The sequence below is a fragment of the Variovorax trehalosi genome, assembly GCF_051216415.1.
Lineage (GTDB): Bacteria > Pseudomonadota > Gammaproteobacteria > Burkholderiales > Burkholderiaceae_C > Variovorax.
Genome location: NZ_JBPJZG010000013.1, coordinates 1 through 111207, shown reverse-complemented (window position 1 = coordinate 111207; position 111207 = coordinate 1). Strand labels below are relative to the sequence as shown.

At 62.4% G+C, this 111207-nt stretch carries 105 protein-coding genes and 8 pseudogenes; 69 read left to right on the top strand and 44 right to left on the bottom strand.

All coding sequences use genetic code 11. From position 1 onward, the window contains the following. Positions 1-145: 145 nt before the first annotated feature. The gene (locus ACSFA7_RS32610; protein WP_435503192.1) at positions 146-469 is read right to left on the bottom strand and encodes a metalloregulator ArsR/SmtB family transcription factor; all 324 of its coding nucleotides are present in this window, start codon (positions 467-469) and stop codon (positions 146-148) included. 93 nt (positions 470-562) lie between these two features. Here ACSFA7_RS32610 and ACSFA7_RS32605 point away from each other — a divergent pair, with 93 nt between their 5' ends. Beyond that, positions 563-949: a thiol-disulfide oxidoreductase DCC family protein gene (locus tag ACSFA7_RS32605; RefSeq protein WP_435503191.1), complete on the top strand. Its 387-nt coding sequence runs from the start codon at positions 563-565 to the stop codon at positions 947-949. 30 nt (positions 950-979) lie between these two features. Continuing rightward, entirely contained in the window at positions 980-1699 is a 720-nt protein-coding gene (ubiG, locus tag ACSFA7_RS32600) for a bifunctional 2-polyprenyl-6-hydroxyphenol methylase/3-demethylubiquinol 3-O-methyltransferase UbiG (protein WP_435503190.1), read from the top strand. Positions 1700-1886: 187 nt separating this feature from the next. Here the strand turns inward: ubiG and ACSFA7_RS32595 are convergent, their stop codons facing one another. Further along, entirely contained in the window at positions 1887-2450 is a 564-nt protein-coding gene (locus ACSFA7_RS32595) for a helix-turn-helix domain-containing protein (RefSeq protein WP_435503195.1), read from the bottom strand. Positions 2451-2647: 197 nt separating this feature from the next. Between ACSFA7_RS32595 and ACSFA7_RS32590 the strand changes: the two genes are divergently transcribed. The 3 genes and pseudogenes from ACSFA7_RS32590 to ACSFA7_RS32580 form a co-directional block, all read left to right on the top strand. Next, positions 2648-2890 carry a helix-turn-helix domain-containing protein gene (locus ACSFA7_RS32590; RefSeq protein ID WP_435503189.1) on the top strand — a complete coding sequence of 81 codons (243 nt, stop codon included), beginning with the start codon at positions 2648-2650 and terminating at the stop codon, positions 2888-2890. A gap of 404 nt (positions 2891-3294) precedes the next feature. After that, the gene (locus ACSFA7_RS32585; protein ID WP_435503188.1) at positions 3295-3735 is read left to right on the top strand and encodes a hypothetical protein; all 441 of its coding nucleotides are present in this window, start codon (positions 3295-3297) and stop codon (positions 3733-3735) included. Positions 3736-3791: 56 nt separating this feature from the next. After that, a pseudogene (locus tag ACSFA7_RS32580) lies at positions 3792-4463 on the top strand (IS630 family transposase); the annotation flags it as partial. A 199-nt stretch (positions 4464-4662) separates the two neighbouring features. On the opposite strand, the gene ACSFA7_RS32575 reads toward ACSFA7_RS32580, so the two are convergent. Next, on the bottom strand, positions 4663-5043 hold the full coding sequence (locus tag ACSFA7_RS32575; RefSeq protein ID WP_435503187.1) for a winged helix-turn-helix transcriptional regulator: 381 nt from the start codon (positions 5041-5043) through the stop codon (positions 4663-4665). A gap of 93 nt (positions 5044-5136) precedes the next feature. On the opposite strand from ACSFA7_RS32575, the gene ACSFA7_RS32570 reads away from it, so the two are divergent. The 4 genes from ACSFA7_RS32570 (at position 5137) to ACSFA7_RS32555 (ending at position 7500) form a co-directional block, all read left to right on the top strand. After that, positions 5137-5547, top strand: a complete 411-nt coding sequence (locus tag ACSFA7_RS32570) for a DoxX family protein (protein ID WP_435503186.1) — start codon at positions 5137-5139, stop codon at positions 5545-5547. A gap of 139 nt (positions 5548-5686) precedes the next feature. Further along, positions 5687-6571, top strand: coding sequence for a haloalkane dehalogenase (locus ACSFA7_RS32565; protein ID WP_435503185.1), 885 nt, complete (start codon positions 5687-5689; stop codon positions 6569-6571). A gap of 181 nt (positions 6572-6752) precedes the next feature. Then, positions 6753-7154, top strand: coding sequence for an SDR family NAD(P)-dependent oxidoreductase (locus ACSFA7_RS32560; RefSeq protein WP_435503184.1), 402 nt, complete (start codon positions 6753-6755; stop codon positions 7152-7154). Positions 7155-7185: 31 nt separating this feature from the next. Beyond that, positions 7186-7500 carry an SDR family oxidoreductase gene (locus tag ACSFA7_RS32555; protein WP_435503183.1) on the top strand — a complete coding sequence of 105 codons (315 nt, stop codon included), beginning with the start codon at positions 7186-7188 and terminating at the stop codon, positions 7498-7500. Here the strand turns inward: ACSFA7_RS32555 and ACSFA7_RS32550 are convergent. After that, positions 7384-8940 carry a patatin-like phospholipase family protein gene (locus tag ACSFA7_RS32550; protein ID WP_435503182.1) on the bottom strand — a complete coding sequence of 519 codons (1557 nt, stop codon included), beginning with the start codon at positions 8938-8940 and terminating at the stop codon, positions 7384-7386. The two genes, ACSFA7_RS32555 and ACSFA7_RS32550, sit on opposite strands and share 117 nt — an antisense overlap. A 559-nt stretch (positions 8941-9499) precedes the next feature. On the opposite strand from ACSFA7_RS32550, the gene ACSFA7_RS32545 reads away from it, so the two are divergent. After that, positions 9500-10387, top strand: a complete 888-nt coding sequence (locus ACSFA7_RS32545) for a helix-turn-helix transcriptional regulator (protein ID WP_435503181.1) — start codon at positions 9500-9502, stop codon at positions 10385-10387. Between the two features lie 302 nt (positions 10388-10689). Here ACSFA7_RS32545 and ACSFA7_RS32540 read toward each other — a convergent pair whose 3' ends face one another. Next, positions 10690-11013: a hypothetical protein gene (locus tag ACSFA7_RS32540; protein WP_435503180.1), complete on the bottom strand. Its 324-nt coding sequence runs from the start codon at positions 11011-11013 to the stop codon at positions 10690-10692. A 40-nt stretch (positions 11014-11053) separates the two neighbouring features. Further along, positions 11054-12204, bottom strand: a protein-coding gene (locus ACSFA7_RS32535; RefSeq protein ID WP_435503179.1) for an IS3 family transposase whose coding sequence is annotated in 2 segments (ribosomal slippage) — positions 11054-11958 and positions 11958-12204 — 1152 coding nt in all. Because the reading frame shifts where the segments join, the coding sequence is not laid out codon by codon here. Positions 12205-12827: 623 nt separating this feature from the next. Between ACSFA7_RS32535 and ACSFA7_RS32530 the strand changes: the two genes are divergently transcribed. The 10 genes and pseudogenes from ACSFA7_RS32530 to ACSFA7_RS32485 all read left to right on the top strand — a co-directional run bounded on the left by ACSFA7_RS32530 (position 12828) and on the right by ACSFA7_RS32485 (position 20718). Next, complete coding sequence (locus ACSFA7_RS32530; RefSeq protein ID WP_435503178.1) at positions 12828-13601, top strand: SDR family oxidoreductase; 774 nt, start codon at positions 12828-12830, stop codon at positions 13599-13601. 213 nt (positions 13602-13814) lie between these two features. Further along, complete coding sequence (locus ACSFA7_RS32525; protein WP_435503177.1) at positions 13815-14633, top strand: SDR family oxidoreductase; 819 nt, start codon at positions 13815-13817, stop codon at positions 14631-14633. A gap of 220 nt (positions 14634-14853) precedes the next feature. After that, the gene (locus ACSFA7_RS32520) at positions 14854-15612 is read left to right on the top strand and encodes a type 1 glutamine amidotransferase domain-containing protein (RefSeq protein WP_435503176.1); all 759 of its coding nucleotides are present in this window, start codon (positions 14854-14856) and stop codon (positions 15610-15612) included. Positions 15613-15702: 90 nt separating this feature from the next. Next, complete coding sequence (locus tag ACSFA7_RS32515; RefSeq protein ID WP_435503175.1) at positions 15703-17079, top strand: aldehyde dehydrogenase family protein; 1377 nt, start codon at positions 15703-15705, stop codon at positions 17077-17079. A gap of 39 nt (positions 17080-17118) precedes the next feature. Beyond that, complete coding sequence (locus tag ACSFA7_RS32510) at positions 17119-17646, top strand: hypothetical protein (RefSeq protein ID WP_435503174.1); 528 nt, start codon at positions 17119-17121, stop codon at positions 17644-17646. A 19-nt stretch (positions 17647-17665) separates the two neighbouring features. Next, positions 17666-17935: a hypothetical protein gene (locus ACSFA7_RS32505; protein WP_435503173.1), complete on the top strand. Its 270-nt coding sequence runs from the start codon at positions 17666-17668 to the stop codon at positions 17933-17935. Between the two features lie 16 nt (positions 17936-17951). Next, complete coding sequence (locus ACSFA7_RS32500) at positions 17952-19139, top strand: low temperature requirement protein A (RefSeq protein ID WP_435503194.1); 1188 nt, start codon at positions 17952-17954, stop codon at positions 19137-19139. Positions 19140-19233: 94 nt separating this feature from the next. Continuing rightward, a pseudogene (locus tag ACSFA7_RS32495) lies at positions 19234-19638 on the top strand (DUF924 family protein); the annotation flags it as partial. After that, the gene (locus ACSFA7_RS32490; RefSeq protein ID WP_435503172.1) at positions 19572-19736 is read left to right on the top strand and encodes a DUF924 family protein; all 165 of its coding nucleotides are present in this window, start codon (positions 19572-19574) and stop codon (positions 19734-19736) included. The pseudogene ACSFA7_RS32495 and the gene ACSFA7_RS32490, both read left to right, overlap by 67 nt. Before the next feature lie 67 nt (positions 19737-19803). Further along, on the top strand, positions 19804-20718 hold the full coding sequence (locus tag ACSFA7_RS32485; protein WP_435503171.1) for a LysR family transcriptional regulator: 915 nt from the start codon (positions 19804-19806) through the stop codon (positions 20716-20718). A 12-nt stretch (positions 20719-20730) separates the two neighbouring features. On the opposite strand, the gene ACSFA7_RS32480 is transcribed toward ACSFA7_RS32485, so the two are convergent. Both ACSFA7_RS32480 and ACSFA7_RS32475 read right to left on the bottom strand, forming a co-directional pair. Continuing rightward, complete coding sequence (locus ACSFA7_RS32480) at positions 20731-21447, bottom strand: hypothetical protein (RefSeq protein ID WP_435503170.1); 717 nt, start codon at positions 21445-21447, stop codon at positions 20731-20733. Positions 21448-21692: 245 nt separating this feature from the next. Then, positions 21693-22595, bottom strand: a complete 903-nt coding sequence (locus ACSFA7_RS32475; protein WP_435503169.1) for a response regulator transcription factor — start codon at positions 22593-22595, stop codon at positions 21693-21695. Between the two features lie 583 nt (positions 22596-23178). On the opposite strand from ACSFA7_RS32475, the gene ACSFA7_RS32470 reads away from it, so the two are divergent. Beyond that, positions 23179-23733, top strand: a complete 555-nt coding sequence (locus ACSFA7_RS32470; RefSeq protein ID WP_435503168.1) for a lysozyme inhibitor LprI family protein — start codon at positions 23179-23181, stop codon at positions 23731-23733. A 619-nt stretch (positions 23734-24352) separates the two neighbouring features. Here the strand turns inward: ACSFA7_RS32470 and ACSFA7_RS32465 are convergent. Continuing rightward, entirely contained in the window at positions 24353-24703 is a 351-nt protein-coding gene (locus ACSFA7_RS32465; RefSeq protein ID WP_435503167.1) for an H-NS histone family protein, read from the bottom strand. A gap of 484 nt (positions 24704-25187) precedes the next feature. Here ACSFA7_RS32465 and ACSFA7_RS32460 point away from each other — a divergent pair, with 484 nt between their 5' ends. Genes ACSFA7_RS32460 through ACSFA7_RS32445 form a run of 4 tightly spaced genes read left to right on the top strand, consistent with a single transcriptional unit; the run spans position 25188 to position 26856 of the window. After that, positions 25188-25913, top strand: coding sequence for a metallophosphoesterase (locus ACSFA7_RS32460; RefSeq protein ID WP_435503166.1), 726 nt, complete (start codon positions 25188-25190; stop codon positions 25911-25913). Between the two features lie 32 nt (positions 25914-25945). Beyond that, positions 25946-26089, top strand: coding sequence for a hypothetical protein (locus ACSFA7_RS32455; RefSeq protein ID WP_435503165.1), 144 nt, complete (start codon positions 25946-25948; stop codon positions 26087-26089). 51 nt (positions 26090-26140) lie between these two features. After that, complete coding sequence (locus ACSFA7_RS32450; protein ID WP_435503164.1) at positions 26141-26329, top strand: hypothetical protein; 189 nt, start codon at positions 26141-26143, stop codon at positions 26327-26329. A gap of 32 nt (positions 26330-26361) precedes the next feature. Further along, the gene (locus tag ACSFA7_RS32445; protein ID WP_435503163.1) at positions 26362-26856 is read left to right on the top strand and encodes an HAD domain-containing protein; all 495 of its coding nucleotides are present in this window, start codon (positions 26362-26364) and stop codon (positions 26854-26856) included. Positions 26857-26928: 72 nt separating this feature from the next. On the opposite strand, the gene ACSFA7_RS32440 is transcribed toward ACSFA7_RS32445, so the two are convergent. Further along, the gene (locus ACSFA7_RS32440; RefSeq protein WP_435503162.1) at positions 26929-27429 is read right to left on the bottom strand and encodes a hypothetical protein; all 501 of its coding nucleotides are present in this window, start codon (positions 27427-27429) and stop codon (positions 26929-26931) included. Between ACSFA7_RS32440 and ACSFA7_RS32435 the strand changes: the two genes are divergently transcribed. Beyond that, entirely contained in the window at positions 27428-27898 is a 471-nt protein-coding gene (locus tag ACSFA7_RS32435; protein WP_435503161.1) for a hypothetical protein, read from the top strand. The two genes, ACSFA7_RS32440 and ACSFA7_RS32435, sit on opposite strands and share 2 nt — an antisense overlap. A gap of 56 nt (positions 27899-27954) precedes the next feature. On the opposite strand, the gene ACSFA7_RS32430 is transcribed toward ACSFA7_RS32435, so the two are convergent. Together ACSFA7_RS32430 and ACSFA7_RS32425 are read right to left on the bottom strand one after the other, a co-directional pair. Then, positions 27955-28716: an immunity 22 family protein gene (locus ACSFA7_RS32430; RefSeq protein WP_435503160.1), complete on the bottom strand. Its 762-nt coding sequence runs from the start codon at positions 28714-28716 to the stop codon at positions 27955-27957. 181 nt (positions 28717-28897) lie between these two features. Further along, positions 28898-29080 (bottom strand): annotated as a pseudogene (locus ACSFA7_RS32425) (hypothetical protein); the annotation flags it as partial. 222 nt (positions 29081-29302) lie between these two features. Here ACSFA7_RS32425 and ACSFA7_RS32420 point away from each other — a divergent pair. The 5 genes and pseudogenes from ACSFA7_RS32420 to ACSFA7_RS32400 all read left to right on the top strand — a co-directional run. Beyond that, positions 29303-29794, top strand: a pseudogene (locus ACSFA7_RS32420) (DNA adenine methylase); the annotation flags it as partial. 47 nt (positions 29795-29841) lie between these two features. Further along, positions 29842-30342, top strand: coding sequence for a hypothetical protein (locus tag ACSFA7_RS32415; protein WP_435503159.1), 501 nt, complete (start codon positions 29842-29844; stop codon positions 30340-30342). Positions 30343-30399: 57 nt separating this feature from the next. Next, a complete protein-coding gene (locus ACSFA7_RS32410; protein WP_435503158.1) occupies positions 30400-30558 on the top strand; it encodes a hypothetical protein in 159 nt (52 codons plus the stop codon). Between the two features lie 954 nt (positions 30559-31512). Next, on the top strand, positions 31513-31749 hold the full coding sequence (locus tag ACSFA7_RS32405; protein WP_435503157.1) for a hypothetical protein: 237 nt from the start codon (positions 31513-31515) through the stop codon (positions 31747-31749). A gap of 3 nt (positions 31750-31752) precedes the next feature. After that, a complete protein-coding gene (locus ACSFA7_RS32400) occupies positions 31753-32538 on the top strand; it encodes a winged helix-turn-helix domain-containing protein (RefSeq protein ID WP_435503156.1) in 786 nt (261 codons plus the stop codon). Between the two features lie 48 nt (positions 32539-32586). Here ACSFA7_RS32400 and ACSFA7_RS32395 read toward each other — a convergent pair whose 3' ends face one another. Genes ACSFA7_RS32395 through ACSFA7_RS32385 form a run of 3 tightly spaced genes read right to left on the bottom strand, consistent with a single transcriptional unit; the run spans position 32587 to position 45703 of the window. Then, positions 32587-33024, bottom strand: coding sequence for a hypothetical protein (locus ACSFA7_RS32395; protein WP_435503155.1), 438 nt, complete (start codon positions 33022-33024; stop codon positions 32587-32589). A 2-nt stretch (positions 33025-33026) separates the two neighbouring features. Continuing rightward, positions 33027-33887 carry an OmpA family protein gene (locus ACSFA7_RS32390; protein ID WP_435503154.1) on the bottom strand — a complete coding sequence of 287 codons (861 nt, stop codon included), beginning with the start codon at positions 33885-33887 and terminating at the stop codon, positions 33027-33029. A gap of 26 nt (positions 33888-33913) precedes the next feature. Further along, on the bottom strand, positions 33914-45703 hold the full coding sequence (locus ACSFA7_RS32385) for an ESPR-type extended signal peptide-containing protein (protein ID WP_435503153.1): 11790 nt from the start codon (positions 45701-45703) through the stop codon (positions 33914-33916). Positions 45704-46003: 300 nt separating this feature from the next. Between ACSFA7_RS32385 and ACSFA7_RS32380 the strand changes: the two genes are divergently transcribed. From ACSFA7_RS32380 to ACSFA7_RS32365, 4 genes are all read left to right on the top strand, one after another. Next, positions 46004-46750 (top strand): response regulator transcription factor, encoded by a 747-nt coding sequence (locus ACSFA7_RS32380; RefSeq protein ID WP_435503152.1) that lies wholly within the window; start codon positions 46004-46006, stop codon positions 46748-46750. Then, a complete protein-coding gene (locus tag ACSFA7_RS32375) occupies positions 46750-48048 on the top strand; it encodes a FecR family protein (RefSeq protein ID WP_435503151.1) in 1299 nt (432 codons plus the stop codon). Before ACSFA7_RS32380 ends, ACSFA7_RS32375 begins: the two co-directional genes overlap by 1 nt. A gap of 15 nt (positions 48049-48063) precedes the next feature. Then, the gene (locus tag ACSFA7_RS32370; protein WP_435503150.1) at positions 48064-50421 is read left to right on the top strand and encodes a CHASE2 domain-containing protein; all 2358 of its coding nucleotides are present in this window, start codon (positions 48064-48066) and stop codon (positions 50419-50421) included. A 182-nt stretch (positions 50422-50603) separates the two neighbouring features. Then, positions 50604-50819, top strand: a complete 216-nt coding sequence (locus ACSFA7_RS32365) for a hypothetical protein (RefSeq protein ID WP_435503149.1) — start codon at positions 50604-50606, stop codon at positions 50817-50819. Between the two features lie 8 nt (positions 50820-50827). Here the strand turns inward: ACSFA7_RS32365 and ACSFA7_RS32360 are convergent. Both ACSFA7_RS32360 and ACSFA7_RS32355 read right to left on the bottom strand, forming a co-directional pair. Then, positions 50828-52279 (bottom strand): annotated as a pseudogene (locus ACSFA7_RS32360) (IS3 family transposase); the annotation flags it as partial. A 215-nt stretch (positions 52280-52494) separates the two neighbouring features. Further along, positions 52495-52848: a hypothetical protein gene (locus ACSFA7_RS32355; protein ID WP_435503148.1), complete on the bottom strand. Its 354-nt coding sequence runs from the start codon at positions 52846-52848 to the stop codon at positions 52495-52497. On the opposite strand from ACSFA7_RS32355, the gene ACSFA7_RS32350 reads away from it, so the two are divergent. From ACSFA7_RS32350 to ACSFA7_RS32310, 9 genes are all read left to right on the top strand, one after another. After that, on the top strand, positions 52847-53620 hold the full coding sequence (locus tag ACSFA7_RS32350; protein ID WP_435503147.1) for an SDR family oxidoreductase: 774 nt from the start codon (positions 52847-52849) through the stop codon (positions 53618-53620). The two genes, ACSFA7_RS32355 and ACSFA7_RS32350, sit on opposite strands and share 2 nt — an antisense overlap. A 100-nt stretch (positions 53621-53720) precedes the next feature. Beyond that, positions 53721-54539 (top strand): SDR family oxidoreductase, encoded by an 819-nt coding sequence (locus ACSFA7_RS32345; protein ID WP_435503146.1) that lies wholly within the window; start codon positions 53721-53723, stop codon positions 54537-54539. Between the two features lie 81 nt (positions 54540-54620). Next, on the top strand, positions 54621-55373 hold the full coding sequence (locus ACSFA7_RS32340; RefSeq protein WP_435503145.1) for a type 1 glutamine amidotransferase domain-containing protein: 753 nt from the start codon (positions 54621-54623) through the stop codon (positions 55371-55373). Between the two features lie 11 nt (positions 55374-55384). After that, on the top strand, positions 55385-56761 hold the full coding sequence (locus tag ACSFA7_RS32335; RefSeq protein ID WP_435503144.1) for an aldehyde dehydrogenase family protein: 1377 nt from the start codon (positions 55385-55387) through the stop codon (positions 56759-56761). 13 nt (positions 56762-56774) lie between these two features. Continuing rightward, a complete protein-coding gene (locus ACSFA7_RS32330) occupies positions 56775-57296 on the top strand; it encodes a hypothetical protein (RefSeq protein ID WP_435503143.1) in 522 nt (173 codons plus the stop codon). Positions 57297-57315: 19 nt separating this feature from the next. Continuing rightward, positions 57316-57585 carry a hypothetical protein gene (locus tag ACSFA7_RS32325; protein WP_435503142.1) on the top strand — a complete coding sequence of 90 codons (270 nt, stop codon included), beginning with the start codon at positions 57316-57318 and terminating at the stop codon, positions 57583-57585. A 1-nt stretch (position 57586) separates the two neighbouring features. Then, on the top strand, positions 57587-59341 hold the full coding sequence (locus tag ACSFA7_RS32320) for a monovalent cation:proton antiporter-2 (CPA2) family protein (RefSeq protein WP_435503141.1): 1755 nt from the start codon (positions 57587-57589) through the stop codon (positions 59339-59341). A gap of 1 nt (position 59342) precedes the next feature. After that, positions 59343-59924, top strand: coding sequence for a DUF924 family protein (locus ACSFA7_RS32315; protein ID WP_435503140.1), 582 nt, complete (start codon positions 59343-59345; stop codon positions 59922-59924). Between the two features lie 69 nt (positions 59925-59993). Beyond that, entirely contained in the window at positions 59994-60908 is a 915-nt protein-coding gene (locus ACSFA7_RS32310) for a LysR family transcriptional regulator (RefSeq protein WP_435503139.1), read from the top strand. Positions 60909-60921: 13 nt separating this feature from the next. Here ACSFA7_RS32310 and ACSFA7_RS32305 read toward each other — a convergent pair whose 3' ends face one another. From ACSFA7_RS32305 to ACSFA7_RS32285, 5 genes are all read right to left on the bottom strand, one after another. Continuing rightward, complete coding sequence (locus ACSFA7_RS32305; protein ID WP_435503138.1) at positions 60922-61518, bottom strand: hypothetical protein; 597 nt, start codon at positions 61516-61518, stop codon at positions 60922-60924. 315 nt (positions 61519-61833) lie between these two features. Then, positions 61834-63717 carry an FAD-binding monooxygenase gene (locus ACSFA7_RS32300; RefSeq protein WP_435503137.1) on the bottom strand — a complete coding sequence of 628 codons (1884 nt, stop codon included), beginning with the start codon at positions 63715-63717 and terminating at the stop codon, positions 61834-61836. 63 nt (positions 63718-63780) lie between these two features. Further along, complete coding sequence (locus tag ACSFA7_RS32295; protein WP_435503136.1) at positions 63781-64764, bottom strand: Bug family tripartite tricarboxylate transporter substrate binding protein; 984 nt, start codon at positions 64762-64764, stop codon at positions 63781-63783. Next, entirely contained in the window at positions 64761-66539 is a 1779-nt protein-coding gene (locus tag ACSFA7_RS32290; protein ID WP_435503193.1) for an FAD-binding protein, read from the bottom strand. Before ACSFA7_RS32290 ends, ACSFA7_RS32295 begins: the two co-directional genes overlap by 4 nt. A gap of 446 nt (positions 66540-66985) precedes the next feature. After that, positions 66986-67453, bottom strand: coding sequence for a MarR family winged helix-turn-helix transcriptional regulator (locus tag ACSFA7_RS32285; RefSeq protein ID WP_435503135.1), 468 nt, complete (start codon positions 67451-67453; stop codon positions 66986-66988). Positions 67454-67699: 246 nt separating this feature from the next. On the opposite strand from ACSFA7_RS32285, the gene ACSFA7_RS32280 reads away from it, so the two are divergent. The 4 genes from ACSFA7_RS32280 to ACSFA7_RS32265 all read left to right on the top strand — a co-directional run bounded on the left by ACSFA7_RS32280 (position 67700) and on the right by ACSFA7_RS32265 (position 70606). Next, a complete protein-coding gene (locus tag ACSFA7_RS32280) occupies positions 67700-68470 on the top strand; it encodes an SDR family NAD(P)-dependent oxidoreductase (protein WP_435503134.1) in 771 nt (256 codons plus the stop codon). Positions 68471-68529: 59 nt separating this feature from the next. Continuing rightward, entirely contained in the window at positions 68530-69069 is a 540-nt protein-coding gene (locus ACSFA7_RS32275; RefSeq protein WP_435503133.1) for a VOC family protein, read from the top strand. Positions 69070-69091: 22 nt separating this feature from the next. Continuing rightward, complete coding sequence (locus ACSFA7_RS32270) at positions 69092-69391, top strand: DUF1330 domain-containing protein (RefSeq protein WP_435503132.1); 300 nt, start codon at positions 69092-69094, stop codon at positions 69389-69391. 240 nt (positions 69392-69631) lie between these two features. Continuing rightward, complete coding sequence (locus ACSFA7_RS32265) at positions 69632-70606, top strand: tripartite tricarboxylate transporter substrate-binding protein (protein ID WP_435503131.1); 975 nt, start codon at positions 69632-69634, stop codon at positions 70604-70606. Positions 70607-71168: 562 nt separating this feature from the next. On the opposite strand, the gene ACSFA7_RS32260 is transcribed toward ACSFA7_RS32265, so the two are convergent. The 7 genes from ACSFA7_RS32260 to ACSFA7_RS32230 all read right to left on the bottom strand — a co-directional run bounded on the left by ACSFA7_RS32260 (position 71169) and on the right by ACSFA7_RS32230 (position 78163). Then, complete coding sequence (locus ACSFA7_RS32260) at positions 71169-72146, bottom strand: tripartite tricarboxylate transporter substrate binding protein (RefSeq protein ID WP_435503130.1); 978 nt, start codon at positions 72144-72146, stop codon at positions 71169-71171. Between the two features lie 110 nt (positions 72147-72256). After that, the gene (locus ACSFA7_RS32255) at positions 72257-73267 is read right to left on the bottom strand and encodes an amidohydrolase family protein (protein WP_435503129.1); all 1011 of its coding nucleotides are present in this window, start codon (positions 73265-73267) and stop codon (positions 72257-72259) included. Between the two features lie 122 nt (positions 73268-73389). Next, on the bottom strand, positions 73390-74205 hold the full coding sequence (locus ACSFA7_RS32250) for an enoyl-CoA hydratase/isomerase family protein (RefSeq protein ID WP_435503128.1): 816 nt from the start codon (positions 74203-74205) through the stop codon (positions 73390-73392). Further along, positions 74202-74669, bottom strand: a complete 468-nt coding sequence (locus ACSFA7_RS32245) for an acyl-CoA thioesterase (RefSeq protein WP_435503127.1) — start codon at positions 74667-74669, stop codon at positions 74202-74204. Before ACSFA7_RS32245 ends, ACSFA7_RS32250 begins: the two co-directional genes overlap by 4 nt. Positions 74670-74679: 10 nt before the next feature. After that, positions 74680-75462: a citryl-CoA lyase gene (locus ACSFA7_RS32240; protein ID WP_435503126.1), complete on the bottom strand. Its 783-nt coding sequence runs from the start codon at positions 75460-75462 to the stop codon at positions 74680-74682. Beyond that, on the bottom strand, positions 75459-77009 hold the full coding sequence (locus tag ACSFA7_RS32235; protein WP_435503125.1) for an AMP-binding protein: 1551 nt from the start codon (positions 77007-77009) through the stop codon (positions 75459-75461). Before ACSFA7_RS32235 ends, ACSFA7_RS32240 begins: the two co-directional genes overlap by 4 nt. An 11-nt stretch (positions 77010-77020) precedes the next feature. After that, complete coding sequence (locus ACSFA7_RS32230; RefSeq protein WP_435503124.1) at positions 77021-78163, bottom strand: acyl-CoA dehydrogenase family protein; 1143 nt, start codon at positions 78161-78163, stop codon at positions 77021-77023. Between the two features lie 151 nt (positions 78164-78314). Between ACSFA7_RS32230 and ACSFA7_RS32225 the strand changes: the two genes are divergently transcribed. Then, positions 78315-79391 carry a LacI family DNA-binding transcriptional regulator gene (locus ACSFA7_RS32225; RefSeq protein ID WP_435503123.1) on the top strand — a complete coding sequence of 359 codons (1077 nt, stop codon included), beginning with the start codon at positions 78315-78317 and terminating at the stop codon, positions 79389-79391. After that, positions 79384-79818 carry a RidA family protein gene (locus tag ACSFA7_RS32220; protein WP_435503122.1) on the top strand — a complete coding sequence of 145 codons (435 nt, stop codon included), beginning with the start codon at positions 79384-79386 and terminating at the stop codon, positions 79816-79818. Before ACSFA7_RS32225 ends, ACSFA7_RS32220 begins: the two co-directional genes overlap by 8 nt. Before the next feature lie 72 nt (positions 79819-79890). Here ACSFA7_RS32220 and ACSFA7_RS32215 read toward each other — a convergent pair. The 3 genes and pseudogenes from ACSFA7_RS32215 to ACSFA7_RS32205 form a co-directional block, all read right to left on the bottom strand. Next, positions 79891-80010, bottom strand: a pseudogene (locus tag ACSFA7_RS32215) (LysR family transcriptional regulator); the annotation flags it as partial. Further along, positions 79971-80198, bottom strand: coding sequence for a hypothetical protein (locus ACSFA7_RS32210; protein WP_435503121.1), 228 nt, complete (start codon positions 80196-80198; stop codon positions 79971-79973). The gene ACSFA7_RS32210 and the pseudogene ACSFA7_RS32215, both read right to left, overlap by 40 nt. A 609-nt stretch (positions 80199-80807) precedes the next feature. Beyond that, positions 80808-81170: a hypothetical protein gene (locus tag ACSFA7_RS32205; RefSeq protein ID WP_435503120.1), complete on the bottom strand. Its 363-nt coding sequence runs from the start codon at positions 81168-81170 to the stop codon at positions 80808-80810. Between the two features lie 252 nt (positions 81171-81422). On the opposite strand from ACSFA7_RS32205, the gene ACSFA7_RS32200 reads away from it, so the two are divergent. From ACSFA7_RS32200 to ACSFA7_RS32165, 8 genes are all read left to right on the top strand, one after another. Then, the gene (locus ACSFA7_RS32200) at positions 81423-82193 is read left to right on the top strand and encodes an IclR family transcriptional regulator (RefSeq protein WP_435503119.1); all 771 of its coding nucleotides are present in this window, start codon (positions 81423-81425) and stop codon (positions 82191-82193) included. Positions 82194-82202: 9 nt separating this feature from the next. Then, complete coding sequence (locus tag ACSFA7_RS32195; RefSeq protein ID WP_435503118.1) at positions 82203-83333, top strand: class II histone deacetylase; 1131 nt, start codon at positions 82203-82205, stop codon at positions 83331-83333. Positions 83334-83338: 5 nt separating this feature from the next. Further along, entirely contained in the window at positions 83339-83974 is a 636-nt protein-coding gene (locus tag ACSFA7_RS32190) for a cupin domain-containing protein (RefSeq protein WP_435503117.1), read from the top strand. Then, positions 83971-85230, top strand: coding sequence for a Tm-1-like ATP-binding domain-containing protein (locus ACSFA7_RS32185; protein WP_435503116.1), 1260 nt, complete (start codon positions 83971-83973; stop codon positions 85228-85230). The genes ACSFA7_RS32190 and ACSFA7_RS32185 overlap by 4 nt, the downstream gene beginning before the upstream one ends. After that, positions 85214-86050 (top strand): phosphoenolpyruvate hydrolase family protein, encoded by an 837-nt coding sequence (locus ACSFA7_RS32180; RefSeq protein ID WP_435503115.1) that lies wholly within the window; start codon positions 85214-85216, stop codon positions 86048-86050. The genes ACSFA7_RS32185 and ACSFA7_RS32180 overlap by 17 nt, the downstream gene beginning before the upstream one ends. A 19-nt stretch (positions 86051-86069) precedes the next feature. Next, positions 86070-87686 carry an AMP-binding protein gene (locus ACSFA7_RS32175; RefSeq protein WP_435503114.1) on the top strand — a complete coding sequence of 539 codons (1617 nt, stop codon included), beginning with the start codon at positions 86070-86072 and terminating at the stop codon, positions 87684-87686. Continuing rightward, complete coding sequence (locus tag ACSFA7_RS32170) at positions 87683-88855, top strand: acyl-CoA dehydrogenase family protein (protein ID WP_435503113.1); 1173 nt, start codon at positions 87683-87685, stop codon at positions 88853-88855. Before ACSFA7_RS32175 ends, ACSFA7_RS32170 begins: the two co-directional genes overlap by 4 nt. A 61-nt stretch (positions 88856-88916) precedes the next feature. Beyond that, positions 88917-89954, top strand: a complete 1038-nt coding sequence (locus ACSFA7_RS32165) for a cyclase family protein (RefSeq protein WP_435503112.1) — start codon at positions 88917-88919, stop codon at positions 89952-89954. Between the two features lie 260 nt (positions 89955-90214). Here the strand turns inward: ACSFA7_RS32165 and ACSFA7_RS32160 are convergent, their stop codons facing one another. The 6 genes from ACSFA7_RS32160 to ACSFA7_RS32135 all read right to left on the bottom strand — a co-directional run bounded on the left by ACSFA7_RS32160 (position 90215) and on the right by ACSFA7_RS32135 (position 97007). Beyond that, the gene (locus tag ACSFA7_RS32160) at positions 90215-91192 is read right to left on the bottom strand and encodes an ABC transporter ATP-binding protein (RefSeq protein WP_435503111.1); all 978 of its coding nucleotides are present in this window, start codon (positions 91190-91192) and stop codon (positions 90215-90217) included. Beyond that, positions 91189-92163, bottom strand: coding sequence for an ABC transporter ATP-binding protein (locus ACSFA7_RS32155; protein ID WP_435503110.1), 975 nt, complete (start codon positions 92161-92163; stop codon positions 91189-91191). The genes ACSFA7_RS32160 and ACSFA7_RS32155 overlap by 4 nt, the downstream gene beginning before the upstream one ends. Before the next feature lies 1 nt (position 92164). Then, a complete protein-coding gene (locus ACSFA7_RS32150) occupies positions 92165-92956 on the bottom strand; it encodes an ABC transporter permease (protein WP_435503109.1) in 792 nt (263 codons plus the stop codon). A 135-nt stretch (positions 92957-93091) separates the two neighbouring features. Continuing rightward, entirely contained in the window at positions 93092-94030 is a 939-nt protein-coding gene (locus tag ACSFA7_RS32145; protein ID WP_435503108.1) for an ABC transporter permease, read from the bottom strand. Between the two features lie 11 nt (positions 94031-94041). Then, positions 94042-95409 (bottom strand): aminotransferase class III-fold pyridoxal phosphate-dependent enzyme, encoded by a 1368-nt coding sequence (locus ACSFA7_RS32140; protein ID WP_435503107.1) that lies wholly within the window; start codon positions 95407-95409, stop codon positions 94042-94044. A 14-nt stretch (positions 95410-95423) separates the two neighbouring features. Then, positions 95424-97007 carry an ABC transporter substrate-binding protein gene (locus ACSFA7_RS32135; RefSeq protein WP_435503106.1) on the bottom strand — a complete coding sequence of 528 codons (1584 nt, stop codon included), beginning with the start codon at positions 97005-97007 and terminating at the stop codon, positions 95424-95426. 205 nt (positions 97008-97212) lie between these two features. On the opposite strand from ACSFA7_RS32135, the pseudogene ACSFA7_RS32130 reads away from it, so the two are divergent. The 8 genes and pseudogenes from ACSFA7_RS32130 to ACSFA7_RS32095 all read left to right on the top strand — a co-directional run. Beyond that, a pseudogene (locus tag ACSFA7_RS32130) lies at positions 97213-97317 on the top strand (hypothetical protein); the annotation flags it as partial. Between the two features lie 115 nt (positions 97318-97432). Next, on the top strand, positions 97433-97807 hold the full coding sequence (locus ACSFA7_RS32125; protein ID WP_435503105.1) for an IS66 family transposase zinc-finger binding domain-containing protein: 375 nt from the start codon (positions 97433-97435) through the stop codon (positions 97805-97807). A gap of 335 nt (positions 97808-98142) precedes the next feature. Then, on the top strand, positions 98143-98568 hold the full coding sequence (locus tag ACSFA7_RS32120; protein ID WP_435503104.1) for a hypothetical protein: 426 nt from the start codon (positions 98143-98145) through the stop codon (positions 98566-98568). Positions 98569-98901: 333 nt separating this feature from the next. Then, entirely contained in the window at positions 98902-100206 is a 1305-nt protein-coding gene (locus ACSFA7_RS32115; RefSeq protein WP_435503103.1) for a hypothetical protein, read from the top strand. Between the two features lie 483 nt (positions 100207-100689). After that, complete coding sequence (tnpA, locus tag ACSFA7_RS32110) at positions 100690-101085, top strand: IS66-like element accessory protein TnpA (RefSeq protein WP_435503102.1); 396 nt, start codon at positions 100690-100692, stop codon at positions 101083-101085. Then, positions 101082-101429, top strand: a complete 348-nt coding sequence (gene tnpB / locus ACSFA7_RS32105) for an IS66 family insertion sequence element accessory protein TnpB (protein WP_124962304.1) — start codon at positions 101082-101084, stop codon at positions 101427-101429. The genes tnpA and tnpB overlap by 4 nt, the downstream gene beginning before the upstream one ends. Positions 101430-101499: 70 nt before the next feature. Further along, a complete protein-coding gene (tnpC, locus tag ACSFA7_RS32100) occupies positions 101500-103110 on the top strand; it encodes an IS66 family transposase (protein ID WP_435503101.1) in 1611 nt (536 codons plus the stop codon). Between the two features lie 56 nt (positions 103111-103166). After that, positions 103167-103739, top strand: a complete 573-nt coding sequence (locus ACSFA7_RS32095; RefSeq protein ID WP_435503100.1) for a plasmid pRiA4b ORF-3 family protein — start codon at positions 103167-103169, stop codon at positions 103737-103739. 142 nt (positions 103740-103881) lie between these two features. Here the strand turns inward: ACSFA7_RS32095 and ACSFA7_RS32090 are convergent, their stop codons facing one another. From ACSFA7_RS32090 to ACSFA7_RS32080, 3 genes are all read right to left on the bottom strand, one after another. After that, complete coding sequence (locus ACSFA7_RS32090; protein WP_435503099.1) at positions 103882-104769, bottom strand: LysR substrate-binding domain-containing protein; 888 nt, start codon at positions 104767-104769, stop codon at positions 103882-103884. 180 nt (positions 104770-104949) lie between these two features. Next, a complete protein-coding gene (locus ACSFA7_RS32085; protein WP_435503098.1) occupies positions 104950-106266 on the bottom strand; it encodes a glutamate carboxypeptidase in 1317 nt (438 codons plus the stop codon). Between the two features lie 500 nt (positions 106267-106766). Then, a complete protein-coding gene (locus tag ACSFA7_RS32080; protein WP_435503097.1) occupies positions 106767-107930 on the bottom strand; it encodes an epoxide hydrolase family protein in 1164 nt (387 codons plus the stop codon). 98 nt (positions 107931-108028) lie between these two features. Between ACSFA7_RS32080 and ACSFA7_RS32075 the strand changes: the two genes are divergently transcribed. From ACSFA7_RS32075 to ACSFA7_RS32065, 3 genes and pseudogenes are all read left to right on the top strand, one after another. Further along, complete coding sequence (locus ACSFA7_RS32075; RefSeq protein ID WP_435503096.1) at positions 108029-108925, top strand: LysR family transcriptional regulator; 897 nt, start codon at positions 108029-108031, stop codon at positions 108923-108925. A 51-nt stretch (positions 108926-108976) separates the two neighbouring features. Continuing rightward, positions 108977-109267, top strand: a pseudogene (locus tag ACSFA7_RS32070) (MFS transporter); the annotation flags it as partial. After that, positions 109221-109379, top strand: coding sequence for a hypothetical protein (locus ACSFA7_RS32065; RefSeq protein ID WP_435503196.1), 159 nt, complete (start codon positions 109221-109223; stop codon positions 109377-109379). The pseudogene ACSFA7_RS32070 and the gene ACSFA7_RS32065, both read left to right, overlap by 47 nt. Before the next feature lie 36 nt (positions 109380-109415). Here the strand turns inward: ACSFA7_RS32065 and ACSFA7_RS32060 are convergent, their stop codons facing one another. From ACSFA7_RS32060 to ACSFA7_RS32050, 3 genes are all read right to left on the bottom strand, one after another. Continuing rightward, positions 109416-109775: an FCD domain-containing protein gene (locus ACSFA7_RS32060; protein WP_435503095.1), complete on the bottom strand. Its 360-nt coding sequence runs from the start codon at positions 109773-109775 to the stop codon at positions 109416-109418. Positions 109776-110077: 302 nt separating this feature from the next. After that, positions 110078-110308 (bottom strand): PIN domain-containing protein, encoded by a 231-nt coding sequence (locus ACSFA7_RS32055; protein WP_435503094.1) that lies wholly within the window; start codon positions 110306-110308, stop codon positions 110078-110080. A 25-nt stretch (positions 110309-110333) separates the two neighbouring features. Beyond that, entirely contained in the window at positions 110334-110672 is a 339-nt protein-coding gene (locus tag ACSFA7_RS32050; protein WP_435503093.1) for an H-NS histone family protein, read from the bottom strand. Between the last annotated feature and the right edge of the window lie 535 nt (positions 110673-111207).

Sequence of the window (111207 nt, the reverse complement as noted above, 5' to 3'; positions counted from 1 at the left end):
GCCACGAGTCTATGGAAACAATTACCGGCGCGAAAAAATCGCTATCAAGCGTCTGTTTTGACATTTTTTGATTAGAAATCAGCCGCCTGCGGCTTGCTGAGACCTGCGGGGGACCACCGGCGCAAGCACAGGACGGCCGGATCGCTCAGGCCTTCGCGCCGGGTGAACGCTGGTTGGCCAGCGCCCGGCTTTCCTTCTTCAGCGCCTTGGACACAGGGCAGATCGCCTGCACGAAACCGGTCAGCGTGTTGGCCAGGCTTTCGCGCTGCAGGCTGTAGAACACGAACTGCCCCCGCTTCTCGGCCTTCACGAGCCCCGCGCCTTCCAGGATCTTCAAATGCTTGGACAGCGAGGGCTTGGACATCTCGAAGCGCGTGGCGATGTCGCCAGCCGAGAGCTCCGTCTCCGACAGGTACGCCAGGATCTTGCGCCGAGGCGTGGAGGCAAGCGCTTCGAAGACTTTTTCCATCCTTCGATTTTACGCTCCGTCTAGTTGATTCGCTAATTAGTTATTTAGGCATTTAGCTAAATGAATGGCACAATCGCCGCAACAGGAGCCGCCATGCAAGAACCCTCTGCCCCGAGCCCTCCCCGAGCGACTGTCTACTACAACAGCGCCTGCCCGGTCTGCGATGCGGGGGTCTGCGCCATGCGCGCCAGGCTGCCGGACGACGGAGTGGAATGGATTGACGTGCATGCCCGGCCGGAGATGCTGATACCCCTCGGCCTGCACCTCGAGGACGTGCGCGAACGCCTGCACCTGGTCGATGCCTCCGGCAGCCAGCGCATCGGCGCCGACGCCATCGCCGGTGTCCTGGCACTGTCGCCGAGATGGCGCTGGCTCGCCGGCCCCATGCAGTGGCCCGGACTGCATGCCATCGGCGCGTGGCTCTACAACACCTTCGCGCGACAGTTGTACCGCTGGAACCGCGCGCGCGGCCACTGGTAGACAACCGCAAACAACCTCAAGGAGAACCAGATGAGCTTCGTGAACTTCGATCCCACCGAGCTGGCCAAATTCCAGGCACTGGCCGACCGCTGGTGGGACCCGCGCTCGGAATTCAGGCCTTTGCACGAGATCAATCCGCTTCGCCTCGCATGGATCGACGGATTGAGCCCATTGGTTGGGCGAAAGGTGCTGGACGTGGGTTGCGGCGGCGGAATCCTTGCCGAGGCGATGGCACACAAGGGCGCCGACGTGCTGGGCATCGACCTCGCCGACAAGCCGCTGAAAGTTGCAGCACTCCATGCGCAGGGGAGCGGAGCGACGGTCGCCTACCAGGCGATCTCCGCCGAGGCGCTGGCCGATGACGGCGTAGCCCGATTCGACGTGGTGACCTGCATGGAGATGCTCGAGCACGTGCCCTCCCCCAATGCCGTGATCGAAGCCTGCGCGCGCATGGCCAAGCCGGACGGGTGGGTTTTCTTCTCCACCATCAACCGCACGCCGTGGGCCTGGCTCATCGCGATCTTCGGCGCAGAGCAGGTGCTGCGCATCCTGCCGTGCGGCACGCACGACTACCGCAAGCTCATCCGACCCGAAGAACTCAAGCAGGCGGCCGCACGGGCCGGGTTGGAACTGCGGGACCAGCGCGGGCTGGGCTACAACCCGCTCACCCGCAACTTCAGGCTTCACCGATCCCTGAGCGTGGGCTACCTGCTCGCCATGCAGAAAAAGACCGCCGGCAACCAGCAATAACAAAGCGTCGAGCAGCAACCAGCCGCGCATGAACGAGGCGGACGAGCCCCCGCCTGATCGCGTGTCGCGACGTCAACCTTGCGCTTCGGTAAGCGGTCCTGGTTCACCGGACGCCGTGCCCGAAGGAAGAAGGGGTATCAACACACCGATCAGCCGCTGCGCCTAAGCAGACCCGTCCCCACGCGCCTCACTCGCGCAACGTGAACACCACCGAGAGGTAGGACACCGGCCCACCTTGAATTCCTTCGATCCCATGCAGCGCAGTCGCCTCGAACAGCAGCGAATCCCCTGCCCTCACCTCGACTACCTTGCCCCCGTAACGATAGCTGACCTCCCCAGACAGGAAGTACAGGAACTTGAGGCCTGGATGCTGGAAGGTCACGTAGGGATCTGCACCGGTTAGCAACGTAACGAGGTAGGGCTCGACAAACAGGTTGCCGGACAACAGATGCCCCAGCAGCTCGTAGCGGTAGTTTGAAACCGCACCGACGCGATCGACGACAACGCCCTGCCCCGCGCGCACGTGGCAGAAGTCCGTGCGGCGCGCCTGATCGCCGAAGAAGCGCGACACCGGCACACCCAAACCATTCGCGAGGCGCTCCAAGGTCTCCACCGAAGGCGAGACCAGTCCGCGCTCGATGCGCGAGAGCATTGACGAGGAAATCCCCGACAGCTTCGCCAAAGCACCGGCAGACATGTCGGCCGCCATGCGGAGCGCCCTCACCTGCGCACCGATACGCGCCGCGGACAGGCTTCGTACGACAGGCGCGGGCTGCTGCCGCCGGACTCGCGCGATCGGCGCCGGCAGCTTCGGCGAGTGCCCTGTCGGAAACGGGGACGGCAACCGGACATTTCGCATGAGCTCAGACCCCTCGTAGAAGTAGCAGGCCCGTCGATTGTGACTCAAACACGGCTGACGTAAAAGCAGCTTTCTCGAAGACTTCCCCTGTGACTAGTTCTAGGAATTCTTCGAAGCAACCCGAAGCCTCGGCAAGGGAAGTGCTCGCGTTGAATTTGATCCGGCAGCGCGGATTGAGAGGATGGTCGCAAGAAGCTCTGGCTTTCGAGGCGGGACTGCACCGGACCTTCGTCGCTCACGTTGAACGTCAAGCTCGCAACATTTCACTCGACAATCTTGAGCGACTCGCATTGGCATTGAACCTCAGGCCGTATCAGCTTCTCGAAGAATAAATACCGCCTCTTTTGTGTGTCGGTCATCGAGATTCGCCCTACGTGAAGCGCGCATCAAGGCTCACGATGACCGCGAAGAATCTGCAAGCACCGCTCACCGGCACGAATAGGTGAAAAGGGGCGCCAAAGCGCCTCTGTGGTCGTACTCGACCACAGAGACCACGCCGTTCGTCCCCACCACGATGTCGTCACAATTCCCGAGCGAATGCGAACCCGCTCGCCAACTGTTCGCAGCACGGTAGCTCTGTAAGTCAGAGACAGCTAAGCAGCGATTGCCGACATCCCCCGACCTCAGGCGAATGGGTACCATCGGCCACGACCAGTCGTTCGGCCTTTTGCTAGTTGCTTTGAAGCTATGCCTATCTCTGGCTTGTTTGTCAGAGAGGCGTGAAGATTGAATCAACATGTCCCAACTCATGCGGATCCCGCTTCGGACGCGATTGAATGCGATTCCTTGGAGTGATTTCAAGACCTGCCTAGGCCCAGCCGACAAGATGGGGGAAAAACTGGAACGCCTTGCGAGTACAGACCCGATTACTGCAGTTGCTGCAAGCCGCGAACTCTGGTGCGATTTGGTTTCGGGTGGCATTGGCCCTTCGCCAGTAGCGGTTCTCGCGCTCCCGTTTGTTCTCGACGTCTTGCCTCAAGCCAGTGAAGAACTGACGATTGAACTCCTTGAACTTGTCTGGCGCTGCATTCACTTCGACCGACCAGATGAGACGGCAACTTTTCACGAACTGCGGCGCATGGTCATGGCGCAGCGCCCGCGACTGCTTGGGTACGCCACTGGCCCCAGCCAGGAAATAGCAGAGTGGGCGAAGGACATCCTCGCCGACATAGGCTAGTGTCCTGTCCAGTTAATTTGTAGGCACGACCTGCGTGGTTTCGGGCCTCCTTGAGGAGCCACCATGCCCAGTTCATCGAGAAGCTGCGCGACGTTGTGGGGCTGTACCTGAATCCCCCTGACAACGCGCTGGTGCTGTGCGTGGACGAGAAGAGCCAATGCCAGGCGTTGGAGCGCACACAGCCGATGCTGCCAATGGGGTTTGGCTACGTCGAAGGTGTCACGCGCGACTACGTGCGCTATGGCACTACCACCTTGTTCGCGGCCCTGAACGTGATGAACTGCCAAGTGATCGCGCAGTGCCAGCCCCGGCATCGTCATCAATATTTCCTTGCCTTCCTGCGCGCCATCGACAAGGCAGTTCCCAACGAACTGGATGTGCACTGCATTGCCGACAACTACGCCAACCACAAGCATCCGAAGGTGCGCGCGTGGTTGGCTGAGCGACCTCGCTGGCACATGCATTTCGTTCCGACCTATTCGAGTTGGCTCAACCAGGTCGAGCGCTTCTTCTCGATCATCACCACGCGGGCAATCCGCCGCGGCTCGTTCACCAGCGTGAAGGATCTGACCAACAAGATCGACACGTTCATCGCAAATTACAACCAGTCCTGCCAGCCGTCTACTCGGACACCTGCTGCGCAGCGTGTTCCTCAGCACAGCCCAAGCCCCGGCCCCCTGAGCCTCATCCAGCGTTGCCCCCGGGCACGCCGACAAAGAACGGGGTAAGAGAGCGTGTGCCCAAAAACAGCCGCGACTCCATCTAGTACTCACACTGGACGCAGGGCCGCGCCTAATGTCCACCACCAGGCTCGCTCAACGGCACATGGGCCTACTGGCAAATATCCGGGCTAGTTCGATCCCTCACCGGTAGGGGCGTTGTGACCATGTTGGGCCTGTGCGTAGGGGCGGAGGCACGGACAGTGGACTACCTGGCCGAGGGTTTGCGCCCGCGCGAGGCCGACTTTATTGGAAGGCTTCTTCCATATTCATTCCACCAGGCCATGAGCGCCTCCATCGTTGGCCCGAGCGCACGCGCCTTCGGTGTCATCTCATATTCGACGCGGGGAGGCACTTCCGCGAACACGGTGCGCGCCACCAGTCCATCCGTCTCCAACTCGCGCAACTGTGCCGTCAGCATGTGCTGAGTGATGCCAGGAATTGCCTTGCGCAGTTCACCGAAGCGATAGATCCGCTGGTTGAGCAGCCACATGATTTCCAGCTTCCATTTGCCTGAAAGAAGTGCAAATGCGCGGCGCATTTCCTCGTGCATGTTGGTCTCGGTCTCTTTGATAGTCTGCTTTTCCATACTAACCACCATTTTTTCATCCTACTTGTCAATGTTCATCTTAGACGACATCCTTACTGCATGTCGAACTCAAATGCTCACTAGCAAAACACCATGGCTACCACATACACCTACTGGATCAGCACCGCGCTGCTGTCGCTGCTCTACTTCGCATCTGCCTCCATGTACATCGCCAAGGGAGACTTTGTTCGAAAAGCGCAAGCGGACTTGGGCTATTCGGCCTCCTACCTCGTGCCCTTCATGATCCTGATCAAGGTACTAGGTCCTCTCGCGATCTTGTGGCGCTTCAACGTTGCTCTCAGCGATCTCGCCTATGCCGGCATCTTCTATCACCTGATCTTGGCCGGCTTGGCACACCTGGGTGTTCGTAAGTCCAAGGCCGCAATCCCAGCGGCCGTGGGACTCGTTCTGCTGGTTGCCTCCTTTGCGACACAAAACGCTGCTCGCGAACTCCCGTCGCCCTATGCACCCTCCTCGGCGGTGATCAAAGCATCTCTTAACTGACGGAGATGCATATGAATCAACCGGATGAAAAAGTAGCGATCGTTATCGGCTACAGCCTCACATCCGACGGCGGAATGGTCATCGACGCCGCGCGCTGACCCCGTATAGACATCACCCACCAATTGATCGAATAAAACGCGTGACAACGCCATATCAAACTCGATCCTCTGAGCAGCCTTTCGCAGCGAAGAAGTACCTCAACATTCACGGGCACAAGATCGCCTATATCGATGAGGGTGAAGGCCCGCCAATCATCTTCCAGCACGGCAACCCGACGTCTTCCTACCTTTGGCGCAACGTCATGCCGCAACTCAAGGGGCTGGGACGGTTGATTGCCGCTGATTTCATGGGGATGGGCGATTCCGAGAAACTCGACCCAGCACTCGGTGCATCACGCTACGGTTTCGACGAGCAGCGCAGGTATCTGCATGGCCTGTGGGACGCACTGGATCTCGGCGACGAGGTGATCCTCGTTCTGCACGACACCGGCTCGATGTTCGGCTTCGATTGGGCGAACCAGCATCGTGACCGCGTGCAGGGCATCGCTTACATGGAATCGATCGTCGCCCCGCTGCTGGTGTCTGACTTCCCTGACTATGTTCAGCAGCAACTCAAGCACATGACCCCCGAAGGGATGGAAGCCAGTCTGCAGGGACTAGATTTTCTCGAGGGCTTCCTGCTGGGATCACGCGACTTCTCCGAAGCGGAAAAGGCGCACTACCGTGCACCCTTCCTCAATCCCGGCGAGGATCGCCGTCCCATGATCTCGTTCGATCTGCCACTTGAAGGTCGGCCCGAACACACGGTGAAGATCGCCGAGGACTACTCGCACTGGCTTGGCCAGAGCGACGTTCCAAAGCTGCTCATCCGCGCCGAGCCCGGCTATCTCCTGACCAACCGCCTGTACGACATTGCGAAGGCTTGGCCCAACCAGACCGAGGTGACGATTCAGGGCGGCCACTATATCCAGGAGACCACACCGGACGACGTGGGCGCCGCGATCGTACGCCAGTTGCGCGGCTAGGCCGTTGCCTCGCTTCGCTTGAATTTGCATCAGAGAAAGAGAAGCCGCCTGCCCCGCGCGCCATGAGCTACAGCCCAGGCGGCGTCGCTCCCGGTTGGCCGCGGTCATCTCGAACAGTTCGCTGCGCGCCAACGAGGCTGCGCAAAGACTGGTTATCAAAATACACGAACGGAGTTCACGAATGAATCGTCTTGAAGGCAAAGTTGCCATCGTCACGGGTGCGGGCCGCGGTATCGGCCGGGCTACCGCCAAACTTTTTGCGGCGGAGGGTGCGAGCGTCGCCGTTGTTTCGATCACTCCCTCCAACGTCCAGGCGGTCGTAGACGACATTGGGGCGTCGGGCGGCAAAGCCCTTGCCGTGCCGTGTGACGTCAGCGACGCCAAGCAGATCGAAGCCGCCGTGGACAAGGTGGTCGATACCTATGGTGGTGTCGACATTCTGGTGAACGTCGCGTTCGATCCATTGGTCGTTCAGTCTTCGATCGTCGAGCTTTCCGCCGAGCAGTTGCAGCGCAACCTCGACATGGGTCCGATCGCCTATCTCCGGACCATGCAGGCTTGCTACCCGTTCCTGAACGGCTAGCGGCGCGGGGCGAGTTATCAACTTCGCATCCTTGGCTGGAATTGCTGGGCTCGAGCCATACGGCCCTTACAACATGGCCAAGGAGGCGGTCCGTGCATTGACCAGAACGGCCGCGCGTGAGTGGGGAGCGGACAACATCACGGTCAACAATGTCTTGCCTGTCGCGGACACCTGGGGCGCAGCGGCCAGCAGTGCGCCAGCTCCCAGCAATGCGCTCGCTCGCTACGGTTCACCGGAGCACGACATCGCGCCCGTTGTCCTGTTCCTTGCCAGCAAGGATGCGCAGTTTCTGACGGGATATAGCCTGACCCCCGACGGCGGCCAGATAATTGACAGTGCACGCTAGTCGGTCGACTGCTGCTCGCCTTATGCGCGGAACGGTATGGGACTTGGTACAGGCCGAGAAGGAAGCGGTTTGCTGCGAAGCAAAACGACCGGATCTGACATGATCGATCTCAACGACGTGTACTACTTCGCGCAAGTGATTGAGCATGGAGGAATCTCTGCCGCTGCACGTGCGCCCCCACTGCCGCGCAATATCTGCGAGAAATTCCTGTGTTTCGTGCGTAGCACGCGAGCCTGCACCGAAGCGCAGCGCATCGAACACTTCCAGACTGCTGGGCAGTTCATCGCGTTCATCGACCCGCTCATTCGGATCGCGCTCGGCGTTGACCGTAATGAGCACCAACCGTCGCACGCGGCCGGGCTCGAGGCGCACTTCGCGAAAGCCTTCGCCGACGCCGCGTCCCGCCAGCGAACGATCGAGCAGCCGCCGAACGCCGAGGTTGTCCGCGACGCTGCCGTCCACTAAGTGCACATAGGGCCGTGCAGCACCGTCAAGGTAGCTGCGCTGCTGCAATTCGTAGAGCCGCGCGCGATAGCCGGTGCCTTGCGCGAACGGGATGCGCTGAGCAATTCCGTTTCGACGGCACTCCTGCGAATGATTGCGCAGCGTCATGGGACTGAGCAGAACGGGCACCGAGGAGGAAGCCGCGACCGCGAACGACAACGGGACACTCCTCAAGTCAGAGCAAAGAAGCTCGAACTGCTCTGCCGTGAACTCAAAGCCTGCCCCCTGCGCCATATCGGTGGCGCTGATCAGCAACTGCGGGTGACGGTGACGTCGCATCACGTCGCCGAAGGTTCGCCCTTGCAGTAGTTCGTCAAGACGCTGCGCCAGCAGATGACTTCGGCCGAACCACGGAGAGGTAAGCCGATAGAGATTGGTTGGCCTGAGTGCCTGCAGGATCAGGCTATTTTGGAAGTTGCGATAGAGAAAGTCGTGTTCGAAGTCGCGCAGACCTTCCGCTCCGAAAGCGGCAAAGTAAGCGGCGGTGATGCTGCCGCCGGATACTCCTCCGATCACGTCCACCGCATCGAGAAGATCCGTGCGTTGCCCATTCCACTCGAAGTTCGTGTCCTGCAACTCGCGCAACACGCCATAGCCAAACGCGGCCGCCCGTGCGCCACCGCCAGACAACGTGACCGCAACAAGAAGGCTCGGATCGCGTGCGGCCGACTGACGGGCCTGATCGGCCTCGTCTATCACGTCGGTGCGTGAGGCCAGCACCTGATTGACCCACGGCCTGTGACTGTCGCCACCCACGAGCCAAGCGGCCACAGCGAGCCCCCCCCCACCAACAATATTCCCCAAAGGCCGTGCTTCTTCATGCGCGGTCAATACAAAGAGTCTTCTCACGCATCGATAACAAAGATTGATGGAGATGGTTGCGGCCATACAGGTCGCCCCGATTGCCGCAAACCGGCCCTCGTGAATCTTGCTCATGGCGCCCACTAGTCGCGCGGAGATCGGGAAAATCACCGCCTAGGCAATCACGCTTCGAACCTTCCGCGCAAGGATCTGATCGCAGTCTTGTCCCAATTGAGCTGCGCTGGATGTCCGCGTCTGGAAATGCGAATCGACCATGGCAACGACCTTTCGTCGGCCGGAAGAGCTCCAGGCACCTGCGCAATAGGATGCACAGGAGGCTCATGGCCAACCAGGTGTGCTTAGATCCTGAGCTCGACTTCGGCACTTTTCCCATGAGTGTTTCCGCTCGAAAGATTCGCGGCCGCGTCCAATGCGGTGAAGATGTCTCGCGAAAGAAGCTTCATGAATTCATAGGTTCTCAATCTATGCCGAGCGGGTGCGTAATGCCCTGACCATCATTGGGTGCGCCACAAACTCCCAACATCGGTGCCGCTTTGAAATGCAAGGGTCGGATCACCGCCATTTTGAGGCGTGCCTTGCCATCTTGCCAAAACTCTACCGGCAGGTCACGATCTTGGCTTTCAAATAAGTCCAACGACTTTTACATTTTTTTTGATTTTTGGAAGGTGTCATCATGGCCGATCACCCATTCGTATGGGACGGTTTTCGAGCGCAGTCTGGTCGCGTTGTCGTCGAACGGAGACTTCTGAAGACGGAGGGCCTAGAGCTCACGGTCGCGTCGGAAGATGTACGGACACCAACCGATTGGTGTTTCGAAGAGTCGCACCACACCCTAGTGGTTCATCTGGCCGGGCATCTGAACCGAATGGAGTCCGTGTTTTCCACAGGACCCTCTTCAGATGCGCTTCCGTCGATCGGCGACATCTGGATCATCCCCGCGGGATGCCGATATGCGGCGCTGGCGCAAGGAGATCAGGCACACTTTGCCGAGTTTCGAGTGCCCACAACGTCGCTGGAAGCCGGAAAAGTCGCTGCACGGGTAGGTCATCGTGACCCTTTTCTGTATCACGCCAGCGTCAAGGCGGCGACGCTCGCTGCAAGAGACGACGATCTGGCTGGCATGGCGCTGAAATCCCTGCTGGAAACGCTGCGCTTTCACATCGCGGACACGTACCTGCTGCGGCCTTCTTCAGATCCGGGGTCAACATCTGGCGATCGCAGGCGATTTTCCCGTCGACAGCAGAAATTGTTGAATGACTGCATCCAAGCGATGAAGCATGGCTCGATCACCGTCGCCGATTTGGCGGCGGCGGCCCAGGTTTCGGCATCGCAACTCTTGGAAGGGTTCAAGGCCAGTTTTGGCACCACGCCCTGGCAGTACATTCTGAGAGTCCGCTTGGCCGATGCTCGGAAGATGTTGGACAGCACAAGCATGAACGTCACCGCTATTGCAGCCTCGACAGGATTCTCAAGTCCCAGTCACTTCGCAACCGCGTTCAGCAAGCATTTTGGAATGAGTCCAACGGCCTACCGCATCGAGCGTCGGCATCACAGCTCATAGGTTACGGCCTCTTTTTCGTCCCATGGACAATCCCAACCTCCGGGGAACGCCGCATCGCAAAATGGCTCACACAAGAACGATCAAGCGCTAGAGAGGACAAACGCACCGCGGTGTCAATCAGAACTGCCTGATTCGAAATTCTTGTCTGGTTCCGATCTGCGCAGGCTTGTCTTTCTGTCCCATGCGATTGACCGGTTCGCCCCGATGACCCAGGCGAACTCCGGCCAGCCGCTTGCACCTCTTTAAGCACCGAGGACAAATTTACGCGCCTCGTGAAGGGTGCTCCAAGGGAACTCAGGACCTCAACCCCCGGCAGCCTTGGGAGAAAGATAGCCGATTTGCGGGCGCACGCTGTCGTCCGTGTAGCAGTCGCCTGTCGGCGCGTAGCGAATGACCTTCCCGCCCTGGATGTAGAACAGGTTGTTGCAGACAAGGCGATTCTCAGAACAAGTGGTGAAGGCGCTGTGACTCAGGTACTTGCTGTCGCCGCGACGGGCACCAATGCGAGTAAAGCACTGCTCCACTTCCTTACTGTTGACGTAGTTGCGCGTCTCGATGCCGCTTTCTGTTTGGGCGCGATACATCGGAATGGTGAGAAACAACGGATGGGTATCGAGTGCCTCCACCGGGGCACCTGTCCAGGCATCCTGAATCGCCCCGGCTTCCCTAGACACTTTTGAGCCGTTGGAAATGGCGTCGCTCGAACTCTACGGGCGACAAGTCGCCAGCGGTGTTGTGGCGACGCCTGGGGTTATAGAACATCTCGATGTAGTTGAAGACATCGGCCCTGGCCTCATCGCGCGTCGAATAGATCTGTCGGCGAATGCGCTCTCGCTTGAGCAATTGGAAGAAGCTCTCTGCGACTGCGTTGTCATGGCAGTTGCCGCGCCGGCTCATGCTGCTCACCAGGTTGTGATCGCGCAGGAAGCCTTGCCAGTCATGGCTGGTGAACTGGCTGCCTTGGTCGGAATGCACGGTAACCGTCACTTTGGGTTGGCGCCGCCACAAAGCCATCAACAAAGCATTGAGGGCCAATTCGGTATCGATGCGGTGCCCCATGGACCAGCCGATGACATGGCGCGAGAACAAGTCGATCACCACGCTCAGATACAGCCAGCCCTCGTGGGTACGGATGTAGGTGATGTCCGTGACCCAGGACTGGTTGGGCTCGCTGACGATGAAGCGTCGCTGCAGGTGATTGGGGGCGACTACGGCAGGCTTGCCACCACGACTCCCAGGCCGTCGGCGGTAGCCCGTCTGGGAGCGCAGCCCCTCGAGCTTGAGCAGACGAGCCACGCGATGCTTGCCGCATGTCTCGCCCAGATCGCGCATGTCCATGGTCAGCTTGCGGTAGCCATAGACGCCGCCACTCTCCAGCCAGGCGTGCTTGAGAAGGCCCAGCAGACGTTGATCGTCCTTGCCACGAAAACTCATCGGCTCGACCTTCCAGGCGTAGTAGCCGCTGGGGTGAACGGCCATGACCTTGCACAGCCTGCGAACGCTGTGCTCGCCCTCATGGCGCTCGATGAATGCGTACTTCACCCGGACTGCTTGGCAAAGTACGCTGCGGCCTTTTTTAGGATGTCGCGCTCCTCGGTCACACGCTTGAGCTCGGCCTTCAGCCGCCGCAGTTCGTCTGTCTGCGACACCTGCGCCTGCCGATCACCGGCGGGCACGCGCTGGGCCTTGATCCATTGATAAAGACTGTGCTGACTCACGCCCAGCCGGGCCGACACATCGGCCACCTTGTGGCCGCGCTCGGTGATCTGCTTGACCGCTTCGGCCTTGAATTCTTCGGGATATCTCTGCTTACTCATGGCACCTCCTATTGGGCCTCAGGTTTGAGGCTCAGAGGTGTCTAGAACATCCGGGGCGATTCATCCAGATCCTGCTGACGAACCGTCGCGCATCCGGCGAGAGTGCCAGCGGCGATCGCAGCGCAAGTGAGATATCGAAAAATAGGCATGATTGTTTTTTTCCTTTGACGAACAATTATTCCTCAGTCAGACGAAGAGCATCAAGCGCCGAGATCGCACGTCTCCACTTTCCAAGCATGTGGAGGACTTCCTAGAGACTACTTTGATCGTACTCATTGATGGCGCAATGGCAGACCAATCGTTGGCCCCTAGACAAGAAATCCGAGGCGAGTCCCACATCTCCAAGCGCGGGGCCGGCGTGGGTCTCTCGACCGCCGAGCGCACATACGTCGCCGGCAAATGATGTTTCAAAGCCGCAACAACGACGAGATGAAACGATGGCTCAGGGACGCTTGAATGATCGAGATCGATGCAATCCCTGGAGACTTTGCCACATGGCCTAAGCGCCCCCCAATACCGAAGATTAGACAAATTTTCTGGATTATCCATCCAGACTCCAATGGTCAATCTCCCGAGGAAAACAGCCTAAGCTAATCCTTCATTCGTTCAATGGAGATTTACTTATGGCAGTCCATTCCATCAAAGGCAAGATCGTTCTCGTCGCAGGCGGCGCCAAGAACCTAGGCGGACTGATCGCTCGCGATCTTGCCGAACAAGGCGCGAAGGCTGTTGCGATCCACTACAACAGCGCAGCGTCCAAGGCCGATGCCGATGCGACAGTTGCGGCGATCGAGGCCCTTGGCGCGAAGGCAATTGCGCTCCAGGGAGATCTGACCACAGCGAGTGCCGTCGAAAAGCTGTTCGCCGACACGATCGCCGCTGTCGGGAAGCCCGACATTGCCATCAACACAGTGGGGAAAGTGCTCAAAAAGTCGATGGCTGAGATCAGTGAACCCGAGTACGACGAGATGACGGCGGTCAACTCCAAGACGGCGTTCTTCTTTCTCAAGGAAGCAGGCAAGAGCCTGAACGACAACGGCAAGATCTGCACTGTCGTCACATCGCTCCTGGGCGCATTCACGCCGTTCTATGCCGCCTACGCAGGCACCAAGGCGCCCGTGGAACACTACACCCGCGCGGCCTCCAAGGAACTGGGAGCACGCGGCATTTCAGTGACAGCGGTCGGCCCCGGTCCGATGGACACGCCGTTCTTCTATCCGGCCGAAGGCGCTGACGCGGTGGCGTATCACAAGACCGCCGCGGCGCTTTCCCCGTTCAGCAAGACCGGTTTGACTGACATCGAGGATGTGGTTCCCTTCATCCGTCATCTGGTCAGCGATGGCTGGTGGATCACCGGACAAACGATCCTGATCAACGGCGGATACACCACCAAGTAGACGTCTGAGTGACCTGCTGGTTTTCCGTCTGCTCAAGAGCCGACCGGAACCCCGCGACGCAAATTCGGTCAGGATATGCGCCCCAAGGGAACAACCGCTCCATAGAGACTTTTCGCTTCCACCAAAAGCTAGGCGCGTTGATATCGCGGTGATCCTTCGACGGCAACGAGGCAGATCGACATTCTTCTTTTATCAACAGGGAGTTAACAAAAAATGGTCGCTATCGCACACCAGGAAGTTCGCAAGGAATTTCCCTCGGCAACAAGCACAGGCGCCCGACGCTTCGTCGGCAAGACCGCTATCGTCGTCGGCGCCTCAGCGAACGTGGGAAAGGCGCTGGCAGAACTGCTGGCGCAGGAAGGAGCCGATCTAGTGATTCACTACAATTCGGCGGCCAAGCAGGAGCAGGCAGAAGAAACCGCCGCCGTTGTGCGTGGGCATGGACGGGAAGCGCTTATTTTCCAGGCTGACCTCACCAAGCAGGCGCAGGCCACAGCGCTGTTTGATGCCGCTCTGACAAGATTCGGCAAGGTAGACATCCTCATCAACACGGCGGGGAAAATCATCCGAAAGCCACTCGCCGAGTTTGAAGAGGCAGAGTTCGATGACCTTTTCAATGTCAATGCCAAGGCCGCGTTTTTTCTACTCAAGGAAGCGTCCAAGAAGATCGCCGACGAGGGTCGAATTCTGAGCTTCGTCACCACAATGGTGGCCGCCTTTGCACCCACGTATGCAGGCTATGCTGGCAGTAAGGCTCCCCTCGAACATTTCAGTAAGGCGCTCGCCAAAGAACTCGGGGGACGCGCTGTTACGGTCAACTGCATCGCCCCTGGCCCATTGGACACATCGTTCTTCTATCCCGCCGAATCCGATGAGAACATTGCTTGGCTCAGATCAATGTCGATAGACGGCGGCCTCGGCAATATCGCCGACATCACAGGACTTGCGTTGTTTCTTGTCTCGCCCGAAGCGCGTTGGATGACTGGCACCACCAGTTTCATCAACGGAGGCATTATTTCGCCGATCAACTGATGTAGAAGCGAGGACAACCGAGTTATTTTCCGCCGGTGGTGAGCAAAGGCTCCCGTTTGGTCACTTATCGCCATGGCGGTGAAGCAACTTGGCCTGCGCGCACGGGGGCAGTGAGAACCTAAAAATTTCTCTAGGAGTTGGTGCGGTTCGATCATCTCGCTGATCAAACCGCACCAGCCGGCCCGCATCACACCGAAACTTTTATCAGGACACAAAAACCATGGCATTGTCGGATCTCAAAATGGAAACCCGCATTGGCGTGAGGTACCGGACCAAGCGCATTCTCTCAGTCGTCTCCAACACCACCCAACTCAAAGGCTTTCCCGTCGGGTTCTTTGCCGAAGAAATGACGCGTGCGTTCCTGATGTTCACGGAGGCCGGGCATCAGGTGGATCTCGCGTCCCCCAAGGGAGGCGAGGTGATGTTCGATACACACAGCGACCCGCGCACGCCGGGGGGCGCCTACGCCGCCGACCTCATCAGCCTGGGCTTCGTCCACCATCCGAAGTTCGGCGCAATGTTGAAAAACACCCTCCCCATCAGCGCGATTTCGCTGGATGACTATGACGCAGTCTGGGTCGCCGGTGGCGGAGGCCCGCTGCTGACGTTCAAGGATGATTCGGCACTGCACAGGCTGATCGCGGGCTTCTATGAAAACGGCAAGATCGTCGCGTTGATCTGCCATGGTTCCTCTTTGCTGCTCTGGACCCGCCTGTCAGATGGAAAACTCCTGGCCGACGGGAAGCACTGGACTGGATTCACCGACGAAGAGGAAGACGAAGTGAACGCGACCTTCGGCATGACGCTGAACGAGTACACCATCCAAAGCGAAGCGGCTCATATGGAAGGCACCCGATTCCTATGCCGCCCCGCCAATGAGCCGTTCGCCGTGCGGGACGGACGCCTGATCACAGGGCAACAGCAATACAGCAGCGGCATCACGGCCAGTCTTGTTCTTGAGGCGTTGGACGAACTCTAGACCCTGGGCCGGGCCTAGATCGAGGCATCAAATTGCCTCTTCGGCTGCGGACTTTCGTGCGTCCGCTTCATTCTTGTAGGAGTCGTCGTCATGAGCAACCGCTTTCAATCGATCCTGGACGTCCAACAATCGCACTTTCGTAGCGACATCACCAAATCCTATGAGTGGCGTATCGATCAACTCGATCGCCTGGAGCGGATGCTGCGTGAACGCCAGGAGGAATTTTGTGCCGCCCTCTACCAGGACTTCGGCAAGCCGTCCTTCGAGCAACTCTTCGAGATCACGGTGCCGCTTGGCAACATCAGGTACTACCGGGAGAACCTCAATGAGCTGATGACCCCCCAGCCGGTCGCAATCCCAAGCGGGCTGGAAGCGACCGGCAACCGCGGGCTGATACTGAAGGAGCCCTACGGCGTCACGCTGGTCATCGGCCCCTTCAACGCACCTATCCTGCTGCTACTCGACCCGGCCATCGCCGCTTTGGCCGCAGGAAACACGGTGGTGCTCAAGCCAGCCAACACGACACCGGCCACAGCAGCCTTGTTCCAGAAATTCGTACCGGAGTACTTCGAGCCCGAGAACGTGTCGATCGTCACAGGCGGTCGCGAGGAGATCGCCGATCTGCTTGCACTGCCCTTCGACTTCATTTTCTTCACCGGCAGTTCGGCGGTCGGCAAGATCGTCATGCACGCAGCAGCCGAGAACCTGACGCCGGTCATTCTGGAACTCGGCGGACAGAACCCGACCATCGTCGACCAAACCGCCAACCTCGACATTGCGGCCGACCGTATCGCCTGGGGCCACAACGCCATCTCCGGCCAGTGGTGCATAGCACCGGGCTACGTCTATGTCCATGAAAGCGTCGCCGATGCCTTCATCGTCAAACTCAAGGCTTCCATCGTCAAGATGTATGGTGTCGATCCACAGCAGAGCCTCGACTTCGCCCGCATGATCAGTGAGAAAGACGCGCAACGCGTCGCGTCGTACATCCTGCCCGACAAGGTGGTGCACGGCGGGCGATTCGACATCGCGGCGCGCTACGTCGAGCCGACGATCCTCTATCCGTCGAGCTGGGACGATCCGGCATTGCAGCAAGAGGTCTTCGGTCCAGTGCTGCCGGTGCTGCCGTATTCCGACCTGAAAGACATCGTCGCACTCATGAAGCGCAAGCCGAAATCGCTTGCCGCCTATATTTTCAGCAAGGACCAGGCAAGCATCGACTACGTGCTGGGCAGCCTCTCTTTCGGCGGCGGCTGCGTCAACCAGACGAATCTGCATTGCTGGATCGACAGCCTGCCGTTCGGCGGCGTTGGCTACAGCGGCATGGGTAAGTACTACGGAAAAGCTGGCTTTGACGCGCTCAGCAACACCAAGGCCATGCTGCTTGGCAACCCTGACTTGGAACTCGACGTCTTTCCGCCCTATGCTGGCAAAGACATTGCGAAGAACCTCCGTGTATTCGCATAGCGCCAACGCGTTTGCATTGCAACTACCTCTGGAGAAGACATGCACGATCCAGTTCGCCGTAGGGCACTTCTGATTACGGTCGTGGCCGTCACCGTTCCTCTGAGCGCCTGCGCGCAGAAACCGACTGTGCCACCGCCAGCGCCGGGCATGAGTGCATCCGTCACCTATCTGCATCTGTTGGCGAAGACACCGTTCTTCACAGCGCTGTCGCACGAGCAGTTGCAATGGGTGATTGATCATTCACGCGAATGGTCCGTCATTCCCGATACCGAGATCGCCGGCCACGCGCGCGGAGTCGACAGCTTCTGGGTGCTGCTCGATGGCGGCTGGCAGATCGAGTACGCGGGCCAAAGCCTCAAGGCGGGCCACGCCGATCCAGCCAAGTGGTATGGCGGCCGTGACATGCAGGCGCTGAACGTCGACAACACGCGCCTTGTGACCACCGCGAAGAGCTATGTCATTCAGATTCAGCAAACAGATCTGGACGAGATGATTCGGCAGGGATTCGCATTCGGTCCGCACCTGCAGGATGGAATGGCTTTTTATCGTTCGTTACGCAAACAGTGAAAGATAAGGGAGATTCGACATGCATGTGCTGATGGTCATGGCGGGCGGCTTGGTCCTCCTGGGTGTTTTTGTACTGTTCGGCTGGCTCTGGGGTGCGAGCGCCGCAGGCATGGCGCTGGCGGCCAAGGCCTTCGTGCCGGCGTGGCTGCTGGCCGCCGCCGTCAACATGTGGGTGGGCGTCGCCCACGCGGGCTACAGCGCGCGCGAGGAGTTCCCGATCCTGCTGCTGGTCTTCGCCGTGCCCGCCGTTGTGGCGGGCATCGCCGTCTGGCGCTTTTCGCACTCGTGAAACTCAGGCAATGACCATGTCGCACAAGCCGGCGCCAGGCCATCATCCCCTGCTGCGCCATCGCGATGGCCACCACGCGCGCGTGACCTATGAAGAACTTTTCTTCGACCTGGTCTATGTATTTGCGGTGACCCAGCTCAGCCATGAACTGCTGCACAACCTCACGGCCTTCGGCGTGGTCGAGACGTTGATCCTGTGGTTCGCCGTATGGCTGGGTTGGCAGTACACCTGCTGGGTCACCAACTGGTTCGACCCCGAGACACCGCGCATCCGGGGCCTCATGTTCGCAACCATGCTGCTCGGGCTAGTCATGGCAGCCAGCATTCCGAAGGCCTTCTCCGATCGGGCGCCGATCTTCGCGGGCGCCTATGCCGCGATGCAGGTCGGGCGAACCGCCTTCATCGCACTGCAATTGCCTAGTGGCCATCCGCTGGCGCCCAACTACCGTCGCATGCTCGGCTGGGTATCGATCTCCGCGATCTTCTGGATCGCCGGTGCGCTGACGCAGCACGAACTGCGTGCCTTGCTGTGGCTGACCGCCATTCTTTGCGAGTATGTCTCGCCGATGTTCGGTTTTGCCTTCCCCGGAATGGGGCGCTCCCGCACGCAGGAATGGACCATCGAAGGCGCTCATCTGGCCGAACGCTGCCAGTTGTTCGTGATCGTCGCGCTGGGTGAAACGGTTTTGGCCAGCGGCGCCACGCTTGCCGATGCCGCAAGCTGGGACATGTCCGTCGTGCTGGCGCTGCTGGCCACCTTCGTCGGTACATTGGCCATGTGGTGGCTCTACTTCGGCACCTCGAGCAAGGATGCAACGGCGGCCATCACACACTCAGAGGACCCGGGCCGGATTGGCGCGTATTTTCATTACGTTCATGCCATTCTGATTGCGGGGGTTATCGCATCTGCAGTCGGCAACGATCTGGTGTTGGCGCATCCGCATGCGCGTCCGGGCGCGGCCCAGATTGCCGTCCTGCTCGCCGGGCCAGCGATCTATCTGCTGGGCAGCGCCATCTACAAGCGGGTCGTTTATGGCAAGGTACCGGCGTCGCACCTCGCGGGCGTTCTGATGCTGGCGGCCCTGTTGCCGGTGGCCCTTGTCGGGGATATGTTGGTCATGGGCTGGCTGACCACCGTGGTCGTGCTGGTGGTGAGCTTTTGGGAGGCGCGCTTGTTGCACAGCCGCAGCAAGAAAAGCTCATGAATGCCGAAGCCGAAGCCGACGCCAGGCCGGTGCACGTGCGCACGGCGACCAGTGCGCGAGGCCAAGTGTTCAATGCGGCCGATGTTGTGCGCTTCTGGCGTGCGGCCCACGCCGCTGGTTCAGCCACGATCCGGCATTCGACCAGCGATTTCGGGAGCGCTTTTTTGGGCTGCATCTTTCGGCGGCACGACGCGAACTCGACGCTTGGGCGCATGTGCCCGAGGGTTCGCTGGCGTTGCTGATCCTGCTGGACCAGTTTCCGCGCAATGCCTTTCGCGAAACCGCCCACATGTACGCGACCGATCCCTTGGCTCGGCACTTCGCGCGCATGGCGCATACAGCCGGGCACACGGAGGCCGTCGACGCGCAGTTTCGCCTGTTCTTCTGCCTGCCTTTCGCACACTCCGAGGACCTCGCTGACCAAGACCTTCAGTGGTACTCAACGCTCGACTGGGCCCGACCGAGCGGTCGCATGCTGAAGGGCACCGCGACATCATCCGCCGCTTCGGTCGCTTTCCACACCGCAACCATCTGCTGCTGCGCGAGACCACCGCACAGGAGCAGGCCTTCTTGGATCAGGGCGGCTTCGCTGGGTGAGCGCCACTCGTTCGATCTTGAACCATCTTTATCTCCGCCCTGAGCATCATTCGAAATTTAGAGCCTGATGGACAAGCTCGATCAATACCGCGTTTTTGTACAGGTGGCTGAGATGGGCAGCTTCATCAAGGCAGCCCATGCACTCGCCTTGCCGCGCGCCACGGTATCCGCTGCGATCCAGCAACTGGAGGAAAAAATAGGAACGCGCCTGCTGAACCGGACCACCCGTCAAGTTCATCTAACGGCAGATGGCGTGCAGTTGCTCGCTCGCTTGCGCCCCCTATTGGCGGACGCAGAGGATGTCGAGCATCTATTTCAGAGCAGTCAGCGGCAGGTCGCTGGTCGACTGCGGATCGACGTGCCCAGTCGCATCGCCCGACGCCTCATCGTGCCTGCCCTACCGAGTTTGCTACGGCGCTATCCGCGACTGCAGTTGGTTCTCGGCTCCTCCGATCGAGCCGTCGATCTGTTGCAGGAAGGCGTCGACTGTGTCGTACGTGTGGGGGCCTTGCATGACAGCAGCCTGGTGGTTCGTCCGCTGGGGCATATCGCCCTCGTCAATTGCGGCAGTCCAGCATATCTGCGCGAGCATGGTATTCCGGAAAAACCGACGGATTTGCTCAAGGGGCATTGGGCAATCGGCTACGCCTCACCGTCCAGCGGCCGGGAGCTTCCCTGGGAGTATCTCGACGCCTCGGGCCAATCCCAGGAGCTGACTTTGCCAAGTCGCATCGTTGTTAACAACGCCGAAACCTACATCGCAGGTTGTCGTGGCGGCAACGGTCTGATTCAGATCCCTCGCTTCGACGTAAAGCACCTACTGGATCGGAGCGAACTCGTTGAAGTCATGCCGGCATACCGAGCGTCTCCGATGCCGGTCTCACTCTTGTATCCGCATCGACGCCAGCGTTCGAGGCGTCTTGTTGCGTTCGTGGAGTGGTTTTCAGGATTGATGGAGCCTCACCTTGAGCACGGAACATGAGGCTACTTTCGCTCATTTTCCGATCACGTCATAGACACGCAGAATCCATGAAATCTGGTAAGTCAAGCTGACCATGGCGAAAGCGACGTGGAAACGCGCATTGGTGGTCAAGGAAGCAACAGCACACAGCACCACGTAGGAGGCGGTTCGTACTGCGTATTCGTACCCTTGTGCCGTCAGATGCTCCTGACCTTTGATCCAGGTATCTGCAACATCAACTAGATACGTCGTCGCCAGCAATGCGAAGAACCACCTTCGACGTGACATGAAATAGTCGCGGTAGCCCGTGTATTCCGCCAAATCGTCCGGAAAAAGAACAGCGCAAAGAAAATAGTAGAGCGCAGCGTAGCCGACAACGAAAACGTAGGTCTCGAAACGCCACACTTGCAGGTGCGAGAGAGAGAACTCCCACCACCAGAAGTGCATCATTGACAGCAGCAAGGACAGCACCCACAGCAGGTGCACCCCGTAGGCACGCTTGCGTCCAGGATGCTGAACGAATCGAGCCACGCCGGAAAGCAGCCGCGCTATGCCAAGACTTACCACCATGCTGAGCACGATGCGAATGTGGGGAAAAATGGCTGGGTCAACCATCGGAGGAGAAGGTTCCATCAGATTCAGTTGCAAGGAGATTCGGTGCAGCCAAGCAGCGCCACAAACACATTTGCCATGAAGGCTTGCCACATCGAGTTGGCTATTGCCTGTGATCGTATCGGCATTGCGTTTCACCCCGCACGCACATTTCAATCTCGTCGGAGTGGGACGTTGGGCAAGCACAGCATCCGAGTGACGTGGCTTGTCCTAGCTTATCGCAGCGCAGTTCTCCTGTGTCTTTTCAGATACGCGTGCCACAGAGCACCCCATGCGCTTGACCTAAGCGCGCAATGGCGATCGCATCAGAAGCTGACGAATGAGCTCTGTAGCTCGGTTCGGTGACGTCCTGTTCGGAGGTCGATCCCGGATCGACCGACAACTCAGCACTGTTGCGTGCGCTCGTATCCGCTAGAAATTCCGCGCGTGAATACCGCCCCATTGTGCGTAGGGGCGAACGCGCCCGGGTTATCAAAAGACTGAACAAGTGGCTCGAACATCCAGCCGTTCATGCTGCTGGCCTCATCGCAGCGCTGTGGCTGTGTCACGTCTGATTCACCGTCAAGGGATGCTTCCAACCGATATCCGCGCCCATAGACAGCCTGCAAACGGAAGCCGCTCGCCGCTTTGAGGCGGAGCTTGTGACGCAAGCGATAGATATGACTGTCGAGGGTGCGCGAGGCGTTTTCCTCATCGCTCCCAGCGCTCTCCAACAGGTGTGAGCGAGACAAAGTTCGTCCAATATTCTGAAACAATTTAAGAGCTATATCGAACTCTCGAGAAGTCAGCTCATACCGCTCCTGCAAATGGGTCGCACCGGTTTCTCTACGGAGAACGGCGCTATGCGAGATGCGGTCGAACTCCCACGGTCCAACGCGTACGAGCCCTCCCGTCCCGCTTTGGCCTTGGCCTTGGCGATTTACTAGACGCTGCACGCGTGCACGAAGTTCGTGCAGGTGAACCGGCTTCGCGATGTAGTCATCGGCCCCCAAATCCAACGCCTGAGCCAGATCGAATTCTGAAGCTCGCGATCCAACAGCAACGATCGGGACGCAGTCCCTGCGCCACTTGCGCAACCATTGCAAGACTCTCGGACCACTTCCATCGATGAACTGCCATTCAAATATCAATAGATCGAAGGACTCGCGAGACAAGTTTCGTTGAAAGGCAGCCTCTTCCCTGAAAGTCTCACAGACGACCGGCGTGTCGCTAACTATCTGCGTCTCAAGCAACTGCGCAAACTGGACCAGCTGATTCGGATCCCTGTCGAAGATGGCTATGCGCATGGTCCTTGGTCTCGCGAGGAGAGCGCAACAAAGTGCGATGTATACACAGTGGAACGGGTAGTTTCAGCTCAGACTTAGAAATACAGCCCAGTTGGAACTCATTGCACAAAACAACTCAGCCTCCGTTTCAGCTCCGCAACTTTCATTGCAATGGCGGGCCGGCCCCAGATGCGGCGAAGCACAGCGACACCCAGTTGAGACTGTATTGCTTCTTCACATTTGAATCTTTCAAAAAAATCGATAACTTCTATTTTTCTTCGATTTTGAAGAGCTAGAAACGCGAAGTGACAGCGGCCCTTCGAACGCCTATGTCGGAGATTTCTGCATCTGATCCAGGCCGCTTAATTACATAGCAGGACGTGCCCGCCCTATGCACTTTGGATCTCGGTCCAAAAGCCGCCGACAAGGCTATCCATACCGCATTTCGCGTCATCGTTCGCCGCTCTAGGGCTAGACGCGAGTTTGCTTCCGAGGGGATACTCCTAGCGCTGTCTGGGCACACTCGCGGCCCTTGCTGCTGGGCGCCGGCCAAGTCAAGTTATGCCCAGAACCGCAGAAATTCCATTTCTCTGGAAGGACTCGAGTGGCAGTTACAGGACCCAAAAATTTTGGGATGCATCGAGCTGCGCTTCAAGTGCTGCGTCGGACCCAGGATATTGGAAGCGACGGATCAATACGCATTTCAAAAAGAAGAAAATGCCATCTTGGTTTTAATTCAAAAAAAGGAAATATAGTGAAATTTTCAGCACTAATTCTCGGCTTGTCTCTCGCCATTCCCGGCCTTTCGTCGGCTCAGGAAGATTGCGCCAACGCATCGGATCAATCAACTCTTAACCAGTGCGCTAGCAAGTCCTACGCAAAAGTTGACGCCGAGCTGAACAAGATCTATGGACAAATCAGAGGACGATTGAAGGGCGACCCGGAAACGGCAAAGCTGCTTGTTGTTGCACAAAGGGCTTGGGTGAGCTTTCGCGATGCCGAGTGCACCTTTAGCTCATCCACGAATAAGGGAGGCAGCATGTATCCCATGGTTTTTTCCGGCTGCAAGGAAGAGATTACTCGAACTCGGATCAAGGATCTTCAGACTTACCTCAATTGCAAGGCCGAGGACGGGGGCTGCCCTATTCCATCGAAATAGCGCCCTCAAGATTCGATGCAATTTAATATTCTCCGATCTCCGGAGTCTTCTCAATCGGCCGATTCCATTGGCGAACCTGTTCGGGAGAGTGCCGCCGCTCTCGCGGCCGTCCTCACTTGAATCTCGTCGAATGGCAAGCGCACTTCACGATGCGAGCATCTCCGCGTGACAAAGGCATTGCGGCTCGTGGTCGTTGATCATGCTAACGGCCGCCAGGCCTGACGACCACGATATAGATGGGGGGTGACGAGGCTCGAAAAATGAGCCGCCTTTCCGCAGCATGCGCTCAAGAATCTCTTCATCCCCGCCGGATCACCCTGCGTTGCTTGGCACAGGCGGTGAGTAGCTGTTGCCCCCAGAGGTACGCGATGCCGCAGCCAACGAAGTGCTGCTTGGGCACCTCCGGCAACTCGCCGGCGTGCTCGGTGCGCGCCAGTCGCGCTGCCACTCCGACGCCAACGCCAACCAGGTCATCTCGCCAAAGGCCTTGGGGCATTTGGCCAAGGCCTTCGTGTTGTTCACCACCACCTGCGGATCGTGGCTGTTCAGATTGGCGAGTTGGTCGGGCTGGTGGTCGGTAAGAACGAGTTCCGGTTCAGTTGCAGCATCAACAGATCGCTCAGGCGAGCAGCTCTTCAGCCGACTTTCCAACCTCTAGAGCTGCCTTGAACCAACCCGGACGCGGGCCACGGCCACTCCAAACGTTGCCTTGATCGTCCTTGTACTTCGGGGCTCTGACAGCAGCGGCCGTTTCCTTGGTCTTTTGGGGCTTTCGAGTCCCCTTCTTCTTGGCCGTAACCGCTTGCCCGCGGCCTTTCTCAAACCCGAGCTCTTCTGCGGTGAAACCATAGACAGAAATCGCCTCCTTAATACGGCTCAGTACGCCGGCAGCCTCCTTCTTTCGCAACTGATCGGCCTCGCGCTGCAACTGCGCGATCTGGTTTTGAACTTGAAGGAATGTCTTTGTCATAAGTCTGTCTCGATCTTAAAGAGACAGAGCATAAGCGCGATTCTCCCCCCCTCCATGTCGGCGAATTCCCTACTTTTGCGAATCACGCAGAAGTTTCATGCCTCATTCTTGGAGGACCATTTTTCCAGTGCACTTACGGCGACGCACCGTCTACCTTTCCTCCTACTGCAATCAGCATTTTCTCCTCTCGTCTTAGCTCAAGGCGCTCCAATAGTCCATCGACTACTGCCCCAATGGCTTTTCGAATCTGAAGGCTGGGTGCCCTGAATCCGAGCATGCGAGAGACAGTAAGGATGACCTCGTCGTCTGTTGCCCCGAAGTTTGAAGACACTACATGAATCACACCCGCAGCAATCTCGCGGGGAGAAATCATTTCTAGGGACGGTCTGCAGAACGTGATTTGCGATTGCGAGTAGATGAATAAGGTGATGGCGAGCCATCCAGACAATCAGCCCCAGCCATCGAGCTGCTGCGTCAGGCCCCGTTGAGCGGGCTTGGCGAGCCCGAATCGGGCGCCGCTCGCTTCGGTGACAAGCCGATCGTGCTGAACGCCGGCAACCATGAGTACTACGCGTCCGTGCTGAACCAGGAACAGGTCGAGATGCGACGCCAGGCCAGTGAGCACGGCATCCACTTTCTCGACTGCGACGAAGTCGTGATCGCCGGTGTGCGCTTCCTCGGCTGCACCCTGTGGACGGACTTTCGCCTGCGTATCGACAACCCCGGCTTTGCGGGGCAGCCAGTGCGCCTTCTGTCGGACCGCGATCGCTCGATGACGGCTTGCTCGCGCTACCTGGCTGACTACTCGGCCATCCGCATCGACGATCCGTTGACGTCCAACTCCCGGGGCACGAGGCATCTGGTGCCGATGGACATCTTGCAGCTCCACAGGCGGTATCGCTCTTGGCTACGCAGGAAGCTCGCCGAGCGGTTCGACGGGCCCACGGTGGTCGTCACCCACCATGCGCCACATCGCAAGTCGCTGGCGCCGCGGTTCGCGCAAGACTGGGCTTCTGGTGGATTCGTCAACGAGATGCTGCCCGAGTTCTTCGAGGTGCCATCCCTCTGGGTGCATGGGCATACGCACGACAGCTTCGACTACCGGGTCGGCGCCTGTCGGGTGGTGTGCAATCCGCGCGGCTACCTGATGAACCGGCACGGGGAGTTCGAGAACAAAGACTTCAACCCCCGGTTGGTGGTCGACCTATGAGAGACGCCACAGTTTCTGCCGGGGGCGAGATCTTGACCGCCACAATCCAGGGGAGCGAGCTCATCGTTTCCCTGCATGACAGCTCGGGCGGCCACCAGATTCTGTCGCCGCTGAAGTTCATCGAGATGATGGGCATGGATATAGATTCCTTCGCCGGCAACGCGCACGTCCACTGAAGTACGGTCATTCGCGCACCTGCGGCAGAGAGCGTCCAGTCCTATATCCGCATGAGCTTGCAAGTGCTGGCTGCCGTGGCAGAGGCCTCTGGAGATGACCTTCAGGCCGCCATCTTCTGGTATGGGAACGAGCCGCTCGCGTCGTTCGCCTACAAGACAGCCGAGTCAATGGTGGCTGGGGGACGAGCCACCGATGTGATCGATCTGCTGGAGTCCTTCCAGGCGGGGTTTGTTGGGTGATGGAACACCGCCATCTACTTATGGTGGAAGCAATGCTGATTCATGACGTCTCCGGCCGCGGGGGTGATTCCAACGATCTGCTGTTCCTGGATGTCGATGGTGTTCTTCATCCTGTCGGTACAGACTACTCGTTCAGCAGCAAGTTCTTCTGCCATTTGCCGCTGCTGGAAGAACTGCTGCGAGAGTTCCAGTCTGTGAAGGTCATCATCTCGTCGGATTGGCGACTGGCCGAGAGCGTCGAGCAACTGCAGCAGTATTTCAGCGATGACATCCGGCACAGGATCATCGGAGCCACGCCGCAGCTCGGCCCCAATGCGGCCGTGCACCACCGTCGCCAGCGAGAGATCCAGGCCTGGCTCGATGGGAACGGCCGCAGTGACGCAGAGTGGGTCGCACTGGACGATTGGCCCTCGCACTTTGAAGCCGGCTTCGAACGGCTCGTACTCATCGACCCCAAGCGTGCGTTCGATCAAGATAGCTTTCAGGAACTGCGCTCGCACTTCTTGCGGTTCGCGGCTGGCCGTTAAGCTGCCAACGGTGTTGGCGCTGGCCGAAAATTGCCCCGGTCAAGATTCAACCGGTGCCGACAGGACAGACCATTAATCGACTGCTCGAATTGACGGTGAACCATCGCTCCCGGCGCGCCGTCTCGATGCCTTCTTTGCCGAAGAGCTTCGAACCTGCTCTTCGACCGGATGCAACCGCGCACGGCCCTCCATTTGTTCCAGCTGTTTCTGCCGCTCGGCGATGGCCAACTTCTGCGCATCGTCGCCATAGCGGTAGACGCTGAATGTCTTCTGCAGGATCTGGCCGGGCGCAATATAGGTGTGCGCCGACCACTGGAGCGGCCGGCCGTCAGGGCCCAACACGCAAGTGACGCCCACAATGCCTGTCTTGTTATTGCGGCGCAGCTTGTTGGCTCTTTGCTGCCGCATCACAGGCGGATGCTTATGCACGATGTCATCTCGCCATGCTTGTGCCTGCGCCAATGCGTCCTCAACGCTGCCAAGTTGGGCGAACGAGAACGTCTTACTGAAGCGTTGCCGGCTGCGCTCCAGCTTGACATGCCAATAGGTCTTGTGGCGAACGATGCCGTACATGGAGCCGCCGTCCAGCCCCCGAGAAGCAGCGTCAGTTGACTACGAAGCTGAGCCAGATGAGTTCGATGAGGTTGAAACGCAGGTCGGCGAAGACGGGTTGCCATCAATGCTGGAAGAAAGTCTCGACCGGGCAGTTGCATCTGGTGACCACCGCGCGCACTATGTGTTGGCGCTCCTCCTCAGGCAGAGAGAAGACGAGTTCTCCGCTGAAAGAAGCGCTCATTGGTACGAGGTACAACAGGACGGAGTTGAACTCGATGGTGTTGAGAAGGAGTGGGCCGACGCCTTTGCAGCGACAAGGAAAAATGCCGGACTTGCAGAAGCAAGAGGGTTGTTTGCTGATTTGAGTCTGCACATTGGTCGGTGGGCGCTGCGCGACATCTTCGGGTTCACAAGAGCAAGTTCGGCTGCGGCGTCGAGACAGTGCGGCGCCTGCACCGCACATCTCGACGGCCCGCCCGTGCATTAGTGAGTGCTGCCGGTCGGTTGCATGAGCAAGAGAGGCGAGCAAGCGTCGATTGATCGCTAATCGGGGCGAAATTTCCCCACGTATCTCAAACCCAAGGTAGCAGCGTCTTGTTCGGCATTGAACTTTGCAGCACTCGCGCACAAGGCTAGATGCAGGACCGAGCGGGCCTTGCGGATCTTCATCTTGTCCAGCTTGAGGATCATGTTTTCCGCGACGAACAGATTGTCGACACGCAAAATGAGCAGGTCGTCGAGAAGCATCTGATCGTCAGAATGGAAGAAGTCGAGACCGACAACGTCGCGTCTGTCGACGCCGATCTGCGCGAGGATGCGTTGCTTGTCGAGCCCGCTTGATCCAACCCAGAGATAGTGGGTGACTGCGTCCTTCGGGCCTTCGTCATCTCCGGCAAGCTGCGCCAGTTGTCCCAAGTAGCGAACCGAAGTGGCGCGCGCTGCATCTTTCTTTGCAAGGCGCGCGTCTTGGTAGGAGATCACCGAGTTGAACTGGTCGATGCCATGCTTGTTCAACAAGGCCCCGAGCCTCTTTTCATCCACGATCAGGTCACTTGCGACACGGGCGAGGCTCGCGGGCTTCGTGAAGTGCTTCATGATCAGCGCGTCTTCATCAAAGCTGTCTAGATTCACTTCCGCGCAGAACGCGCACCTGCCTGCGGGATCGGGTTCCGTGTCCTGACCGTCGCCGGCAGGCGGCCCGTGATCGTAGGCCGCCCATGCCGCCAAGTACGCTTTCTGGTCCAGGAACTTCTGGAACAGCCTCGCAGAGCGGAAATTGCCTACCCAGAGATGAACCTTGGCCATGAGGCGTCATTCTAGGGGCAGGCAGACATCAGCCATGCCCACCATGATCGGTCGGGACGGCCTAGTAACTGCTGTCCACCGGGACGATAGGAAATACGAAGGCCTAGTGACGCAGACGCGTTTCCGACCCCTTGCATGCTGGCGACTGCCGGAAACTGAGTCAGTTTTGCGGGCAGTTTGCGATGACAAAAAGCGGACGGCCCTTCTCGGCGCCTGGGCTGTGCGGTTTGACGATCTGCACCAATGCATCTCACGGAACCACCCGATCCATCTCATCGTGGAACTCGCGCATGCGTGTCTTCTTCGTCGACAGATTCAATCCCACGCCGAGTTGACTCGGCCACAGCCCACATTTGGCAAGCATGCGGTCAGATCGAGCAAGGCTTGGAGCGGTTTTGCAGACCATCCCTAGCTTTCGAAGGCCTGAGGAGAATGTGTTCCCACGGTCTCTTGGAAATGGATCAGTCCTTAGGCTGGAGAGGAACGCACCGTCTCGAATGATGCGCCCCCGGCTAAGCGACAAGCTTGCGCCCTGCTCCACTACGGCCTCGATCCGCGCACCAGCACGCTGGAAGCCCCAAGTAGTGCGCAGCGGGCCGCGCGCTTCTTCTACTTGCAGCAGCAGGCTTTCGGTGGCCGTGTCCAGGGGCAGACCTGGAGCACCGCGACCACTGCGCCGGCGATCAACCTGTTGCGCATCGAGGAGAACCTCAGCGCGGCTCATTTGCGCCTGGCGAGCGCGTACATCGAGCAGCTCGACTGGGCCACCTCCCTGGACCGCTACGACCGGCCGCACACGCTCTTCTACATGGCACCGCCGTACTGGCAGACCGAGGGCTACGGCGTGCCCTTCGAGTGGGGCCAGTACGAGCTGATGGCCACCAAGCTGCGCCAGCTCAAGAGGAAGGCCATCGTCAGCCTGAACGACCACCCGGACATCCGGCGGTGCTTCGACGGCTTCGGGATGGAGAGCCTGGCCATCGACTACACCGTGGGCGGCGGCGCCAACCGGGCCGAGCGGCAGGAGCTGATCATCTACAGTTGGGACCGAGAGGCCGTGCCAGCAGGCCTGTTCTAAAGCATCTGGTGCGATGCCCAAAAGATCAACCTAAAGGATTCCCGGTGGTGAAACTCTTTGATGAACCGCTCTACCTGCCGGACCCGAACGAGCCGATCGGCGTGCTGCCCTGGGGCAAGTCACCGGAGTTGACCGACCAGGATCTCGCGGCCTTCCAGGCCAGGCTCGGAAAGCATCGCACCCCAAACTATGGCCAGTCCTATTTGCTAGCGGCCAATACGTTGCTGCGAACTGCGATAGACGCCCGCCAGCTGGATCAGCATGCGCTACCGATCTTCTTTCTCCAGCGTCATGCGGCGGAGCTCATCGTCAAGGCGCCGCTCCAATTTGGACTTGAGATTCAAAAGTACTACGAGATCCTGGGCAGACCGAAGCCCAATTACCCTGCGGATGACGACCAACGCAAGCGCGCCGAAGGCTCCCACGACCTCAAGCAGCTCCTCTCTGATCTAGAGGCGATGACCTTGGTGATGCCAGTGGGCGTGATTCCGGGTGCCCTGAGATCGGCTGTTGCAGAGATCGACTCCATCGAGAAGCAACACACCTGATCGCGCTATTCGTTTCGTTTTGAGGGCCGCGGGGCGGCGAGAAAGCTCGTCAACCATATGGAGCAGGAGCACGTCCTGCCCCTGGGCAAGATTCAAGATCTGCTGCAAGCCTCAGCTGACGGGCTGGGGACCAGTTGGCCACTCAGCGGACGGATGATGAGCAATCTGGCCAGCCTGTGGGAGGACTTGGCGCGCGCGGCAGGCGAGTTCGACTGACCGTCCATGCCCCCTTTGTGACGGGCGGAATTCCATTGCAGCCGGCGTAACCACGCCGTGGGCGATTTATCGCAGGTATCCGCCCTCAGTTTTCGCGGCGCGCTTCAGGTCGAGAAGTTTTCTCAGCTGGAGAGATCGATCACCGACCTCCGTACGCTGAGCCAGCCTCCCAGCAATCAGCCGCGGCTCACTTTGAGTTTGAATAAGAAGCACAGCTCTGAGCGAGCAAAACGGCCCCGCTTCGAGGGCCACCAAGATTGGAGACAAGCAAGCACAAGAACACTATGGCATCCACGGCCACTCGACGGTACTGGAGCGGCGACGCAAAAATGGCCACCAGAGCTGCCGGTTCGGCAGCATGTCGGCGGCCCATGCATGTGCCGATCAAGAATTTCCCCTTGTGCCACGCCATTGCTCCGAGCAGAAGAGCAAGGCCCTTGAGGTGTAGCTAGCTGCGCGGCTTCTTGCAAAAGGCTCCTCCCGGAGCTGAGTGGGACGAGAGCTTGCAGTCATTGGGGCATCAGCGGCCAAGCCTAGCATCACAACTTCAGCAGCACGGTACGCGCGACGAGACCGGGATCGCGTTCGTTCGCGAGACGCACCGCCCATCGACAGAGCTTGCCTGTCGGCCCGCTCTGCCCCGTTCGCGCCTTAGCACATCGAAATGACGGGTTTTCCCAATCCGATGGGGACAACGCTGTGGAAAACCGTGTGCGCAGCGCGCGAAACCCTTGCCTGGCGGGGCCTGCAACACGGTGCCTGCGAAACAGGCAGCGAAGGTAAAAAACCCGGAAAAATATTTTTCGCGGCCGTTTTCACCGTCGAGACCCGCCCGCCGCCGCCCCGAACGGCGCCGAGAGAATTCATCAGACTTCTATCGCAAGGTGCCGGCTAGCATCGAACAATTCGTGCGACCAGCCTGCGCTGCGCCGGAAAAAAAGGGAGCGAACAATTGTGAAATGGATCGTGGCTGGCTTTGTGGCGCTGGTGTTTGCCGTGCTGTCGTTCAACGCGTTCATTGCCAACGACCTGAGCCGCCAGTCCAGCGGCAATCGGCTTGTCGCCATGCTGACCGACCTGTACGGCTGGCTGGTGGGCACCCTGGGCGCGATGCCGACGGGTGTGCTCTTCGCCGTGTGCGCCGTGGCTATCCTCGTACTGGCCGCACGGGACGGCAAAGGGATGTCCTGAGCCATGCAGGACACCGCACGCGTGGCCCTGCTCGACGAGCAAGGCGTAACCGGGGAACTGCTGCTGCACAGCCTGCCCCGCCTGGGCTACGACACCTTCCAATTCTCTAGCCTTGCCGGCTTCTTCGCTTCGCTGGATCGCGGACAACAGATCGACGTTCTCCTAGTCGTGGTCGACAACGAATTGGCCTCCCGCAGCCTCTTCGCGGCCTGCCGGGCGTTGCATATTCCGACATTGCTCATCGTGCGCGACAAGCGATGGGAGCAGCTTATGCCCTGGCGCGATGCGCCGGGCTGGGACGACTTCATCGAGCTGCACGGCGCTGGCATCGAAAACGCAGTTAACGAGCTGGTCTGGCGCATGCGCACCTTGCTATTGCGCGCACGACATGCCGCGCAGACCGCCACCAGCACCGACCCAGCGGCCTGGGGCCCCTACCGTTTCCTCGATATGGCTCACACGGTACTTTTGCGCGATCGACGCATCCGTCTGCAACCTCGCCAGTACGCCTTCGCGGTGACTCTGTTTCGAAACGCCGGACAGGTGATAACGCGCGAGTGGCTGTGGCAATCGATCTGGGACAAGACCACGCCTTATGAAGGCACGCGCGTGCTCGATGTGTGCGCGGCCAACATCCGCAAGCGCCTGGACCTGTGCGCCGAGAACGGGTACGAGCTGCGCGCGGTCTACAAGCAGGGCTACCGACTGATACCGACGTCGGCAGTCTTTTCCGCGCGCACCAAAAAGAAGAAGTTTGTGGGACAAGGCTTAGACAGCACGCTAGCCTGACCCTGGATTCTGGACAGCCCCCGTAGATGAGGACCGGGGCCGGACGCGTTAGGCGTCCACACCCACACGCACAAGCCGGGCCGGCCGCAGTCGGCCGTCCAGTGAAGCGAGCCAGGCGCCCAAATCCTCGTCTGCCACAGGCGTCAGCAGCAGCTCGAAAGAGCGCTGCGCACGCACTACGGCAGGCACCGCCTCCACGCTCTTTAGCTCCGATCGGTGCGTGAGGTACAGCACCGGGATCATCCAGTCGGCGGTCTGGTGCATTTCGGGCACGCGCGCCACCGTCTTCTGGGCATCGGTGTGGAGCCCCACGATGACCCCGTCGAAGCACTGCCCCACCTCGAGGACCTGAATCAGGTCGGCGATCCGCGCGAACGCAATGAAGTCGGCCCCTAGCGCCGTTAGCGAGTTGCTAGTGCAGGCGCGCTGCAACGCGTCGGAATCCACCAACGCGATCCGATACCCTGAAGGGGCGGGCACGTTCATCGTCACTGTTCCCCTGCAATGTCGAGCTCGACGCGCCGGTTCGGTTGCAAGCACTGCACCAAGGCCGGGGTACTCCGGGTACCTTCGCAATCCGATACCACTGGCTGGCGCTTGCCCATGCCAACCGTGCGGATCAGCTTGCGGTCCAGGCCTTGCTGCACCAACAGCTCCCGCACGGTGTTGGCGCGCTCCAGCGACAGCGCCTCGTTGTACGCGTCGCCGCCCAGCCGGTCGGTGTGTCCAGTCACGACGATGTAGTGCAGTGACCGGAAGTTGTTGCGCAACTCGCCGCCCAGGCGCTCCAGTCGCGTGCGCCCTGCGGGCAGCAGATCGGTGAGCGAAGCGCCATCGAAGCGGAACAGCCCGTCCGCATTGAGCGTGACCTTCTGCGGTGGCGCCAGCTTCGTGCTGGCCGGTATCGGCATAGCCGCCGGCGGCTGCGCGAGCAAGGCACAGTCAGGGTTCTTCCACCAGCCGCCGGTCATCAGCTCATCGCCGTTAAAACGCACCATGTACTGGCAGGTGACGTACTCACTGCCCTTGCCTGTGTAGAAGTGGAAGATGTAGTTCCACTCGCGCACGCCCCACAGGCCTTCGCTGAAGTGCGGCCAGCCCAGCAGTTCGCGCAGCTGGTCCTTGCCCATGCCCGGGCGCACGCGCTGGAACTTCTCGGTGCCCGGGAAGGCGCCCTGCTTCCACTTGGCGCTGTCCAGCGCCGGAAACTCCTCCGGCTTGGGCGCCGCAGGCTTCTCGGCCGCGGCGCGCGCCTGCGCGTCCTTGTCGATGGCGGCGCCGGGCGAGGCGCAGCCCTGAAGGGCTGCAAACAAGGCCGCCAGTGCAACGGCGGACAGGGTTCGGTTCATCTTGTTCATTCTTTTTCTCTCCCGCTTCAATTGAAGACCCACTCGGCGCCGACCGTGGCCGCGGCCCCGGCGCGGCTCATGCCCACGCCGCCGGTCACGCTCCAGCCGTTGTTCTCGGCCGTGCGGCGGAAGCTGATGCCCACCGCGCTCTCGCCCTTGAACGTGCCGTAGCCCACGCGCATCACCGTCTTGCCCGGCACCGAGGTGCCCGGCATCTGCACGGCCATGGCGGCGGCCACGCCGGCATACGCGTTCTTGGCGGTGTTGCGCAGCTCGTTGCCCAGCGCGTTGGTGCGCGCGTCGGTGTAGGCCATGCCGGCGGCGCCGGCCTGGTTCAGCTGCTGCACGTTGACCGCGTCGGTGGGCGCCACGCCCGGCGCCACGTTCTGCACCGTCACCGGACCGGTGGAGGCCCCGTTGCCCATGGTCACGCTGTTGTAGTTGACGCTGCCGTCCACGTTCGTGTCGTAGCGCACCGCGCTTTGCTGCACGGCCTGCAGCTGGCGCACGTTCACCGCGTCGGTGGCCTGCGTGCCGCCGGCCACGTTGGTGATCTGGCGTTCGTTGCCGGCCGAACCGACCGACACCGCACCCTGCGCCGACTGCACCACGGCGTTCGAGAACATCTCGCGCTGCCCGTTCATGCCGACGCGGTTGGCCACCGCGCCATCGCCCAGCGCCACGCTGTTGGCCGTGCTGGCCGTGCTGTTGGCACCCAGCGCGATGCTGCCGGCCGCCTTGGCCTGCGCGTTGTTGCCGGTGGCGATGGCGTTGTTGCCGGTCGCAACGGCCTTCGGTCCGATCGCCACACTCTCCGCGCCCTTGGCGTCCGAGTCGGCCGCCTTCGAGTTCGCGTGGAAGTACTTGATACCGCCACCACCCGTGGTCATGTTGTTGATCGCCTGGTTGGTCGCGTTGAGCTGGCTGCCGTTCACCGCGTCGGTGCTGGTGGCGCTGATCTCGCCGGCCGCGACATTGGTGATCTGGCGCTCGTTGCCCTCCGAGCCGACGCTGACCACGCCCACCGGCTTGGTGCCGGCGAACTGGTAGGTCGTGCCCTGGAGCGTGACCTCCTTGGTGGGCTTGGCCTCCGCCGTGGTCGAGTCGTTGCCCAGCGCGACGCTGTTCTTGGTGGTGACCACGGCGCCCGTGCCGATGGCCACGCCCTGGTCGGCCTTGACGGCCGCGCCCGAGCCCACCGCCGTGCTGTCGGTGCCCGTGGACGTGGGCGCCACGTAGGTCGTCGGCGACCCGGTGATCCACTTGCTGCCCGCCGCCGCAGCCTGGCTGGCCACCGCCTGCAGCTGCGCCACGTTCACGGCGTCGCTCGGCGCACTGCCGGCCGCCACGCCGGTGATCTGGCGGAACACGCCGTGGGCGGCATCGCCCACGCCCACCGCACCCGTGGTGCTGGTGGTGGCGGCGATGGCATCCGCCTGCGCGGCGGTCGCCTCCGGCGGCACATAGCCCTTCACGCCGGCCGCGCGGTCGGCCACAGAGCCTGCGCCCAAGGCCGCGCCACCGGCCGCGGTGGCCGTGCTGCCTGCACCCACGGCCACGCTGACGTCGCCGGCCGCGGCGCTCAGCGCGCCCATCGCGACGCTCGCCACGCCCGAGGCATTCGAGCCCATGCCCGCGGCCACGCTGCCATTGCCCCCGGCCCGCGCCCAAGCGCCGAAGGCCGCGCTGTCGATGCCGTCCGCGGTCGAGAAGTAGCCCACCGCCGTGCTGCGATCGCCCATCGCCCAGGCGGCATTGCCGATCGACGTGGCGCTGACGCCAGCGGCTTGCGCCGCCGTGCCCATCGCCACCGCGTTGACGGCCGTCGCCTGCGCGTCCTTGCCCGCGGCGATCGCGTCGGCGCCCGTGGCCCCGTCGTTGTTCTCGTTACCGCCGCCGGTCGAGTTCACGCTGTAGTACTTGGTCTTGCTCTCGGCGACCGTGTCCTTGAGCTGGCTGACATTCACCGCGTCGGTGCCGGCCACGCCCGGCGCCACGTTGGTGATCACCTTGCCGCCCGCGTCGACGCCCGCCGTGGTCACGCTCGGACCGCCGACGATGGTCAGGCCGGTCGCACCGAGGGTGACGTTCGGGCCGACGGTCACACCGGCGTTGTTCATCACCGTGTCGCCGGTGGTCACGCTGTCGAACTTCACGTCCTTGGCCGTGGCCACGGTCAGCGTGTTGCCGTTGCGCGTGACCACCATGTTGTCGCCATTGGCGAAGTTGGCCGTGCCGCCCGGGGCGATGTTCTGCGGGGTCGCCTCGCCGTTCGCGCTCAGGTTCCAGCCCTTGCTGGCCGTGGCGTCGACCAGCTTGAGTTGCTCTTCGGTCGCTGCGCGGCCCACGGTTGCGAAGCTCGGGTCGGTCAGCGTCTTGTTGCTCAGGCCCTGGATGTCGTTGCTGACGCCGCTGAGCTTGACGGTGCCGCTGGTGACGCCATTGGCTGCGACTGCGGTGGTGGTCGTGCCGTTGGTCACCGTGGTGCCCGCCGCCATCGTCTTCGTGACGTTGCCTGCGCCGTCGTTCACCGTCAGGCCCGTCGTGTTGAGCACGCCCTGGCCCACGGTCACGCTGTTGTTGACCTTGACGTCGTCGGCCAGCTTGAAGTCGAGGTTCGTGCCGGTGCGCGTGATGGCAATGTTGCTGTCCGAGTTGCTGAAGTCGACCTTGGCACCCGGTGCGACATTGCCACCCGTGGCCTCGCCGTTGGCCGCGACATTCCAGCCTGCACTGGCCGTGTCATTGACGATCTTCAGCTGCTCTTCGGTCGCCCCACGGCCCACGGTGGCGAAGCTCGGATCGGTCAGCGTCTTGTTGCTCAGGCCCTGGATGTCATTGGTGACACCGCTGAGGTTCACGCTGCCGCTGGTCACGCCACCGGCAGCGACAGCTGTGGTGGTCGTGCCGTTGGTCACCGTGGTGCCCACCGCCGACGTCTTCGTGACACTGCCCGCACCGTCGTTCACCGTCAGGCCCGTGGTGTTGAGCACGCTCTGGCCCACCGTCACGCTGTTGTTGACCTTGACGTCGTCGGCCAGCTTCAAGTCGAGGTTCGTGCCTGTGCGCGTGATCGCGATGTTGCTGTCCGAGTTGCTGAAGTCGACCTTGCCGCCTGGAGCGACATTGCCGCCCGTGGCTTCGCCATTGGCTGCGACATTCCAGCCTGCGCTGGCGGTGTCATTGACGATCTTGAGCTGCTCTTCCGTGGCCCCACGGCCCACGGTCGCGAAGCTCGGATCAGTCAGCGTCTTGTTGCTCAGGCCTTGGATGTCATTGCTGACGCCGCTCAGGTTGACCGTGCCGCTGGTCACGCCGCCGGCCGCAACGGCCGTGGTCGTCGTGCCGTTGTTGACCGTCAGACCCGTGGTGTTGAGCACGCTCTGTCCCACCGTCACGCTGTTGTTGACCTTCACATCGTCAGCCAGCTTGAAGTCGAGGTTCGTACCGCTGCGGGTGATCGCGATGTTGCTGTCCGAATTGCTGAAGTCGACCTTGCCGCCAGGCGCGACGTTGCCGCCCGTGGCTTCGCCGTTGGCCGCGACATTCCAGCCTGCGCTGGCCGTGTCGTTGACCTTCTTCAGCTGCTCTTCAGTGGCCGCACGCCCCACCGTCGCGAAGCTCGGATCGGTCAACGTCGTGTTGCTGAGGCCCTTGATGTCGTTGGTGACACCGCTGAGGTTCACGCTGCCGCTGGTCACGCCACCTGCTGCCACCGCAGTGGTCGTGGTGCCGTTGTTGACCGTCAGGCCGGTGGTGTTGAGCACGCTCTGGCCCACCGTGACGCTGTTGTTGACCTTGACGTCATCCGCCAACTTGAAGTCCAGGTTCGTGCCGGTGCGCGTGATCGCGATGTTGCTGTCCGAGTTGCTGAAGTCGACCTTGGCGCCCGGTGCGACATTGCCACCCGTGGCCTCGCCGTTGGCCGCGACATTCCAGCCTGCACTGGCCGCGTCATTGACGAGCTTCAGCTGTTCTTCGGTCGCCCCGCGGCCCACGGTGGCGAAGCTCGGATCGGTCAGCGTCTTGTTGCTCAGGCCCTGGATGTCGTTCGTCACCCCGCTGAGGTTCACCGTCCCGCTCGTCACGCCGCCCGCCGCCACTGCCGTGGTGGTCGTGCCGTTGTTGACCGTCAGACCGGTGGTGTTGAGCACGCTCTGGCCCACCGTCACGCTGTTGTTGACCTTCACATCATCCGCCAGCTTGAAGTCGAGATTCGTGCCCGTGCGGGTGATCGCGATATTGCTGTCGGAGTTGCCGAAGTCGACCTTGGCGCCAGGAGCCACATTGCCGCCAGTAGCTTCGCCGTTAGCCGCGACATTCCAGCCCGCGTTGGCAACCTCGCTGACTGCCTTGAGTTGGCTCACGTTCACCGCGTCGCTGTCCGCGGCGCCTGCCGCCACATTGGTGATCTGGCGGAACTGTCCGTTGCCGCCCACGCTCACCGCCGCCAGCGTGCTGGTGGTGTTAGCGATCGCCGTGCCCGCCGCCGCCGCCGCCCCGGTCCTCGGGTCGTAGCCCACGACGCCTGCAGCTGTGGTCGCCTGCGACTTGCTGCCCAGGGCCACACCGTCGGTCTGCGTCACGCCAGAGCTATCGCCCAATGCTGTCGCCCCGCTGATGTTCTTTCCGATATTGACGTTGTTGCCCAACACGAAGCTGTTGTCTGCCCCCGTGCCGATGGTGTTTTTGTTGCCTACGCTGTAGCTGTTGGCCGCGTCGATGATGCTCGGGTCGCCAATGGCACCGCTGTTGTTGCCGCTGACCTTGTTGCCGGTGCCGATGCTGATGCTGCTCGCGCCCGTGGCCTGCGCGCCATTGCCGAGAGCGATCGCATTGGACTGAGTCGCCCTGGCTTGAGTGCCCAAAGCGACGGCGTTCGTGCCTGTGGCTTGCGCGCCGGCCACGTTGACGTCGGTGCTGCTGCCATTGCCGCCGATGGCAATGGCACCATCCGCATCGCTATTGGCGCTGGTGCCCATGGCAATGCCATTGGCGCCGCTGGCACGCGCGAAGGTCCCTTCAGCCTCACTAAACCATCCGCTGGCGACTGCGCCAAAACCAGTGGCCATGGCACCTTGCCCGCTGGCCGTGACCCCTCCCGCGCCGATGGCAAGGGCACCTCCCGTCGTAACACTGGCGCCATCGCCCAAAGCGAGTGCACCGCCGAAGCCGCTGCTGTTGACTGCACCGGCACCGATGGCAATGCCTCCTCCATAGACTGCGGACGTGATCTGAGCGCTGTTGCCAATCACCACGCCGCCGCCCAACGTGCTGCTCTGTACCGCACTATTCCCGATGTTCACGCCGCCGCCTTGCGCACCGCTGTTCACGGCACCGTTGCCGATGACAACGTTGGCAACCGGGTTGTACCAAGCCGTGGTGCTCTTCGCGCCGTTGCCTATCACCACATCTCCCACCGAGCTACCGGCCCCCCCGGCGGCCGCGCCATTGCCGATGGCGACCGACGATGCACTGGTGGCCACGGCACCAACTCCCGCTGCCAAGGCGTTGGCTCCTGTTGCGCCGGTGTTGTCATAGTTGGCCGCCGGTGCACCCCCATCGTTCACGCTGTAGTAGTGCACCGCGCCCGCTGCGGCGGCACTGCTCACCGCCTTCAACTGGCTCACGTTCACCGCATCGGTGGCATCCGAACCAGCGGCCAAGTTGGTGATGCGCCGCTCCTTGCCCACGCTGCCCACTGACACTTCGCCCACCGGTACGGCACCGGCCACCGACACTGCACCGGCAGGCTTGTAGGCCTCCTTGAGTGCCAGTGCCGCAGCATCTTGGGTCGACAGGGAGCCCGCGCCCAGCGCCACGCTATTGACTGCGCTGGCCTGAGCTTCGTGGCCAAGTGCCACCGCACCGTCCTTGCTAGCCAGAGCGGTGTTGCCGATGCTCACCGTGTCACTGGCTTCGACTCCGCCCCCCGCCATGCTGCCCAGGGCCACGTTGTTGTCGCCCTTCGTATTCGTGCCGGCATAGAAGCCGGAAGCAAGGTTCGCGTTACCCTCGACACCGCCACCAGCATAGTGCCCCTGCGCAGCGTTGTAGGAGCCTTGCACGCGCCGGCCGGCGCCTTCGCCCACGCCGAGGTTGAAGTCGCCGTTGACGTTATTACCCGCGTTGCCACCCAGGGCAACGTTGCTGGAGCCTGTCACACTCTTCCCAGCCTGGGTGCCGAACGCGGCGTTGTAGGCACCGCTCGACCCCTGGCCGGCATTCGGTCCCACGCTGAGTGAATTGTTGCCATTGGCCAGCGCGCCTGCCCCCATTGCGATCGCGTTTTCGCCCACAGCTCGAGCGTCCACCCCAGCGGCTACTGCGTTCAGACCGGTGGCACCGTCATTAGCGTAGTTGCCGCCAGGTGCTCCGTTGTCATTCACGCTGTAGTAGTGCGTCTGACCCGCTCTCAGCTGGCTCACGTTGACGGCGTCGGTCGGCTCCGCACCCGCTGCTACGTTGGTGATACGGCGGTACACGGCGGCACCACCCGCCAGGGCGGGAATGCCGCCCACACTGACTTCGCCCACCGCCGTGGTGCCAGCGACATCGGCCAGATTTCCGGTCGGGGAGTAGGCGGCATTGCCCAGCGTGCTGCCATTGGCCACGCTCTGCGAACCCAGGGCCACCGAACCTTCATGGGTGACGCTGCTACCAAAGCCCAGCGCCGTTGCGGATTTCGCCTGCGCCGAGGCCAAGGAGCCGACTGCGGCGGTGTAATCGCCATTGGCCTGTGCGCCTGCGCCCTGCGCCGTTGCACTCGCTCCCAAGGCGTTCGCCTGGATCCCCAGCGCCGTGCTATCGACCCCAACGGCCTTGGCATGCGCACCGACAGCGGTATTGCCGCTGGACGCCGGATACAACGGACCAGTGGTGGCGTCACCGCCCGCGACGGTGCCAGCGCCGATCGCCGTGTTGTAGTGACCATCGGCGTTGGCGTTGCTGCCAAACGCCGCCGCGGCATTGCCCTGGGCGCTGGAAGTCCTGCCCACGGCGGTGCCGCCTTCGTCAACCGCCAACGCCCCCCCCGCATTCGTCGCCTTCGCACCGCTGCCGATCGCGATCGTGTAGTCGCCGTTGGCGCGGGCATTCACGCCTGCGGCCAGCGCGTTCGCGCCCGTCGCGCCATCGTTGTCATAGTTGCTGCCAGCGCCGGTCACCGTGGAGCTGACACTGTAGTAGTGTGTCGCCCCAGCTGCCATGGCAGCGTTCAACGCCTTGAGCTGGCTCACGTTCACCGCGTCTGTGTCCACTGTACCCGCTGCCACGTTGGTGATCTGACGGAACTTGCCGGTGGCCGCGTCCCCCACGCTCACCGCACCCAGATTGCTGTTGGTGGCGTTGATGGCGGTGGCCTGCGCGGGGTTGGCCCCCGTGGGCACGTAGCCCGTTCGGGTGGGGTCTTCCAGAAAGGACTTGGTGTCGGCGATCGAGTTGGCGCCCAACGCCACACCGCTGTCAGCCCTGGCTTGCGCGCCCTGGCCCACGGCCGTGGCGGCCACGCCTGTTGCCTTGCTGAACTGCCCCAGGGAAGTGGCGCGTTCGCCGTCAGCCTGTGCCGACTGGCCCAGCGACGTGCCATAGGCGCCCGCCGCCGTGGCGTACTGGCCGATGGCCGAGCTGTAGGTGCCCGTGGCTTCTGCGTGCTGGCCCACCGCCGTCGAGTTGTCACCATCGGCCACCGCGCCTTCGCCCACCGCAGTGGTCCAGATCTTGGTGGCGTAGCTGTGCTGGCCCAGCGCCGTGGAATGGTCACCAATGGCGCGAGCGTACTGGCCCGCTGCCGTGCTGGCCAGGCCGCTGGCAATGGTGCCCATGCCGACAGCCACCGAGTTGTCGCCCGTGGACTGCGCTTCCTGGCCTACGGCGGTCGCAAAAGCGCCGTCCGAACGCGAGGCCTGGCCGACCGAGGTCGAGCGCTCACCGATGGACTGGCTGAACTGGCCCACGGCCGTGGACCACAGCCCCGGCGCTTGAGCCGCCTGCCCCACCGCCGTGGTGTTCTCGTTGCTGGCCAGTGAACCTTGGCCCACTGCTGTGGCGTACACCTGTGTCGCCTGGCTGTACTGGCCCAGCGCCGTCGCGAACTTAGCCGTCGCATGGCTGTCTTGGCCCAAGGCCGTGGCGTATTGACTCGTGGCCTGGCTCCATTGGCCCACGGCGGTCGACTCCTGGCCGCTGGCATTGGCGATCTGACCGATTGCCGTGCCACGGTATTCTGCGACGGCGCCTTGGCCTACCGCAGTCCCTTCCCAGCTATTGGCGCTGCTGTTCTGGCCCACTGCCGTGCTGTGCTTCCCAGCTCGGCTCAACGAGCCCACGGCGGTCGCGAACTCGTCGGACGCGATCGATGCTTCGCCAAGTGCCGTGGAAGCCCAGCCTTGCGCACTAGCGCCACGGCCGACGGCAGTAGATGCCGCACCACTTGCCACCGCATCCGCTCCGAGGGCAGTCGATCCCCAGATCTCAGCGCGGGAGCCCGCACCCAGGGCAGTCGAGAATTCGCCACTCGCACTCGCACCTGTGCCCACGGCAGTCGTGTTCCGATCAGGGGCATAGGCACTTGCACCCAAGGCGGTCGCGGACTCTGCACTGGCATACGCACCAGCCCCCACGGCAGTAGCTCCAGTCGCGGCACCAGCGCCCGCTGGATCACCCGCAAACGCACGTGCACCGAGGGCCGTCGTGTAGTTGGATTCCGCGACGGCGTACTGCCCTGCCGCCAGCGTTTCAACGCCCAATGCCCCGTCGTTATTGAAGTTGGTGCCGTCGATCGCTGGCGTGATGGGAATTGCAGTGCCTGTGTCGTTGACGCTGAAGTAGTGCGTGGTGGCTGCAGCCTGCGCGGCCTTGAGTTGGCTCACGTTGACCGCGTCAGTGTCCGCACCACCAGCCGCGACATTGGAAACGCGCCGTTCCGCGCCCAAAGCGCCCACGCTCACCACATTGCTACCGATGGCGGTGCCCGCCACCGTGGCGCCGTTGGGCGCATACGAGGCCACGGTCGAGGCCGCCACAGTGCTGCCGTTGCCAATGCCCACCGCGCCATCCAGGCCAGCCGCAATGGTCACGTTGTTGCCCATTACGAAGGCGTTGTCGGAGGCGATCGTGTTGTTATTGCCCAGCGCGTAGCTACCCGAGCCACTAATGATGTCCGGATCGCCGATGGCGCCGCTGTTGTTGCCGCTGACCTTGTTGCCGGTGCCGATGCTGATGCTGCTGGTGCCCGTGGCCTGCGCGCCCTTGCCGATGGCGATAGCGTTGGCTTTGGAGGCCAGCGACGACGTGCCGATGGCCACGGTGTCGTTGACCGGCTGGGCTGCCGTACCGATGCCTTGACCAGCCGTGTTGCCCATAGCGACGTTGTTGTTTCCCTTCGCACCAAAGCCAGCGAACAACCCGCTAGCGACGTTGCTGCTGCCGGAAACGTTGTTGCCTGCGTACGACCCGCTGGCGACGTTGTCGTCTCCCGTCACATAACTGCCTGCAGAGTAGCCAGTGGCCACGTTGTTCGCGCCGCTCACGCGGTAACCTGCAGCCGGGCCGACACCCACGTTGTTGCTGCCGGTGACCGCGCTCCCAGCGCTGTCACCCACGCCCGTATTGCCGCTGCCTCGGACGTTCTGGCCCGAGCGATTACCCACGCCCGTGTTGTTATTACCTGTAACCTGCACTTGCGAGCCGTTGCCCATGGCGGTGTTCTGAGAACCCGAGACGCTCTGGCCTGCCTCATAGCCGACGGCCGCGTTGTAGTTTCCGCTGCTGTTCTGTCCGGCGTTGTAGCCAACGCCCATGTTGCCCAGCGGGATACCGGCCCCCTTGCCAGCGCCTTCGCCGATGTAGATGGACCGTTGCGAGGGGGCTTCGGCGCCCAGGCCGATGGCGATGGCGCCCTGAGACCCTTGGGCCTTGGCGCCAGCGCCCAAAGCAATGTTGCCGATAGCCGCGGAGGGGACGAAGGCCCCCTCGGACACGGCGCCGGTGCCGATGGCAATGCTATCTGTGCTTGTCGCCTTGGCGCCGTAACCAGCGGCAAAGGCCTGCCCGCCGTCTGCCTTCGTGTTCTCACCGATTGCGACGGCACGGATTCCGGTAGCGCCATCGTTGGCGTAGTTGCTGCCTGCAACGGTGTTGGTGGATTTGACGCTGTAGTAGTGCACCGCGCCCGACGCCGCCGTGTCGGCGACCGCCTTGAGCTGGCTCACGTTCACCGCATCGCTGTCCGCCGCACCTGCAGCCACATCAGTGATTTGGCGGTATTGCCCATTGACGGCGTCGCCCACGCTCACCGCTGCCAGCGTGCTATTGGTCGCATTGATAGCCGCGGCCCGGGCCGTGCTCGAACCCGCTGGTACATATCCCTTACGGGTCGCATCATTCGTAGAGGACTTCGTGTTGGCCACCGCGCTCGAGCCCAGCGCCACGCCGTCGGCCACCTTGGCCGCAGCATTCGACCCCAGCACCGCCGCCCGGTCCGCGCCTGCATCAATGGTGTTGTCCGCGCCGATTGCGACGGCGGCATCCGCGCTTACGGTGTTGCCAGTGCCGAAGGCGCTGGATTTGTGACCATGAGGGTCATTCCCGGGGTTGGTGCTGTAGACGCCCACAGTGTTGCCATAGCCGACGGCACTGGATTTTTCGCCATAGGTGTAGTTCTCCCCGCCTACAGCCGTGCTAGACGTACCTGCGGCACCATTGGCGTAACCCACTGCGGTTGTGTAGTCGCTGTACGCGACGCTGGCGCCGCCGATCGCAGCTGAATAGACACCCTCTGCATAGCTGCTGTTGCCTACTGCCGTGGAAAAGAGCTTCGTCGCGCGAGTATTCATCCCTACGGCAACAGACAGGTCTCCTGTCGCTTCGCTGCCGATCCCGAAAGCCGCGCCGGCATTGCCCGCGGCATTTCCCTGACCCACCGCCACACCACTCTCCCCCCAGGCGTTGTTCCCCGTGCCAATTGCCACGGCGTCCGTCTGGAGCGCCTTGTTTTTATAGCCCATCGCAATGGCCGGTCTGACGGTATTCATGGCGTTTCCGACCGCCTGGTTGCCGGCTCCCACTGCCACGTCGTTCGCGTACTTGGCGCTGGCGCCCAGACCTATCGCTGTTGCCCCCGCGCCCGTCGCAGCAGCATCGGTACCGATGGCGATGGCACCTCCAGGAGAGGCTTCAGGCCCAACGAACAAAGGTAGCGTACCGACGGCACGAGCCCCCTGACCGATGGCGATATCACCGGCTTCGTTCGCCCGGGCCTGGAGTCCCATCGCCACGGACTGGCTTCCGATCGCCTTGGCGTCGGGTCCGATGGCTGCGCTGTTCACCCCGAGGGCGCCGGAGTTGGCTTGCGTCGAGTTGCCAACCACCGTTGAATTCACATGCAGGTAAGGCGTCTCGTCAACGCTCACCCAGCGCCCGCCCTTCCACGTCACCAGGCCTTGCGACAGGCCGTTGGTGGTGGTGCCGACGGTCGTGTTGAAGAGCATCATCCCGTCAGCCGGCACGCCGCCGGGCAAGCCCCACGTGGCGGCATCGGTGAGCGCTACGCGCGGCATCATCACGCCGCGGGTGTACGAATTAATATCGAGGACAGCGCCGGGCACGGGATCGGGCGACGCGTGTCCCGTGTAGTCGGTAACTGCCAGCTGCGCATTTGCCTTGCCGGCGGCGCCCAACAGCGCGGCCCCCATCACGCCAGCCGTCACGGCGGCGCGCACTACGCTCCCGCGCTTGCCGCGCGCCCGGGTGGCTTCCGACGCAGCAACCCATGCGCCGAGCGATTCGTTCCAGATGGATCGATAAGACTTGTTCATTTCCCAGTTCCTCGGAGTGAACCGGCCTCTCCTCCGATGGGGACGGAGATAACCGGTGATGTGGAGTGATCGGAGCGCCGGGTGGCGCTACAGGGGGCGGATGATGTCGAGGGTCTTGAAGAGCAAACTGGCTGGCGCGAGGTTTGGTCAGATTTGCGGACAGCTTTTGTCTGCATTTGTGAATTTCTTTACGACCTCATAACCTTCGCAAACAATGTTGCTTACATTTACGCTTCGGAATTCGTCAGATTTCAGCAATGAATTCACTGTCAGAATCGCCGCCGCTACCCTCTGGAGTCCATGCGCATCGCCATCCTTGAAGACGACCCTGATCAGCTCTCGCACCTCGTGGGAACACTGGAGCAGCTGTTAACAGTTGGCGAAACAGATGTGACTTGCATCACGTTTTCGAATGGGTCGACATTGCAGCAGGCGTTGCGACGCGAAAGCTACGATCTGCTGGTGCTCGACTGGAACGTGCCTGGGTTGGCCGGCGTCGAGTTGTTGCAGTGGCTGCGCAAGTGGCAGACCGACAAGGTGCCGGTACTCATGCTGAGTTCGCGCGCCTCCGAGCAAGACGTGGTACAGGCGCTCAATCTTGGTGCCGACGACTACATCGTCAAGCCGTTCCGTCCACTGGAGCTTCGCGCGCGCCTGCAGCGCTTGATGGCCCGGCGCGCACCCGTCGCCTCGCCTGACAGGGAGCGTTTCGGCCGCTGGGAGTTCGACCGGGTTTCACAAAGCGTTCTGATTCAGCCTGCGCCCGGCGACGACGCGCCTGCGCAACGCCAAACCCTCACGGACAGAGAGTTTCGGCTCGCGTTGACGCTGTTCCAACACATGGGCGACACCGTATCCCGCGCCCATCTGCTTGAAAGCGCCGGCTACAGCAACGAAGAGCTGCCTTCGCGCACGCTGGACAGCCACATCTACCGGCTACGCAGCAAGCTCGGCCTCGAAGCCGAGAGCGGGCTGAGCCTGCGCACGGTCTACGGCCGCGGCTACCGACTCGAAGCCACGCAACAACCACCGCAGGTGGAATCCTGATGGCGAAGCACGAAGCCATGTTCCGCCTGCGCCGCCTTCTTGCCTGCGCCGGATTGCTCGTGACCACGGCGGCGAGCGCACAGTCGCCGCATGTGGTGAAGCCGGGCGAAACCTTGTGGAGCATCTCTAACCAGCAGTTAGCCACGCCGTTGCGCTGGCCCGAGGTCCAACAACGCAACCAAGTCGGAGAACCACGCCTGCTCCAGCCGGGCACAGTGCTGTACTTTGCCGACGGCCGGCTCGTGCCCGAGGGCGCGGCGGTGGTCACAGCGGTCGAAGGCCAGTCCTCGCGCAAGCGCGCAGGCGGTGACGAACAGGCACTCGAGCCCGGCATGCCGATCCAGGCTGGCGACACGCTCATCACCGGCACCGATGCCTTCGTGACCCTCGGGGTCGCCGGCGGCAGCCGCGTCGTGCTGCCATCGCGCAGCGCGCTCGAGGTGTTGGCCGTGGATGCCAACACGGTACGGCTGCGGCTGATCGAGGGCCGCGTCGAATCGCAAGTGCACAAGCAGCAACCGAACCAGCAGTTCGAGATCCGCGCGCGGTCGATGGGCCTGGGCGTACGGGGCACGCACTTCCGCGTGCGCGACGAAGACGGTGTGCTGACCGGCGAAGTCATCGCGGGCGAAGTGGTCGTGCAGCGCACATCGCAGGCCGAACCGCCGCTCGTGCTGCGCGAGGGCCGCGGTGCGGTGCTGACGGAGAACGGCCCGTCGCAGGCGATGGGCCTGCTGCCAGCGCCCCAGTTGGTGGCCGAAACGACGGCGCGCAATGACCGCACATTCCGCTTCACGTCCGTGCCGGGCGCACAAACTTACCGCCTGCAGCTGGCGCGCGACGAACGTTTTTTGCTGCCGGTGCACGAGCAGCGCGGCCCGGGGCCTTCTTTCACGGTGCCGGCAGAACTGGCGCCGGGCCTCTACCAGCTGCGCCTCACGGCCTTCGACGCTGCGCGGCTCGAAGGCCTGCCGGGCGACAGCACCGTCTACCTGCCCGCGGTCGCGGGCGGCGCAAGCGGCCAGGGCACATCGTCCGTGCTTTCAGACGGGCGCGTGGAGGTCCGCTGGCCGGGCGTCTCCGGGCAACGCTACACATTCGAACTCGCGCGCAGTCCCGACTTCGCGGTATTGCTGCTCAACGAGCCCTCGGTCTACGCCACCGGCATGACGGTCGGCCCCTTCGCGCTTGGCGGGCGCTACCACTGGCGTGCGCGCCAGGCCATCGCCGACGGCGCCGCGTCCTCTGCGCCCGAAGCGGCTGGCTTCAGCGGAAGCTTCGACATCCCGGTGCGCTAAAGCGGGGCCACGCGCATGCGGCTCATCGTCGAACGCCTGCTGATGGCGCTGCTGCTGCCGCTGGCCATGCTCGGCCTCGCGCAGCGCCCCGGCCTGCCGCAGATGGACGCGTACATCCACGACCGTCTGCTGATCCTGGCCTCGCATCGAGCGTCGCCCGATATCCTGATCATCGCCATCGACGAGCACAGCTTGCGCGAACTCGGGCGCTGGCCTTGGAGCCGCGAAACCCACGCGCGCCTGCTCGAGCGGCTCGCGCCGGCCGCGCCGCGCGCGGTGCTGCTCGACCTCTTCCTGACCGAGCCGAGCGCCGACCCGCGCGAGGATGCGCGCCTGGCGCAGGCCATGGGCCTGCTGCCCGTGTACCTGCCGCTGCTGCATGCGAGCCCCCTGGCCTTCTCGAGCCACGAATGGCCGGGCTTCCTGCCGCCCCTGCCGGACTTTGCTGCGCAGGCCCGCGGCGTGGGACACGCCGACCTCGCACCCGACACCGACGGCGTCGCGCGCACGCTGTACTTGCTCGAAGGCTATCCGACCCATCTGCAGCCCTACGTGGGCGCACTGATCGCGCAGCGAATCTCGCAGCCCGCGTCCACCTCCGAGGCGACGCCGACCGATTGGCTGCGCCAGGGCCCGCTGCACCTGCTGTTTGCGGGCCCGCGCGGCAGCTACCGCACCGTGCCCTATGTCAGCGTGCTGCGCGGCGAAGTGCCCGCCGAGTTGCTGCGCGACAAGCTCTTGCTCGTCGGCGCCACCGCACCCGGCCTCGGCGACCAGACGCTCACGTCCAACGCCGGTATCCGCGGCGTGCTGCCCGGCGTGGAAGTGCATGCCAATGCCATCGACAACCTGATGCACGGGCGCAACGTGAGCATGTCGCCGCCGCTGTGGCATGCGACCTGGACCATCGTGCCGCTGTGGATCGCGCTGTGGCTGCTGGTACGGCTGGGCCGGCATGCGCTGCCGGTCACCTTCGGCCTCGCGAGCGCATGCCTGCTGATCAGCGGCGGCGCTATGTTGGGGTGGCACCACTGGCTGCCGCCCGCCGCGCCGATGCTCGGCCTGGCCATCCTCTACCTGCTGTGGAGCTGGCGGCGCCTGGAATCGCAGTTCGTCTACCTACGCCGACGCGCGCAGGTGCTCGACGCCCTTCCCGGCGGCACCTTCGAAGTGATGCCCGCGCGCGCGCCGGCCGCCGCCGACCCGACGGCGCACCCCCAACAGGCGCTCGACCGGGCGATTGCACGCCTGCGCCGCATGCAGCAGCTGATGGACAAGGCCATGCAGGCCATGCCCGTGGCCATGCTGATCTGCGATGAAGAGGGGCGCATCGGATCGGGCAACGCGGCCGCCTTCCGGCTGCTGGGCGGTGGATCGCTGCCATCGAACGACAACGACTGCGCTGCACTGCACTGCGTGCGGCTGCCAGAGCTCATCGCGCCCTTCGCAGTGAAGCCAGCAAGCGGCATGGACGCCGCCCGCGCTGCCCACTGGACCGACCTGCGGCACTGCGAATTCGTGACCTCCGACGCGCGCGTGTTCCGCCTGGAGGCCGCGGTTTTCAGCGGCGACGCGCCCGAAGACCGGGGCTGGGTCGTGATGCTGCCCGAGCTCACGGCGGAGCGCGAGGCGCAGCGCCAGCGCGACGAGTGGCGGCAGTTCCTGTCGCACGACCTGCGCAGCCCGCAGGTCACGATCCTCAGTATCCTCTCGATGCACGAGGCCACCGCCGATGCCGGCCTGCGCACGGCGATCCGGCGTGAAGCCGAGCGCACCCTCGCGCTGGCCGAAGGTTTCATGGACTTCGCGCTGGCCGAATCGGACGACTACCGTTTTGCGGACACCCACATCGGCACCGTGCTGCTCGATGCCAGAGACCAGGTGTGGCACTACGCGCAGGCCCAAGGCGTGCGCGTCGAAGCGCGCCTGGACGACGACGCCGGCGACACCATCCTGCGCGCCGACGGCGCGCTTCTGACCCGCGCCATCGTCAATCTGCTCAACAACGCCGTCCGCCACAGCCCGTCCCGGCGCAGCGTGGAACTGCGCCTAAACCTCGAACCCGGCGCCGAACATGCGGACGCGACACATGTACGCATTTCCGTGGGCGACCAAGGCTCAGGCATGACACCCGAACAGCTCGACGCCCTGCTCCACGCACCACGCGGTCGGCGCGTGCCCGCGACGCCGGAAGCCGCCCCTAGCGAAACGAAAAGCGTCAGCACACGGCGCATGGGCCTGGGCTTTTCCGTCGTGCGCGCGGTGGTCCAGAAGCACCACGGCACCCTGGGCGCGAGCAGCACGCCCGGCATCGGCACGAACGTCTGGTTGCGGCTGCCCCTGACAGATTCACGGCCTAGCACATCGACGTGACGGGTTTTCCAACCCCGATGGGGACAACGTTGTGAAAAACCGTGTTTTCAGTGCGCCAAACCGTTGCCTGGCGGGGCCTGCGGAAGAGGCAGCGAAGGTAAAAAAACCGGAGGAAGTATCTTCTTCGGCGTTCTCGGAACAGTTCAGCTAGTGTGGTGAGTTAGAAGTTCGTTGAACTATTCTTGAGCATCAAGGTCTCTCGTGTACCGTGTGTACTCGACGAGGCGGCAATGAGTGGAAGACCCAAAGCGATACTGGTTTTGACGGACGCCGAGCGCGAGGAACTCAAGGCTCTGACGTTGCGGCGCAAGACTGCGCAGGCCTTGGCGCTGCGCGCGCGCATCGTGCTGGCCTGCGCCGAAGGGCAGGACAACAAGGGGGGTGCGGATAAAAACTAGGACTGGTTTTATGCCACAAGTCCAAGGCTCACCCGGTATTCGATAGGGCTGAGAGAGCCAAGAGAGATCTTGATCCGCTTCTCGTTGTACCAGCGGACGTACGAGTCGACCGCCTCGATGAATTGCTCAATGGTGGCGTTCTTCCAGTCTCGAGGATAGAACAGCTCGTTCTTCAGCCGACCGAAGAAGCCTTCGCAAGCTGCGTTATCAGGTGAGCATGCCTTGCGAGACATCGAGCGGGTGAAGTTCGCGTCGCTCATTCTTGATAGCCAACCTGGCCAGCGGTAGTGGCCGCCCCGATCGGAGTGAACCACAGGCCGGTCAGTAGTTTCGGCCACTGTCTCGATGGCTGCATCCAGCATCGTGTTGACCAACTCAGCGTCCGGACTGGTCCCAATGGTCCAGCTGACGACCATTCCATCGAAGCAGTCGATGATGGGCGAGAGGTACACCTTGCCAGCCGGGATCTGGAACTCCGTGATGTCCGTGAGCCATTTCTCGTTGGGGACCGCGGCCTGGAAGTCGCGGTTGATGAGGTTCTCAGGCGCTGGACTGATCTCGCCAAGGTATGACGCATACCTGCGCTTCCTGGGCTTTGGAACAACCAGACTTTCCTGCTTCATCAACCGCTGCACGACCTTCTCGGAGATCGCGACGTCCTGTCTAGTGAGCGAAGCTTGCAGCCTGCGGTAGCCATAGCAGCGGTGGTTCGACTCAAAGATGTCGGTGATGGATTGCCGCACCTCCAGGTACTTTTCGCCCACCGCTGCACGGGCCCGATGGTAGAAGTACGAACTACGCGCAAGATCCAACTGTGCAAGGAGCTCTGGCAGGCCATAGTGCTCCCTGAGGGCGTCAATCAGCAGTGTCTTCTCCCGGTTGGACAGGAGCTGCAGGTCGACGCCCAGGCCTTTTTTAACAGTTCGTTGGCCTTGTTCAAGAGGTCCTGCTCAAGGCGAAGTTGCCTGACTTCGCGGCGCAGCGACTCAACCTGGCGCTCGAGCTCGTCGCGCTCTTGGGACGGCGGAGATTGATTGGTGCTTTTCATGGATGCGGGTGCCTCACGTCCCAGAAGTTGGTTCTTCCAGTTGTACAGCGTTGGCCGGCACACGCCGAACTTGTCGGCTACAGCCTGCGCACTTTCCTCACGCGTGCAAAGCTCCATGACTCCCGCTTGCATCAGCTTCCCGGAATACCTTCGTCGCCCCACACTGCCAACGACAGCCCTTCTGGCCTCAGGAATGGCCTCGCGAACCCACGCGGTCAGTGTCCCCCTGCCGGGGTAGCCCAATGCCCTCATGGTGGCAGCAATGCAGCGGTCGTGAGTGAGGTAGTGCTCGATAGCTGCCGCCTTTTTGCTCCTGCGAGAACTTGGGCTTCCGGCCCGCATAGCCCGCTGGCAAGTCGAACTTCTGCTGGTATTCGTTGCACCAGCCCTTCAATGAGTTCTTTGTTGGATAGGGAACGGCTGATGGAACAGCCGGTTTCATCAAGTCATTTCTTCCTCCTGAAACAGAGATTCATGCGACTTCTGGTCGCACGCTTTGCATCAAGCCACCACCGGCGTCTTGCCCTGCGGCTTCCATCGCTGATGCCTGCGCGGCGATGCCGCTACGCGCTGCGCTTTCTGATGCAATGCGGACGTGCTTTGGTTTGGGCTGGCTTGCTGTTCCCTTCATCCTGCACGATCTTTCTCTTCCCTCGATTCCCTTCGCGGCTGCTTCCTCTGCTGCATCTTCGTTTCCTCGATATGTCGCAGGCTCAGCGGACAGGCGCGCGCAAGTGAGCGCCACCTCCAGCGTGGAGGCATCCGCTTGATCGCGCTGCGCAGCGCCTTGGCTATGGTCTTCTTCCAAGTAGGCTGTCTCGCACCAGCGAGCCCGGACGGGCCCTGTGCGACAGAACCATCGACTTTCTCCGATTGGGCGAATTTTCTGGATGATTCATCCAGCGAACCATGGTTTATCTCTCGGACGGTGAGGCCTAACCTCGAAGGCTCGTCATTCATTTTTTTCAAGGAGATCGCCATGGCAGACCATTCCATCCAAGGCAAGACCGTCCTCATCGCAGGCGGCGCCAAGAACCTCGGCGGGCTGATCGCGCGCGATCTGGCGCAGCAGGGTGCCAAGGCCGTAGCCGTTCACTACAACAGTGCCAGCAGCAAGGCCGACGCCGACGCCACCGTGGCTGCGGTTAAGGCCTCGGGCGCACAGGCCGTGGCGATCCAGGCCGACCTGACCACGGCTAGTGCCGTCGAGAAGCTGTTCGCCGACGCCATCGCCGCCGTCGGCAAGCCGGACATCGCCATCAACACCGTGGGCAAGGTGCTCAAGAAGCCGATGGCCGAGATCAGTGAGGCCGAGTACGACGAGATGACGGCGGTCAACTCCAAGACGGCCTTCTTCTTTCTCAAGGAAGCCGGCAAGAACCTCAACGACAACGGCAAGATCTGCACTGTCGTGACCTCGCTGCTGGGCGCGTTCACGCCGTTCTATGCCGCCTATGCCGGCACCAAGGCCCCAGTCGAGCACTACACCCGCGCGGCCTCAAAGGAGTTCGGTGCACGCGGCATCTCGGTGACGGCGGTTGGCCCCGGCCCAATGGACACGCCGTTCTTCTACCCTGCCGAAGGCGCCGACGCAGTGGCCTACCACAAGACTGCTGCGGCGCTCTCGGGGTTCAGCAAGACCGGCCTGACCGACATCCACGACGTGGTGCCGTTCATTCGCCATCTCGTGAGCGACGGTTGGTGGGTCACGGGCCAGACCATCCTCATCAACGGTGGCTATACGACCAAATAGGTCCCACCGCCACCGCCGCTGCCACGTTGAGCAGCTTGGCCGCTCTTCGTTGCGTCAGCAGCGGACCAGGTACGTTTTTTTACCAGACGGGAGTTTTCAAATGGTTGCCATCACTCATCAAGAAGTTCTCAAGACCTTCCCCTCAGCCACCAGCACCGGCGCGCGCCGCTTCGTCGGCAAGACCGCGATCGTCGTGGGCGCGTCGGCTAACGTGGGCAAGGCATTGGCCCAGTTGCTGGCGCAGGAAGGCGCCGACGTGTTGGTTCACTACAACTCGGCGTCCAAGCAGGCGCAGGCCGAAGAAGTTGCCGCCGCCGTGCGCGGACATGGCCAGGAAGCGCTGATCTTCCAGGCCGACCTGACCAAGCCCGCGCAGGCCACGGCGCTGTTCGATGCCGCCATTGCAAAGTTCGGCAAGGTCGACATCCTGATCAACACGGCGGGCAAGATCATCCGCAAGCCGCTCGCCGAGTTCGAAGAAGCAGAGTTCGACGAACTGTTCAACGTCAATGCCAAGGCCGCCTTCTTCCTGCTCAAGGAAGCGTCGAAGAAGATCTCCGACGAAGGCCGCATCCTGAGTTTCGTCACCACCATGGTGGCGGCCTTCGCGCCCACCTATGCGGGTTACGCCGGCAGCAAGGCACCGCTGGAGCACTTCAGCAAGTCGCTGGCCAAGGAATTGGGTTCACGGGGTGTCACGGTCAACTGCATCGCACCCGGACCGCTCGACACCTCGTTCTTCTACCCGGCCGAATCCAACGAGAACATCGGCTGGCTCAAGTCGATGTCGATCGACGGTGGCCTGGGCAACATCGCCGACATCACCGGCCTGGCGCTGTTCCTGGTCTCGCCGGAAGCGCGCTGGATGACCGGCACCACCAGCTACATCAACGGCGGCATCGTGTCGCCGATCAACTGACCGGATTGGAAACGGAGGCACCCGTGCCGGATTTCCGCATGGGTTGCCTGCGCCACACTCGACCTTGAGGGAGAAACAAACATGGCAGCATCTGACCTGAAAGTGGAAACCCGCATCGGCGTGAAGCGCAAGCCACGCCGCATCCTGTCGATCGTCTCCAACACCGCTCAGCTCAAGGGCTTTCCGGTGGGCTTCTTCGGCGAAGAAATGACGCGCGCCTTCCTGATGTTCACGGAAGCCGGGCATCAGATGGATCTTGCGTCACCGAAGGGTGGCGAGGTGATGATCGACACGCACAGCGATCCGCGCACGCCAAACGGTGCGTATGCCGACGACCTGATCACCCTGGGCTTCGTGAATCACGCCAGATTCGGCCCCCTGCTGAAGCACACCCTGCCGATCAGCGCCGTCAATGTGGACGACTATGACGCGGTCTGGGTGGCCGGCGGCGGCGGGCCGCTGCTGACCTTCAAGGACGATCCGGCGCTGCACCAACTTATCGCCGACTTCTACGAGAAGGGCAAGATCGTCACCTTGATCTGCCACGGCTCTTCGCTGCTGCTCTGGACGCGCCTGTCGGATGGCAAGCTGCTGGCACAGGGGAAGAAGTGGACCGGCTTCACCGATGAGGAAGAAGACGAGGTCAACAAGGCGTTCGGCATGACGTTGAATGACTACACCATCCAGAGCGAAGCAGCACGCATCGAGGGCACCACCTATCTTTGCCGGGGAGCGAACGAGCCGTTCGCCATTCGCGATGGCCGCTTGATCACCGGGCAGCAGTACAGCAGCGGCCTCACCGCCGAGCTGGTGCTCGACGCCCTTGACGAATAGGTCCTTTCGACATGGCGAACAAATTTCAACCCCTCCTGGATGCCCAGAAGGCACGCTTCCTGACCGACGCCACCAAGTCCTACGAATGGCGCATCGACCAGCTCGACCGCCTGGAGCGGATGCTGCGCGAGCGCCAGGAGGAATTCTGCGCCGGGCTGTACCAGGACTTCGGCAAGCCCTCGTTTGAACAGTTGTTCGAGATCACGGTGCCGCTGGGCAATATCAAGTACTACCGCGAGAACCTGAGGGAACTGATGGCGCCGCAGCGGGTGGCGATTCCCGCCGGACTGGAGGCCACCGGCAACAGCGGCCTGATCCTGAAGGAGCCCTACGGCCCGACGCTGGTGATCGGCCCGTTCAACGCGCCCATCCTTTTGCTGCTGGACCCGGCCATCGCCGCGCTGGCGGCGGGCAACCCGGTGGTGCTGAAACCGGCCAACACGACGCCGGCCACGGCGGCGCTGTTCCAGAAGTTCGTGCCGCAGTATTTCGAACCCGAGAACGTGGCCATCGTCACCGGCGGGCGCGAGGAAATCGGGGCGCTGCTGGAACTGCCCTTCGATTTCATCTTCTTCACCGGCAGCTCGGCCGTGGGCAAGATCGTGATGCGCGCGGCGGCCGAGAACCTGACGCCGGTGATCCTGGAACTCGGCGGCCAGAACCCGACCATCGTCGACGAGACCGCCAACCTGGACATCGCCGCCGACCGCATCGCCTGGGGCCACAACGCGATCTCCGGCCAGTGGTGCATCGCGCCGGGCTACGTGTACGTGCACGAAAGTGTTGCCGAGGCCTTCATCGCCAAGCTCAAGGCTTCCATCGTGAAAATGTACGGCGAAGACCCGCAGCAAAGCCCCGACTTCGCCCGCATGATCAGCGAACACGACGCGCAGCGGGTGGCGTCGTACATCCTGCCCGACAAGGTGGTGCATGGCGGGCGTTTCGATGTTCCGGCGCGCTACGTCGAACCTACCGTGCTCTATCCTTCGACCTGGGACGACCCGGCGCTGCAGCAAGAAGTCTTCGGCCCGGTATTGCCGGTGATGCCGTACACCGACCTGAAAGAAATCGTGGGCATCATGAAGCGCAAGCCGAAGTCGCTGGCCGCGTACATCTTCAGCAAGCACCAGGCGAACATCGACTACGTGCTGGGCAGCCTGTCCTTCGGCGGCGGCTGCATCAACCAGACCAACCTGCATTGCTGGATCGACAGCCTGCCCTTCGGCGGCGTCGGCTATTCGGGCATGGGAAAGTACTACGGCAAGGCCGGCTTCGATGCGCTCAGCAACACCAAGGCCTTGCTGATCGGCAATCCGGACCTTGAGCTGGATGTCTTCCCGCCCTATGCGGGCAAGGACATCGCCAAGAACCTCAGCGTGTTTTCTTGAACGAGATCTGCACATGTCCGAATCGATTCCCAGAAGGTCGCTGTTGCTGATGGCCGCCGCCGTTCCGCTGGCTGCATGCGCACAGAAACCTTCCGTGTCACCGCCCGGCCCGGGCATGAGCGCATCCGTCACCTACCTGCACCTGCTGGCCAAGACGCCTTTTTTCACGGCGCTGTCGACCGAGCAGTTGCAGTGGGTGATCGACCATTCGCGCGAATGGGCGGTCGTGCCGGGTGCCGAGATTGCCGGCAGCGCACGCGGCGCCGACAGCTTCTGGGTGTTACTCGATGGCGGCTGGCAGGTCGAGCATGCGGGCCGCAGTGTCAAGGCCGGCCATGCCGACCCCGCCAAGTGGTATGGCGGTCGTGACGTGTTGGCGCTGGGCATCAGCGATACGCGCCTAGTAGCAACCGCAAAGAGCTATGTCATACAGATTCAGCAGGCCGACCTGGACGAAATGCTCCGACTTGGTTTCGCCTTCGGCCAGCATCTGGAATCCGGTATGGCTTTCTATCGTTCGCTGCGCAAACAATGAGTAATAGAGGAGATCCGACATGCATGTGCTGATGGTCATGGTGGGAGGCCTGGTGCTCCTGGGTCTGTTCGTCCTGTTCGGCTGGCTCTGGGGCGCGAGCGCTGCAGGGATGGCTCTCGCGGCCAAGGCCTTCGTGCCGGCCTGGCTGCTGGTGGCTGCGGTCAACATGTGGGTTGGTGTGGCCCATGCCGGCTACAGCGCGCGCGAGGAGTTTCCGATCCTTCTGCTCGTTTTCGCGGTGCCAGCGCTCGCGGCCGGCGTTGCGGTCTGGCAGCTTTCGCGCCACTGACATGTCGGTCGAAGGCAGTGCCAGCGATCTGGTCAAGGTCGTGACCTTGCTGGGCGCGGCGGTGGTGGCCGTGCCCCTGTTCAAGCGCTTGGGCTTGGGCTCGGTGCTGGGCTATCTCGCGGCTGGCCTGGCGATCGGCCCCTTCGGTCTGGGCCTGTTCAGCGACCCTCAATCCATTCTGCACACCGCCGAACTCGGGGTCGTGATGTTCCTTTTCGTCATCGGATTGGAAATGCGGCCCTCCCACCTGTGGAGCATGCGACGCGACATCTTTGGCCTGGGCAGCCTGCAAGTGGTGGTCTGCGGCCTGCTGCTGACCGGGGTGGGCGTGGCCTTCGGTTTTTCGCTGGCCGTGTCCTTCGTCAGCGGCATGGGCTTCGTGCTCACCTCCACGGCCATCGTCATGCAACTGCTGGGCGAGCGCGGCGACATCGCGGCCGCGCGCGGCCAGAAGATCGTGGCCGTCCTGCTCTTCGAAGACCTGCTGATCGTGCCCCTGCTGGCGCTGGTGGCCTTCATCGCGCCGGTTGACCCTTCCGCGCCGGCCGCCGGATCGCGCTGGACCGGCATCGCCATCGCGGCCGGCGCATTGGCGGCGCTGGTCGCGGCAGGCACATGGCTGCTCAATCCGCTGTTCCGCATCCTGGCCAACGCCAAGGCGCGCGAGGTGATGACCGCCGCTGCCCTGCTGGTGGTGCTGGGCGCCGCGCTGCTGATGCAGTGGGGTGGCCTGTCCATGGCGATGGGCGCCTTCCTGGCCGGTGTCCTGCTGTCCGAGTCGACGTTTCGCCACCAACTCGAAGCCGATGTCGAACCCTTCCGGGGTTTGCTGCTGGGCCTGTTCTTCCTGGGCGTGGGCATGTCGCTGGACCTGGCCGTGGTCGCGCGCAACTGGCCGATCATCGTGGCCGCCGTGCCGGCGATGATGGTCATCAAGGGGCTGTGCATCTACGGCGTGGCGCGGCTGGCGAAGAGCACGCACACCGACGCGCTGGACCGGGCCGTGCTGATGGCGCAGGGCGGCGAGTTCGCCTTCGTTCTCTTTGCCGCCGCGCTGGCCAGCCGCGTGATCGATCCGACGGTCAACGCCAACATGACGGCCATCGTGGTGCTGTCCATGGCGCTGACTCCCCTGGCAGTGATTGCGCACCGGCGCTGGGGCCCGAAGCCGAAAGCGTCCCTGGAGGGAACGCAGGCGCCGGAAGGACTGGCCGGCAGCGTGCTCATCATCGGCTTCGGACGCTTCGGGCAGATCGCGAGCCAGCACGTGCTGGCCATGGGTGCCGAGATCTCGATCATCGACCACGAACCCCAGGTGGCGCGCGACGCCAAGGACTTCGGCTTCAAGGTGTACTACGGCGACGGCACGCGCGCCGACGTGCTGCATGCCGCCGGCGCGCACCACGCCCGCGCCATCCTGGTGTGCGTCGACGACCGGCAGGCCGCCACACGGATCGTGGAACACGCCAAGGTCGCATTTCCCCATGCCCGCGTGCTGGCGCGCGCCCACGACCGCGAGCATGCCATCGAACTGATCAAGGCCGATGTGGACTACCAGGTCCGTGTCACCTTCGAATCGGCCATGGCTTTTGGATGCGAGGCCGCGATGGCCCTCGGGGCGACGCCCGAAGCGTCGCAGGACGTTGCGGCGGATGTGCGCCGCAAGGACGCCGAGCGCCTGGCGATGGAGGTGTCCGGCGGCATCTATGCCGGCAAGGCCCTGATTCGAGGCAATGCCGGACCAAAGGACGAATGACATGCATCCAATTTCTCTCCATCGCCGCGGCGCGCTTTCAGGGTCCGACGGACAAGGCACCAAGGTCGTGCGGTTCTGGCGGGAAGCCGGTGCCGATCAATGGTTCGGCAAGGACCCGGCCTTCGACCGGCGCTTTCGCGAAAGTTTTCTCGATCTGCACCTGGCGGCGGCCCGGCGTGAACACGATGGGTGGGTCGGCGAGCCGCAAGGCGCGCTGGCGCTGATGATCCTGCTCGACCAGTTTCCCCGGAATGCCTTCCGCGACACCGCTCACATGTACACAACCGACCCGCTGGCGCGCCACTTTGCGCGCATGGCGAATGAGGCCGCCCACATGGAGGCGGTCGACCCGGAACTGCGCCTGTTCTTTTGCCTGCCCTTCGCGCACTCGGAGCACATTGAAGACCAGGACCTGTCGGTGGAACTCAATGCGCGGCTGGGGCCAACCGAGCGCTCGCACGCGGAAGGACACCGCGACATCATCCGCCGCTTCGGCCGCTTTCCGCACCGCAATTCAATGCTGCTTCGCGAGACGACAGTAGAGGAGAAAGCCTTCTTGGACCAGGGCGGTTTTGCAGGATGAATGCCGTCCATCCCGGCGGGCGCCTGTGCTGCTGGCGCGTCTGGCAGCGCTGCCAAGGTTAAATGCGGGATGGACAAACTCGATCAATACCGCGTCTTCGTGCAGGTGGCCGAGATGGGCAGTTTCATCAAGGCGGCGCACACGTTGGAGTTGCCGCGGGCTACGGTTTCTGCCGCGATCCAGCAGTTGGAGGAACAGATCGGCGTGCGCCTGCTGAACCGCACGACGCGCCAGGTTCACCTGACGGCGGATGGCGCACAGTTGCTCGAGCGCGTGCGCCCGCTGCTGGCGGACGCCGAAGATGTCGAGCACCTGTTCCAGAACAGCCAGCGGCAGGTTGCCGGCCAGCTTCGGGTCGACGTGCCCAGCCGCATTGCACGACGCCTCATCTCGCCAGCGCTACCCGGCTTGCTGCGCCGTTACCCGCGATTACAGTTGGTGCTGGGCTCTACCGACCGCGCCATCGACCTGGTACAGGAAGGCGTCGACTGCGCGGTGCGCGTGGGGGGACTGCAAGATAGCAGCCTCGTGGTGCGTCCACTCGGACATATCGCATTGATCAACTGCGCGAGTCCGGCCTACTTGCGGGAACACGGCGTGCCGGAGAAGCTGGCGGACCTGGCGAAGGGGCACTGGGCAGTCGGCTATGCATCCCCGTCCAGCGGCAGAGAGCTGCCTTGGGAATGCATCGAAGCACCGGGCAAGGCGCAGGACTTGCCACTACCGAGCCGTGTGATCGTGAACAACGCCGAAAGCTACATTGCCAGCTGTCGTGCCGGCGTCGGGTTGATCCAGATTCCTCGCTTTGACGTGCAGCACCTGCTCGATCGCGGCGAACTGGTCGAAGTCATGCCGGCGTATCGGGCGGCTTCCATGCCGGTCTCGCTCCTGTATCCGCACCGGCGCCAGCGCTCGCGGCGTGTCATTGCATTCGTGGAGTGGTTCTCCGGACTGATGGCGCCTCACCTGGAGCGCACGGAATGAGAGCTGGCGCCGTTCAATTGCCGATCACGTCGTACAGACGCAGGATCCATGAGACCTGGTATGTCAGGCTGAGCACAGCAAACGCGGCATGGAAACGCGCATTGGCGGTCAGGGCAGCCAGAAGGCACAGCACCACGTAGACCGCAGTCCGTATCGGATATTCGTATCCTTGGGCCGCCAGGTGTTCTCGCCCTTTGATCCAGGTGTCAGTGACATCGACGAGATACGCCGTGGCCAGCATTCCAAAGAACCATCGGCGACGGGACATGAAGTAGTCGCGATAGCCGTCGTACTCCGCCAAGTCGTCGGGGAAGAGAATGGCGCAAAGGAAGTAGTAGAGCGCAGCATAGCCGACGACGAAGACATAGATCTCGAAGCGCCACACCTGCAGGTGCGAGAGAGAGAATTCCCACCACCACAAGTGCATCATCGACAGGAGCAGGGACAGCGCCCACAGCAGATGGACACCGTAGGCACGCTTGCGCCCGGGATGCTGGACGAAGCGTGCGACGCCGGACAGTAGCCGCGCGATCCCGAGGCTCACCACCATGCTGAGCACCACACGAATGTGGGAGAAGACGGCCGGATCGATCGAAGGCGCGGTTTCCATTGAGCCAGATTGCTGGTGATGTCGACACAGATGCGTCAGTGGGACAGATTGCAAGGGATTGTCGACCAGAAAAACCTGTCGGTCCGACTATGCAACGCGCGGTCCCGCGTCGAATGCGCGCCCGCCAGCAGTGCTGAAACGTCTGTGCTCGTGGCGCCAGGGGACGCCCTTGCTCCCGAAGCTGCCCCAAGGTGCACGCGATGGTGGGGCGGCTGACGGGATTGCCGCCAGCGTGTGCCAGTCAATGAAAGGGCCGCAGTGCCAGCGTCAGAACCGCCGCGCCAGGGCTTTCGCACTCTCGCTCTAACACCAAGCCTAGTGACGATCGAGCAGGAACCGGCCGAAGAAGGCAGTCAGCTCGTCATGCGCATCCAGCGCAAGCACGTTCGCGACGTACTGGTCAGGACGCACAACGACCATCGCACCCTGCTCGCGATCGATGCCGCGCAGATCGAAGATGTCAGGTCCCCTCTTGAGGTCGGGGCAATAGGCCTTCTCGTAGTCGATGAGGCCGAAGCAGCCCTTGCGCGGCAGCAGAATGGAAGGCAGCTCCTCCACCTTGAGATCGAGGTGTCCCTGCTGAAAGACCGCGCGGACATCGATGACGCTGTCGATGTCGATATCGGCGCCCGCAGGCGTGAAGCGACGGATCGGCGATTGCGGCGACTCCGCCAGGAAGGCGGCAAGGTTGCGCAAGCGCTTGGCGCTCGAATCCGAGAAGGCGTAGATGCGCCAAGCGCCATCGGCTCGTGCCGCATGGCCGAGCTGCACCGGCTTCGCATCGGCCAGGCGCACGACTGGCGCCGAGTGGAAACGCATGCCGATCGTGAATCCGCGGGCCAGGTGCTGGTGGCGCGCCTCGGCGGTCAGTACCGTCGTTGGCGCATAGTGCGTCGCAACGCCGGCCGTGTAGCGGCCCGATTTCACGAAGTAGGCCTGAAGCTCCTGCGGGTCCACGCCGCCAAGCTCGGGGTGGTTCGGATCCTTCGGCGGCGAGGCCATCATCTTCGACCACTCCTTGTCGAAGTCGATGAGCCCCTGGGCGATCGCATGGCGCTCGGCGGAGTAGGTGCGCAGCAGTTCCGGCCCGGCGCGTCCGTCGAGAACGCTGGCGAGTTTCCAACCGAGGTTGAACGCGTCCTGCATCGAGACGTTCATGCCCTGGCCGGCCTTCGCGCTGTGCGTGTGACAGGCGTCGCCGGCGATGAAGACGCGCGGCAGGCGGGTCTCGACCTGATCGGCCGGGACATCGTCGAAGCGGTCGGTGACACGCTGGCCGACCTGGTACACCGCGAACCAGGCCACGCTCTTCACTTCGAGGGTGTACGGGTGCAGCACGCGCCGGGCGGTCTCGATGACCTGCTCCTGGGTGATATCGCGGAAGGCCTCGCGTTTGTTCGGGTCGATGTCGCCGAGGTCGACATAGAGGCGCACCATATAGCCGCCTTCGCGCGGGATGAGCAGGATGTTGCCCTCGTCCGCGGACTGGATGGCGGCCTTGAGACGGATGTCCGGGAAGTCGGTCACGGCCAGCATGTCCACCACGCCCCAGGCATGGTTTGCGAAGTCGCCGCGCGGCACGGCGCCGATCGCCTCGCGCACCCGGCTGTGCGCGCCGTCGCAGCCCACCACGTACCTCGCGCGAACCGTGGTTTCCGAACCCTTGGCCACATCGCGCAGCGTCACCACGACGGGGTGCGAGCCTTCGGCTTGGACCTTCAGCGTGACGAACTCCATTCCGTAGCTGGCCTCGAGCCGCGAAGGCGACATGCGCATGTAGTCGAGAAGGTACTGTTGCAGGCGAGCCTGGTTGACGATCAGGTGCGGGAACTCGGACAGGCCGTCCTCGGTGTCCTGGATGCGGCCGGTGCGCTCGATGCGGGTGCGGTCCTGCTTCGATGGACGCCAGAAGACCGTCTCGTTCACCCAGTAGGCCTCGCGCATGAGCTTCTGGCCCAAGCCGAAAGCCTCGAACATCTCGACCGTGCGGCAGGCGATGCCATCCGCCTGGCCCACCTGGAGCGGGCCGTTTCGGCGTTCGACCAGTCGCGTGGTGATGCCCGGAAAGTTCGACAGCTGCGCGGCCAGCAACGCCCCTGCGGGGCCACTGCCGATGACGAGTACGTCGACGGTGTCCGGCAGCGCCTCTTTGGCGATGTCGGGGTCGCCGGGCGCGTAGCCATTGAGATAGAACTGCATGCTTTTTCCTTTGTCTGGGGGCTTGCTCGAAAGCGATTTCGTGCGCTGCTTTCGGCCTTCGGTTCATTCCTCGCTGGTGAAGCCAGAGGCTTTGACCAGTGGACCCCAGCGCTCGTACTCGGACTTCACCTCCAGAGCGAAGGTTTGCGGCGACGCGTACGCCGGCGTGAGCCCCAACGTTTTCAACCCTTCGATCACCTTGGGGTTCTGAACCGCGCCATTGATCGCCGCCCCCAATTTGCTGACGACATCGGGCAGTGTCTTCTGCGGTGCGAACACCCCATAGAAGTCTTCGAAGACGAACTTCGGGTAGCCCGACTCGACCATCGTCGGCACGCCGCTGACGGAACGTTGCGCGCCGGATGTCGCAAGCAATCGCATGCGGCCTGACGCCACGCTCGGCATGACGCCCGGAAGTATGTCGACTGACAAAGGAATGTGACCTCCCATCACCGCCTGGTTGAGTGGTGCGGTGCCCTGGAACGGCACGTGTTCCAACGCCAGTCCGAGAACCTTACCCAGTTGCATGCCGACGAAATGGGGGCCGGAGCCAGCGCCCCCGCTTCCGAACTTCACGTTGCCAGGATCGAGCTTGACCCATTTGGCAAAGTCGTTCATGGTTTTCACGCTGGAGGGCACCCCCGGGCCGACCGAGAAGCCGTACTCCGTCGACGCAGCCTTGGCCACCGGGATCAAATCCGTGACCGCATAAGGAAGCTTCTTGTAGATGTGTGGGTACAGTGTGATGGGTGTCGCCGTCGAAACAAGAAACGTCGCTCCATCGGGCGCCGCGTTCCGCACGAATGTGGTTCCGATTCGGCCGCCAGCGCCTGCACGGTTTTCGACAAGGACCGTGCTGGCATAGGCGCCCTGCAGATGCAAGGCGATCAGCCGCGCGACAGCATCCGCAGACCCTCCTGCCGGAAAGGCGGCGACGAGCTTGACGGGTTTCTGCAGTGGCTGCGCGGCCCCTGGCGCGGCCAGCAAGCCCAAACCCGAGGAAACGGAGGATCCAGCGGCAACCTTCAGTACGTCTCTACGATTCATGGTGTCTCCTTTGTGGCTTGAATGGAAGTGGCGCTACGACTGAGAACATGACGAACGGCCTGGTGGGCAAACACCAGTGCCGGGCCCAAGGTGGTCCCAGGGCCGGGATAGGTTCCGTCCATGATCGACGTCATGTCGTTGCCGCAGGCGTACAGGCCGGGTATGGGCTGCTTGCGCTCATCGAGCACCCGGGCGTGTTCGTCTGTCATCAAGCCGGTGCTGCAGGCAATCTCCGACGGCCAGACCGCCATGGCGCAGAACGGCCCTTGTTCGATCGGTGCCAGGCAGGGATTCGGCGAACACGCTGGATCGCCATTGAAGCGATTGAGGGTCGTGCTGCCCTTGTGGAATTCAGGGTCTGCGCCGTCGCGTGCGCCTTCGTTGTAGCGCTCGACGGTCCGCACCAAACCTTCGGCATCCACTCCGATCTTCTTCGCCAGCCCGGCGAGCGTCGCGTCGCGGACGATGTAACCCTCAGCCTCGTGTCGGCCCAGATCCGACGCGCCCGGATAGACGAGGCCCAACCCATACTTGGCGACGAAGTTCTGCTCGCAGATGAGGTAGGCCGGCATCGTCGGCACGCTTCGATGGGACTCGAACATCGCCAGCACGAAGTCGTGGTACGAGACCGCCTCGTTCACGAAGCGTTTGCCCTCGGCATTGACGGCGATGAGCCCCGGCTTGGCCCGGTCGAGCGACAGGTGGGGAAACAAGCCACCCCATGAACTCCCTCGCCATCGCGTCACCGACGAGGGTGTCCAAAATCCGCCGGAACTCCCAGCCACGTCGCCGATCGTGCCACCGGCCATTCGACCCAGGCGCAACCCGTCGCCCTGATTGCTGGGACAAGCCAGCGAGTGAATTGGCACGGGCCGCGACAGGTGCTCCTGACGCAAGGCATTGTCGTGAGCAAGCCCGCCAGTGGCCATGATGACGCCATGACGCGCGCGGATCCGCTGCAGCCGCTCACGCGTCTGAACGGCCACGCCGGTGACCGCCCCGCCCTCCTTCAGGATCTCGACCAACCGCGCCTCGAAAAGGATGGGCACCCGTCGGTCCCGCAGGCTCGCGAACAGTCGCCCAACCAGTGCGTTCCCCATCACGAGCCGGGTGCCGCGGCCATAGCCCCTCGCGCGATCGATCGCATAGCGCATGAGAAGGGCGGCCGAATGCACGAAGTTGCGCGCCGAACGGAACCGCCCGACCAGCCGCGGAATGTCGTCCTTGCCCGCCATCATGCCGCCCAGGACCAGGAACTCCTGGATGGGCGCGCGCACGCGAGCAAAAGCCTCGCCGAGCGTGCGGCCGTCGAACACCTCGGGGGCCATCGCCCTGCCGCTGGTGGCGGCGCCCGGCAGGTCCTGATAGTCCGGGTGCATGTCGCATGGGACAAACTTCACCTGCGAGTTCTGGCGCAGGTACTCGATGACCTTCGGCGCATTCTCAAGGTAGGCGTCGCGCAGACCATCCCTGTCATTGGAGCCGACCAAGGCCCCGAGATATCGACGCGCTGCCTCGACGGTGTCGCCGAGGCCGGCTTCCTGGCCCTGGACGTTTCCGGGGATCCACACGGTGCCTGCGGACGTGGCCGCGGTGCCACCCACTTGCGCACTGGCCTCGCAAAGAAGGACGTCGAGACCCTCGATGGCCGCGATGAGGGCGGCGGCCATGCCGCCTGCGCCGGCGCCCACCACGACGAGATCGACCTCGCGATCCCAGTCCGCTCGAGGGTGGGTCGCCGGGCGATCCGGAAAAGTAGTAAGTACACTTCGCATATTCATGAGTGTACTTATCGAAATGAGAAGGCTTACTGGGGAATACCCGCGTGCTGCGCTGCAAGGGGCGTCCGGCGATGCCTTGTTTGGCGTCTTGGAGGTGTTGGCAGTTGCCATCGCCCATCAGGGCCATGCATGGCGAACCGATCGACATGCAGCGGCGTCGCCTGTCGGTGCGCATCTCGGCGGTGACTCGGGAATCGGGAGGCTTGCGACGGCCGTACCGCGTCGTGGTTCACGCGGCGACGTTCATCGTTTCGTCCATAGGCCCATGGATCCACCCGCAGCACCACGGATGGAGATCGCTCAAGCCTGAGCGCGTTCGGTCGCGTGGAGCGACGCGTGGCTTGGGAGCGCTATGCAGGCACGTTGGCTGCGCCGCAACAGTGGATGGAGCCTGTCAAGCCAACACGCGATCGCGAATCAGCTCATACAAGGCCCCTGCTTCACTCGATGCGCAACGGCGCGCGGCTGGAATCGTTGTTGAGGTTTACGAGCTTCGCCAGCAGGCGCATGAACACCGCCCGCTCCTTCGGGTCGAGCGAGTCCAGCAAGCGATGCTGAACTGTTTCGACATCATCGCGCAGCGCCACGAGGAGCGCGCGGCCTTCATCTGTCAGGCTGACCAGCCGACGCCTCTTGTCCTCGTCGTGCACCCGCCTCGCGATCCATCCCTTCTTTTCGACCCTCTCCAGGGTGGATCCCGACGTGGAAGCGTCCAGGGCGAGGCGCTGCGCCAAGGTGATCTGGTCCAGTTCGCCCTGGGACTCCAGCACGGCAAGAACACCAAACTGGATCGGCGTGATGACGCCGCCGGTTTGATCGAGAAAGAGTGAGACCAGAATCTGCTGGGCGCGGCGAATCAAATGCCCTGGTGCACTGTAGATGTCGAAGATCGGCTGGGAGGACGTCATTTAAATGAGTATACCAAGCAGTTGCATTCGACTGGCCTCGGGGCGGCGCGACGATTCGAGTGGTCTACCAAGGAGATTCAGCTTACTTCTCTTCGGGAATACCCCAGTTCAAGCCCGGCGATCAATAAGTACACTCATCATAATGCACCGTGTACTCACGAAATAGTGATTTCACCACCGAGACGAACGAGGCTCGATCAGGGAGCGCGGGCTCGGTGTCCCACCATCTTGAACAAGGAGACAGTGATGAGCAAGGTTCTGGCCGGCAAGGCCGTACTCAACGTCGGAGGCGCCCGAAGCATCGGCGCCGCGGAAGCCAGGCTGTTCGCGTCGGAAGGGGCCTCAGTCCTGGTGGCCGACATCCTGGACGAGCGTGGAAAGCAGTTGGTCGAAGAGATCGTCGCCGCAGGCGGGGAAGCCAGGTACGTCCGACTGGATGCCAGACGAGAGAAGGATTGGGAGCATGCCGTGGCCGAACTTCTCGCCTGGCGCGGCACGATCGACGTCCTGGTCAACAACGTCGGGATCAACGATCGAAACGACATCATGAGCACGTCGCTGGAAGACTGGAACAACACGTTCGAGACCAATTCCACCTCCATGTTTCTCGGCATCAAGGCAGTGGTGCCGACCATGCGAAAGGCACGACGCGGATCGATCATCAACATCGGCTCGACGTCCAGCGTGACAGGAACCCCTTTCGCCGCCTATTGCGCCAGCAAGTGGGCCATGCGGGGCATCGGCAAAGTGGCAGCGAGGGAGTTCGCCGCTGACGGTATCCGTGTCAACACGCTGTGCCCCGGATTCATCCTGAATGAATTCAACGAGACGCAACCCTACGTCGACGCACTGAGAGACAGCGTTCCCATGAAAAGAGCGGGAAGCTCGGACGAGGTTGCTCACCTTGCGCTCTATTTCGCCTCGGATGTGTCGAGCTACGTCACCGGACAGGATGTCGTCATCGACGGTGCATTGAGCATGCCCAGCTACGTGCTCAGCACCTTTGCAGCCAAGTAGCAACGACAGTCCAGCCACGCCTGCCCGGCAATCCGCCGCATGGGCGGGCTGTCAGGCACTTGAATCCGAACGACATCAACCCGCAAACTTTAGGAGATGAAGAAATGATGCGCTTCCACCACATGGGTGTTTTCGTGAGCGACATGGAGAAGGCACTGAAACTCTATGTCGATCTCTTGGGCTTCACGGTGTCTCACCGCGCCACCATCCCGGACGGACCTGCGGACGATCCCAACACCCGGGTGTCGCCCAAACTGCTGGACGACATCTTCGGCGTGGAAGGCGCCCGATCGAAAATGGTGCTGCTGACCTCGCCGGACGGCGCGATGATCGAACTGCAGCAGTGCGAGGTTCCCAAGATTCAAAAGACGCCGCCTGAGATGCTGCGCTATGCACACACCGGGTTCCATGAACTGGGCTTTCAGGTGACGGACATCGACACCTGGTTCGAGAAGGTGAAAGCGGCGGGCTATGAGCCCAACACCTCCTACGTCTGGCGCTGGGCCAAGACCGGAAAATCATTCCTCTTCTACGACGACGACGGCAACATGATCCAGTTCTGCGAACAGCAGGGCGGTCCTTCCTGGCAGGCTTCCTGAACTCAGACTCCGGGGAGCTTTCATGACTGCCTACCTGGTCGTTCGCACGATCTCGATTTCTGATCCGATCCGCTATGAAGAGTATCGGAGGGTTGCGGCGCCCATCGTCGCGCGATACGGCGGCCAGTACGTCGTGCGCGGAAGTGTCGAGAAGACGCTTGAAGGTGAGCACGAGGCACAGCGCATGACTGTCATCCAGTTTCAGGATGAGGCGCAGCTTCTTCGCTTCTGGAACTCCAGCGAGTACACGCAAGCACGGAAGATCCGCCTGGCTGCGGGCGATCTTCAGGTTGGATACGTTCCGGGCTTCGACGGTCAGTGAGATCGCCAGTTCGCGTCGGCCGGGCTCGGGCGCTTGGCCGTTGGCTCCAACGTGGCGCTACGTTCCAGACCTTCCCTGCCCGGGGTCGAGCGACGGGTGCACGCTTCTGAATCGGCTATCGCTGGATGCGTGACCCCATCGCCGCAATACCGCATCTGGCATGCCATCTTCACAACCCAGTCGGTCGAATCGTGAGAGGCACTCATCTCCATTCGGTGCTGACCTTGACAAGAAAAAATCATGAAACGGAGACTTCTTCTCAAGGGTGGTGCAGCAACCACCGCACTCTCCTTCTGGGCCGCGCCCGCAACGGCGCAACCTTCGCAGAAAGCTGTCAAGCTGGTCGCTGCGTTCCCTGCCGGCGGATCTGCAGATGCAGTTGCGCGCGTACTCGCAATGTCTCTCCAGGACAGCTACGCCAGTACCGTGATCGTCGAGAACCGGGTCGGCGCGGGGGGCCGCATCGGCACTGCGTCGGTCCGCAACGCTGCTCCCGACGGCACGACACTTCTCGTGTCGGCTGGCAGTCCAATCACGCTCTATCCGCACATCTACAAGAAGCTGCCCTATGGCACGCAGGATTTCGCGCCCGTCGCAAAAGTGGCATCGATGGCCTTCGGCCTTGCGGTCGGCCCTGCGGTGCCGCCAAGCGTCATCTCGCTGCATGACTACAGACACTGGGTCAAACTCGACCCCGCAAACGCTAGATTTGGCACCGGCGCAGCGGGCTCCGCAGCCCACTTCGTCGGCCTTCAACTCGCCAAGCTGCTCGACCTTCCACTCGAGCACATTCCATTCAACGGTACCGCACCACTGAATCAGGCGTTGATGGGAGCTCACCTGCCGCTGTCGATCGACGCGTTGCCAGGCATCCTGCCAAGCGTTCAAGGCGGCCGCATGCGGCTATTGGTCACGACGGGAGAACAGCGGTCCGTGCCGGGCGTTGCCACGGTCGCGGAGTCCGGCTTTCCGAAGTTCATCGTGGAGGACTTCTTTGGGGTCTTTGCACCGCAGCGGACGTCGGCTGAAATGATCAACAGGGCTGCCGCATCGATACAGGTGGCCTTGCAAAACCCACGGTCAATTGAGTCTTTGAAGACATTGAGCCTCGTCCCTGCCTTCAAGCCGGCGCAAGCGTTTGCGTTGGAGGTTGTGGCCCAGCATGATGGATGGGGACCGGCGGTCAAAGCCTCCGGCTTTTCAGCCGAGGAATGATTCGCGGTGCATTCGTCGTGTTCTTGAGCGGAAAGCACACGAGGCAGGTTGCAAGGCGTCGTACGCTTGCGATCGCCGCGGTCGGGTGTCAGCGCGCCGGTCGTGGCGTGGGCCGAGCGCTCGACCAAAGCAGGTCTCGAGCACCAGCTCCGCCCGAGATCGACGAGGCGCTGGTCGAGGCCGGGTTCAAGGGAAACTCGGGGCGCCGGCGCTGAGCACCCTGGTGCGTCGGGTCTCCGTGCTCTGGATGGCGCACCACGTCTCCAAGCAGCCCACTCCCAATCCGTGTGTCGAGCCTGCAGCGAAGGCGCTGCTGAGCAAGACCCGGAAAGCCTGCGCGAAGCGCCTTCCATTCGGTCGAAAGGCGTGCACTCAGGCCGCGGGCGAAGATATGTCGATCGGGCCGCCCGCGCGCAGGGCACGATGGTCCTGACCGGTATTTTGGGAAGCCGCGCTTGGGCAATGGCGGCGAAAGACGCGCAGACGGCGACCATGGCTCCGCGGAGACGGTTGGTTTTCGCGGCGAGACTCCAGTTCTTGCGGACGATGAAAGAAAGCCGTCTCACTCGGCCCGGATGCCGGCCGAACGGATGATGTCCCCGTACTCCCTGGTGTTGTTCTGCAGGAAGGCGCCGAAGTCCTTTTGGCTGCTGCCGACCGCGTCGACGCCCATCGTGTAGAGACGAGCTTTTACCTCGGGTTGCTGGAGCACCTTGATCACGTCGCGGTTGATCTCGGCGAGCACGGCTGGCGGCGTGTCGGCTTTGGCGATAAGACCGAACCAGGAGGTCGAAATGAAGCCCGGCACACCACCCTCGGCAAAGGTCTGAACTTCCGGAAGCGTCGCAGCGCGGGTTGCGCTGGCCGACGCAATCGCCCGAATCTTTCCGCTGGGTAGGAACTGGAGAACCTGCTGCGTGTCGCAGAACATCGCGTCAACCTGGCCACTCATGAGATCCGAGATGGCCGGTACCGCGCCCTTGTAGGGCACGTGGATCATGTCAACGCCGGTTGCGTGCTTGAAACGTTCGAAGCCCAGGTGACCCGAGGTTCCGTTGCCGAAGGATGCGTAGGTACCAGCGCCCTTCTTCGCTTTGGCCCACGCGATGAACTCCTTCAGGTTCCTGGCAGGCACCGATGGGTTGACGATGAGGATGTGCGGATTCGTCGCGAGCAGCGCAACGGGGGCGAAATCCCTCGCGCTGTCGTATGGCAGCTTGGACAGCAGGAAGGGATTGATCGTGAAGTTCGAGGCAGACACCAGCAAGGTGTGCCCATCGCCCGGCGAGTTGGCGATCATCTGCGTCGCGACGACCGCGCTGCCTCCCGGCCTGTTCTCCACCACGGCCGGGGTCTGCCAGACCAGCGCGAGCTTCTCGGCCAGGATGCGCGACAGGGTGTCGCCGGTTCCGCCGGGCGCGTAAGGCGCAACGATCTTCACGGGCCGGGGTGATGGAAAGGCCGCAGGCTGCGCGGCGGCGGTCGCCACGCAACCGGCGGTGAAAAGCAAAACGAGAACGTACCTGTATATCTTGTTCATGATGACCTCGCAAAAATGAATGGGATGGGGTTTGTCTCGTCCGGTGCGTGTGCCGGTCACTGGTGATCCATTGGCAGGGGCCGCGGCGCGCGGCCCGGGCTTGCGCGTGTTCAGCGGCCCGCGTCCGCCAGCAGTCGAAGCGCGTTGCCGCGGTAGATCTTTTCGCGGTCTGCTTCGGGCAGGCTGTCGACCACCGGCACCGAACGCTTGCCCTCGGGGTCGCCGATGTCGAAGGGATAGTCGGAACCGAACACCACGCGCTCCGAACCCATGGTCTGGATGGTGAAACGGTTGCCGTCCTCGCTCAGCGCGCAGGTGTCGTAGTACAGACGATCAAGGTAGGCACTCGGCCGTTGGCTGATGTGCTGGCGGAAGTACGGATCGGCCTCCCAGCCTGTGGCGTCGTATGCGGAATCCAGGCGGCCGCGCAAGAAGACCAGATTGCCGCCGCCATGCGCAAGCACGAGTTTGAGGCGTGGATGGCGCTCCAACAGGCCATTGAAGATCATGCGGGTGACTGCCAGCGTGGTTTCAAAGGGCCAGCCGACGAGCACGTGCAATCCATACATGCCGAATCGTTCGGACGTCACCGCCGATGTCGGATGCATGAAGATGATCAACCCCAATTTCTCGATCAATGCGAACAACGGTGCGAATTCCGGCCCGTCGAGCGGACGGCCTCCAGCCGAACTCGGCATCATCACGCCGCGCACGCCGTAGTCGTCCACTGCGCGCTGCAGTTCCTGCACTGCGACCTCCGGCTCGCCCAGCGCAAGCACCGACAGCATTTCCATGCGGCCCTCGGCGTCCTTGACGATGTCGCTACCGGCCTTGTTGAGAGCCCGGACCAGTTCGCTTCCCGCAGCGCCGCCGGGCCATGCCAGCATGAACGGCGGTGGCGCGAAAAACTGCAATGCCACGCCTCGACGTTCCAGGCTTTTGAGCCGACCCGGAAGGTCATGCAAATTGGTGTCGATCGAACTCTTGCGGTCATCGCCCTGGCGGCGGATGACCCAATAGCCATCGTCGCCGTGTTCGGCGCGAAGACCGGCCACCGGCGTCTTGGCAAGGTCGTGGAGGAAACGCTCTCCGAGAGCGTGTGCATGCAGGTCAATGATCATGGGAAGCTCCGTCAGCGATATAACGAAAACGATTTCGAAAAAGATTGAGAACGGGGAGAAAAGAGGTCGAGATGCTCAGGCGTGAAGGGTTGCGTGCATGGAAGAACCGTGCCCGCTGTCCGTCAGGGCGCGGTCAGCGGTTGCGGCTGTGCATCGCGTGCACCCGTGTCGTCAGCCCAGAAGCGCTCGAATGACGGCGCGCGCCGTTCCGTGAAAGAGTCCAGCCCTTCTTGCCATTCGCTGGGAGGGACGTCGAGCGGGGAGCGGAGCACGCGCGCCCAGTCGATCGCCGCATGCCCGTGGAAGTTGGACTTGGCTGCGCGTATCGCGCCCGGCGGCGCATGGTCCACCACTTGTGCAGCCAGCGCCAGCGCGTGTGGCAACACCTCGCCCCCCGCCACGACACGATTGACGAGCCCCATGGCGAGAGCCTCCGGTGCGGCGACGCGTCGTCGCGTCAGCACCATCTCGAGCGCGCGACGCGTGCCCACCATGCGCTGCAAGAGGGCAAGCCCGGTGTTCGGGATCACGCCGTGGCCCAGTTCGGGCAGGGCGAACCACGCATCTTCGGCGGCGACGACAAGATCGCAACTCAAGGCGAGTTCCAGCCCACCGCCCAGCGCGAGGCCCTGAATCGCTGCAATGACGGGACAAGGCATCTCGCTCAGCCGCTGGAACAACAGCGCCGGATCTTCGGACGGATCCTTGCCCTCCATCCATCCGTTGCGCAGATCGTCGATGTTGGCGCCGGCGCAGAACGCGGGCCCCTGCGCCGTGATGACGATCGCCCGCGCGCCGCTTTGGACACTGTGCGCGAGCGCGTCGAAAAGGCCCCGGACGATGTCTCGCGACAGTGCGTTCCGGCGAGCCGGGTCGTTGAGGGTGAGTACGGCGACATGACCACGGCGCTCGCACAGCACCTTGCCTTCGGCGGTCATGAGTCGCCCCCTCCGTGCGCGTTGGCCAACAGGTACCGGCGCAGCTCGGCACCCACCGGATGCGATCGGCGCAAGCCGGGATGGAGCAGAACGCAGGTCGCCTCGGCCGACGCCAGGCAGGTGTCGCTTCCGTCCATGAACAGCCCCTGGCGAACGCGCAACGACGTGTTGCCCACCGCCAGCACCGTGCTGCCAATGTCGACCCGACCGGGGAAATAGACCTCGTGCCGGAATTCGATCAGCAGCCGAACCACGGCGAGGTTCGCGCCGTCCATCAGCGGCCGGACCGCTGCGGGCGCGAAGATCTCCATGCGCGCAGCCTCGAGCAGCGTCGAGATGATGGCGTTGTTCACATGCCGGAACTGATCGGTGTCGGCGTTGCGCAGCTTCTCCTGCGTCCAGAACCGAAGTTCGTCGCGCCGGGGCGGCACGGTGCGTTGCGGCGAGTGGGCGGCATCGGACATCCTCAAGCTCCTACAAAGCTGCTGGATGCATGTGCGCAGTGGCTTCATGCTCGATGCGCAGGTACAACTCGTCCGCCATGGGCTGGCGCATCTCCTCCAGGATGTGCCCGACGAGGCCGACCGCGCGCGCCGAAACGGCCAGGCCACGGCAGATCCTCCAGGGAATGCCCATCTCGGAGGCGACGGCCGCCATCGCGCCTGTCACGTTCACCGGCAGGGGCCGTTGGGCCTGCCGCGTGGCTTCGGCACCGAGGGCCTCCATCAGGCGCACATAGGGGCCGTCATACCCGGTTTCCCTGGCGACTTTGAACAGCGCCGGCGTGCGGGGATCGATCGGCTTGTGAAAGGGGTGGCCAATGCCGGGCAGGATTTCCTTTCGCGCGCGGTAGCCGGTCACAATCTCGCGTGCCTGCAACTCCGCGTCGCCGGCCTGCGCCGCGTCGGGGATCGATTCCTGCAGCAGGCGGGCCGCGTTGTCGAGCGATCCCACGAACACCGAGCCCAGGCCCAGCAGGCCTGCCGCCACGGCGGCCTGCACCGATTCCGGCGCGCCGCAATAGGTCATGCGCGTGGCAAGGGATGAGGGCGTGATGCCGTGCTCGACCAGGATCACCATCATCGCGTTGAACATGCGCAGTTCGCGCACGTCGGGAAGCCGGGCGAACAACTGGAGGAATGCCATCTGGCCGAAGTCGACCTTGCCCACGATCTCCTCGCACAAGTCCAAGCCATGGACCACCACCTGGGTCGGACTGGCCCACGCGATGTTGGATCTCACTTCAGTGCGTTTCATGCGCTTGCTTTCGAAAGTGCCGAGCCGGGCTCGGCGGGTTGGACATACTCGGCGGCCATCTCGCGCAAGACGTTCTTGAGAATCTTCACGCCGTTGGGTCCGCTCGCCTGGGGAAACTCGTCGAGGGCCACGATGCGCCGTGGCACCTTGAAGCCGGCGATCCCGGCCCTGCAATACGCGAGCAACTCGGACTCGCTCGCGGGCTGCTGCGCCGCGCGCACGAAGGCCACGGCCACGTCGCCTTCGCCGGGCTGCAGAACGCCCACCACCTGCGCTGCCAGCACGCCAGGGTGCTGGCAGAGGAGGTCTTCGATCTCGGTCGGGTCGACCAGATAGCCCTTGAGGCGAAGGCTGTCCTTGAGCCTGGCCAGGTAGCAAAAGGTATCGCCCTCCGCCACAGCGAGATCGCCGGTCTTGAACCACCCGTCGGCCGTGAATGCCACCGCGGTTGCCGACGGGTTGTTGAGATAGCCGGTCATCACGTTGTAGCCCCGCAGCTGCAATTCGCCCTGCTCGCCTTGCGTCTTCGGCACATCGCTGACCGGATCTGCGATGCGGAATCCGATCGCGTCGGAGATCGGACGACCACCGGGCCGGCCGCGCTCGTCGGCAGCGCCAGCCGGATCACGGATGGCGGTCATGGCGAAGCACTCGGACATGCCGTACAACCCGCCCAGGCGAAGGCCCCAGTCGTCCCATGCCTGCGCAATCACCTGATGGCCGAGCCCGGCGAACTCGGCAAAACCACCGCGCCGCCATGTGGCGAGCGAGCGGCCCTTGGCGTTGAGCACCATGTCGAACATGCCGTCGGAGCCGAAGAAGTGGGTGACCCGGTGGCGCTCGATCGCCGCTGCGGCCCCATCGGCCTGGAAGACCGTCAGGAAGACGCAGGCCGCGCCCGAGGCCAGCGCGGCGAAGGCCTTGACGAAGCCGAGCACGCCGTACAGGGGCAATGCGCACAGCATCACGTCGCCCGGCTGGACGTCGTTGACCCGGCCTGCGTTGCGTGCATGGGTGGCGATGCCGTGCTGCGTGTGCACAGCCAACTTGGGATGACCGGTGGTTCCCGAAGTGCTGAAGGTGCAGAGCGGATCGGCGTCCTGTCCCGGCCACTCCGGGTGGGCCGCGAGATCGCGCCACTGGAAGCCCGCGTCGGCCGGCACGTCGACCACGTGTTCGAGCACAGGCTCCGCCGCCTGGATGGCGCGGGCCGTCGCGAGGTAGTCGAAGCGGAGGAACGCCGTCGGGACCACCAGCACACGTGCGCGGGCGGTCGCCACCACATGCCGCGCCTCGGACAGCTTGAGCCGCGTACTCACCGGCACCACCAGCACGCCCAGTTGCGCCGCGCCGAACAGCAACTGCAACCAGACTGCACCGTCCGGCATCCAAACGGCGAGCGTGTCACCGCGGCGCAGGCCGAGCTGGTGCAGAAAGGTCGCCGCCTGCAGGCCGGCGCGCTGGAGCTCCGCCCGCGTCGCGGTGTGATCGCCTGCATGGAATGCGGGCAAAGCCTCGTCGTGGACATGCAGCAGGTCGAAAGCCATGACGTTTCCCTTCAGGCAGCCAGGGCGGCGCGTGCGATCTGCAGCCGTTGCATTTCGGAAGTGCCTTCGCCGATCCGGAAGGCACGTGCGTCGCGATAGAAGCGCTCGACCGGCAACTCGCACATGTAGCCCATGGCGCCGAAGATCTGCAGCACGCGATCCGTGACGCGGCAGCCCATTTCGCTGGCGTAGAGCTTGGCGCGCGATGCGGCGATGCGTGCCTCCGGCACGTCCGCGTCGATCATCTCCGCGGCACTGCGGATCAGCAACCTTGCGGCTTCGATTTCCACATCGTTGTCGGCAACCATGAACTGGATCGCCTGGTGTTGCGAGAGGCTGGCGCCGAATGCCTTGCGCTCCACGGCATATTCGCACGCCATGGCGTGCGCCCGCACCGACAGGCCGAGCGAGCGGCTCGCCGACAGCAGCCGATCCTGGTTGATCGACTGCATCATGCCGAGGAAGCCCGCGTCGGGCGCGCCCAGCACGTCCGCATCGGGCACGAAGCAGTTCTCGAGCGAGAAGCCGTTGAGGTGGTAGCCGCGCCAGCCCATTTTCTTGTAGCGCGTCATGCCGACCATCCCGGGGTTGTCGCGCCGCACGATGAAGGTGCCCAGCCTGCCCTTGAGCGGCGCGGCAGGGTTCGTCACGGCCAGCACGATGATGTAGTCGGCCGTCTCGGCGTGCGAGATGAAGTGCTTGCTGCCGCTCAGCGACCAGCCTGCGTCGACCCGGATTGCACGGGTGCGCAGGCCGCCGAGGTCGGAGCCGGCGTTCGGCTCGGTCAGGGCGTAGGTGACGATCTTCTGGCCCGACAGGATGCCGGGCAGCAGCCTCTCCCGCTGAGCGGCGCTGGCCTGCGCCAGTTGTAGCGGCAAATGGCCGAACACCTCGCTCAGCGGCACCGAGGTGTAGGTGAGCTCTTCCAGGATCGCCACCTTCGCTGCGGCCGAGAGCCCCGGCCCGCCAATGCGCTCCGGCAGATTGAAACCATAAAGCCCCAGTGCCGCGACCTCCGCGCGCAACCGGGCAAGCAACTCGACGCTGACGTCGTCATCGGTCTCGATCTGTTGCTCCAGCGGCACGAGGCGTTGGCGCACAAAGCGGTGCGCCGTGTCCCGGATCATCGAAAGCTCTGCGTCGGAAGTGGTCATGTCCATGATGTACGAAATCGATTTCGATAAATCTTATACGGTACCCGTAAAAAGTCAACATTCACAAATGAACCAATCTGTGAAAAATCGGTTTCGATAAAATGCATAACCCGTGCCAGCGTCCTCGCTCCCGGGATCAAAGGAAGACGACTTGAAAATCCAGGAATTCGCCGCCAAGCTGAAGCTCTCCGTCAGCACCGTGTCCAAGGCCATGAACGGCCGCGAGGACGTGAGCGCCGCAACGCGCGAACGCGTGCTGGCCGCTGCGGCCCGCCTGGGTTTCTCGCCGGATCCCGCGGGCCGGCGTCTTCGCCGCCAGGCCTCGGACACGATCGGCTTTGTACTTTCGGCCCCGCAGGCCTCGTTCGCCCACCCGTTCTTCCTGAACATGCTCATGGGTGTGGACGAGGCGCTGGACGGCTCGAACTACCAGGTGATCATCGCGTCGGCCCGCACCGTGGAGACGGAGATCGACGTGTTCAAGCGCCTGGTGGAGCGCCAGCGTGTCGATGCACTGCTGTTCGGGCGGACACGCCGCGATGACGAGCGCATTGCCTACTTGATGAAACGCGACGTGCCCTTTGTCGCCTTCGGACGCAGCGAAACCTCCACCGACTTCCCCTGCCTCGACATCGATCACACCGTCGTGGGCCGCGCGGGTTGCGCCCGCTTCATCGCGTTGGGGCACCGCCGGATCGCCCTGGTGCATTCGCCGGAGTTCCTGATGTTCAGCCACCACCAGCGCATGGGGTATGAAGCCGCATTGCGCGGCGCCGGCATCGAGATCGATCCAGCGTTGTGCGTCGAAGAGGCGATTTCGGAAGAAGGCGGCGTGGCCGCCGCTCGCCGCTTGCTGGACCTGCCCGATCCGCCCACCGCCATCGTGTGCGGGCACGACCTGGTGGCTCTGGGCGTCATCCGCGCGATCGGCGAGACCGGAAGAACGGCAGGCGTGGATGTGGGGGTCATCGGCGGCGATGACCATCCGATCGGTCGGTACGTCTCACCCGCGCTGACGACCTTCTCCGCCGAGACCCACCGTGCCGGCAAGCGCATGGTGGAGATGCTCATGGCAAGGCTCGACGGCACGCCGGCGAGCGCCCTGCAGGAAGTCTGGACGCCGGAACTCATCGTGCGCGCCTCCGATGGGCCACGCCGCACGCCGGCGATGTCGGTGCCTCCGGCATCGGCCGGGGGCCAGCGAAGGAAAGGAAATGCGAATGTCTGATCATCCATCCGACACGGGCACCGTAGCCTACGTCGACCCCGAAAGCCTGGCCGCGCCCGGTGGGCACTACAGCCACGTCAGCGTTGCCAATGGCCTCGCCTTCGTGTCAGGTCAATTGCCGATCACGCCAGCCGGACTGAAGCTGGTCGACGCGTCGTTCGAGGATCAGGCGCGCCAGGTGCTGGCCAACGTGCAGACGGCACTCGAGGCGGCTAGCAGCGGCGTGCACCACCTGGTGCAGGTTCGCGTGTACGTGGACAGCATGGAGAACTGGCCGGCCTTCAATGCGGTCTACCGGGAGTGGGCAGGCACGATTCGGCCTTCCCGCGCCGTCGTGCCGACTGGCCCCTTGCACTTCGGGCTCAAGGTGGAGGTCGAAGCCATCGGTCGGGTCGCTGATCCACCAACTGCACGGGAGAAGACATAACAGAAGGCAAGAGCCGGTGAGCGCGCTCGAGTCGAGGCGCCACAGGCGGCTCGATGCGCAGTGTGGCGGACACACGGCCACTTGGCACATGCCGAGGCGGGTGACCGCACACGGGATGCTGTGATCGGTCTGCACGTTGTGCAGAACCCGAATCAGATGCAAATCGATCCTATCGAATAGCGCCCGGTCCTGCTGGGAACGGTACGCGGCAGCAGGGTCTGATCGGCGTGCACGCGTTCAGCAGTATGGCGGAAATGAAGCTCCTCGGCGACGACGATGAAGTAGCGCAGATGCCGAATCTGCGCCGCGCCGGCAAGCGCGCTGCCAGCACCACCATCCACGTTCAGCCCAAGTTCCGGGGTCAAGGCAAGGGTGCTCAACTTGGTAAGTTCCAACCAAGGTAGCCTGGAAGGCTCGATGGAGGCATGCAAGGGACATCTCTCATCGACGCCAACACCGCCGCATGTGCAGTCATCACAGCCGCATCCCTGCGGACACCACAAGAGTTGAAGAATCAGCGCGATCGCGCTAACGGTGGTAGAGAGTTGCCGTGCAGAGGTTGCGAAGGCACATCGCCTGCAGGACTGAAGGCCCTCCAGCATGAACGGGCAGAGCAAGAATCCACGCGAGGCCGCCCATGCATCCACAAACGACGACGAAGGCGGCAATGTCGGACAGCAATTTCCGTCCTCTCACCGTTGTCGATTCTCTTGGGCGGATTTTATGCCGCCCCTTGATATGAGATGCCATTTCAGTGCCCTCGCAGAAATCATGCCTGGCCACAGAGCTGCAACCTTGTATCCGGCCGGATGTAGAGGCTGACATACCTGCCGCCTCCAAATTTGTCGCGCCAGTACCGCCCGATCGCTTGCGTTCACTCACCCGCGACCACAGTCAGCCACGTTATTTCAATCGACGCCAAAAGATCTTGGAGTCCTTAAACTTGAATCCGCTGTCCTGCAGGCGCAGAAGTACTTCCTGTGCGAGTGTCATTTCTTTTCGACGCTCCAGAAGAATGGCATTGATGCAGGAACGATCCCGCCGATGTTGCTGCGATAGGCCGTGGGCTGGACATACTGGCCCACAGGCAGATAAAGGACCTGATCGAAGGCGCGAGCGTTGAGCTTCTCCGTGACTTGCTTGCGTTCTGCTTCGCTCTTCGCCGTCAGAAATGCCGCGCGCAACTCCCGGGTGGGCTCGTCCGTGGGCCAGCCAACAACACCGTCGGCGAAACCGCTGGCGCGCAGCAGCACGTGATTTCCCGGGGTCAACGTATCGGGGACCAGCGTGAAGGTGAGGAACAGGCGCCACTTGCCCTGCCAGGCCTGGCCAGGCCCGGTCTGCTCGACCATGACGCCGGGGATGCGGCAAGCGTCTTGAGCACGTCGACGCTCGGCACCTCGACCCAGTCCACTTCATTGTTGACCACCGCCTGCCCGAAGGTGACCGCAGATGCAATGGCAACAACCAGAACGAAGCGGTGGGCAAACTCTTCATGGACGCACTCCTCAAACAGCTAGCGGACAATCCAATGTTGCTCAATGTGAAACACAGTTGACATTAAAACAATACTTCGCTAGATTCATTCCGGAGGTCAAGAAACTTTGAAAACTCTACGTAAAGGGCTCGCGGTGCTCCGCGAGCTTGCTGCCAGTGAAGAACCAGTGGGGGTCACCGAGCTTGCTCGTCGCCTTGAGCTGGATAAAGCGAGTGCACATCGCATGCTTGCTGCGTTGGTGGACGAAGGATTCGCTGAGCAAGACGAAGACACCCGGCGGTACACCTTGGGGCTGGCTGTTGTGGATCTGGCCACGGCGCGATTGCGAAGCGTCAGTGTTGCGGGTGCGGCACTGCCGCACATCGAGGCCCTGCGTGACGAGCTGAACGAAACCGTTGCACTTGTTGTTCCCGACGGAATGCACTTTTCGTGTGCGACTGTTTGTGAAAGCCGCCAGACGGTGCGAGTCTCTTTTTTTGTGGGCGAGCGCCTTCCCTTGCTGGGTTCTGCGTGTGGCGTCGCGTGGCTGACGACGGTGTCGGAAGCTATGCGAGATCAGGCGATTTTGCGGCGCGCCCCTGCGTCCAATGGCAAGGGTGGCGTCGACGTGAAGCAGCTTCTCAAGGACGCTGTGGCGGCCAAGCGGAATGGCTATGCCGTCAAGCTGGACTCCATGGCGGTCGGGGCCGGCGCAGTTGCAGCGCCAATCGTCGGCGTAGACGGTGGCTGCACCGGAATTCTGGTCGTCGGGGCCCAGAGCATCAATCTTGGCGCTCAGCGCTCGGCGCAGATCGGCCAGATGCTGGTCCAGGTTGCAAGTCGAATACAGAGTGAATTGCGGACCGGCTCAAGGGCCACCATCCGTCGCATTATTTAGGAGCTGGCTATGAAGCTGAAGACAGGATTCGTTTGGCATGAGATCTACGCATGGGGGTTGCAGGCGAATGATGCGCAAAGCAATCCGAGCGAGTGCCTGTTCGAGCCGCTTCCCAGCAACGAAGGCCCCGAAGCGAAACGAAGGGTCCGGAACTTGTTGGAGGCCTCGGGGCTGCTCGGGCAGCTCGAGCGGGTCGATGCGATCATGCCCGGAGTGGCCGATTTGGAGCGGGTGCACGCGACGGACTACCTTGAGCGCTTTCGATCTTGTTCCGCAGCCGGGTGGGGCGAGGTGAGCGGTGCGCAGGGGCCGACGATGCTGGCGTTTCGAAACAGCTGGGAAATATCGCTTCTTGCAGCAGGCGGCACTATCGCGGCCGTCGCGGCCGTCGCTTCCGGCAAGGTTCAGAATGCTTACGCATTGGTCCGCCCCCCTGGACATCATGCGCGCCGAACCGAGGCCATGGGGTACTGCTTCTTGGCGAACGCGGCCATTGCCGCTCGCTACGCCCAGGAGAAATTGGGCGTGGCGCGCGTGGCGATCCTTGACTGGGATGTTCACCACGGCAATGGCGCACAGGAAATCTTCTATCAGGATCCGTCAGTCCTGACCATCTCGCTGCATCAGGAGGGGGCCTATCCATACAACACCGGGACGGTCGATGAAACAGGTGAAGCGGAGGGGATCGGGAGCAACTTGAATATTCCGCTGCCTGCGGGGTCCGGCGATGGTGCGTATGCCTACGCTTTCGACAGCTTGGTGATTCCGGCCCTGGAGAAATTCCGACCGGAGCTGATCATCGTTTCGTGCGGGTTCGACGCCGCGAATGGAGACAACACAGGACGCATGATGTTGCACTCCGGCAGTTTCAGGGAGATGACGCGCAAGCTGATGGATTGCGCCGCTCGACTTTGCCAGGGTCGGTTGGTGTTCACGCACGAGGGCGGGTACAACCCGGCGACGGTTCCCTACCTTGCTCTCGCGGTGATCGAGGAGCTCTCGGGCCATCGCACCACCGTGGTCGATCCTTTCGAGCCGGTATGGCGTCAAGCGCCCGGGCAAGCGCTCTACCCCCATCAACGCGCAAAAGTCGATCATGTCGCAAGGCATGCGCGTACGCTGGGCATGTTGGCGGCTTGACACCGATGGCCTTCTTTGACGAAACCGTGGCGGCGCCTGATTGGTGCGAGCTGAAGCGATTCACGCGCTTCAATGTCGGGAGTCCGCAGCCGTTCAGGCTGCCAATCAGCCACGCCAAGGCGCGTGTCCTGATGACGGGCGGAGGCTGGTGCAATGTGACATCCGGCCAGAGAACTGATGTGCTGCGCTCGACGCAGTTCGTCGATGTTGTTCCGGGTGCCCTGGAGGTCGTTCTCCAGGCCGTCAATGCAGAATCTTCTGGCGTACTCCTCGAAGGCGCTTGGGAAGACTCGATCGGGGGGTGCGGAGTGTTCGAGTACGACAACCTCACGCCGGCCAGGAACACTGGCGACCCCGTCGCATACGCGAAGACAACCACGTTCGACTCCCACTATCACGACCATGACGAGTACTTCCTGATCCTCGAGGGGCGTGCTCAAGTCATGGTGGGTGATCAACGCCAGGAAGTCGGTCCGGGCGATGCGGTCGCAATCGGCATGGGATGGCATCACGACATCCCGCACATCTTCGAGCCGTTGCGATCTGTCTACTTCCACAGTCGGCTCGAAGGTGAACGTCGACCAGGGCATCTGTGGAATCACTGCCACGGCTGCGCCAAAGCCAGGGATGAGCGCAGATGAACACGCCCCAGGACCTGTCGCCGGGCGTCGTGGTCGGCGTGACGCTGGACACCAAAGGTGAGGAAACCGAATGGCTGTGCGAGCAGTTGAGGCGCTGTGGTCTGAGGCCCATCGTGATCGATTGTGGCGTTCTCGGCGGGTCCGCCGTCCACGCGGAGATCACGGCAGAAGTGGTCGCCGAATCGGGGGGCATGGCGCTTGACGAACTCAGGCGACAAGCCGACAGGGCCAAGGCCATCCCGGTCATGATGAGGGGGCTCGAAGTGCAACTGGGCAAGCTCCATCGCACGGGCCGAATTCAGGGCTATATCGGCATCGGGGGCGGCACGAATGCCGCATTGGCATCCGCCGCGTTCCAGGTGCTGCCCTTCGGTGTTCCCAAGCTTCTGGTCTCGACGAATGCGTCCGGAGATACGAGAGAGTTGGTCGGCATCAAGGACGTGGTCCTGATGCACTCGGTTGTCGACATTCTCGGATTGGGCAGCTATCTGAAGGCGCTCTTGGGCCGTGCAGCAAGGGTCATGGCGGCACTGGTCGTCGATGCAGCCGAGAGTCGCATCGTTCGCGGCCAACGGTGCGCAGCGATCACCGCATTTGGCTCGACCACGCCCGCCGCAAACCATGCCTACGGTCTATTGAAACGCGCGCAACTTGACGTGCTGACTTTTCACGCACGTGGAATTGGCGGGTTGGCAGCCGAGGCCTTCATCGAAGATGGTGCGGTGGACGCGTTTCTGGATCTGACAACGACCGAAATTGCGGACGAACTCGTCGGCGGCGTGCGCAGCGCGGGCCCGCGCCGCATGGACGCCGCCGCAAACATGGGCATACCGCAGGTGGTGCTGCCCGGTGCCATTGACATGGTCAATTTCGGAGCGCGAAAGACCGTTCCAACCCGATTCGAGGGGCGCAAGTTTCTCGAGCACACACCGTTCTCGACCCTGATGCGGACGACCGCAACGGAAAACGAGTCGATTGCAAAGTTCATGGCCACCAAGCTTCGCAGGGCGCGCGGCCCCGTCGCAGTGGTGTTGCCGCTTGGCGGCCACTCTGCCTACGACGCGCCAGGACAGCCGTTCCATGACCCGGCTTCGGATGCTGCATTCCGGGACACGCTGAAGGCTGAACTGGCCGGGACCGTCCCTGTCTTCGAGATCGACCGACACATCAATCACCCGATGTGCGCAGAGTTGGCTGTGCGCACCCTTCTTGACCTTCTTGAACAGGGAAATGCCCGCCATGGCAAAGAGATTTAGCCGCACTGAAGCGCTGCACCGGCTTCGTGCCGAACTGGCACGAGACAAGTCCTTGCTGGTGGTCGGGGCCGGAAATGGCCTCTCGGCACGGTGTGCGGAGGAAGGCGGCGCAGACCTCCTCGTTGTCTACAACTCAGGCTATTTTCGCGTGAATGGGCTACCGAGCCTGGTTGGCGGCATGCCCGTCGGGGACGCGAACGACATCATGCTGCGCCTGGGGCGCGAGAGCATTCGACCGCGGCTTCGGAATGTTCCGGTGATTGCCGGTGTCTATGCCGTGGATCCGACGCGGGATCTGGACGACGTCCTGGACTCCGTCGACGACATCGGCTTCTCTGGCGTCATCAACTTCCCGACTGTTGGGCGCCATGAAGGGAGCTACCGGCGGGAGCTGGAAGCGGCAGGCTACGGGTTTTCTCGTGAAGTCGAATTGGTCCGAAAGGCCCGGGAGAGAGAACTTCTTTCGCTGGCTTATGTCTACAACGCGGTCGAAGCGCGGTTGATGGCGCAGGCGGGCGTCGACGTTCTGATCGGTCACATGGGCTTGACGGTTGGCGGCGCCATCGGTGCCAAGTCGTCGAGCGGACTGGAGCAAGCCGCGGCGCAGCTCGAAACGAGCTTTGTCGCTGCGAGCGAGGTGCGGGAGGACTTGATCTTCTTGTCGCATGGAGGCCCGATATCCAGCGCCGCCGATGCCGAGTTCATCAACCAGCGGACCCGGGCCGTTGGATTCGTGGCCGCATCAAGCTTCGAGCGCATCCCAATCGAAAACGCCCTTGTGGAGGCCTGCCGATCATTCAAGGAAATACCGGTCTCCTAGCCCGTGCGCAGACCGTTGGGTGAACCTTCTGATTCAAAAAATGCGCGTCACAAATCCCGCACACTCCCTCCACAGCCTTATCGAAGGCGCAGCGTCGGAGTCCCCTGCCCTCTTCTTTGAAGACCAGGTCGTGACCTTCGGTCACATGAGGCAGCGTGCCGCTGCGCTGGCCGCAGGCCTGAGCGCACGTGGCCTGCACAGGGGTGATCGACTTGCTCTTTGGCTCGACAACGGCATCGACTGGATTGTCGTGGTACTGGCCTGTTCCAAACTGGGGATTGGGGTGGTGATGCTCAATGTCCGCTGGAGCGCCAAGGAGGTCGGCGACATGTTGACGCGCACGCGCTCGAAGGCGATCGTGACCTCCTCCACGCAAAGAGAAGGCGCGTGCGCGGTCGCGCTCCAGGATATGCATCCGGCCACTCGGGCATCGCTTGGGCTGGTGATCCTGGTGGATGAAGGTGACGACACTTTCGCGTTCGGCGTTGACCAAGTCCGTCTGTCGGCGCTCGAGCAGACAGGTGGCGTCGACGTCTCGGATGGTCAACCTGGCGACGAGGCCCTGATTCTGGCAACCTCGGGAACAACCAGTTCGCCGAAGCTGATCGTGCATGAACAGGCGAGCGTGTGCCGTCACGCCGCTGACGTCGCGCGCGCTTCCGGGCTCCACGAAGAAGGTGTCCGGATGATGCTCGCGGTGCCGATGTGCGGTGCCTACGGATACACCATTCTGATTTCCGCATTGCAAGCGCAGTGCCCCATTGTGCTGATGCAGGCGTTCCGGCCCGCCGAGGCTGCAGAGCTGATTCATCGCCATGCCGTGACGCACATGCTGGGCACCAACGACATGCTCGACAAGCTCCTGGATCGCTCAGAAAGGTCACCGGCGTTCCCGACCCTTCGTCTTTTCGGATATGCCAGCTTCGTCCCTTCGCTGACGCAGCTTCCCGAGAAGGCGGAACGGCGGGGTATCCGTATTCGCGGCTTCTACGGGATGAGCGAGCTTCTTGCGGGCTTTGCCATCCAGCCGGATGACGCCCCCTTGCACCAGAGGGCCGAAGGTGGCGGACAGCCAGCATCCGATCTGGCGTGCTTCGTGGTTCGCCACCCTGAGAGCGGAGAGACCGTCCCGCGCGGAGAAGTCGGTGAGCTTCAAGTGCAAACGCCGAACAAATTGCGGGGATACCTGGACGATCAACGCACCACGGCCGCAGCATTCACTGAAGACGGATTCTTTCGCACAGGCGATCTGGCATACGAACTTCCTGATGGCTGCTTCGTTTTCGTTTCCAGGATGAACGATGTCTTGCGCATCGGCGGCTATCTGGTGGCTCCCGCAGAAATCGAGGATGTGCTTGCCGAGGACAGTGACTTCGCAGCGGTCCAGGTGGTCGCCACTCGCATGAGCGCAGGGGTCCGGCCAATCGCGTTCGTGGTCATGCGCCCATCGATGCCGCTGGATGAAGCTGCTGCAATTGCCCGCTGCCGACGCAAGCTCGCAATCTACAAGGTTCCGGCTCGCGTGTTTGCCATCGATGAAATCCCAATGGTACGCAGTGCGAATGGCCAGAAATTCAAACGCAGCGAACTGCGAGCGCTCGCCGAGAAGCTGATCTTCGCGGAGGATCGAACGTGAACTGGACCCCTTGGACCTGGCCGTTCCTCGAGCCCAGGCATTCGGATCTCGCTCTGCGGCTTCAGGATTGGCAGCGGCAGCACCGTGCCACGGATGAATCGGCCGTTCACAGCGCCTATCTGGGAGAAGAGACCCGTGAGTTCGCTCGTGATCTGGCGGCGTGGGGGTTCCTGGACTACGCAGTTCCGCTCGACGCGAAGAGCGTTGACGTTCGAAGTCTTGCCCTCATCCGTGAGGCGCTCGCGTACTGCTCCCCTCTTGCGGACAGCGCTTTTGCCATGCAGGGGTTGGCGACGGCGCCGATCTGGCTCGTCGGGTCGGACGACCTGAAGGAGCGGTACCTCGCCCCATGCCGGCGCGGGGAGCGAATTGCGGCCAACGCGGTCACCGAACCCGCTGCAGGCTCGGATGTCGGAGCGATTGCGACCACGGCCCACGCATCGAACAATGGCTATTTGATCAACGGCGAGAAGATCTGGATCACCAACGCTGGCGTGGCAGATCACTACATCGTGATCGCGCGGACCGGCGAAGAACCTGGCGCTCGCGTCCTTTCCGCACTGATCGTGGATGCAGGCACGCCGGGGCTGGAGGTTGGCCCGCACGCAGAGATGATTGCGCCGCATCCCATTGCGGGACTCACCTTTCGTGACTGCTGGGTCCCAGCCACGCACCTGATCGGTCGGCCCGGCGAGGGCTTCAAGGCGGTCATGGCGACATTCGACATCTTCCGAACCACTGTCGGGGCCGCTGCGCTCGGAATGGCTCGCCGCGCCTTTGACGAAGCGCTGGAACGCGTCAGGACGCGCCGGCTTTTTGGGAAGCCAATGTCGGAACTCGAGTCGGTTCAAACAAAGCTCGCGGACATGCACCTTGACGTCCAGTCTGCGGGCCTGCTCGTGTACAGCGCAGCATGGGCTCGCGACACGCGAGATTCACGGGTATCCCGTGAGGTCGCGCTTGCAAAACTGGGCGCGACGGAAGCCGCTCAGCGTGTGATCGATGCAGCCGTACAGCTCTTCGGCGGGCTTGGCGTTTCTCGTCGCTGCATCGTCGAACAGCTGTATCGCGACATCCGTCCGTTGCGAATCTACGAAGGTGCTTCCGAGATTCAGAAGTTGATAGTTGCACGTTCACTGCTGGCGGAGGCCAAGTCACCCTTGACTTGAGGGCCGACAAACTGGCGGTGAGTTATCCGTGCGGATCTTTAGCGAAAAGGACAAATCTTTCATGCCAACCAGCAGTTCGCGATGGATGCATCGACCAGAGGGATCCACCTGGGGAGACTTCGGCCCCGACGATCAGTTAGGCCGGTTGAACCTGCTCACGCCGGCGAGGGTGAAGCTCGCCGCCCAGGAAGTGCAGGAGGGCTTGCGGTTCTGTCTTAGCCTTCCCTTGGACTATCCGGGTGGCTCGGTTTTGAACAAGCGACGGTTTCCTCCGGTGCTGAGTCCGACCTTGCGCGACGGGGTGCCGACGCTGAATTTTTCGCTCGCACAAGAGAATCCGAACTTCACCGATGTTCTCTGCGACGACAAGGTCGAACTTCATCTCCAGTATTCGACGCAATGGAATGCTTTCGTGCACGTCGGCAGCCATTTTGATGCGGACGGCGATGGCATTCCGGAGAAGGTGTACTACAACGGATACCGGGCCGGCGTTGACATTCGCGGTCCCGGTGACGACGATGTCCCGCACAGTCGGTCCGGCGTCCTTGCGCTCGGAATCCAGAACTATGCAGAGCACGCCATCCAGGGGCGCGGTGTGATGATCGATCTGCGCGCACATGTGGGCGATGCCCATCGACCCGTCGGCTTTGGCGAACTCAAGCGGATCATGGAAGCAGACAGCGTGCGCGTCGAGCCCGGCGACATACTCTGTCTTCACACCGGATTCGCAGAGAAGTTGCTCGAGTTCGAGCGCCAACCGCCCGCCGATGTGCTGGAACGCTTTGGTGTCGGACTCGATGGCTCGGACGTCGAATTGCTGGCGTGGTTGTCGAACAGTGGCATTGCGGCACTGGTCGCGGACAACTACAGCGTAGAGGTCTATCCCGCGCGAAAAAGGGCCCTACGGTGTTGCGCTGCCTTACCACTTCATGAGCACTGTCTCTTCAAGCTTGGGGTGCCCTTGGGCGAGCTCTGGCATCTCACACCGTTGGCCAACTGGCTTCGCAGTCATCAAAGAAATCGCTTCCTTCTCACGGCACCACCCTTGCGTCTTCCCGGCGCAGTGGGATCGCCGGTAACACCTGTAGCGACGGTATAGAGAAGGTTTTGCAGTCAGGCGACTGGCGGGAGGGCCCACAAGCCAGCTTTTGGCCCCGCTCTCTGGCGGGGCCCAGATCCCATCCAACACGGCAATGCCGTGTACCAGGAGCCCATCCAGGCCCAGCTACGCCTGCTCAGTTGCCCAGCTCCCGCCTGCCGCCGGGCCAGTGAACAAGGCGTTGGGGTCTTTGGCCTGGTTGTGTTCGGCACGCAAGTCACCAAAAAATCGGAGCTCGCCCAGCCCCGCAGGCGGGCAGACTAGGCTAGATGGCAAGCCACCACCCCGCCGCCAGCGGTAGGTCGCAGGGCGGGTTCTTCCGCCGCACATCTCTCGAATGCCTTGGGGCAGCGAGTACGAAACCTGCAGCCGCTGGGAGGATGTGTCGAGCTTGGTATCTCGCCCTTGAGAATCACCCGGTCGATCCGTGCGAACGGGTCTGGGACCGGCACCGCCGAAAGCAGCGCCTGGGTGTAGGGATGCGCGGGCTGTTCAAACAAGTTCAAACTCGGGCTCAACTCAACAATCTTTCCGAGATACATCACCGCGACCCGATGCGCAAGCTGCTCGACGATCGCCAGGTCGTGGCTGATGAACAGCAGCGTCAATCCCAATTGGCTCTGAAGCTCGGCAAGCAACCCAACCACCTGCGCCTTAACCGATACGTCAAGTGCGGAAACCGCCTCGTCGCAAACGATCATTTTGGGTTCAGGTGCCAGTGCCCTGGCGATCGCAATGCGCTGGCGCTGCCCACCCGAAAACTCATGGGGAAAGCGGTTGCCGGAGTCGGCAGGCAATCCCACCATCTCGAGCAATTGCCCAACGCGCTTGGTCATCGAACGACGATCCGACATCAACCCGAAGTTGAGAAGCGGCTGCGCAATGACTTCCCCGACACGCATCCTTGGATCCAGGCTGCCAAAGGGATCTTGAAAAATGAGTTGAACATTGCGGCGGGCGTGCCGGAGGGCCTGACCTGCCAGGGTGTCGAAGCGCTGGCCATTCAGAAAAATCTGGCCGCTCGTGGGATCGACCAAGCGTGCAACCAATCGACCGATCGTGGATTTGCCGCAACCGCTTTCGCCGACCAGTGCGAAGGTTTCGCCGCTGTTGATCGTCAGCGAGACGTCGTCCACGGCGTGCACCCGCAGAGGTTCGGAGCGCAGGCCACGGCCCTTCAAAGGAAAGTGCTTGACCATGTGGTGAAGCACGAGTGCCGGCTGGGTGTCTGTGTTCATCCCGCGACCCTCCTTGCGAAATGACAGGCCGCAGCATGGCCGGGTGCCTTGGCTTCCAGTGCAGGCGCGTGCATTGTGCAGATCGCTTCGACTCGCGGGCACCGAGGAGCAAATGCGCATCCTTGAATTTCAATGTGCAAAGGTGGGGGTGAGCCCGGCATTGTCGCGTGAGTCGACTTCTCGCGGCTTCCCAGTCTGGGTGTCAGTCGAAGTAGCCCCTGCGAATAGGGATGCAGCGGCTCTCGAAACAGGTCGCCAACGGCGGCCTCTTCCACGACTCGCCCGGCATACATGACGACCACGCGCTGCGCCATCTCGGCCACCACGCCAAGATCGTGGGTGATAAGGAGAATTGCCAACCCGGAATCCCGGCTTACCTGTCGCATGAGATCCAGAATCTGCGCCTGAATGGTGACGTCCAAGGCAGTGGTGGGCTCGTCGGCGATCAGGACCTCGGGCCGGCAGGCCAGGGCGATCGCGATCATGACCCGCTGCCTCATGCCCCCCGATAGCTGGTGGGGGTACTCCCCATATCGACGCTCGGGGTCGGGAATGCCGACCGACTGCAACAGCTCTACCGCGCGTCGACGTGCCGCTGTGCGCCCGATTTTCTCGTGCACGCGCAGCGTTTCCGCGATTTGATAACCAGCCGTCAGGACAGGGTTCAGGCTGGTCATGGGCTCCTGAAAGACCATGCCTATTTTGCTGCCTCTGACTTGACGCATACGACCTTCCGTCGCAGCAAGCAATTCCTCGCCGATCAGTTGCACCGACCCGGCGACCCTCGCCTGTGATTGCTTCAACAGCCCCATGACCGCCATGGACGTCACAGATTTTCCACAGCCGGATTCCCCGACCAGGGCGAGTGTCTGGCCGGCGTGCAGGTCGAAGGACACGCCATCGACCGCCCGGACGGGGCCCCGTGCAGTCGCGAAGTGAACACGCAGATCGTTGACTCGAAGTGCATCCATATCAGAACTTCCTGGCGAACCGTGGATCGAGTGCGTCCCGGAAGCCATCGCCGATCATGTTGACGGCGAGAACGGTAAGAGACAAGAAGGCGGCGGGAATGAAGATAAGGCCCGGACGAAGCTGAAATGCGGACCGTCCATCGGCAATGATGTTTCCCCACGAAGGAATGACACTGGGTGTGCCCGCTCCGATGAATGACAGTACTGCCTCGGCGATCATGGCGGACGCCGCGATGTAGGTTGCTTGTACGACGATGGGCGCCAGGGAGTTTGGCAAGATGTGGCGATAGACGATGACCGGCACCGTGGCCCCGTTGCTGATCGCCGCGTCGATGAATGCTTGCTCCCGCAAAGAGAGCGCCACGCTTCGAACCAGCCGGGCCACCCGCGGAACTTCGGCAATGGCGATAGCGATGATCACGTTCTGAATGGAGGAGCGCGTCAACGCAATCAAGGCGATTGCGAGAAGGATGGGTGGAATTGCCATCAGCCCGTCCATCACACGCATCACGACGGGGTCGAGCCAGCGTACGAACCCGGCTGCAACTCCCAGCAGGATCCCGAAAAACGAAGCAAGCAATGCCACGGCGATGCCGACGGTCAGCGAGACACGGGCGCCATAGATCACGCGCGAATAGAGATCCCGGCCGATCTGGTCCGTGCCGAACCATGCTTGGGCTGACGGAGGCTTGAAGCGCCCGATTCCAATGATGGAAGTCGGGTCCACGGTGAAGAGAAGTGGAGCGAACAAGGCGGCGGCGGACGTGAGCGCCAGCAGGACGATTCCGATCATCAGCCCGGGGTGTCCTGTCGCGAACGAGCAAAAGCGGCCTCGAGAGACCCGCCTCACAAGCAAGTCCTCGCGCCGTGGTTCGATCGCATACTGAGGCGGTAGTTGGTACTCGCTGGAAATGGAAGCGTTCGTCATTCAGTATCGGATTCGTGGGTCGACAACCCGGTAAAGAAGATCGACGATCAGATTGATCGCCACGTAGGTCAGGCTGAACAGCAGGATGACGCCTTGAATCACCGGATAGTCAAGCCGGATCATGGAGTCGACGGTCAGTCGGCCGAGTCCTGGTATTCCGAAGACGCTCTCAGTTGCGACCGCACCACCGATCAGCGCCCCGATCCCGATCCCGATGACCGTGATGATCGGCACGGCCGCAGCTTTCAATGCGTGAACGAAATAGATCTGCGAGGGAGGGAGTCCCTTTGCTCTGGCTGTACGCAGGAAGTCGAGCGCAAGAACTTCCAGCATCGCTGCCCGGGTCACGCGAGCGATCAGCGCGATGTATGCCAAACCCAAGGCCATGGACGGCAGCAAGAGCGATTTGAAGAACAGCCAGAAACCGCCGGAAAGTGGTTGATAGCCTTGGACTGGAAGCCATCGGAGCTGGACGGAAAAAACGTACGCGAGCACATATCCGACCACAAAGACTGGCATGGAAAATCCAACGACCGCGAGTCCGATGACGAATCTGTCAATCCATCCACCAGGATGGATGGCTGCCAAGACACCCAGCGGGACAGCAATGGTCACGGAGATCAGCATGCTCAAAGCCATCAGCGCAATGGTGGGCTCCATGCGTTGCACGATCAGATCGCTGACCGGGATCTGCGTGAAGAGCGACACCCCGAGATCGCCATGGAGGACGCGCCAGCCCCATTCGCCGAATCGAACGAGGTAGGGACGGTTCAGGCCAAGGGACTCTCGGATTCGTGCAATGTCGGCTTCGCTCGCTTGTTCGCCGCCGATCACCACGGCAGGATCTCCCGGCGCAATATAGAGAAGGCTGAACACGAGAAACGCAACGATGCCCATGACCGGTATCGTTGCCGCCAGGCGGTGAAGTATGTATTTCACTTGGCGGCACTTCAGATGGCAGCGTCGGCGGATGCGATCGCACTCTCCAGAACATTGAGCAAGTGGTCGATTTCTCTGCGTTTCGCCACAAGTGGGGGCGAGAGCACGATGACCCCAGCCTGGCTGCGGATCAGCACGCCGCGTTCGAAGCACTCCGCTTCAACTGTTCTGGGAAGCGGATGGTCGGCCGCCAGCGGTTTTCGGTTGCCCTCTTTGCCTGTGAACTCGATGGCGCCCATGAGGCCCTTGTATCGCACGTCGCCTATTGAGTTGAACCGGCGTTTGAGCGCTTCCAGCCCTTCGGCGAGCACCTGGCCTTGCGTGGCAGCGTTCGAAACAAGCTGTTCATCGGCGATCACCTGCAGATTTGCCACCCCCGCCGCACAAGCCAGCGCGTGGCCGGAGTACGTGTATCCGTGGAAGATCGTCGAGCGAGGGTCATCACGCATGAACACTCGCTCCATCCGCGCGTTGATCGCCGTCGCCCCGAGCGGAACGTAGGCCGAATTGATTCCCTTGGCAAAGGTCATCATGTCCGGCGAGACACCCCAGGCGCGGCAGCCGAACTCCTCTCCTACCCTCCCAAACCCGGTGATGACCTCATCTGCGATGAGCAGAACACCGTATTTGTCGCACACCTTGCGAACCAGCGGCCAGTAGTCGGAAGGAGGAACAATCACTCCGCCAGCGCCTTGGACCGGCTCTGCAATGAACGCCGCGACGGAGTCGGCTCCTTGCGAGAGGATCGCCCGCTCCAGAGCCTCTGCGCACAAGGTCGCCAGACGCTCTGGACTCGACTCGTTCCATGTGTTGCGGTACAGGAACGGCGCATCCACCTGGAAGAAGCCCGGTAGAAGGGGTTCAAATGCCTGACGGAATTTTGAATGCCCGCTGGCGGACATTCCTCCGAAGTGAACGCCGTGATAACCGTGGTCAAGTGAAAGTATCTTGTAGCGCTGAGCCTGGCCCTCCAGGCGCCAATACTGGCGCGCGAGCTTGAAGGCGGTTTCGTCAGCGTCGGATCCGCCGGAAGAAAAGAAGACCTTCGTCATGCCTTCCGGCTGTGCCATCGAAACCACCCGCCGAGACAATTCGATGGCCGCCGGATTCGAAAATTCTCCAAAGGTCTTGTAGTAGGCAATCTGCTTGAGCTGCTCCATGATCGCCTGGTTCACGCGCGGATGGTTGTGTCCCACATTCACGTTCCACAAGCTGGAGATGCCGTCGAAGTATCGATTGCCGTCGATGTCGAATACGTAGCACCCTTCTCCCCGCTCGATAATGATGGGCGGTCTTGTCAGAACGGCTGACGGCGCCGACATCGGGTGGATCATGTAGCGCGCGTTGTTGTCGCGCGCTGAACTCGTGCTGATGGACATACCCGGGTCAACTTTCATTTCTTTTCGACGCTCCAGAAGAATGGCATTGATGCGGGAGTGATCCCGCCGATGTTGCTGCGATAGGCGATGGGCTGGACATACTGGCCCACAGGCAAATAAAGGACCTGATCGAAGGCGCGAGCGTTGAGCTTCTCCGTGATCTGCTTGCGCTCTGCTTCGCTCTTCGCCGTCAGAAATGCCGCGCGCAACTCCTGGGTGGGCTCATCGGTGGGCCAGCCAACAACACCGTCGGCGAAACCGCCGGCGCGCAGCAGCACGTGATTGGCCGGGGTCAACGTATCGGAGACAAGCGTGTAGGTGAGGAACAAACTCCACTTGCCCTGCAAGGCTTGATCTCGGTTGGTGACACGCTGAAGCACGGTGGGGAAGTTCATGGACTGGATTTCCACGTTCATCCCGATGGCCTTCAGGTCTTCGGCAAGAATCGCCGCGGCCGTGTGCATGGACTGAATGTCCACTGCGTCCAAGATGACGACCTTCTCTCCCTTGTAGCCGGCTTCCTTCAGGAGTTGCTTGGCCTTGGCGATGTCCTTGGCCTTACCGATCGCGCCTGCGCCAGCGCTTGTTTCATAGGGCGTCTTGCACGAGAAGAACGATTGGCACACCTGCCAGTACTTCTTGTCGCCAGCAATCGCCGAGAGGTACTGCGACTGCTCGACCGCGTACGCCAGTGCCTGGCGCACCTTGACGTTGTTGAACGGTGCCGCCAGGGGGTTGGGACGGAACTGAAGCTGAACACCCAAGGGATCGATCTGCTTGACCGTGACCCCGGGGGATGCGGCAAGCGTCTCCAGTACGTCGACGCTCGGCGTCTCGACCCAGTCCACTTCGTTGTTGACCAGCGCCTGCCCCGCAGTGACGGCATCGGGAATGATGTGCCATTCGATGCGATCGAACTTCGCGACCTTGCCACCGGCCGCATTGCTTGGCGGTTCGGTGCGCGGCACGTAGCTGGCGTTTCGCGTGAAGACGACGCGGCTGCCGGGTTTCCATTCCGAGCGTTCGAACTTGTAGGGCCCCGATCCTATGGCTTCGTTCAAAGGAGTGGTGATGTCGGCCTTGGCGAGGCGCTCGGGCATCATGAATGCGGGGACGCCGCTGATCTTGGCGAGTGCGTGCTCGATGAGGGGAAAGGGCGTCTTCAGGCGGATGACGAAGGTGCGTTCGTCGCTTGCCTCCATGGAGTCGGTCGCAGTGGCGAGCATGACGCCGAAGCCGTCTCGCTTTACCCATCGACGCAGGGACGTGACGCAGTCGCTGGCCTTGACGGTCGTTCCGTCGTGCCACTTCAGGCCCGCGCGCAGCGTGAAGGTATGGATCAGGCCATCGGCGCTGACGGCATGGCTGTCCACCATCTGTGGCTTGGGCTGATAGCGCTCGTCGAAGCCGTACAGCGTGTCGTACACAAGGTAGCCGAAGTTGCGGGTGATATAGATCCCCGAGACGACCGGGTCGAGCGAGGCGATGTCTGTGTGCGGGACGAACCGCAAGACCCTCTGTCGATCCTGCGCTGCTGCAGAGATGCAGGCAGATGCGATGGCTGCAAGCAGAACCAAGCGGTGAGCAAACTTCTTCATCAAGCAGTCCTTTGAGGCAACTTGAAAAGTTGCCGTTGTTTATAATGAAACACAGTTGACGCAAAAACAATTCTGGACAGATTTTCTCCACAGGTCAAGAAGTTCATTCGCAATGGATTTCAAGTTCTAGGACGCCAAGATCGAGCGCATCACCTTCGAGCTGGCACGCCTGAAGGAGTAGAAGTTCGATGCAAAGACCGAGGCGATGAACGCCGAGCAGCGCCAGATGTTTGAGGACACGCTTGCCGAAGACGAAGCCGACCTCCAAGCCCAGCTGCAAACACTGCAAGGCGATGGCGATCCGGCCCCACCGCCGCCTGCCAAGCGCAAGCCCCGGCGCGAGAAGCTGCCCGATCACCTGCTCCGCGTCGTGCACCACCATGATCGGAGAACACCACTGCCCCACGCCAGAGTGCGGCCAAGCCATGGTGCGCATCGGCGAGGACGTGAGCGAGCGCCTGGACGTCGTCCCCGCCGAGTTCTTCGTGCACCGGCACATCCGTGGCAAGTGGATCTGCAAGTGCTGCCAGCATCTCGTGCAGGAGCCTGTGGCACCGCAGATCATCGACAAGGGCATGCCCACGGCAGGCCTTATCGCCCACACGCTGGTGGCGCACTTCGTGGACCATCTGCCGTACTACCGGCGATGGCTGAACGCCTCGTCACCGACAAGTCTGTCGGCGGTAAAAAAAACTTCATCGAACGCCAGATGCCTGCCGTTCCCGAGGATTACGTCCCCCGCGGAAGTTCTGCGCGCGCAGCGCCACGTGGCGACGTCGATCACGAAACTGCGCCATTGACTGAGTAACCAACTGATCGCTCGTCTCAGGCAGTGTCCCTGCTGCGGAAGGGAAAGCACAAAGCTAATCTTGTGACACAGTAAGACTAGTGGGCCGGGCGGACCGACCCGGGCATCGGTGTTGTTGGCGTCGCCGGTTCGGCCCTGTCCTGGCTTGCTTCGACGAGCGACGTCTGAATGCATTGCTGCGACAAAGCGGGGCTCGGCACGAACAAGAAGCTGCTTCGGGAGAACCGAGCAAACCGCTTCCTTAGTAAGATCAGCCGGATGTTGCTCGCACGGTTGACCATGCCGCTGCGGGCTCCGGGAACACACGCCCAATCACACCGAGTCACCATGAACTTCAAATCCATCACCTGCGCCGCGATCGTCATCGGCACCATCACCGGCTGCGCAACAGTGCGTCAGCAGGATCTGGACGCTTGGGTCGGCGTGCCGGTGGAGGCGCTCGACACGCACCAGGTGTTTCTCACCATGCCGGTTTATCGGACGCAAACCGATAGCGGCATCGAAATTCGAAACTACGTCAACAGCAAGGACATCGAGCAGTGCTTTGCCCGCTCGGGCGTTCGCCGCGGCGACAACAAGTACGTGAGCCACAGTGCCTTCATCACCTGTTCCGACACCCGCTTGGTCTGCAACAACATGTTCTACGTTCAGGCTGGCAAAGTCACTCGCTACGCGCCTACCGGCAACTGCTACACCGACGACAGTGTGCGACCCCAGGCTGGTTATCTCTCGCCGGGAGCACGTGGGCGATAAGCCTGCAGCGCATTGTTGAGCAGCCGAGGTAGCGGTCATGCTCGCGGGGCAGGGTTTCGTTCTGCCCTCCAACGCCCAGCGCCATCGGTGGCTGGCTTGGAGGTGTCGGCATGCTCATTGCCAGCACAACGACTGCAGGATTCACGGTGCCCTCGGAATACGCATAGGCGTTGCGGCGAATGATCCAGGGGAATGCACTAAGTACGTCCGTCTCCTGGCGAGCGGGCCGCGCTGTACGTGCTTCGCACCAAGCCACCGCTGGCGTCTTGCCCCCTTCGGCTCCCATCGCTGACGTCTCCGGCCGTCCCTGAACTGCCGGCCTGCGCGCTGCGCTTGCCGATGCAATGCGGACATGGAGTCCGGCGCGACCTGTTCTCGGATGAACAGAGCGGTCTGTTCCTCACCGATGCGGCTTTGCTGGATACGTTGACGAAGGACAAGCTGACGAGCATCGCCGAGCAGATTCAGCAGGAAGGCTGGGGCTGGGTGGAGGTCGCCCCGCGTGCCACGGCATCGGAACTGCACGCGTTCCAGCGGGCGCGCCGCACGCGCCGGGAACCGAGCAAGGCCGAGGCCAAGCGCATTGCCAAGCTCGAAGCCGAGCAGAACAGGATTCAGGACAGGCTGGATGACGAAGATGCCGACCTGACCGATGACGGCGTGCAAACCCTGCATGAAGAACTCGACCGGCTCGGCAACGAACTGGAAGCCATCGAGCAGACCCTGATGGTCTACGCGCCCGGTGTTGTGCCGATGGCTGGGGCGGTGGTGTCGATCGATCACATGGGCGGTGTGGTCGTGCATCGCGGGCTGCTGCGGGAGGAACAGGCCAAGGCCCTGCGGGCGCAGGAGCGGCAGGAGGCTGGGGAAGGTTCCAGCAGCAACGCCAGCGGCCCAGAAGCCGAGGATGCCGAGCCGGCCAAGCCGGGTATCTCGGAGAAACTGGCGAAGCGCCTGAGCGCGCACCGCACGGCTGCGTTGCAGGCGGAGGTGGCACGGCACCCGCATGTGGCGCTGGTGGCCGTGGTGCATCAACTGGCGCACCGCGTCATCCTCGATGGCTATGGCAGCACGCCCCTTAACATCACGGCGTTCCCGCAGGACCGGCTGACGCAGTACGCGCCAGACGTGGAAGACGCCCCGGCCTCCGTGGGCATGCGCGAGGTGCGGGAGGCTTGGGCGGCACGTCTGCCCGGCGACCCGGACGCGCTGTTCGCCGAACTGCTGGCGATGCCGCAGAGCGAACTGCTGCCACTGCTGGCCGTGTGCGTGGGGTACACCGTCTCAGCCATCGCATCGCAGGAGAACGAGATTCCCGCTGCCGCGCTCGCGCTGGCCGTCAACCTCGACATGCACGACTGGTGGACCCCGACCGCTGCCGGGTACTTCGATCACGTGTCGAAGGCCAAGGCGCTGGAAGCGGTGGATATATTCGCGCCCGGTGAAGTGAACCGGCTGGCAAAGCTCAAGAAGGCGCAGATCGCCAGCGAGGCCGAGCGGCTGGCGGTAGGGTCGGGATGGCTGCCGGTGATGTTCAACAAGCCGGTAGCGGTGATCGCCCACGAACGCACGGAGGCCGAGGCCAATGATGATGGCGTGGAGGCTGAAGATTCCGCAGAGATGAACGCTACCGCGTGAGCATAGGCCCCGGCTTTGGCCGGGGCTTCTCCATTCTTCGGCCGATTCATCGGCGCGACGCGCGCGGCAGGTGTGCCGCGCGCGCATTGACTTCTGAATTCAAGCGGGCGTTGCCCGAGTCTTCAGGCTCGGCGCCCCGCCTGTGCGGTGCGCGGATGTCGACTGCCCTTGCTGCGCCGGCTCGTGATGGGCATCGATCCTGGATGTCGGCAGGCGGACACTGCCAATGGCGACGGCGGGTCGCCACCGCGCCGTGTTTCGCGAAAGGGTGACTAGGCCACGCTGTTCGTAGACGCGCAACGCCTTGGCGGAAACGCCGAGCTGCCTCCCGGCCTCGGAGGGGTTCAGGAATCGGGGAGAAGCCGTCAAGAGAAGTAATAGTCCGACGAAGGCCGTCCTTGCCTGATGCGCAGGCTGCAGGAAGCATCTGACCTCAATCGCAGACCCGCTTGGAGGTGTGCGCTAAAGGAGATGGTGCACACCATGAAGAGTGAGCAAGACTCGAAGGCCGGCCGACGACATCACGACCGTGCGTTCAAGCAGGAGCTGGTACGGCAGAGTTTGGAACCGGGCGCGTCCGTGTCGGCAATAGCGCTGCGCAGTGGCATCAACGCCAACATGCTGTTCAAGTGGCGCAGGGAGCATGTTCGAGCCGCAGGCGACGCGCCGCCGACGGTGCTGTTGCCGATAGAGGTAGCACCGGCGAGCGAAGTCATGTCGATTCCGACGTCGACCGGGCCGACCCCGTCGCCATCGAGGTCGGCACCGCGCAACGGCGTCATCGAGTTGGAGTTCGCCGGCGCGCAATTGCGACTGCGTGGCGCTGTCGACGAAGACAGCCTGTGCAGTGTCTTGCGCGCACTGCGCCAGAGTGCATGATCGGCCCGCGTGCGGGCACCCGCGTCTGGCTGGCCGCGGGCGTGACGGACATGCGCTGCGGCATGGACACGCTGGCGGCGAAGGTGCAGACGGCTCTCACCGAGGATCCGTACTCCGGCCACGTCTTCGTCTTCCGCGGGCGGCGCGGCGACCTGGTCAAGCTGCTGTGGAGTGACGGCGACGGCATGTGTTTGCTGGCCAAACGCCTGGAGCGTGGCCGCTTCATCTGGCCGCAGGCCGAGTCGGGCTCAATCTCGCTGAGCGGTGCACAGCTGTCGATGCTGCTCGAAGGCATCGACTGGCGCCGACCCGAGCGCACCTGGCAGCCGCGCGCAGCGGCGTAGTGGACCGCCGGCCAAGTTGACAGGACAACTCCCGTTGTAGGGGCGGGTTCCGGCCGGCACAGTTGTGCCCATGACCTCGCAGGAACTGCTTGCCGCCAACGCCGCGCTCAGCGGCGAAGTGCAGCGCTCCCAAGAGGCATTGAAGATCGCCCTGCTCACCGTCGAGAAGCTTAAGGTCGAAGTGGCGTATTTGCGTCGCATGAAGTACGGCCGCTCCAGCGAGCAACTCGAACATGCCCAGCTTGAGCTGGTGGGCGGCCAGCTCGCGCAGCCGACATTGACACCGACGACACAGGCCGAAGGTGCCGGCGCCGAAGACGACGAGCACCCTTCCAATGTCACGTCCATCGAGCAGGCCCGCAGGAGGCGTCAGGCGCGACATCGCACTGGCGTGCGTGACTTGCCAGATCATCTTCCGCGGCGCACCGTGGTGCACACGCCGCACAGCGGTTGCAGCTGCGAGGCCTGCGGCCGCGGCCTGCGCGAGATCGGCCAGGACGTCTCGGAGGTACTGGACTACGAGCCAGGCAGCTTCCATGTCGTGCGCCACGTTCGCCCCAAGCTCGCGTGCACGAGCTGCAGCACGATCACCCAGGCGCGCGCGCCGAGTCGCGCCATCGATCGCTGCATGGCCGGCACCGGCCTGCTCGCGCACGTGCTGGTGAGCAAGTATTGCGACCACACGCCCCTGTACCGGCTGTGCCAGATCTACGCCCGTGAGGGCGTGGAACTGCAGCGCTCGACCCTGGCCGACTGGGTGGCGCAGGCGGCACGCTTGCTGAGCCCGCTGGCCGAAGCCATTGGCCGCTACGTATTGGCGGCCGACAAGATCCATGGTGACGACACCCCGATCCGTGTGCTCGGCGGCGCAGGCGCTAAGGCTCGAACAGGGCGCCTATGGGTGTACGTGCGAGACGACCGCCCCAGCGGCGACGCAGCGCCGCCGGCGGTGTGGTTCCAGTACTCGGCGAACCGCAAGGGCGAACACCCTGTGCGCCACATGCGGCACTTCAAGGGAATCCTGCAAGCTGATGCCTTTGCTGGCTACCACCCGTTATATGAAGACGGCCGGGTGGTCGAGGCGGCTTGCTGGAGCCATGCACGGCGCAAGCTGTGGGACATCCACGAGCGCCAGCACAAGCTGGTCGGAACGCTGGCGCACCAGGCGCTACAGCGCATCGGCAAGGTCTTCAAGGTGGAGGCCGAGATCAGCGGCCGGCTGCCCGATGAGCGCATGCGCATTCGGCAAGCGCGCACACGCCCGGTGCTCAACGATCTGAAGGTCTGGCTGGAGACGACCTTGGCGCAGCTCTCGGCGAAGTCGCCAATGGCGTTGGCCATTGGTTATTCGTTGAGCAACTGGACGGCATTGACTCGCTTCGTGGACGACGGTCGGATCGAGGCGCATAACAATGCGGCCGAGCGGGCTCTGCGTGGGGTTGCCATCGGCAGGAAGAACTTCTTGCATCTCGGCTCCGATGCCGGCGGCAACAGTGCGGCGGTGCTGTACACATTGATCGGCTCGGCCAAGCTCAACGGTGTAGATCCACAGGCGTATCTGCGCTATGTGCTGGAGCGCACCGCCGATCACCCGATCAATCGGATCGACGAGTTGTTGCCCTGGGTTGTGGCACCACAGCTGCAAACGGCGTGGCACCCGCCGCAGGCCAAAGTGGCCTGAAGGCTTGCGCGCACCGCGGACATCCACCCGCATTGTGCTGGCGCTACAGTGCCGTCATGAGCACGACTTCCACTCAGAAAGACCTCCACGCTTGGCAGCTGTACGTTGAACTCGAGGACGTGCGTCCGAAGGTGTGGCGACGCTTGCTGGTGCCACTGACGATCGAACTGCCACGCCTGCACGTGATGCTGCTATGGGGCATGGGATGGGACGGCGGACACGTGCACGAGTTCATCTTCGGTCGCGACCACTACGGAGCAACGGAGCCAGGACGGGAGTTCCCCGATGACCTGATGCCCGAGGAGGACGTGACGTTGACCGAGGCGCTCGGCACGCGCAAAACCTTCGAGTATCTCTACGACTTCGGCGACAGCTGGTGGCACAAGATCAAGGTTGAGCAGATCGTCAAGCTGGACTCACCGATTGAGTATGCACAGTGCGTCGGCGGCGAGAACGCATGCCCGCCAGAAGACGTGGGCGGGTCACTGGGCTACGAGGAGTTCCTCGAAGCGCTGGTCGATCCTCAGCATCCCGAGCACGTCGAGATGAAGGAATGGATCGGTCGTCCCTTCGATCCTCGCGCCTTCGACATCGACGAGGTCAATGCCCGACTAAACGCCCGCGAGTGAGGGCGTCAATAACGGCCACCGTCGGACTATTACCAAGAGAACACCTCGTGGATCAATGGAATGACGCCTTTATCGAGGTGGCCGCAGGGACCGGGTCAAGCGAATATGGTGAACGACGCGGCGGCCGGGCTGCACGGCCCGTTCAACTCGATCTACGGCCGACCGCTCGCTCAAGAAGATCGACCATTAGTTGAGCGTTGGATGACAGGAGAATTTCCGCCCGAACCAGGAGGCCGATGGTCGAGCGTGGCAGTGTTTCCTTGATTTTCAGGAAGGTGTAGTCGCTTGATGTTCCCAGGTATGGCGCCAGATCTCGAGGGATCACAGCGACCGCATCGCTAAGTTTCAGAAGAATGCCAGTTGTCACTGCGCTATGGCTTTCGATCAAGGTCGCACTTTCAGCTGATGCAATCCCGCCCTCAGCTCCCAAGTCAAGCTGTTCACCCTGCGAACCGTTGTGAATCAATGGGTAGTGACTGATCGCTTGGACACTGCACGGACCTTGCGTCAAAGGATGACCTTTGCGTACCATCACGGCGCTCTCCGCTTCGAACCAAGGCTCGAAGCGGAATGACCGCGAGAGGCTATCGGCTTGCACCGCGCACACTCCAAAATCCAGCGTTCCATCTCCAAGGCCTGCCAGTACTGTGGGACGAAAGCCATCCATGATCCGCAGTGGCGCTCGGGGCCTGAGTTCGAGAAACTTCGGCAATGCCTCTGGCAGAAAGGCCAGTGCAACAAGCGACGAGATTCCCATGGCGACGCGTCCCCGCTCATCGGAATGAACATCGTCGGGCAGTTGTCTCATTTGCTCGACGATATGAGTTGCTCTGGGCAGCAGGTTGAAGCCATCGCGCGTTAAGTTGACGCCATGAACCCCTCGGGAAAACAAGACAGTGCCCAGGTCCGCCTCAAGAGCCTTAATGGCCTTGGTGACAGCTGCCTGCGAGACACCGATTGAGCGGGCTGCCGCTCGTATGCTGCCCAGCCGGGCGACCGAGACGAATGTGAGGATCTGGGGATACTTCATAGGGCCCGAGGCTACGCGGAACAGGCGCCGCTTTCGACAATCCAGGGGAGACTCTCATCACCCGCTGATTTCAGATTGAGCGGACTCAAGCTGACGCCGTCGAACCTGAGGGCGATAGGGATCTGTGCCTTGTAGGTCTCGTGAGCGCCGCTGCCGCCGGTGCGGTTACCGCAGACTCTTCTATCGTCCCAGACTCAGATCCATGATCAGACGCGCATCCACATAGAGCGTGCTCGGAATTGCGTCCACGAACACGTACTCCAATGAACTGGTGTGAAAACCAGCCCCGGGTAGCCCCAGACCTTCGATGACGGCCTTGTTGGTTAGCCCGGCATAAGCAGCATCCGTTCCACCTCCGGTGCGAGCAGTCACGACTGTTGCGGTCTTTCCAAGTTCTTGGTAAAGACCCACAGCTTTTGTTGCCACCGCAAGGCCATCTGGCCCGGCATTGAATGCGGGGCGACCGGGTGTCAGCGTGATCTTCACATCTGCAGCAGGCAAGCGCTTCATCGCAGCGCGCTGATTGAGGATTTCCAGCGTGCTGGCCATTTGCTCGTTACGGGCGTAGCGCATGTCGGCATTCAGTGTGGCCGAATCGGGTATCGCATTGGATGCGCTGCCTGCTTTGGCCAGAGTCCAATTGAATCTCAACTCGTTGGCCTTGTTGTCGATGTCCTGCGTACGCAGAATCAAGTCCGCCGCCTCTACCAAGGCATTGACGCCCAGTTCAGGGGCTGCGCCAGCATGCGACGCCTTGCCTTTGATATCCGCTTGCACATAGGCAATGCCCGACGTAGCAGTAATGAAGGAGGGGTCTTGACCGGTCGGCTCGTGGCTCAGAACAAAGTCATTTTTTGCCGCCAGTGCCTGGATCAAATCGCGCGATCCATTTGAACCCTTTTCTTCGTCGGTGTTGAACATCACGGTGATCGTTCCGTAGTCCTTGAAGCCTTGGGCTTTCAGAAGGACAAGAGTGTGGAGAATCACAGCGATGCCGCCCTTGTCGTCGCCGATTCCGGGGCCATAGGCCTTGTTGCCATCAATGTGAAATGGGGCCGTTGCAAGATAGCCTCGGGGATACACCGTGTCCATGTGGGCAATCAGAAGGAAATTCTTGGTTCCATTTCCCTTCAGTCGTCCAACAATGTTGTCGCCCACCACATCTGCGGCAGCGGGGATGCGTTCGACCTCAGCGCCCAGCGCGGACAGGCGTTGGACCAGGTAGTCTCCCATTTGGGCCATGCCGATTTTGTCGCCCGTCCCAGTCTCGATGTTGACCAGTGCTTCCAACGTCTTCAGTACGGCAGACTGTTCCGAATTGGCGGACGCAAGTAGCGCCGGGTTGTAAGAACTGCCGGGGGCAATGCCTCCAATTTGCAGCTGGGCAGCCTGGGCATCCCCACCCCCGCAGCCGCTCAATGACGCCGCGGTGGAGGCGGCGAGCACGATGGCGACTGCCAGCCGGGTGAACGCGAGAGGGGAGTGAGCAGGAAGCATGGGGAAAATCTTTGGATGAATGTGAAAAAGTATTGGCCGCAGTGAACTGGACCGATGGCTGCACCGATGGCGCTTGGCGTATCGAGTTGCGGCCGAAAGCGTACCTTTCTCAAGTTCGACTGAAAAGACTACCAATAGCCGCCTGTGATAACCGAAGGTTTTCTATAGCAAACTCTGTGACGAGATCGTCGTCGTCGGCCGCAGCATGCGGATTGACTACCTCGGCCCGATCCCGCCGGCAAATGCCTGCTCTTGCGAGGCTGGGGCGAGCGGATCGGTGAGTGCAGTGCGTTTTCGACGGAACTGTGACGCTGGTGGCAGCGTAGCGGACAGTGATCGAGCCCCGGATTGCTGCAAAGGTCAGCGCGCTTCTGGCGACCCGCGCGAGCGGCTGAGCGGCTGAGCGGCTGAGCGGCTGAGCGGCTGAGCGGCTGAGCGGCTGAGCGGCTGAGCGGCTGAGCGGCTCAACAATTGCCATGATCTCGGGAAAGATCAATAGGTCAATGTATTTCCTCGAACGTCTTTCGAATGTCGTCCACAAGAACATCCGGTTGCTCCATGGCCGCGAAGTGCCCGCCGGCGGCACCCTCATTGAAATACACCACGGGGCTGTACCGCCGCTCGAGCCAACGACGTGACTTGCGCACATGCTCCTTCGGCAGCATCGTGAAGCCCGTGGGAACCGCAATCGGGCCGGGGGGCTGGCCTCCCGCAGGGCCACCCGCCTTGGACAGCTCCCAATAGAGTCGGGTCGCGGAAGCCCCCGAATCGTTCAGCCAGTACATCATGACGTGGTCGAGTATCTCGTCCTTGGTGAACGTCTCCTCCGCATTGCCAGGCGTGCCTCCTGTGTCCTGGAACATCGCGTAAATCCACGCGGCCAGTCCCGCGGGCGAGTCCGCCAACGAGTAGCCGAGGGTCTGTGGCCGGGTCGATTGCACCTTGGCGTAGCCTGAGAGTTGATCCCAGAACTGGCCGGCGTCCTGCAGCATCTCCTGTTCGGCAGGTGTCGCCTCGGCGGCTTCGGCCGGCGTGGTCATGAACATCGCGAAGTTCAGGTGCATGCCCACCAGACCCTTGGGTCGCTTTCGGGCGATCGCGTCGCACACCCCGGCACCCAGGTCACCGCCCTGTAGCGCCCAGCGGTCTTGATAGCCAAGACGCCGAACGAGCTCGATCCAGGCGTCGGCAATGCGCGGCAAACCCCATCCGGTGGCGGTGGGCTTGCCCGAAAAGCCGAAGCCCGGCATCGACGGGGCAATGACATGGAAGGCCTGCGGTCCTGCGCCGTCGCGCGACGGCGGCTGGGTCAGCGGCTCGATCACTTTCTTGAACTCCAGCACCGAGCCGGGCCAGCCATGGCACAGGACGAGAGGGAGCGCATCAGGATGCGGCGACCGCGCATGAAGGAAGTGCACCGTGAGGTCATCGATCTCGGTGGTGTACTGGCCTACCCGATTCAGCCAATCTTCCGTCTGGCGCCAGTCGTAGCCGGTACGCCAGTGCTCGCACAAGGCGCGCATGGTTCCGAGACGGACTCCCTGCGTCGTGTCTTCGACGGTCTCCTTGTCGGGGAATCGGGTGCGCGCCAATCGTTCGCGTAGATCGAGGAGTTGCGTTTCAGGTACTTTCAGCTGGAAAGGGGATATGAGGGCTGTGTTCATGGGTCGCTTCAGAGCAAGGCTGCATCGTAAGAAGCCGAGTCGTTCCGTCATAGCCACACGGTGTGGACGTGTCGTTCCCGATGTGGAACGATCGGGGCATGCAACTCTCCGATCTTCGGATCTTTCTTCGCGTGCTCGACAGCGGCTCGCTTTCGGGGGCGGCGCGTGCAACCGGCCTACCCAAATCGTCGATCAGCCGCGCGCTGGATCGTCTGGAGTCCAACGTGGGCGCGGCGCTGCTCGACCGCTCGGGGCGGCGCGTGAAGGTCACTGACGCAGGTAGCGCATTGCAGCCGCACGCAGTGTCTCTGCTGAGCGCTGCCGACGACGCACAGGCGTCAATCGACAGCACTGCCGGGCTGTTGCGCGGCACGCTCAAGGTGAATGCCCCGTTTGCACTCGCCGCCATCTTGCTTTCGCCCATGCTCGCGGACTTCCTGAAGCGGTATCCAGACCTTGACTTGGTGCTGGAAGTCGATAACCGCAGGGTTGATCTCGCCGCCGAAGAGGTCGATGTCGCCTTGCGCATCGGCCCGCTGCCCAGCTCGGAGCTGGTCGCACGCCACCTCACGGACATGGCGCTGTGGACCTGCGCCAGTCCTGCTTATCTGGCGGCGCACGGAACGCCGCACGAACCGTCTCAGCTGAGTGCGCATCGCCTGCTGTCACGCATCAACCAGCCCGCGCGCTGGCGCTATACCTCGGCAAAGGGTGAGCACATCGAAGTCAGCGTTCCGCCCCGCACCGTCATCCCCGACGTCGCTGCGCTGTTGCCGATCCTCGTGGGCGGCTGTGGCATCGGCCGACTGCCGGACTTCCTCGCGGCGCCGGCCGTTCGGGACGGCTCACTGTCGCGATTGCTGCCAGACCACGCGTCGGATGTCGTCGAATTGCACGCCGTTTACACGAACCGGAAGACGCTTTCGACGAAGGCGCGGGTCTTCATCGATGCCGTTGCTTGTCACCTGTCCGAACTGCAGCGAACGTGGAAATAGGCACCCTGCGCCTGCCGATGAGGCAGGTCGCGCATCAACCTCCATCTGCGTTCCGGTGATGCCGCGAGCACCGTCACCACCGCGACCAACACGCTGATGCAACTCTCGACTGTGCCGGCCATGCGTGGCCGGGTGATGGCAATCCGGCTCGCCGTTGCGCTCGGGGGCACGCCTGCCGGCGAGCCCATCGTCGGCTGAGTCGCCGACCACGTCGGCCCGCGCTGGGCGCTCGGCATCGGCGTTGCGTCTGGCTTCGGTGCGGCGCTCATCGCCGCATACGCCTGGAGACAACGGTTTGGTCAAACTGACTCCGCTGAACTGGAAAGACGCGAGCTTAATTGACCTGGGTGCGGTCGTGGAGATAGGGCGCGAGCATCTCTATCTCAAGCATGCGGGCTATGAGCAAGAGCAAAGCTGTGCGAACGTGAATGGCAAGTCAGCGATCGAGAAGTGATTCTTCGGCAAGCCGTGCGTCTGCAAAGGTTGGACCCTATTCCGAACTGTCCGTCGCGGCCCCGGCAAACGCATTGACCATCACATCACGATTCGTCAGGATGTGCTCGCGCATCAGGCTCTCGGCGCGTGTCGTTTCCCGCCGCGCCAGAGCGTCGACGATGCGTAGGTGCTCATCAAGCGCCTGCTGGCTGTTCTTTCGCTGGTACAACAGCACGATCTTGCCGTGGTCGTGTGGGCGGGAGTGGCTGTCAAAAACAATTGGCGATTTGCGTGCTCGCCGGACAGCATCGGTCAGCCAACGGTTCTGGGCCAGTTCGAGCAACGCGTAGTGGAAATCGAGGTTGAGGTCATGCCATTGCAAGGCGCGTGATCTGTCCCAGGCTTCGTCGTACAAAACCTTGCGCCGCTCTCCTCCAGCAAGACGTGCAGGCGCTGCCCCGCCTGCGCAGTGCGCGGACTCTCGACCGCTCTCGCTGCGCGGAGTTGTGATGGACTGACGTTCTCGACATCAGCAGGAAGATGCCGCCGAGGCGACGACGGTTCTCCGACAGGCGGACGCATGCTGACTTTTCCCGCAGCGGCAAGACATCGGCCGGCCGCATCGATGCGGCGGTGCCTCCTGACTTGCCTTGTGATCAGCTGGCTTGCCGTTCAATGCGTCCCAATCCCTGCCCGAGCGCTGTCCTGCGGTGGACGTCATGGGCCATGCGATTCGTCCTTGGCGAGGACAGGTCCGCTCCCCGAGATCTTGATGTACGACGCCCGCTCGCCCATGCGCTGCAGCGCTGCGGCGGTGTCGAACGCGACCTTGGCCTGCGTCGCACCGACAAACACGATCAGCCGAAAATGATCCTCATGCAGGACGGACAGCGCCTCCGGCTGCACACTCTCGTAGTCGATGAGGACGTAGTTGACGCGCTGACCCATCGCTGACCGATCAGCCGCAACCGGCCTAGGCCGCGAAGTCGGCCAAGGTCCTGCCCGTGGCAAGACCTTCACTCAGCCAGCGCGGTTTCCGCCCGCGTGTGCCACCGACCCAGATTTCTCCGTCAGGCCCGCGATAGCGCGGCCCCGTCGCGACAACAGCGGCAGCGCGCCGCGTCGTCGCCTTGCCGCTCAGGCCAAGCGCCTTTGCGGAGATGCCGTATTCGGCGATCTTCGCGCGCACCTCCTGAACGACCGCGCTGATCTCGTCGGCGCGCCGCTTTGCGGCGGCGGCCTTGAGTTGTTCGACCTGCTCTTCATGCGCCTTGATCTGCGCTTCGATGTCCGCGAGTGAGTGCGTTGCCATTGCTGATCTTGGTTTTGTGAACGAGAAACTATAAGGGCGCACTGCGACGCCACCAGACGGGAGTTACCCCCGCGCTGGTCGCGGGCGCGCCCGGGCTGCAGGCAACTCAACCGGCACGCCGCTTCCTGGCGGTCTCTCCAACTCTGCGACGGCGCCGCCTCGTCAAGCCAGCGCCGCGCAAAGCCGATCGCCCCCCCGCAATCCAGCACGTCCGACGCGGCGAAAACCGCGAGCGATGGCCAGTCTCGGTGACCGGCTGCGCTGCGTCCTCGGGGTTGAGGCTGCGAGGCTCCAGGTAAGCCGCCGGCTCACCAAAGGCCTCCGACACGTCGAGCCAGCGCGGCCCTGCGCGTTGCGCCCGCGATGCGGATCCCCTCGCAGGCCTTGAGGGCAAGGGGCCTCAGTCCGCCGCTGCTGTCGCGAGCCCGTCGACCGCAGGCATCTCCCGCGCCACGATGAACGCGAAGGCTTCCTCCGCGAGCCGCGCCGCTGTGAAGATCGCTGTACGGTCGCCGCGCAGCACCCGCAGCCAGGC

What these genes read in the sequence shown, in the direction of transcription:
- ACSFA7_RS32610 (WP_435503192.1), bottom strand. Translation starts at nt 469, where the DNA reads ATGGAAAAAGTCTTCGAAGCGCTTGCCTCCACGCCTCGGCGCAAGATC.
- ACSFA7_RS32605 (WP_435503191.1), top strand. Translation starts at nt 563, where the DNA reads ATGCAAGAACCCTCTGCCCCGAGCCCTCCCCGAGCGACTGTCTACTAC.
- ubiG (WP_435503190.1), top strand. Translation starts at nt 980, where the DNA reads ATGAGCTTCGTGAACTTCGATCCCACCGAGCTGGCCAAATTCCAGGCA.
- ACSFA7_RS32585 (WP_435503188.1), top strand. Translation starts at nt 3,295, where the DNA reads ATGTCCCAACTCATGCGGATCCCGCTTCGGACGCGATTGAATGCGATT.
- ACSFA7_RS32575 (WP_435503187.1), bottom strand. Translation starts at nt 5,043, where the DNA reads ATGGAAAAGCAGACTATCAAAGAGACCGAGACCAACATGCACGAGGAA.
- ACSFA7_RS32570 (WP_435503186.1), top strand. Translation starts at nt 5,137, where the DNA reads ATGGCTACCACATACACCTACTGGATCAGCACCGCGCTGCTGTCGCTG.
- ACSFA7_RS32560 (WP_435503184.1), top strand. Translation starts at nt 6,753, where the DNA reads ATGAATCGTCTTGAAGGCAAAGTTGCCATCGTCACGGGTGCGGGCCGC.
- ACSFA7_RS32550 (WP_435503182.1), bottom strand. Translation starts at nt 8,940, where the DNA reads ATGAGCAAGATTCACGAGGGCCGGTTTGCGGCAATCGGGGCGACCTGT.
- ACSFA7_RS32545 (WP_435503181.1), top strand. Translation starts at nt 9,500, where the DNA reads ATGGCCGATCACCCATTCGTATGGGACGGTTTTCGAGCGCAGTCTGGT.
- ACSFA7_RS32530 (WP_435503178.1), top strand. Translation starts at nt 12,828, where the DNA reads ATGGCAGTCCATTCCATCAAAGGCAAGATCGTTCTCGTCGCAGGCGGC.
- ACSFA7_RS32525 (WP_435503177.1), top strand. Translation starts at nt 13,815, where the DNA reads ATGGTCGCTATCGCACACCAGGAAGTTCGCAAGGAATTTCCCTCGGCA.
- ACSFA7_RS32520 (WP_435503176.1), top strand. Translation starts at nt 14,854, where the DNA reads ATGGCATTGTCGGATCTCAAAATGGAAACCCGCATTGGCGTGAGGTAC.
- ACSFA7_RS32515 (WP_435503175.1), top strand. Translation starts at nt 15,703, where the DNA reads ATGAGCAACCGCTTTCAATCGATCCTGGACGTCCAACAATCGCACTTT.
- ACSFA7_RS32510 (WP_435503174.1), top strand. Translation starts at nt 17,119, where the DNA reads ATGCACGATCCAGTTCGCCGTAGGGCACTTCTGATTACGGTCGTGGCC.
- ACSFA7_RS32505 (WP_435503173.1), top strand. Translation starts at nt 17,666, where the DNA reads ATGCATGTGCTGATGGTCATGGCGGGCGGCTTGGTCCTCCTGGGTGTT.
- ACSFA7_RS32500 (WP_435503194.1), top strand. Translation starts at nt 17,952, where the DNA reads ATGTCGCACAAGCCGGCGCCAGGCCATCATCCCCTGCTGCGCCATCGC.
- ACSFA7_RS32485 (WP_435503171.1), top strand. Translation starts at nt 19,804, where the DNA reads ATGGACAAGCTCGATCAATACCGCGTTTTTGTACAGGTGGCTGAGATG.
- ACSFA7_RS32475 (WP_435503169.1), bottom strand. Translation starts at nt 22,595, where the DNA reads ATGCGCATAGCCATCTTCGACAGGGATCCGAATCAGCTGGTCCAGTTT.
- ACSFA7_RS32465 (WP_435503167.1), bottom strand. Translation starts at nt 24,703, where the DNA reads ATGACAAAGACATTCCTTCAAGTTCAAAACCAGATCGCGCAGTTGCAG.
- ACSFA7_RS32450 (WP_435503164.1), top strand. Translation starts at nt 26,141, where the DNA reads ATGAGCTTGCAAGTGCTGGCTGCCGTGGCAGAGGCCTCTGGAGATGAC.
- ACSFA7_RS32445 (WP_435503163.1), top strand. Translation starts at nt 26,362, where the DNA reads ATGCTGATTCATGACGTCTCCGGCCGCGGGGGTGATTCCAACGATCTG.
- ACSFA7_RS32435 (WP_435503161.1), top strand. Translation starts at nt 27,428, where the DNA reads ATGGAGCCGCCGTCCAGCCCCCGAGAAGCAGCGTCAGTTGACTACGAA.
- ACSFA7_RS32440 (WP_435503162.1), bottom strand. Translation starts at nt 27,429, where the DNA reads ATGTACGGCATCGTTCGCCACAAGACCTATTGGCATGTCAAGCTGGAG.
- ACSFA7_RS32430 (WP_435503160.1), bottom strand. Translation starts at nt 28,716, where the DNA reads ATGGCCAAGGTTCATCTCTGGGTAGGCAATTTCCGCTCTGCGAGGCTG.
- ACSFA7_RS32410 (WP_435503158.1), top strand. Translation starts at nt 30,400, where the DNA reads ATGGAGCAGGAGCACGTCCTGCCCCTGGGCAAGATTCAAGATCTGCTG.
- ACSFA7_RS32400 (WP_435503156.1), top strand. Translation starts at nt 31,753, where the DNA reads ATGCAGGACACCGCACGCGTGGCCCTGCTCGACGAGCAAGGCGTAACC.
- ACSFA7_RS32395 (WP_435503155.1), bottom strand. Translation starts at nt 33,024, where the DNA reads ATGAACGTGCCCGCCCCTTCAGGGTATCGGATCGCGTTGGTGGATTCC.
- ACSFA7_RS32390 (WP_435503154.1), bottom strand. Translation starts at nt 33,887, where the DNA reads ATGAACCGAACCCTGTCCGCCGTTGCACTGGCGGCCTTGTTTGCAGCC.
- ACSFA7_RS32385 (WP_435503153.1), bottom strand. Translation starts at nt 45,703, where the DNA reads ATGAACAAGTCTTATCGATCCATCTGGAACGAATCGCTCGGCGCATGG.
- ACSFA7_RS32380 (WP_435503152.1), top strand. Translation starts at nt 46,004, where the DNA reads ATGCGCATCGCCATCCTTGAAGACGACCCTGATCAGCTCTCGCACCTC.
- ACSFA7_RS32375 (WP_435503151.1), top strand. Translation starts at nt 46,750, where the DNA reads ATGGCGAAGCACGAAGCCATGTTCCGCCTGCGCCGCCTTCTTGCCTGC.
- ACSFA7_RS32370 (WP_435503150.1), top strand. Translation starts at nt 48,064, where the DNA reads ATGCGGCTCATCGTCGAACGCCTGCTGATGGCGCTGCTGCTGCCGCTG.
- ACSFA7_RS32350 (WP_435503147.1), top strand. Translation starts at nt 52,847, where the DNA reads ATGGCAGACCATTCCATCCAAGGCAAGACCGTCCTCATCGCAGGCGGC.
- ACSFA7_RS32355 (WP_435503148.1), bottom strand. Translation starts at nt 52,848, where the DNA reads ATGGCGATCTCCTTGAAAAAAATGAATGACGAGCCTTCGAGGTTAGGC.
- ACSFA7_RS32345 (WP_435503146.1), top strand. Translation starts at nt 53,721, where the DNA reads ATGGTTGCCATCACTCATCAAGAAGTTCTCAAGACCTTCCCCTCAGCC.
- ACSFA7_RS32340 (WP_435503145.1), top strand. Translation starts at nt 54,621, where the DNA reads ATGGCAGCATCTGACCTGAAAGTGGAAACCCGCATCGGCGTGAAGCGC.
- ACSFA7_RS32335 (WP_435503144.1), top strand. Translation starts at nt 55,385, where the DNA reads ATGGCGAACAAATTTCAACCCCTCCTGGATGCCCAGAAGGCACGCTTC.
- ACSFA7_RS32330 (WP_435503143.1), top strand. Translation starts at nt 56,775, where the DNA reads ATGTCCGAATCGATTCCCAGAAGGTCGCTGTTGCTGATGGCCGCCGCC.
- ACSFA7_RS32325 (WP_435503142.1), top strand. Translation starts at nt 57,316, where the DNA reads ATGCATGTGCTGATGGTCATGGTGGGAGGCCTGGTGCTCCTGGGTCTG.
- ACSFA7_RS32320 (WP_435503141.1), top strand. Translation starts at nt 57,587, where the DNA reads ATGTCGGTCGAAGGCAGTGCCAGCGATCTGGTCAAGGTCGTGACCTTG.
- ACSFA7_RS32315 (WP_435503140.1), top strand. Translation starts at nt 59,343, where the DNA reads ATGCATCCAATTTCTCTCCATCGCCGCGGCGCGCTTTCAGGGTCCGAC.
- ACSFA7_RS32310 (WP_435503139.1), top strand. Translation starts at nt 59,994, where the DNA reads ATGGACAAACTCGATCAATACCGCGTCTTCGTGCAGGTGGCCGAGATG.
- ACSFA7_RS32305 (WP_435503138.1), bottom strand. Translation starts at nt 61,518, where the DNA reads ATGGAAACCGCGCCTTCGATCGATCCGGCCGTCTTCTCCCACATTCGT.
- ACSFA7_RS32300 (WP_435503137.1), bottom strand. Translation starts at nt 63,717, where the DNA reads ATGCAGTTCTATCTCAATGGCTACGCGCCCGGCGACCCCGACATCGCC.
- ACSFA7_RS32295 (WP_435503136.1), bottom strand. Translation starts at nt 64,764, where the DNA reads ATGAATCGTAGAGACGTACTGAAGGTTGCCGCTGGATCCTCCGTTTCC.
- ACSFA7_RS32290 (WP_435503193.1), bottom strand. Translation starts at nt 66,539, where the DNA reads ATGCGAAGTGTACTTACTACTTTTCCGGATCGCCCGGCGACCCACCCT.
- ACSFA7_RS32285 (WP_435503135.1), bottom strand. Translation starts at nt 67,453, where the DNA reads ATGACGTCCTCCCAGCCGATCTTCGACATCTACAGTGCACCAGGGCAT.
- ACSFA7_RS32280 (WP_435503134.1), top strand. Translation starts at nt 67,700, where the DNA reads ATGAGCAAGGTTCTGGCCGGCAAGGCCGTACTCAACGTCGGAGGCGCC.
- ACSFA7_RS32270 (WP_435503132.1), top strand. Translation starts at nt 69,092, where the DNA reads ATGACTGCCTACCTGGTCGTTCGCACGATCTCGATTTCTGATCCGATC.
- ACSFA7_RS32265 (WP_435503131.1), top strand. Translation starts at nt 69,632, where the DNA reads ATGAAACGGAGACTTCTTCTCAAGGGTGGTGCAGCAACCACCGCACTC.
- ACSFA7_RS32260 (WP_435503130.1), bottom strand. Translation starts at nt 72,146, where the DNA reads ATGAACAAGATATACAGGTACGTTCTCGTTTTGCTTTTCACCGCCGGT.
- ACSFA7_RS32255 (WP_435503129.1), bottom strand. Translation starts at nt 73,267, where the DNA reads ATGATCATTGACCTGCATGCACACGCTCTCGGAGAGCGTTTCCTCCAC.
- ACSFA7_RS32250 (WP_435503128.1), bottom strand. Translation starts at nt 74,205, where the DNA reads ATGACCGCCGAAGGCAAGGTGCTGTGCGAGCGCCGTGGTCATGTCGCC.
- ACSFA7_RS32245 (WP_435503127.1), bottom strand. Translation starts at nt 74,669, where the DNA reads ATGTCCGATGCCGCCCACTCGCCGCAACGCACCGTGCCGCCCCGGCGC.
- ACSFA7_RS32240 (WP_435503126.1), bottom strand. Translation starts at nt 75,462, where the DNA reads ATGAAACGCACTGAAGTGAGATCCAACATCGCGTGGGCCAGTCCGACC.
- ACSFA7_RS32235 (WP_435503125.1), bottom strand. Translation starts at nt 77,009, where the DNA reads ATGGCTTTCGACCTGCTGCATGTCCACGACGAGGCTTTGCCCGCATTC.
- ACSFA7_RS32230 (WP_435503124.1), bottom strand. Translation starts at nt 78,163, where the DNA reads ATGACCACTTCCGACGCAGAGCTTTCGATGATCCGGGACACGGCGCAC.
- ACSFA7_RS32220 (WP_435503122.1), top strand. Translation starts at nt 79,384, where the DNA reads ATGTCTGATCATCCATCCGACACGGGCACCGTAGCCTACGTCGACCCC.
- ACSFA7_RS32205 (WP_435503120.1), bottom strand. Translation starts at nt 81,170, where the DNA reads ATGGTCGAGCAGACCGGGCCTGGCCAGGCCTGGCAGGGCAAGTGGCGC.
- ACSFA7_RS32195 (WP_435503118.1), top strand. Translation starts at nt 82,203, where the DNA reads ATGAAGCTGAAGACAGGATTCGTTTGGCATGAGATCTACGCATGGGGG.
- ACSFA7_RS32190 (WP_435503117.1), top strand. Translation starts at nt 83,339, where the DNA reads ATGGCCTTCTTTGACGAAACCGTGGCGGCGCCTGATTGGTGCGAGCTG.
- ACSFA7_RS32185 (WP_435503116.1), top strand. Translation starts at nt 83,971, where the DNA reads ATGAACACGCCCCAGGACCTGTCGCCGGGCGTCGTGGTCGGCGTGACG.
- ACSFA7_RS32180 (WP_435503115.1), top strand. Translation starts at nt 85,214, where the DNA reads ATGGCAAAGAGATTTAGCCGCACTGAAGCGCTGCACCGGCTTCGTGCC.
- ACSFA7_RS32165 (WP_435503112.1), top strand. Translation starts at nt 88,917, where the DNA reads ATGCCAACCAGCAGTTCGCGATGGATGCATCGACCAGAGGGATCCACC.
- ACSFA7_RS32160 (WP_435503111.1), bottom strand. Translation starts at nt 91,192, where the DNA reads ATGAACACAGACACCCAGCCGGCACTCGTGCTTCACCACATGGTCAAG.
- ACSFA7_RS32155 (WP_435503110.1), bottom strand. Translation starts at nt 92,163, where the DNA reads ATGGATGCACTTCGAGTCAACGATCTGCGTGTTCACTTCGCGACTGCA.
- ACSFA7_RS32150 (WP_435503109.1), bottom strand. Translation starts at nt 92,956, where the DNA reads ATGATCGGAATCGTCCTGCTGGCGCTCACGTCCGCCGCCGCCTTGTTC.
- ACSFA7_RS32140 (WP_435503107.1), bottom strand. Translation starts at nt 95,409, where the DNA reads ATGTCCATCAGCACGAGTTCAGCGCGCGACAACAACGCGCGCTACATG.
- ACSFA7_RS32135 (WP_435503106.1), bottom strand. Translation starts at nt 97,007, where the DNA reads ATGAAGAAGTTTGCTCACCGCTTGGTTCTGCTTGCAGCCATCGCATCT.
- ACSFA7_RS32125 (WP_435503105.1), top strand. Translation starts at nt 97,433, where the DNA reads ATGGTGCGCATCGGCGAGGACGTGAGCGAGCGCCTGGACGTCGTCCCC.
- ACSFA7_RS32120 (WP_435503104.1), top strand. Translation starts at nt 98,143, where the DNA reads ATGAACTTCAAATCCATCACCTGCGCCGCGATCGTCATCGGCACCATC.
- tnpA (WP_435503102.1), top strand. Translation starts at nt 100,690, where the DNA reads ATGAAGAGTGAGCAAGACTCGAAGGCCGGCCGACGACATCACGACCGT.
- tnpB (WP_124962304.1), top strand. Translation starts at nt 101,082, where the DNA reads ATGATCGGCCCGCGTGCGGGCACCCGCGTCTGGCTGGCCGCGGGCGTG.
- tnpC (WP_435503101.1), top strand. Translation starts at nt 101,500, where the DNA reads ATGACCTCGCAGGAACTGCTTGCCGCCAACGCCGCGCTCAGCGGCGAA.
- ACSFA7_RS32095 (WP_435503100.1), top strand. Translation starts at nt 103,167, where the DNA reads ATGAGCACGACTTCCACTCAGAAAGACCTCCACGCTTGGCAGCTGTAC.
- ACSFA7_RS32090 (WP_435503099.1), bottom strand. Translation starts at nt 104,769, where the DNA reads ATGAAGTATCCCCAGATCCTCACATTCGTCTCGGTCGCCCGGCTGGGC.
- ACSFA7_RS32085 (WP_435503098.1), bottom strand. Translation starts at nt 106,266, where the DNA reads ATGCTTCCTGCTCACTCCCCTCTCGCGTTCACCCGGCTGGCAGTCGCC.
- ACSFA7_RS32080 (WP_435503097.1), bottom strand. Translation starts at nt 107,930, where the DNA reads ATGAACACAGCCCTCATATCCCCTTTCCAGCTGAAAGTACCTGAAACG.
- ACSFA7_RS32075 (WP_435503096.1), top strand. Translation starts at nt 108,029, where the DNA reads ATGCAACTCTCCGATCTTCGGATCTTTCTTCGCGTGCTCGACAGCGGC.
- ACSFA7_RS32055 (WP_435503094.1), bottom strand. Translation starts at nt 110,308, where the DNA reads ATGGGTCAGCGCGTCAACTACGTCCTCATCGACTACGAGAGTGTGCAG.
- ACSFA7_RS32050 (WP_435503093.1), bottom strand. Translation starts at nt 110,672, where the DNA reads ATGGCAACGCACTCACTCGCGGACATCGAAGCGCAGATCAAGGCGCAT.